Below are 111,880 nucleotides of genomic sequence, written 5' to 3'. Positions count from 1 at the left end.
TGGCGCCGTTATAGTAAGGGACGGCGAGATCGTCGGCAGAGGCTACAACCTGCGCGAAACAAAAAAAGATCCCACCCTGCATGCGGAGATGATTGCAATTCGTGAGGCAAGCGAGCGTTTGGGCGGCTGGCGGCTGATCGGCTGCACGCTCTATGTAACGTTGGAACCGTGCCCGATGTGTGCCGGAGCCATCGTTCAAAGCAGAGTGGAAGAGGTTGTATTTGGAGCGGCTGACCCGAAAGCCGGGTGTGCCGGGACGCTGATGAATTTGTTGAACGACCAGCGGTTCAATCATCAGGTACCGGTAGTCGCAGGGGTGCTCGCTGATGAGTGTGCGGGTTTATTAAAACGTTTTTTTCGCGAGCTGCGCAAAAAATAACCGCGACTCCGTGTGTACGCTGCCGGATCGCGGCTAAAATCGGTGAATCAATCGATGTAGTCGATGTACAAGTGGCTTACGAAGGTAGAATCACCCTTTTTGATCTCTTCTTCTGTTGCGGGTTCATCCAACTGATCGTCTTCCATACTGGGAGCATATTCGGGCTCATGCTGTTTGCCTTGCTGTCCGGCGTGAGGTTGTTTTGACCGATTCGGCTGTTCGCTCAATGATTTCCACCCCGCTTTTTGCTTAGCGTTTGTGGAAAACGGCAGGGTTATTCGCGCGAATCACCGCGAAGAGCAGCGAGTTCCTCTTCTGTCAGCTCGCGAAACTCTCCCGGGGCAAGGGAATCGTCCAGGTGCAGAGCACCCATTCGCAGACGCTTTAGATACACCACCTGGAGGTCAAAGGCAGCAAACATCCGTTTTACTTGGTGAAATTTCCCCTCTGTAATCGTTACCCGCACTTCCGAAGTCTCGCCCTGGGTGATGATCTCTAACGAGGCGGGCATCGTCTGGTAGCCGTCATCCAACGTCACTCCCCGACGGAAATGTTCAACGTGCTCAGATGTAACACGCCCTTCTATGCGGGCAAAATACTCCTTGTCCACTTTTTTCTTCGGAGACAGCAGGCTGTGGGAGAGCTGACCGTCATTGGTCAAAAGCAGCAGCCCCTCGGTATCGATATCCAGACGGCCGACAGGATGGACCTTCGTCGCCCATTCAAGCGGAAGCAGGTCAACGACAGTCCGATGCCGGGTGTCTTCCGTTGCGGAGATAACCCCTGGCGGTTTGTTCATCATGACGTAGATCCAACGTTTGTAAGAGAGCGGATGACCGTCAATTTCGATCGTCTGTATCTCCGGAACCACGTGCATGCCGGGGTCGGTTGCAACCTCCCCGTCAACGGTGATAATCCCTTGCTTCACCAGCTGCTTCACTTCTTTTCGCGTGCCGAGTGCCATATTGGCCAGCACTTTATCTAAACGTTCGCGTTTCATTGGAAACTCCTCACTTTTACGGGACTAAAGACAGGTAACAGCTTTAATCTTGCCCCATTTAGAGAGGAAAATCAAGGTTTGGCAGAATATTCTACTTGCCTGGCAGCAAAAAAAATGCTATATTATACTTTGTCTGATCGGTCTGGAGAGATACCCAAGTGGTCATAAGGGGACGCACTCGAAATGCGTTAGGCGTCGTGAGGCGTGCGTGGGTTCGAATCCCACTCTCTCCGCCATATACCGTATGTGATGTGACGAGTAAAGCATAATTTGGCTAAAATGGCTAAATTATGCTTTTTTCTTTTTCCATCGTGATCAACCCAAAAAGGCAATCTCGCTGGCGCCTTTTTTCGTCGGGGGAGCTTTTCGCTGCCGGTTATCCTTTTTTATAAGCCATGATCCGGCGGTACATGCTTTTGTCCTTGATCTTCAGGAAATGGGACATCAGCGGCTTTCGATTCGCCTCAATGATCCATACGTGTCCGCTTTGGTCCAAGCCTATGTCCAAACCGTAGATACGGTGATGCGGATATATCCTCCGCAAAGATTTGGCTGTCCGGATTGCATTTTTGTAAATGTTGTCCAGCAAGCTTTCCGTCGAAAGACTTTTCAGGCAAGAAGTCTTGAATGCGGTTTTTACCGGCAGCAGTGTCCCTTTGCTTCTTGTATTGTTGGTGACGATATAACCTTTGCCTGCCACTTTGGCTACGATGCCGGTGACTTTCCACGTGCTCGAGTGTTTTTTTCGCTGGACGATCACCCGGATGTCAAAAGGCCGGTTATCGACTGTTACGAGGGGAACTCGGCGTTGAACAATGTACTTGCGGGAACCGGTTTTTTCTCTTACATATCGGTAGGTACGTTCTTTTCCATGCAGGATTCTGCGAATATTTTCACGGTGAATTTCATAGCGGTCATCGCCCAATGAGGACACTTGGATCACTCCAGAGCCCCGGCTCCCGCCAAGGGGTTTGAGGATCACTTGACCGTATTTGGAGGCAAAGTCCCAAAGGTTGCTTCGCTTCATCCAGCGTGTTTTCGGCACGTGAGAGACCAGACGCTTCGACCTGATCATACATTTATATTTTTTCATTTTGCTCAAACTCATGGTTTGCTCACCTTTTTTTCGTAATTAGCCCTTTTTATAGGACTTGATACGGTAGTACATGGTTTGATCGCCCAGTTTGCGGAAATGGGACATCGCGGGGAACAGATTCGTCTCAATGATCCAAATATCGCCGCTTCGATCCACACCCATATCCAGTCCGTAAATTCGGTGATGGGGAAACAGGAGGCTGAGCCGCCTGGCGGCCCGAAGAGCGACTTTTTCAATCCGGGACAGCAGTTCATGCTGGGAGTAGCCGTAGAGTGAAGAACGGTGAAGCGCAGATTCAACGTGGAGCAGTTTTCCTTTGCTCCTTGTATTGTTGGTGACGATATAGCCTTTGCCGGCGACTTTTGCGGCTTTTGCGGTAATGACCCACGTATCGGAGTGCTTTTTGCGCTGAACAATAATCCGCATGTCAAATGGGCGGTTATCCACTTTGGCTAAGGGAATCCGGCGTTGTACCATATAAGGAGAGGATCCGATTTTGCTTTTAATGTACTTGTATGCCCATTTTTTTCCAATAAACCTTTTCTTTTTCTTCTCGCGGTGTATTTCATAACGATGGTTTTCCAACGGAGATACCTGAATGACACCTCGGCCGCCGCGTCCGTAAACAGGCTTGAGAATCACCTTGCCGTACTCTTCGATAAATTTCCGAAAGTTGTGCTCCGTGAGCATTCGGGTTTTTGGCAAATATGGCGCCAATCCTTCAAATTGTTTCAGGAACAAATATTTTTTCCATTTGTTTTTTTGGCTCATTGATCATTCACCTTTTCCAAGTAAAATGGACTGTTCCAAGATCATGTGCCTTAGTGTATGTGAAGAGTCAGAATATACCATTAGAATATGGGGAAAAGGTCATAACTGAACTGGCTAAAGACACCAAGGCAAACGTTCATTTTTTGGTCATTTGCGATGGCCTGACAAACTGTCAAACATCAGGCTAAGGAATCTAATGACAGTTGGTTGTTCGTCCAAACTACAAGGTATAGCCTTGCATATGTAATACACTAAAAAGGGAGAAAAGAACGTCTAGGAGGTTACTAAGCATGGATTCCATATTAGTACGGCTCCGTTTTTTTTCGCATCGAAATGTTACAGGAATCTTCCTTTCGCCCAGCATGTGCCAGAAACTGCAGCTTATGCCTCATCAGCCGATCATGATATCCCTCGGAAAGCGGGAAGTGCCGGCTGTTGTCTTGCAAGACAAGAAAAACTCAGACAGCAACACCGTCAGGTTGACCAACTCCTTGCGCAGAGAACTGTATATCCCCCACGGCGGACTGATTCATTTAAAGCGGGAAGGCAACGTATTGCGCATCGGCCCGGCGATTGGCATCGTGACGACCGGCGTGCGGCAGGATGCCAGAAAGCCGATTGGAATGCGAACCTCCGCTTTTTACAAACTGCTGCTTGCACAAAGAGGAAAGGGCGTCTTCTACTACATCTTCTCCCCAAGTGACATCGACTGGGACCGCAACACGGTTGACGCTTGGTTTTTACGCCCGACGGCAGATGGCCGCTATCAGTGGCAGTACATTACGACTGCAGTGCCTGATGTCGTGTATGATCGCATTCCCTCGCGCAACGCAGAGCGGCAGGAACAGGTAAAAGATTTCAAAATGAGGCTGTATACCAAAGTCAATTTGCCGATGTTTAATTGTGGCTTCTTCAATAAATGGGGAGTCCATAAACTGCTTTATCCGCTGGAAGATGTGAAAGAATTTATCCCCGAAACCTACAGCCACGCCTCACTGGAAAACCTCCGCCAAATGCTGAAAAAATACCGGATGGTATATTTAAAACCAAAAAATGGAAGTCTCGGTTACGGAATCGTAAAAGTGGTGCGCCAACCAGGAAGGAGATTTAAAGTCTCCTACCATACTGCTGGCGGCAATGTGGAACGCTTCTTCAGCAGTTATTCATCGCTATACCAGCATGTGTTCCGCAATCGCCGTCCCAGCGCATATCTGGTGCAGCAGGGAGTCGAGCTGCACACGTATCAACGCCGCCCCTTTGACTTCCGCGTTCACATGCACAAAAATCTTCAGAATGACTGGGTCATCTCTTGCATGGCAGCCAAAGTGGCAGGCCCCGGCAGTGTGACCACGCACGTGAGGACAGGCGGAACAGTGATTCCGGGAAGCGATCTTCTCAAGTCGATTTTTGGCATAGAGTGGCCTATCATCGAACAGAGGATCAACAGTGCTGCCGTCCGGATCGCTAAGGCCATAGAAGAAACGAAAGGCGATCCGCTGGGTGAACTGGGGTTGGATATGGGGATTGACGTAAACGGACATGTCTGGATGTTTGAGGCCAACTCAAAACCGGGTCGTTCGGTATTCAAGCATGCCGCTTTGAAACAAGCCGATGAATTCTCCCGCAGTCTGCTTATCGATTTCAGCTGCTTCCTGGCGAACTTTTAACGCCCTTGCAGCTAACTGTTCAGAAAGCGGCCAATCCCTAACAGAAAAAGAAAGTCGGCATTCCTGAGCCTTCAAGCCCAAGGAAAACCGACTTTTTTCATCGTCTAGTTATCTGCGCCGCCCCAGGGTGAAAAAGCACAGGATGGAGCAAATTTCCGCAGAAGCGATGACGATCCCCATCGGAACAGCAGTCTCGCTGCCGCCCAGACCAACGAGCGGGGCCACCAAGCCGCCAAAGATAAACGACAAGACCCCGAGCAGCGCCGAGGCACTCCCTGCCGAACGGCCTTGATTTTGCATGGCCAGGGAAAATCCTGTGGTCGTTACAATTCCGACACTAGACACGACAATGAACAGGGAGAATAAGATAGCGTAGAGCCCTGCGTGAATCAGGATCACCACAAGCAGGGCAATACCGCCAAACGCAGCCAAGGTGAGTCCGCTGATGAGCAGTTTGGTCTCGTTCATCCGTCCTGCCAATCTGCCAGTGATCTGGCTGGCAATGATAATCCCCAGACCGTTGATGGCAAAAAACAAGCTGAACATCTGCGGAGAGACACCGAAAATCTCCTGCAGGACAAATGGCGAGCCAGATATATAGGCAAACATGGCAGCTACTACAAATCCCTGGGCTAATGCATAACTCATAAAGATCCGGTCGCCGAGCAGACCGCGAAAAGTGGCGAGCGTATTTTTGATGCCGCCCTTGGACCGGCGTTCAGCCGGAAGAGTCTCAGGCAAGCGGAACAAGACCACGAGGAGCATGGCAATCCCCACCAAACTGAGGACAACGAATACCCCCTGCCAGGATGTGACCCGCATAAGCTGCCCGCCGATGATCGGAGCAAGGATGGGGGCAGCGCCATTAACCAGCATCAACAGCGAAAAAAACTTCGTCAGTTCTGTGCCGGAGTACAAATCCCTGACAATGGCGCGGGAGATGACGATACCGGCGGAACCGGCTGCTCCCTGCAAGAAGCGAAGCAGCAGCAGCGCCCAAATGGAGGGAGCAAATGCACACAGCAGCGAGGTGGCTGCGTAGACGACCAGTCCGATGACGAGCGGCAGGCGCCGCCCGCGAACATCGCTTAGCGGGCCGGCAAATAACTGTCCCAGTGAAAGGCCGAGCAGGCAGGCCGTCAAGCTGAACTGGGCCGAAGAGGTGCTGGTGTGCAGATCGGTGGCCAACGCGGGCAAGGAAGGCAAGTACATGTCAAGGGAGAGCGGCCCAAAGGCAGAGAGCGCGCCCAATACAACAGCCATCAATACCCGGCTTGTTCGCACAGGTCGCTGTTGGGATACTGCATCAATACTACTGTTCATGATTGAGCTTTCCACTCTTTCGTAATGAATTGACATCCTAACATGAATGTTGCAAGTATTGCGATCATGTGATTTTGCGCGTTTAAGCACGCTGTACTCGCTTATGCGGGCTCATTTACTCATTGTAACAGAAATGTTAAATAGAAGATAAGAGGCAGACGACGATGAAACTGCCGTTAACAGGATTTTTCTGAGATGAACCTATCCAAACAAGACGAAAGGTGAAACTTGATGAAGAGAGTCCAAAAATGGCTGCCGTTATGCTGGATGATACTTATACCGATCTTCAATCTGTTTTATCTCCTCTTGAATAACGACAATCGGGGAGTAAACAGTCTCGTTACCGATCTGGATCACATGATTCCTTTTGTAAAAGGATTTATCATTCCATACTTGGGATGGTACGCGTTTATTTTCCTCACGCTATGCTATTTTTTTGTGAAGGAGCCCAGGTTGTACTACAAGACACTCATTTCCCTGTTGATCGGCTTATGTGTCTGCTATGTCGTATACTTCTTTTTCCAAACGACGGTGCAGCGGCCGTCCTTATCTGAAGGGGATTGGCTGAGCCGCTTGGTCATGTTTGTCTACAGCATCGATCAACCATACAACTGTTTCCCCAGCATTCACTGTTTTACGAGTTTTTTGATGATGAGCGCCATTAACAGCAGTGCGATAAAAAACAAGTACAATCTGATCACGATTAATGGTTCAGGCAGCCTGATCATCTTATCGACGCTGCTCGTCAAGCAGCATGTGGTGCTCGACGCATTGTCTGCTGTTCTGCTGGCACATATCGTATTTGCGGTAAATTCGTATGTGGAAAGAAGGTTGGTTATCCAATGGAAAAAGAGACGTTCCTTATCGTGGACGATGAAATAGGGATGTGCGGACTGACGTTCAAAAAGGCAGGGGAGAGAAGGAAAGCTCACCCCCGCTGAATTTTATTTTACCGAATGGGAATTGCCGGCTGAAAACAGCTTTTTATTTTTAATTTGGGACGAGTCTGATGTAACGAAAGCAGGACTATTTTCGTTATAACTGGTAGTAGCGAATGCAAGGACCAAGGATTTGGTTTGATTTAGGTCCTTTGGGAGGGGGCAAAAACAGGACAAGCATTCGGATGCGTAACGATATGTGTAACCGGGAGGGTAACGTACTGTTTAACCAGTAGAAAAAGTATGAAAAGTTACTTACAAAGACCTATTTCAATTACTGTGACAGCAATACTAGCCATTGTACTCGTGTATTTTCTCACAGTAGGTTTCAGCGGAGAGAAAAAAACGAATGCTGACAGCCAGCTTATCGTGTTGATGTACCATCATATTGATCCGAAAACATCCGATGCCACCATTACACCAGAGCAATTTAAAAGCCACCTGCAGGCCTTGCACGACAATGGGTATAATGTCGTAAGCATGGACAAAGTCCTCAGCTTTAGCCGGATCAAAAAAAATCTGCCCAAAAAGTCCGTACTGATTACGTTTGACGACGGGTATGAGAGTTTTTACAAGTATGCTTACCCGTTGTTAAAAGAATACAATATGGTAGCTACGAACTTTATCGTCGTTGATTCGACCGACCACCCGTCACCGCAAGCGATCCCGCATCTGACATGGGATGAAATGCGAGAGATGAAGCAGAACGGAATGAGTTTTTATTCTCATACATACGATCAGCACAAACTGGCCGAAGTGGATCAAGGCGGTACGAAAAAGCCTATGCTGGCATACCATCTGTACGTAAAGGACCGGTCTTCGGCGGAAACAAACGAAGAGTATAAAAACAGGATAAAGACAGACTTGTCGCTTGCCGAAAAGCGCCTGCAGGAAGAGTTGGGCGAACAACCTCATTTGTTGGCTTTTCCATATGGAGCTTACAATCAGACGGTCATAGATATCAGCAAAGAGTTGGGAATCGAAAAAACGTTTGCAACAACAGAAGGCTTAAACAATCTCGATGATTACGTTTATCATCGCGTCAATGCAGGCTCACCGTACATTTCAGCCAATGCCTTGATGGCAAAGCTGAAAAAACTGCAGGAAACCCTGTAACGGGATTCCGCTGACAGCTGACAGCCGATACAATCCCCTCCAGTGAGACGGTCATAAGAGACCGGACAGTTCCCTGGAGGGGGTTTATCTTTTCAATGGGCGGGTAGTCACGACAAATTATAAGACTATTATCACTATTCTATCAATTATCTCCATACTATAATGATTCATATACATAGACCTCAGGCACAACTACTTCAATCATGGGAGGTAATTCGGGTGAAAAAAACACATGCACTGCTCTCCGCAACTCTTCTCGCATCTTTCCGCGTCAGTTGTCTTTGCAGAGCCGCAAACGACTCCGAATGGACCCTGGGTTCAAGATGAGCAGAATCTCTCCTTTTCAAGCTTTATGACAAATGAACAACTGTACAAAGAACTGCAGAAAATCGAACATGCCTCAAAGGGAAAAATGACACTTGAAGTTGCAGGTACGTCTAATGACGGATATCCCCTCTATGTGGAAAAATTTGGAGAAAATGACCCGAAGAAGAAGCGTGTGCTTATTACCAGCCAGATTCACGGCAACGAACCTCTCACAACGGAAGCGGTTGTGGAACTCATGCAGAAGCTGTCCACAGGCGGCAATGAGGTGAGCAAGATACTGGACGAGGTCACCATCTGGTTTATGCCGCGGATCAATCCGGATGGTACGATGAATCAATACGAAGGCAAGCAGTATCCGACCAGATATACACATCAAACCTGGGACCCTGTTTCATTCGGGCTGCCTGAGGGAACAAAAGCGCCTTGGTACTATAACAGCGATGGCAGCGAAAGAGCTCAGAACAACAATGGCTGGGTGGTATACGGCATTCCCGGTTTTGATCAAAACAGGGATTACAACCCCAATTTGGATTTCAAGGTAGAGGATTTTGATCCAGAGACGATTGCTTCATTCCTAAATTCCCGCGACAATAACAGCAACGTGGGAGGTTTGTTTGTAACTCCTGAAGCGAGAGCGGTTACCAAGGTATTTAAGGAGCTTCGTCCGGATGTCTATCTCGATCTCCATCACCGCGGGTTCAACCGATTGTCCGAAGAAGACAGCCGTTCCGTTTCCATCCAGGTGGCAGCGGTAGTGGCCGATCCGTACACGGATCCGTTTACCGGCAAACAGTATTAAGTGGATCCGGATGTACTGAAGTTGGCCAAGCAGGTCAATGCGGTTGGCTACCAAGCGATTCAAAAAGGTTCCTCTTCCTTTGGCGCGATTCAAAAATACCCGGATGTCAACCTGCCTGGAACCGCCCTGGGCGCATTCGCGTTAAATGATACAGCGATCATGCTGATCGAAGTAAAAGGGCAGACCCAAACCCTGGGGCAGAAGCAAAATGGCATGTTTAAGCAAACAGTAACAGTGCCGGTTTACGAGATCCTAAAATCGCTGGCCGACGGCTCCATTGAAAACGTGGACACCAAAGTTTACGACGATATTCCGAAATCGGCGAACAGCATCAGAAAGCCTGTTCACGGCTTCGAGGAGGACGATCTCTTTTAATTTGCCCCTTGTAAAACAGCCATCCTCTTCGTCGCATTTGCGGCGAAGAGGATATTTTTCGACACAAAAGGGTATTACCTGTTCAGCTCTTCCACACTGTAAAGGGGTCCCTGCCCTTTGCGTCCGTTTTGACATGTTTTAACTGGATGTCGCGCTGGTGCTTGGGAAGCGCCAATTGATCGTAAAAGTACCGGGTGCCAAGCCCGGTTGCCGCCTCTTCCTCTGCCGTGTAGGCGTAATATACTTCTTTCAGGTTGGACAAATAGATGGCGCTTAGGCACATCGGGCGACCGAGCCTTTTTGCTTCATTACCTCAAGTAAATTCCAATTGGCTTCCAATAAAATAAGCGATGAGCAAATGAAACACTGCCCGCTGATACTGCCCTGCACGGAAGGTCTGGGTGTATCTGGCTAAAAGATCACTATTTGTCAAAAGCTGCGCAAAACTTTATTGATGTTTTGCGGCAGCATGACAACGCCTGAAATTCCCTGGTAAAGAAAACAGGAACTTTAGAATCATTGGAGAATATTAGCAAATATTTTCAGAAGAGTTTTTCCAGAAAAGACAGACACGGACGGGAGGGAAAAGTATGGCAGAGGGATTGGATCTATGGATAGAGCGCGATGTCCGCGTTCCGATGCGGGACGGGATCACGCTGTCTGCCGATATTTATCGCCCGAGAACACCGGGGCGCTATCCGGCGATTGTCGTTCGGACACCTTACATCAAGACGACAAAAGAGATTCATCAGAACGGAACCCACTACGCTTCGCACGGCTACGCGGTCGTCTGCATGGACGTGCGGGGGCGGGGAGATTCAGACGGAGAATTCGTGCCGTATCGCAACGAAGCGGCAGACGGGTACGACAGTATTGAATGGGCAGCCGCACAGCCGTGGTGCACAGGTGATGTCGGAACGATGGGAGGATCGTATCTGGGGCGGATCCAGTGGCTTACGGCATTGACGCAGCCGCCTCATCTGAAGACGATGATCTGTTCGGTTTCCCCTTCAGACCCGTTCGTCGAGTGGCCAACCGGTGTACCTACTCCCCATCATTTGTGCTGGCTGTACATGACGAGCGGCAGGGTGATGCAAAATGTGGATGTTGTCGATTGGGAATCAATTTATTGGCATTTGCCTCTCGCCACTATGGATGAGCTGACCGGGCGCCGTTTAACGGCTTGGAAGGAAGAGATGGAGCATCCCTATTTGGACGACTGGTGGAAGGAGATTTGTTATCAAACCAGATTTGACCAAATCGATCTCCCGGTCCTGCACATCTCCGGATGGTATGACGATGAACAGGTCGGTACTCCGTTGAATTACATGGGCATGACCCAGCGGGCAGCCAGCGAGCAGGCCAGACGGAACCAAAAGCTGCTGATGGGTCCCTGGCCGCATCAGATCAATGCATCCTCCAAACTAGGCGAGCTGGATTTCGGCCCGGATTCCGTTATCGATTTAAAAGGGTATCAACTGCGCTGGTTTGATTACTGGCTGAAAGGGGTGGAAAACGGAATCATGCAGGAGCCGCCGGTTCGTTTGTTCGTCATGGGCGAAAATAAATGGCGTGACGAACAGGAATGGCCGCTCGCCAGGACGAACTGGACCAAATATTACTTGCACAGCCTGGGGCGGGCCAACAGCCGCTTTGGAGATGGCTGGCTGTCGCCGCAGCCTCCCCATGCCGCCGGAGTAGAGGAAGCGGGATGGGACCAGTTTTTATATGATCCCAGGGATCCGGTGCCGTTTATTACGGAGGCGACATCCTCACAGATCGGCGGCCCGGATGATTACTCGGTGATTGAGCAGCGTGACGACGTGCTGGTATACACCACAGAGCCGTTGACAGAAGATGTGGAAGTGACCGGACCGATCAAGATGGAGCTGTTCGCTTCCTCCAGTGCGACTGATACCGACTTTACGGTAAAGCTCTTGGACGTCTGGGAAAACGGCTTTGCCCAAAGACTGACCGATGGAATGGTCAGGGCGAGGTTTCGGGAGGGGCTGGAGAACCCGTCACTGATCGAACCGGGAAACATCTACCGGTATGAGGTTGACTGCTGGAACACTTCCCATGTGTTTTTAAAAGGGCACAGCATCCGTGTGGAAGTCTCCTCCAGCGCCTTCCCCAAGTATGACCGCAACTTGAATACGGGGGCTCCATTGGGGCAAACAGAAAAAATGCTGGTTGCAGAGCAGACTGTCTACCACGATCCCGAATACCCCTCGGCCATTCTTTTGCCGGTCATTGCGCGGTAGCAGGGAAGGGGAAAGGTCAAGTTTACCGGAACTGGTGGGGTTTGTCCCTTGCAGTTTTACGTTTTAATGTGTTATGCTTACTTAGCAACCCTTTAACTGTGGTTGTCTTACAACGGTTATAAATTTTGCCGTGCTAGATGGGGAGGTTGCGGTGCCCTGTAACCTGCAATCCGCAATAGCAGGATTGAATTCCTATTAGAGGTATGCTTATGTGAGGCTGCCTTATGACAGGCGGCGTTGAAGATTGGGTCCTGCGCAACGTGAACCCATGAACCTGGTCAGGTCCGGAAGGAAGCAGCCATAAGTGGAATTTCGCGTGTGCCGCAGGGGTGCCTGGTTTGAGCCGACTTCATAAGTAACGCTTGGATAAGTATTATCGAAGATAGGTGCACGGCATCCTACATAGACAGCATGAAGTGATGTTCTGTTCCACGACAGTTCATCACTTTTTTGTTATTTTTTGTCGATGAATAGCGAAAGGTTTTTTCATAAAAGCGAATACTTACAGCAGGTCATCTTTATCCTCTGACGAATAGGGAAAATGTGTCTCTCTATTTAGACGCAGAGGGTGAGGGGGGGCAGCTGGGTGAAGACGAAATTTTCATTTAATCTTTTTGGCTCATTTAGAAAAATGGAACAGTTCATGCAACAACTTCCTTATGCCGTTCTCTTATCTGACCAATCTGGTCGCATCATCGAATGCAATGAAGCGCTCTTGCGTGTAACGGGCTACACCCGCCAGGAGATCGTCGGTCACCACATAAATGTGATTATTCCCTGTCAAGGAACGATGGAACAACTGTACCGTGAGTGGACGAACAAGGAGGACCTGTGGGAATCGCCTGCGGAGGTAGAATGGCTTGACAAGTCGGGCAAGACAGGCAGGACCAATGTGATGGTGTTGGTGCAGGATGCGGAGGACCCGCTTTACCTCGTCCATTTGGTTAATTTGGCGAAAGATTCAAATGATTCCCTCCCACAGCGATTGGTTACACAATTGGCGTCCGACATTTACCTGGGTATCGTTGTGCTTGATCGAGCGGCGAAAATCATCGAAATCAGCCAGATGGCCTGCAGGCTGCTGGGAGTGGAGCGGTTCCATGTATTGAACCAGCACATCGACAAAGCGTTTGAAGGCATCCCTGAGGAACATCGACTGATTAAGCGGGAGCTGCTTAAAGGAATAAAGCTGCAGAATAAAGCGATGTCTTGGACAAACAACAGCCAGCGGTACGAACTGTTGGTCAATTCCAATACCCTGCACGATGAAGCGGGCCGCATTGTAGGCGCTTACGTCTTGTTTAAGGATGTTACCAATTTGCGTTCTTTTGAACAGAAAATCGAGCGGAGCGACCGCCTGGCCATGATCGGCCAGATCGCCGCCGGGACGGCTCATGAAATCCGCAATCCGCTTACCTCCATCAAAGGATTTTTACAGTTGTTTCTGCAGTCCTTTGGGGAAAGCGGCATGGAGCGGGAGCGAACCTATACGGAGATTATGCTGACGGAGATCAACCGCATCAATTCGCTTGTCAGCGAGTTTCTTCTGCTGAGCAAACAACGCGATGTCCAGTACCAGATCGTAGATTTGAACACCGTATTTGAAGAAATATTGCCGATCGTAAACAGTGAAGCGCTGTTGCATGGAATCGATGTCCAGTACTTGCCTGCGGGCCAGCTGCCGATGGTAGTTGGAGACACCGAACTTTTAAAGCAGGTGTTTTTAAATATCTGCAAGAACGGAATTGAGGCGATGGAAAAAGAAGGGGTTTTGAGCATTTCCCATCACCTTGACGTAGAAGGGGATAAGATCAGCATTGACATTCACGACACAGGTCCAGGGATTCCGGCGTACGTAATCGACAAGATTTTTGATCCATTTTTTACGACGAAAGAAGAGGGAACAGGGTTGGGCTTATCTGTCTGTCAAAAGATCATCCACGATTTGGGAGGTCAAATTCGAGTATCTTCAAAAGGGTATGGTACAAGCTTTCACATTTTGCTGCCGTATATCTGATGCTGCCCCTGCTGCCAAGCAAGGGGGGCTTTTTTTACGCCCGCGGATTGATTTTGGAAAAGCGCCCGGCAATGTAGTATAATAGACAGGATTAAATGAGTGCGGAACATGGGGAGTGGCATGGATGGCTTACACAGCGCTGTATCGCGTATGGAGACCACAAACCTTTGGCGATATCGTCGGACAGGCTCACGTCACCAGGGCGCTGCGCAACGCAGTACGCGAGGGACGCCTTTCCCATGCGTATTTGTTCAACGGCCCGCGGGGGACGGGGAAGACCAGTGCCGCGAAAATCATGGCCAAGGCTGTCAACTGCCAGCAGCCTGTAGAGGGTGAACCATGTAACCGGTGCAAGTCATGTGAGGCGATTTCTTCCGGATTGGTTACGGACGTACTGGAGATAGACGCCGCTTCCAACCGCGGGGTGGAAGAGATCCGCGATATCCGCGAAAGAGTGAAGTTTGCTCCAAGCGATGTCTCGTATAAGGTGTATATTATCGATGAAGTGCATATGCTGACCACGGAGGCATTTAACGCCCTGTTAAAAACGTTGGAGGAACCGCCCCCGCACGTCTTGTTTATCTTGGCGACGACAGAACCGCACAAGCTGCCGGCAACGATTATCTCCCGCTGCCAGCGCTTCGATTTTCACCGCATCCCGCTGGGCGAGATCGTCGGCCGTTTGCGCCAGATTTGCGAGGCCCAGCAAGTAGAGGCCGAGGATCAGGCGCTGCAGCTTGTAGCCAAAGTGGCCGAGGGCGGAATGCGCGATGCGCTCAGTCTGCTCGATCAGGCGATCAGCTTTGGCGGCGGGGCGGTTAAAGCGGCAGATATTTTGCAAATTACCGGTGCGGTCTCGCAAACGTATTTTTCAACGCTTGCCAAATTCATTATCGAGGGCAATGTCACCGCGGTGATGGAACAGTTTGACCAGATCATGGTACAGGGTAAAGACCCCGAACAGTTTTTGCACGATTTCTTATACTATTATCGCGATATGCTGCTGTTGAAGACAGCGCCAAGGCTTCAGGAGATCGTGGAGCGGACGTTGATTGACGAGGAATTTGCCCAGGTGGCGGAGCGATACGAACTGCCGGTTTTATATCCGGTCATCGAATCCTTGAACCAGTCCTTGTCGCAGTTGAAATGGTCTACGTACGCCCGGGTGCTGACGGAATTGACACTGGTGAAGCTGTGTCAGATCGCGGGCAGCGGCGCGTCTGGTACACAGGCTGAGGCTGCTCCGGCTCGGGCCACATCTGCAGAGGATCTCGTCAGGCTGGAGCAGCGGATCCGCAGCCTGGAGGAAAAGCTGGCCCGGGGAGTGCAGCAGAACGTCACCGGAGCCCGCCCCCAAGAGGAAGGGCGTCCGCCTGCCCGCCGGCAGGCCGCATCCGCGGCTGGACGGCCGATGGTGCAAATCGGCAAGCTGCGGGAAATCGCGCGTCAGGTCGACGTCGCGCTTACCCAGCGCGTTCGCGGTATGTGGGGGCAGATTTTGGCCGAGTTGAAAAAAGTCAAAATTCAGCACCACGCCTGGTTGGTCAGCGGCCAACCGGCAGCGGCCAGCAGCGAGGTAATGGTCGTTACCTTCAAGAGCTCCATTCACTGCGAAAAGACGATGGAGCCGGAGTTAAAGGGGATCGTGGAACGCATCATTCGCGAAGTGTGCGGCACTCCGCTGCAGCTGCTTTCTGTCATGGAAGAGCAGTGGCAGGAAGCGGAGGCGGCCAGCGCGGGGAAACAGGATACGGGCAAGCAAGAAGATCCGTTCATCGCCGAGGCGTTAAAGCTCGTCGGCGAAGAGCTGTTGGAAGTGAAAGATTGATCATATGAGGAGGGTATACAGATGAAAAATATGCAGCAAATGATGAAACAGGTACAAAAGATGCAGGCGGAAATGCAAAAGACACAGGAGGCGCTGAAGGAAAAGATCGTGGAAGGGTCGGCAGGCGGCGGGGTCGTAACGGTCAAGGCCAACGGCCATAAGCAAATCGTCGATATCGCCATTAAGCCGGAAGCAATCGACCCAGACGATGTGGAAATGCTGCAGGACCTGGTGTTGACGGCGGTAAATGACGCGCTGCGCAATGTAGATGAACTTGTCGGCAAAGAAATGGGCCGCTTTACCGGTGGGTTAAACATACCTGGTCTGTTCTAGGCAAGGGAGCACAGAGAGATGTTTTATCCTGAGCCGATATCCAAGTTAATTGAAGGATTTATGAAATTGCCAGGCATCGGTCCAAAAACGGCGGGCCGCCTGGCGTTTTTTGTACTGAGCATGAAAGAAGATGACGTGCTTGATTTGGCCAAGGCCCTGGTCAACGCGAAACGCCAGCTTCATTACTGTTCTGTTTGCAACAACATCACGGATGTCGATCCGTGTCACATATGCCGGGACAAGCGGCGTGACGGATCGGTGATTTGCGTGGTGCAGGATCCAAAAGACGTCGTCGCAATGGAAAAAACCCGCGAGTTTGAGGGCTATTACCATGTGCTTCACGGCGCGATATCGCCGATCGACGGCATCGGGCCGGAGGATATCCGGATTCCGGATTTGTTGAAGCGGCTGGGGGATGAGCAGGTGAAGGAGGTCATTCTCGCTACCAATCCCAATATCGAGGGAGAAGCGACCGCCATGTACATTTCCCGGTTAATCAAGCCATCCGGAATCCGGGTGACCAGGATCGCCCACGGTTTGCCGGTCGGCGGAGACCTTGAATACGCCGATGAAGTTACCCTGACTAAAGCGCTGGAAGGACGGCGAGAATTATAGAGAAGAAAAAGACAGGATTGTCCTGTCTTTTTTTCCGCATGGGAAAGGTTAACGTTCCTATCGGCATAACGAAGTCTCTGCCTCCGCATCTGGCATAGGCTTCGGTAAAGACAACCGCTAAAGAAGGAGCAGCTTCTTCGAGAGGGCTTCGATAGAAGTTTTTTTTAATATTTGGGACGAAGAAACATAGATTTAGAGTAGGAGTGTAGCACATGTTACTTGAATCAGGTTTTTTTCCCGAGCAAAAGGCCCGCTTGAAAAAATCGAAGACGTGGGCGGTGCTTCTCAGCATCTGCTACTTTCTGCAGATCTTCTGTCAATTCGCGACGATCCGCTTCTCTCTGGATGAAAACGGGAGGTGGGTGGCTGCGACGGAAGCGGAGCCGACGCCGTGGATCAGCCTTTTCTTGATGGGAACGATCCTCTTTAGTCTCCTGCTCGGCATCGGTTTTGTCGCCGCCTTCCTCTACGATCGATCCCGGCTCGGCTGGGGAATCGGGCTGCCTGTTGTTACCGGGATGGATGTGCTGCATGCGATCGCCTGGCTGCAGATTCTAAACAACTTGATGCTGCTCTTCTACGCCTTTTCTTACAGTTATCCGCTGTTTCAGCAAGGAACGGTCGGGAGCCTGATAGAATCAGCTTCGCTGCAGTGGTTTATTCTGTTGATCGCCGGATGCATGTTTTACCGGCGGAAAGCGGCACTGGGACTGACGCGGGTGCCCAAACCGGGACGCATGCTGCTTACCGTCATCGTCGTCTTTGTATGTATACTGCTTTTTCTCGACCTGGTTTTGACAAAGCCGATTGCCGACTTGTTTAACCTTGCGCTGACATCCGAGCGGGAGGAAGGGATCCAGGGCGAGATCGCCCAAGCCAAGGCGAACAACTGGATGACCGCGCTGCTGCCTTTTGTGATCATCGGCGTGGCCGTGCCTTTTGCCGAGGAGATTTTTTTTCGCGGCATCATTCAGACGTACTTGGTAAGGCGCTGGGGCGCTGTCTGGGGCATTTTGCTCTCCAGCTTCTGGTTTGCACTCGTGCATGTCGATGTAGCGCTGTTTCCGCCGCTGTTCGCAATTGGTCTGGCGCTGGGAATCATCAGGCATCGCTTTCAATCGATCTGGGGTTCAGTGATACTGCACAGTTTAAACAATACCGCAAGCGTCTTTTTCTACTTTTTGTAAGGGGTGAGGTGTCGTGGTCACTTGGTTTTCCAAAAAGAGGGTTTCCCAGCCGGAAAAAAGCGAATGGGGAAATCTGCAGGACGCGGTAGAACAGGCAAAAAAACAGTGGCAAATGGCAGAACACGCGATGAGAAACTCGGAGGAAGAGGAGGAAATCGACGATGCGATCTACTATCTGCTGTTAACGGAGAAGCGCTATATGTATTTATTAGACAGAGCCCGCACAGAGTATTCTTATAGTGGGCGGCAGGGGGGAGAAGCATGACGATTGGGTGGATCATTGCCATTGTCATTGTGGGTTTGCTGATAGTGGTTGCAGCCAGCCATTCGATGGCAGGGCCCCTCAGATGGATTGGACTGGCAGCGTTAAACGCAGTCATTGGCGCTGTCCTGTTGTTCTTCGGCAATCTCATTGGCGAGATCGTCGGCTTTCATGTGCCGATTAATCCCGTTACCGCCTTGCTGGCAGGCTTTCTGCGGGTGCCGGGACTGCTCGCGCTGGTCGCGATCAAGATGTACATCGTGTGAAACCAACAGGAGGGAGGCAGCGGAACCTGTGCATGGCGACGAGCTTACGCTGATCTATCACGGTGAACCAAACAGCAGCTTTGCTGAGCTAAAGAGGCGGGGCTTCCACCTGTTGTCCAGCGATGAGGCTGTCCGGGCAGGGGACTTACAGATAGATGGACACCTGCTTCTGCAAGAGGCAGATGCCTATAAGGTATGCCGTCTTCCCGTTCACAGCGATAACCGATCGCTCGTCCTCCTGTACGGCGACCGGGTCAGGCACGACCTGGCCGATCGGATGAACGATTTGGATGGCTTTCCGTATGAATCGGTACGCCTGTTGTTGTTTGAGCATGACAACCGGGCCGTCATCGGCGGGACGGCGGGGAGTGTCTGGGTCGATCGCCTGCGGCGGCTACTGGCCCGCCAAGGCCTGATTTCTCTGGTGTGCCGCGGGGTGGAGGTGGATGAAATCGCTCGTCATCTGCCGGTTTATCTCGAGTGGAAGCATCGTTTTTACCAGTTGATGGGTGCGGAATGCGACCGCTCGGGTGCCAGGCTGTCGGTAGTGGCCCAGGCACTTGGAATGGACAAGCGGGTGGGGCAAGGATGGCTTATGCCGTTAAACCGGCTGCCGATGGGCTGCGTTGTGCAGGAGACAGAAAACTGGCTGCACCAACAGTGGCAGCTCGTACAGCAAAAAACGAACATAGAGGTGCTCGCCTTTTGGGGGCAGCCCTCCCCTTCATTGGCCAAACTTCTGGATATCACACAAGGAAAGCAGGTGAGGCTGTACAGCCCTGCCGGAGTCGCGAAGACGAACGTTGCCGGCAGCGGCTGGGAGTTTTTCGACAGCCCGCTTGAAACGCTGCTGCAGGCTGATGTATTGCTGATTACCGATGCCGATCAGCGGATACGCGAAGCAGCGCTGGAGGAAATCACCAGGAGGATGCGTTCTCCAATCGTGCTTGACGCTTGTTCCTGCTACCCCCTTGCGGAGGCGGAGGCAGCGGGGCTGGCCTATCGAACATATGGCCAAAACACGAACATTTGGAATGGAGCTGCTTATAATAGGGTATAATGGTTGGTAGTTCAAGGAAAAAGGTGGGCATGACAATGGATAGACCCCTCCAGCGTTGCATTGTCTGCGGGGAGGAACGGACGGTAGGCATTGCCATCTGGGATCAGTTCATCTGCCACCCGTGTGAGCAAGAGATGGTCAAAACGGATGTACAGGACGAAAAATACCCTTTCTTCATTAAGCAAATGAGACGTATTTGGTTAAAGGAGAACGCGTAAATCCCTAAATCAAAGCGACGCTACCCAAAAGCGGCATCCGCGAAAAAGCTGGTGCCCTTTTTGCATTCACAAGCCAAACCGTGTCCCTGCATGGTACAATACATGTATCAGGATTACGTAAGGGATGTGGATCGGATGCTTCAGAATCATTACTCCTTCTGGGAACGGCAAAAACGCGTTCCGCTGTTCGAGGCGTTAATCCGGCATGCAATGCGGGAGCCGCATCCGTTTCACGTACCCGGCCACAAGATGGGCAGAAGCTTTGACTGCGGGGGCAGGGATTGGTATGGTTCCATTCTGCCGCTGGATTTGACCGAATTGAACGGCCTGGACGATCTGCATCAGCCCGATGGCGCCATTCGGGAGGCCCAGGCTTTGGCGGCCGAAGCGTACGGCGCCGAAGAGACCAGATTTCTCGTCGGGGGCAGCACAGCGGGCAATATCGCCTTGATCCTGGCTGTCTGCAGGCCGGGGGAAAAAATCATTGTCCAGCGAAATTGCCATAAATCCGTCTACAACGGAATTTTGCTGGCGAGGGCCCATCCGGTTTTTGTCGTTCCGGCCGTAGACCCGGTTACAGGGGCAGCGGTCGGTCTGCGGCGCGAGGACGTGGAGCGGACGCTGATGGAGCACCCCGATGCCAAAGCGGTGTTCATCACCAATCCAACTTATTACGGAATGGGCATCGACCTGAAGAAGCTGGCTTCGACTGTCCATCGCTTTGGGGTACCGCTCTTGGTGGATGAGGCCCACGGCAGTCATTACGGTTTTCACCCCGACTTGCCTGCATCTGCCATGCAGTCAGGGGCGGATGCTGCCGTACAGTCAACGCATAAAATGTCGACTGCGATGACGATGTCCTCCATGCTGCACGTGCAAGGCAATCGCTTGAATCGGGATCGCCTGTTTCGCATACTGGCGATGATACAGTCATCAAGCCCCTCATATCCGTTGATGGCTTCACTTGACCTGGCGCGCCGTCATATGGTGGTAGCAGGGAGAAAAGAAATGGATCAGGTGCTGCCCTGTTTGCAGCAATTTCGCGAACGGGTATCAACCCTCTCCTGGGTAACCCTGCCCGCCGTCACTGAAGAAAGCGTGTATGCCACGCTGGATCCGTTTAAACTGATGCTGTGTTTCAGGACAAGGGCCATCACAGGATTCCAATTGCAAGGAGAGTTGGAAGCGCAGGGGATTTTTCCTGAATTGGCTGAATTAGGTCATGTCCTGCTGGCTGCGTCAACAGGAACTTTAGCAGAGGATGTCGAATTGGTATGGAATACCCTGCATGCCCGATCTCCGCTATATGATGATGGGGCAAAAAACGCCTCTGCTGCCGGGATGCTGGCATCCCATTTCACCCGCGAGCAGGCGATGCCGATGTACGAGGCGGCCGATGCGGACGCACAGTCTGTGCCGTTGAGCGAGGCGATCGGCGCGGTTGCCGCAGAAATGGTGATCCCGTACCCGCCTGGCATTCCGCTGCTCGTACCGGGAGAGCGGATTGACCAGCAGGCGATCAGCTTATTGCAAAAGCTGAAGGAGAGCGGAACGCGGTTCCACGGGGTAAAAGATCCACAATTGAACGAGATCCAAATCGTACTGGGGAGGAACCGTTGGTGAGCGGTTTGTTCATAACCTTTGAAGGACCGGACGGAGCGGGAAAGACAACACAGGTGCACAACCTTGCAGAGGTTATGCAGAGCAAAGGCTACGACGTGCTTGTGACACGCGAACCGGGCGGTACCGACATTGGAGATAAAATCAGAGAACTTGTGCTAAACCCGAAGCACAAGGAGATGTTCGATCATACGGAAGTGCTGTTGTATGCGGCTTCCCGAGCCCAACACGTCAAAGAAAAAATCATGCCCGCCCTGCAAAGCGGGAAGATCGTCATTTGTGACCGCTTTGTTGACGCGAGCATTGCTTACCAGGGGTACGGACTGGGCTTTCCGATCGAGACCGTTGAATCCATCAACCGATTTGCCACTGCCGGACTTGTTCCGGATCGCACGTACATGCTTGACCTTTCTGTGCAAGAGGCGCAGGTTCGTCTGAGACAACGGGAGGGGCTGGATCGGATTGAACGAAGGGGAGCTGACTACCACGAGCGGGTGCGTGCGGGATTTGCCGAGATCGCCAAACGGCATCCGGAACGCGTTCGCGTGGTTGCGGCCAATCGGCCGATTGAGCAGGTTTCCCAGGAGATTGCCCGCGATATGTTAAATTGGCTTCACCGCCTAACATAAAACCAAGTAGAAAGGATGGGATACGATGAAAATGGTAATCGCCGTTGTGCAGGATAAGGATAGTGGGCGCCTGTCACAATTACTGGTTAAAAAAGGGTTCCGGGCGACGAAATTGGCGAGTACAGGCGGCTTTTTGCGGGCCGGCAATACGACTTTTCTCATCGGTACCGCGGATGAGAACGTACCGGAAGTGATTGAGTTGATTCGCCAAAGCTGTAAATCCCGTCAACAGATGGTGACCCCCGTATCCCCGCTGGGAAGCGCTGTGGATTCCTTTCTGCCGTATCCCTTGGAAGTGCAGGTGGGAGGAGCCGCCGTATTCGTGCTTGATGTAGAGCAATTCCATTCGTTTTAAAAACACGAAATGAGAACGGGGTGTGGAGATGAAAATCGGCGAGGGATTGCGTGCGCCGCTCGGCGTAACCAAAGGAGCAGATGCAAGAAAAAACCTGCAAACAGACCGTGCACGGTTTGGAGACATACTCAAAAACGAAGGGCAGCGGCTGTCGGATGAACGCTTGACGACGCTGTTAAACGAAATTGACAAGCAGGGCCAAATCCTCGCCCGCTCCCGTTCTGTACACGATTTTTACGCGTACAAAAACATGGTAAAACGCTTTATGGAAGAAGCGGTCCGGTTTGGGGTGGCGCTTTCGGACCGGCGCAGCACCAATCGGCGCGGCCGAAGCCGATTGTACAAGATTCTGAAGGAAGTTGATTCGCGGTTGACTCAGTTGGCCGACGACCTGCTTGCCGAGCAGGCGCCGATGATCGATCTGTTGGCGCGAATCGGTGAAATTCGCGGGATGTTGATTAATCTGTACTTTTAGGTGGATGTCATGAGTTGGGAGAAATTTACTGAGCAGCCGCGTGTCGCGGAGATATTGTCCCGGAGCTTGCGCCATGACCGCCTGGCCCATGCTTACCTGTTTACCGGACCAAGAGGCGTCGGGAAAAAGCAAATGGCGATTCATCTGACGAAATCCCTGTTGTGTACCCGATTCGAGGCGGATGCCTGTGATGAATGCCTCAACTGCCGCCGGATCAACTCCGGCAACCATCCGGATGTGTATACGATATCTCCCGAGGGAGAGTCGATTAAAATCGATCAGGTGCGGTCTCTGCAAAAAGAGATGACGATGCGTTCGTTGGAGTCCCCGCACAAGGTGTACATTTTGGAGCACATCGACAAGATGACGTTGCAGGCGGCCAACAGCCTGTTGAAGTTTCTCGAGGAGCCTCCCGCCGGCGTGATCGCGCTGCTGCTGACAGAAAACAGCCACGCGATTTTGCCGACGATCGTCTCCCGGTGCCAGGTGATCCCGTTTTCACCTCTCTCGGCCAGCGAGCTGGTTCGCCGGCTTGCCGCGGAAGGCATTCCGGCAGGGGTGGCCAGTGTCGCTTCCCAAATTACGTCGCATTTGGATGAAGCCAGGGAAATAAGCCAGTCAGATGGATTTGCACAGCTTCGAAGCATAGTGATACAATTGACTAAGGAAATAAAGCAGCGCAGTTCTTCTGCGTTGTTTACCATACACGAACAGTTTTTGAAAAACGATCGATTAAAAGAAGAACTATCACTCTTTTTAGACTTGCTCATCCTTTGGCTGCGGGATATCCTTTATGTGCAAGTAGGCCGGCATGCGCAATTGATTAACAGCGACCAAAGGGATGTGCTTGAGGGACAAGCCCTACAATGGACGCAAGGTGAATTGTTGCACGGGATCGGCCTGACAATGGATACAAGAAGTCGAATAGGACGGAACGCTAATCCGCAGTTGGCGTTGGAGCGGCTAGTTCTTCAACTCCAGGAGGGATTATGAGTGTACGAGGTAGTAGGTGTCCGCTTTAAAAAAGCGGGAAAGATATACTACTTTGACCCTGAGCAACTACCCGTCGACAAAGATAAACACGTGATCGTAGAGACCGCTCGCGGGATTGAATATGGGAAAGTAGTGATTGGCCGCAAAACCGTAAACGATTCGGACGTTGTCCTCCCGTTAAAGAAGGTCATTCGCGTCGCCGACGAAAGCGACGCCGCGCAGGTAGACGAGAACAAGCGGGCTGCCAAAAACGCCTTCAAAATCTGCCAGACAAAGATTCAAGAGCATCAACTGGACATGAAGCTGGTGGATGTCGAGTACACATTTGACCGCAACAAAATCATCTTTTACTTTACGGCGGACGGGCGTGTGGACTTCCGCGAATTGGTGAAGGATCTGGCATCCGTATTTCGCACGCGGATCGAATTGCGGCAAATCGGCGTCAGGGACGAAGCGAAAATGCTGGGAGGGATCGGTCCCTGCGGCCGATTGCTTTGCTGCTCAACCTTTCTCGGCGACTTTGAACCGGTCTCGATCAAAATGGCCAAGGATCAAAGTCTGTCGCTGAATCCAGCTAAAATATCAGGTCTGTGCGGACGACTGATGTGCTGTCTGAAGTACGAAAACGACCTGTACGAAAGCGCAAAAGAAGATTTGCCTGATATTGGGACACCTGTGGTCACACCGATGGGTGAAGGCAAGGTGGTCAGTGTCAACATCCTTGATCGGTACGTACAAGTGGATCTTACAGAGGCGGAACGCGTGATGGAATTTAGCCTCGATGAGATTGTGACAGCGCATATGGCGGCTGAATAAAGGGCTTATGCAGGGCATGGGCAGCGGGATGGGGTGGTTTTGTGGATAAACAACAAATCTTCATAAAGATAGGAAGTATAGAAGAGAGAATTGGTGAATTGTACCAGGAAATCGGGGAACTGAAAGATGTCATTGTCAGCCTGATGGAGGAAAATGGCCAATTGCTTGTTGAAAACCAGCATCTGCGCAACCGACTGACTGCCAAACCGCTAGAACCTGTACCTGCCGCAAAGCCTGCTGTGTTGAAGGAAAGGTTGCCGGAGAGAAAACAGCGAATCGTAGGAGAAGGCTACGATAATCTCGCCCGCTTGTATGCGGAAGGTTTTCACATATGCAATGTTCATTACGGAAGTTTGCGCAAGGAAGGCGACTGCCTGTTCTGCCTATCATTTTTGAACGGTGCTGCTCAAAAATAAAAAAGCGACCTAATCCAATCCGGAATGGGTCGCTTTTCCCCTTACAGAAGGAGTACAAAGCAAATGCCAGAAAGAAACGTTTCGCTTTATGAAACAGAGCGAATTGACGACTTGCTCACCCATAATCTGAGGATCATCCAAAGCCATGAAGTGTTCTGCTTTTCGATGGATGCCGTGTTGCTCAGCCGGTTTGCTTCTTTGCCCAAGCGGGGAAAAGTAATGGACCTGTGCACGGGGAACGGAGCGATTCCGCTCATCATGAGCACGCGCTCCCCGGAGGCTGTGTTCACAGGCCTGGAGATTCAGGAACGGCTGTTTGACATGGCTCGGCGCAGCGTAGCACTCAACGGTTTGGAAGAGCGGATCAAGATCTGCCATGGCGATGTTAAAGAAGCGCCCCAGCTGTTTGGTTACGGACAATTCGACCTGGTAACCTGCAACCCTCCTTACATGCCGGCGGCAAGCGGTGAAACGAACAGCCGCAGCCATTTTGCCATCGCCCGGCACGAAATCCTGCTTACGCTGGAGGATGTCATTCGCGTCAGCAGCCAGCTTGTCAAAAATGGCGGAAAGGTAGCCTTGGTGCACCGGGCCAGTCGGCTGATTGACATCTTGTCCCTGATGCGCCAGTATGGTATCGAGCCGAAGCGGATGCGGCTCGTACACCCCAGGCGCGACGCCGAACCGAACATGGTGCTGATCGAGGGCATGCGCGGCGGAAAACCGGAGCTGCGGATTCAACCGCCGTTGATTGTGTACGAGCAAGGGGAAGAATACTGTGAAGAACTGTACGAAATTTACTTCGGCAAGCGGGATTCCCTCGCATAAAGGCCACTTTGTCTACATCCTGCGCTGCGGGGACGGCTCTCTGTACACGGGCTATACGACCGAACTGCCGCGGCGGATAGCGGAGCATAACGCCGGGAAAGGGGCAAAGTACACGCGCGGCCGCGGTCCGGTGCAGCTCGTCTACATGGAAGAAGGCGCGAGCCGTTCGTGGGGCCAGCAGCGCGAGGAGGAGATCAAGCGGCTGACGCGTGCCAAAAAAGAACGCCTGATTGAAGCGGGAGCCAAGTGTTTGGCGGAAGGGGGCAGGGCGGGAGATGAATGTTCAACAGAGCTTTACCGGTGATGCAGGAGGCGTTTTGTACCTCGTCGCCACGCCTATCGGCAACCTGGATGATATCACGGTCAGATCGCTGTCGACCCTTCGCGAGGCCGACGTCATCGCCTGCGAGGATACGCGCCAGACGCGTAAGCTGCTCGCGCATTTTCAAATTGAGAAACGCACGGTTAGTTATCATGAACACAACAAAGAGGCGAGCGGAGCGGGACTTTTGCAGTGGTTGGCGGAGGGAAAGAAGATCGCTCTTGTAAGTGACGCAGGTCTGCCGGCAATCTCGGATCCGGGGGCGGATCTGGTAAAAGCGGCGGTGGCGGCCGGTTTTGCGGTCGTGCCGGTACCGGGCGCAAATGCGGCGCTGACCGCGTTGATCGCTTCCGGTCTGCCTACGGAACGATTCGTCTTTTGCGGCTTCCTGCCGCGTGACAAGAAGCCGCGTCTGGCAGAACTGCAGCGGGTGAAAAAGTACCAGGAAACCCTGCTCTTTTACGAAGCGCCCCACCGGATTCTGAAAACCCTGGAGGCCATGCGCGAGGTTCTAGGGGACCGGCAAGCTGTCTTGGCCCGGGAGTTGACCAAGCGTTACGAGGAGTTTGTCCGCGGTACGCTGACAGAATTGATCGACTGGCTGGAGGCCGGGGAGATTCGCGGCGAATTTTGCATTGTTGTGCATGGTTGTGATGAAGCTGACGAGACATGCGGGACTGAGCCGGATGCCGCTTGGTGGCAGGAGATGACACTTGCCGAGCATGTCGATCACTACCTGGGCCAAGGGATGACGATGAAAGAGGCGATGAAGCAGACGGCGCAAAAGCGCGGGTTATCAAAGCGCGATGTGTACAACGAGTACCATCGGCAGATTTAGCTGATTTATGGAGTGTGCCTGACAACATGGGATAAAGAGATCACAGACAGAAGAAATGGGGAGAAGAAACGAGATGAAAAAATGGATACCGACGATCCTGGCCTGCCTCATTTTCTTGCCAGGCTACGGTGCAGCGTTCGCAGAAGAGAAACCAAATCCGCCCATAAAGCTTGATGTGGATGAAGACGGAAAAACGGACTTTCTGATAACGGTAGAAGGGTGGTCCCGCTTCACCCCGCCCAAAGTCGAGCAGAAGGAATACCAGCACGCGACCTACACCACGTATACATACGAGGATGAAGGGGGACAAACCAAATTTACCTTGACGTTGGTCAAGACAGCGAAAAACGATGTGCTGTTTTTTGGGAATCAGCAGCAGTCGGAAAAGCCGGTGACGACTTATATGACGGTGCAGATCAACGATCCTTACATCTCCCACCAATACTTGATTCCCGAGGACGGAGAAAATTACAAGGGACAATGGCAGGGGTGGTATTCGGAAGCCAAGTCTGCGCCGATGCCGATCAGACCGGTATACGCGCAAGGCAGCAAGCTGAATGGCCGGATTGGCTCGATTGACCTGTATACGCCGCAGGGAGACACTGTGATTAAACTAGTGGGGAATATTCCGGTTAACCGGATTAAAAATGAGAAGGATACCCGTTATCAGTTCCAACTGCCCGGAAAACAACAGGAGGCGTCGCAAACCTGGGGCATCTTGTCGACCCGCCCGCTGATCCAAAATGCCATACCAGAGGCGGCCAAGCTGGCGCAGCAGATGGATAAAGACACGTTCCGCAAGCTTGGCGTAGACGGTTTGTACGAGACCACGCCGCTTACCTATTTTCCGTCGTCGCCGGATTCCTATTACCGCAATCCGGCCAATATCACCGGACTGCGCCATGTATTTGACTCCAATCAGGCCCAGTACGGCGGCTTGACCTATGCGATGGTAACTCACCTGGCCTATGTGGCGGTGCAGAACCAGAACGAACAGGGCTACTGGGAGACAGCTCCCCGTTCCAACTGGCTCTTTCAAGACTATCAGATCGACAGCCATTACTTCGACAATCGCCGCAATGCCGACAATGCTACCTTTTTACTGCGGTACAATCGGATGTATCCCGATCCGGTTATCCAACAGGCGCTGGAAAAATGGGAATCCTTCCTGTACAAGTACATTGACAAGACCAGTCTGCAGACCGAAAACGGCGGATACCTTTTGTCTGATTATGTCGATGCATCCATGGAGCATGTCTCCCATACGGCGCTAAATCATCACATTGCGATCCTCAACTACCTGTTGGAGAGCAACCTGTATGCGCCAAACGATGAGAAGCGCGAATATATCGACCTGCTGCAGCGAGGCATCGAGGATACGCAGGATTTGTGGATCAAGCCGAACTCGGATTTGTACTACGCCCTGTACCGGGATCTGACACCGCACGCCTACCCCGATTACTACAGCCTGACGCTGGAAGATATGATTCTTACCCAGGCGCTGCTCAGGCAAAATAACTTGCCGGAAAACGAAGCAATAAAAAAATTGATGGACGCCAAACGGAGCTGGATGGATGCACAGCAGGCACAGCAGCGGACCGTAACCAACCAACAGTAATCGAACAAACGAAGAGGCAGCCTGAATGAATCAGGCTGCCTCTTTACTGTTGTCCGAAGCTTAGCGGTTTTGCGAAACAGGCATTTCGGAGATGCAGTCACGGCAAATGATTTTGCCTTTAAAGTAAGTCACTTGGTCAGCGTTGCCGCAGAAAATGCAGGCAGGCTCGTACTTTTTCAGGATAATCCGTTCACCGTCCACGTAGATTTCCAAAGCGTCCTTTTCAGCGATTCCCAGGGTTCGGCGCAATTCAATCGGAATCACTACTCTTCCAAGTTCATCTACTTTTCTTACAATACCTGTTGATTTCATGATAGGTACGTCTCCTCTCTCATAGCAAAAATTGTCCGTTTATTTCTGTCATTTTGATTTTAATCGCCATGATTCGACAAAATCATTGTGTCTTTTATCATACCAATGATACCAAAAGGTGTCAATCTCTTTTTGACATTTCCTTGCATTGATGGATGCTATTTTCACTAAAATACTTCAAGTTTCCAGGTAAATAACCTATTTATATGATATTAATGTAAATAATAGTCAATCCTCCGCCCGTTAATTTTCATTTTTTACATTTTTGTGGTATGTTGACAATTGGAAATGGTTCTCTTGGTAAATTGATCGATAAGACGTTTTTTGTCGAATAAGATTTGTCGAAATTACGGAAACGCTTGCCTGTCTTGACAGTAGGTTTAGGAGAGGTTAACCTTGTATACAATAGGATTATTGATGAATGATAGACGATGACGGGAAGAGTAGGCTTTTAGAGACTTATCGCCAGAGAACCGGGGTTGGTGGAAACCGGTATAAGGACGAAAGCTGAAGATGGCCCCCGAGTTTCGCTGGTGAGCCCGGTTTTCAAGCGTGTGATTGCCGCTGCTAGCCAACGACGCATGCTGCGTTACAGCGAAGTCTGATGTCGACTTGCCAAGTCCACTGCTTGCGAGAGAGTGGAGAAGTTGGGTGGTACCACGAGTAAAGCGCTCGTCCCATATCGGGGCGGGCCTTTTTTATTAAAAAGGAGGAGGTCATTGATGACCAGACCAACTTATTACATCACGACACCGATCTACTATCCGAGCAACAAGCTTCACATCGGCAACGCCTACACGACGATTGCCGCGGATGCCATGGCCCGTTACAAACGGCTGCAGGGTTACGATGTCTACTACCTGACGGGAACCGATGAGCACGGACAAAAGCTGCAGGAGCGGGCTGCCAGTGAAGGCAAGCAGCCGCTTGAATTCATCGACCCGATCGTCGACTGGATCCGCGATCTATGGGATCGCCTGGACATTTCGTACGACGATTTTATCCGCACCACCCAGCCGCGCCACAAAGACGTCGTCCAAAAAATATTTCAGCGTCTGGTGGATCAGGGCGACATTTACCTGGGCGAATACGAAGGGTATTACTGCGTTCCGTGCGAATCGTATTGGACCGAGACGCAGGCAAAAACGGACAAGAGATACATCTGTCCGGACTGCGGTCGCGAACTGAAAAAAGTCAAAGAGAAAAACTACTTTTTCCGCATGTCCAAATACCAGGACAGACTACTGGAGTACATCGAGCAGCATCCCGAGTTCATTCAACCGGAATCGCGCCGCAATGAGATGGTCAACAACTTTCTGAAGCCGGGCCTGCAGGATCTGAGCGTTTCCCGCAGTACGTTTGATTGGGGAATCAAGGTGCCCCAGGATCCGGAGCACGTCATCTACGTCTGGATCGACGCGCTGACAAACTACATTTCGGCACTGGGATACCTCAGCGAAGATGACAGCAAGTATCGGCGGTACTGGCCGGCGGACGTTCACCTCGTCGGGAAGGACATCCTTCGCTTCCACACCATCTATTGGCCGATCCTGTTGATGGCATTGGATCTCCCGCTGCCGAAAAAAGTATTTGGCCACGGCTGGCTGTTGATGCCTGACGGCAAGATGTCGAAATCAAAAGGCAACGTCATCGATCCGAAGCTGTTGATCGACCGCTACAGTTCCGACGGCGTCCGCTATTTCCTGCTTCGCGAGATCGCCTTCGGGCAAGACGGCGTATTTACTCCGGAAAGCTTTATCCAGCGCCTCAACTTTGACCTGGCCAACGATCTGGGCAACCTCGTCAGCCGGACGGTCGCGATGATTGAGAAGTATTTTGACGGCACCATTCCCGCTCCGGAGCAGCCGGGTGAATTCGACGACCAGTTGATCGCATTGGCGAAACGGACGCGCGGCCTGGTTGAACAGCACCTCGATCAGATGCACTTTGGCAATGCCCTCTCACATCTGTGGGAACTGGTCGGCCGGACGAATAAGTACATCGATGAAACACAGCCGTGGAATCTGGCCAAGTCTGATGAGAACCGGGCGAGATTGGGAACGGTGATGTACAATCTGGCTGAAAGCATTCGGATCATCTCCATTTTGCTGCAGCCGTTTATGACCAAGACTCCGGAAAAAATCTGGCGCCAGTTGGGCATTGCGGATACTCCCGCGGCCAGGAGCTGGGAGTCGGCGGGGGCTTGGGGGATTCTTCCCGCAGGGGTGCAGGTCAGCCGGGAGGAACTGCTGTTCCCGCGTCTGGATATCGAACAGGAACTGGCTTTCATCGATGCTTCGACTGCAGAGGCTCGCAAACAAGCAGAAGAAAACAAAAAGAAACAGGAGGCGCTAAAAACAGTGACTGCTCCAGAAGAACAAGGAAAACCGGCCGACGCCAAAGAAGAGATCGGCATTGACGACTTTGCCAAAGTGGAGCTGCGGGTGGCTCAGGTGACGGCCTGCGCCAAACATCCGAATGCCGACAAGCTGCTCGTGCTCCAGCTCGATCTGGGCTATGAGCAAAGACAGGTGGTCTCGGGCATCGCCAAGCATTATCAACCGGAGGAATTGGTCGGCAAAAAAGTCATCGTCGTGGCCAACCTAAAGCCGGTGAAGCTGCGCGGCGAGCTTTCGCAAGGCATGATCCTGGCGGCATCGGCCGGCGATCAGCTGACAGTGGCTACCGTGGATCCGTCGATGCCAAATGGCGCCATTGTCAAATAACGAAAGGAATGAACAACCGTTGTTAATTGATACACATGCTCATTTGAATGCGCCGGAATTTGCCGAGGACCGGGATGAAGTGATTAGCCGTGCGCGTGAAAACGGCGTTTCGACCGTGATTAACATCGGGTTTAACAGAGAGACGATTCCTACCTGCCTGGAGCTGGCGGAGCGTTACGAATTCATTTACGCCGTGATAGGCTGGCACCCGCAAGATGCCAAAGACATGACCGATGCCGATCTGGAGTGGATCGCTGAGCTGACCCGCCATCCCAAAGTGGTTGGCCTTGGGGAAATGGGGTTGGATTACTATTGGGACACATCTCCGAAAGATGTGCAGGCAGAGGTGTTCCGCAAGCAGATCAGGTTGGCCCGCGAGTTGAAACTGCCGATCGTGATTCACAACCGCGATGCCCATGAGGATGTCATCAAGATCCTTCGGGAGGAAAAAGCGGAGGAGGTAGGCGGCGTCATGCACTGCTTCTCCGGAAGCTGGGAAACGGCAAAGCTTGCTCTGGAGATGAACTTCTACATCTCCTTTGGCGGGCCGTTGACGTTCAAGAACGCCAAGAAGCCCAAGGAAGTAGCTGTTCAGGTGCCGCTTGACAGGCTGTTGGTGGAGACGGATTGTCCCTACCTGACACCCCATCCTTACCGCGGGAAGCGGAACGAATCCGGATACGTGCGCTTGGTGGCGGAAGAAATGGCGAACCTTCGCGGTCTGCCCTACGAGGAAATGATCCAGATCACAGGGGATAACGCACAAAGGCTGTTCCGGCTGCCAGCCCGTTCATAAAGGATAAAGACCCCGCTTATGCCTTATTGTCTGGGCGATAAGCTTGTCTACAAAAAAGGTCCCGACTTTTGTGCGGGACCTTTTTGCATACTTTCGTTCTCCGGAAAGACCATGATGCATAAACTGGTAAAGTATAGTTGCCTTTTGTTTAGCGTTGTCGAAAGAAAAATGATAGTCGACAAGCTGCTTTCGACAGAAAGTGCCTATTATTCGTGAACAGGATTTGCTAAGCTTTGTCCCATGAAGCTAGTAGGACCCGCGAATAACAAGCCCTTTCCGGGGCTTGGATCCATGTGAGGAGGAGATAGAATTTGACAAATGGAGCAAAGTAGCATAAAATCAAACAGACTTTAGCTCTTGCATGAAGAGGAATTTTTTGGAAAAGTCCTCTAACGGCAAAGAAAGGCAGTCTTTGCGGTTCAGAATTCTGACATGTATCGCTGCGGAGAGGAAGCTGGACACCTCCCGGCGATTCAAGGACAGCTTTTCTTAAAAGGAGTGTGGGAAATGGAAATAGAGAAGAACAGGATAATGCCCCAAAAGCTTCTTCCGTATGTACTGGGAGGGGCTGCCGTCATAGCGTTATCCGTCCTGAGCTACTTCTTCATCCTGTCAACCCAGCCGAAAGAAGTGACCCTCACCTTAGATGGAGTTACTCAGTCGTATCAAACGATGGCAAGCAATGTGAAGCAGTTCCTAAAGGAACAAAACATAAAAATCAGTGATGCCGATATACTTACCCCGGCAGCGGAAACACCCATTTCAAAAGATTTGAACATTCAGGTAAAATTGAGCTGGGCAATACCTGTGACGGCAGATGGGCAGACGAAGAAGGTCCGGACGGTCGAACGGAGTGTCGACAAGATCCTGCAGGCTGCGGGGATTGAGCTTCGCAAACAGGATCGGGTCGAACCTGCATTGACGGCAACCGTTACCCCATCCACTAACATCGTCGTCACGAGAGTGGATGAAAAAGTAGTCCAGGTCGAACAAAGAGTTCCCTATCAGGAAATTCGCCAGGCGGATTCTTCCTTGGCCAAAGGACAAAGCCGTGTGCTGCAGGAAGGCAAAGAGGGTATAGCCCGATTGCACTACAAGCTTACGCTGGTCGATGGAAAAGAAGTCTCCCGTGAATTAATCAAGACCGACGTCGTAAATGCCAAGCGTGACCGCGTTCTCGCTTATGGAACGGGTACGCCGCTTCTGGCTTCACGCGGCGGGGCGGTTGACAGGGCGAGACAGGTGCTGAGCAACGTTACATTGACCGCCTATTCGGCAGATGCCGGCGGCGGACACGGACGGACGGCAACGGGCGTAAGAGCTACCGAAGGCAGGACAATCGCCGTAGATCCCAATGTCATACCTCTGGGATGGTGGGTGTACATCGAAGGCGTCGGCTATCGCCGTGCCGAAGATACCGGCGGCGCAATAAAAGGCTCCATCATTGACGTCTACATCGAAAGCAGCTCAGAGGCTAGAAGGTTTGGAAGAAAACGCGGGAAAACCGTGTATATCATCGGTCCGAAAAAGCCGGAAGAATAGTTATGTATGGAAAGGCAAGGAGACTCTCCTTGTCTTTTGCTTTTTTCATTCGAGGTGATATGGTAAGCTTTTTAGATAAATCTAATGGGGGAAGGATTTGTTCTCCTATACATTATTACGCAGGATCAGCCTGTTTCGTTTCATATCCGGGACAACTTTGCGTATAATTTTTTAGAGAAAATGTTGGACAGGTCGAAAAGAGGTAGCTTATGAAAATAAAGGAATTAATTGTCGTGGAGGGCCGTGACGATACGGTCGCCATTCTGCGTGCTGTGAACGCTGACACCATTGAGACGGGAGGATCGGCGATAAACGATGCCGTCATTCAAAAAATTCGCCTGGCACAGGAGAAACGCGGCGTCATTATTTTTACCGACCCCGATTATCCGGGGGAGCGGATTCGCAAAATCATCAGCCAGGCTGTTCCGGGATGCAAACACGCCTTTATCAAGCGTGAAGACGGCTGCAAGAAGGGGAAAGTGGGAGTGGAGCACGCATCTCCAGAGGTAATCCGCCAGGCGCTGGCCGGCATACACACAGAGATGGCAGAGCAGGCCGGCGAGATCACGCTGGAGGACCTGGTTACAGCCGGGCTGGCGGCAGGGGCGTCTGCGAGCAAAAGACGGCTCCGTTTGGGCGACCTGCTGGGGATCGGTTACGCAAATGTAAAGCAGCTGCAAAAGCGCTTGAACGCCTTCCAGATCAGCCGTGAGGAGTTTTGGGCGGCGGTTGCCAGATTGGATGAAGAGGAGAATACCAAGTGACGACACCCATTCAAAAAGATATCGGCACACCGACTCGAACGCGGGCAATATTGGAGGAGTACGGTTTTTCCTTTAAAAAGAGCCTTGGCCAGAACTTCCTGGTCGATCCTAATATTTTGCACAACATCGTAGAGGCGGCCGAGCTGTCAAAGGAGAAGGCGGTCATCGAAGTGGGACCGGGCATTGGGGCACTGACGGAGCAGCTGTGCCGGGCTGCCGGACGCGTGTTGGCGATAGAGCTTGACCAGAGACTGCTGCCGATACTGGCACAGACGCTGTCTCCTTACGAAAATGTCGAGGTGATTCACGGAGACGTTTTACAGCTTGATTTGAAACGCCTAATCGCGGAGCGCCTCGGCGGGAGCGGGGCGATTAGCGTCGTCGCCAACCTGCCTTACTATGTGACCAGCCCGATCCTGATGAAGCTGTTGGAGGAGAAACTGCCTCTGGAGTCCATCGTGGTCATGATACAGAAGGAAGTGGCAGATCGAATCGCTGCCAAGCCGGGCACGAAGGATTACGGGTCGCTCAGTGTAGCCGCCCAATTCTACGCTGTCCCGGAAGTAGAAATGATCGTCCCGGCCAGCGTATTCATCCCCAAGCCGAACGTCGACTCAGCCGTACTTTCCCTGCGGATTCGCAAACAGCCCCCGGTGGAAGTGAACGATGAGCGCCTGTTTTTTAAAGTTGTTCGCGCCAGCTTCGGTCAGCGCCGGAAAACCTTGCTGAACAACATGATCACAAGCTTGTTTGGCAAGGAGCGAAAACTGCTGGCGGCTGAGGTGCTGAATGCTGTGGGGATCGATCCGGGCAGGCGGGGAGAGACGCTTGCAATAGAGGAGTTTGCTGCGATCGCAAACGAGATATCGCGGCGAAATTTGATTCGCCTAGATTAGCCATGCTTCTACAAAAAATCATCGTTGACAAAAGCTGAATTTGGTTGCTATAATTTTAAATTTGTTTGACACACTAATCGTAGGCTGTTATAATAGAAGCAAGCGAGGTGGGTGAAACAAATGGCTAGAAATGCGTTACTTGATATTAAACGCAGTTTAGACCTCCACATTGGCGAGAGGATCATGTTAAAAGCCAATGGCGGTCGCCGAAAGACCGTCGAAAGGACGGGCATCCTCGAAGAAACATACCCCTCTGTCTTTGTCGTCAAGCTCGATGACGACCAGTTGTTTGAAAGGGTTTCGTATAGTTATGCTGACATCCTGACGGAAACCGTGGAACTGACGGTTTGCCGTGACGATGAGCACATTCGCATTACTTTTGTTCAACAGTAGAGCCTCTCGGTTCTACTGTTTTGTTTTGCCCCCTGAAGCGTATACTATGCCTGTCAGCGAGAAAAGGGGGCTGCTGCGCATGGGTCGCAGAGGCGGCATCATGTCTGAGCAATTTAAATTGGAAGTAGCGAAAGAACTGGGGTTTTACGACACCGTTAAGAACGAAGGATGGGGAGCCATCACGACTCGTGATGCGGGGAACCTCGTGAAGCGTGCTATCCAGATTGCCGAAGAAGCGTTAGCCAAGCAAAAGACCGAATAAACTCGCTGACAACAAGCCGGGTAGATTCCCGGCTTTGTGCCTTTCCAACCGCTGGCACTTCACTTTTCGCCTGTGTTACAATAAAATACGAAAGGATACTAGAACACGGGCAGAGGTGAACAAGGTGAGGATCTCAGTGAAGGCGCCGGCAAAAATTAATTTGACCTTGGACGTACTCGCCAAACGACAAGACGGATATCACGAAGTAGAAATGGTTATGACAACGGTCGATCTGGCTGACCGGGTCGATTTGACTCTGCTTGCAGGCGATGAGATCACGCTTGAGTGCTCTGCCAGCTTCGTGCCTGATGACGAACGAAACCATGCCGTTAAAGCGGCTCGAATACTGAAAGAACGCTTTGGGGTAAAAAGCGGCGTTCACATATACATCGACAAGCAAATCCCTGTGGCCGCCGGTCTGGCTGGCGGCAGCAGCGATGCGGCCGCGACATTGCGCGGGCTCAATCGTCTGTGGGGACTTCAGTTGTCTCTGGAAGAGTTGGCCGTTATCGGCGAGGAGATCGGTTCGGACGTGCCGTTTTGCGTTTACGGAGGGACTGCGCTGGCAACAGGCCGGGGAGAACAGGTGAAGCTGCTGTCTGCTCCAGCTCCTTGTTGGGTCGTTTTGGCCAAGCCGCCGATCGGCGTCTCCACGGCCGAGGTATACGGGAACCTGAACGTTGACAACATCCGCGAGCACCCGTCTGCCCAGGAGATGATCCAGGCGATCAGCGATCAGGACTTTTTGGGCATGTGCCGCGCGTTGGGAAATGTCCTGGAGGAGGTTACCCTTCCCCGCTATCCGCAGGTGCGTCAGATCAAGAATCTGATGATCGAGTCGGGGGCGGACGGGGTGCTGATGTCCGGCAGCGGACCTACCGTGTACGCACTCGTGCAGAAGGAAGCCAAGGTGTGCCGCATCTACAATGCGCTGCGCGGGTTTGTGAAAGACGTCTACGCGGTGCGTTTACTAGGCGGAACGGAAGCGGAAGTGCTTGCGCAAATCCGTACATAAATGGTACATTAACACTTAATATTCGGTTTTTGTTTGGGGGAAGAAAAATGAAAAAAATGCGCAGAAGCGCGCGTTTGGTAGATATGACGCAATACCTGCTCACGCATCCCCACACGCTTATTCCGCTTACGCTATTTTCGGAACAATACGGGTCGGCCAAGTCCTCCATCAGTGAGGATTTATCAATCATCAAGGATGCTTTCGAAAGCGAAGGAGTCGGATTGTTGAAGACGGTGGCGGGGGCTGCCGGCGGGGTCAAGTACATCCCGATGACAAAACAGGAGCAGGCCGAGCAGTTTATGGGCGAACTGATTCAGTACTTGGAAAAGCCGGAGCGTCTGCTGCCCGGCGGTTACTTGTACATGTCTGACGTATTGGGCAACCCGCAGACCCTCGAAAAAATCGGCAGGTTATTTGCGACGGCGTTTGTCGACCAAGAGATAGATGTGGTCATGACAGTAGAGACGAAGGGGATTCCGCTGGCATATGCCACAGCCCGCTTCCTGAATGTTCCGGTCGTAATCGTACGCCGCGACAACAAGGTGACGGAGGGATCTGTCGTCAGCATCAATTACGTATCGGGATCGAGCAAGCGCATTCAAACCATGTCACTGGCCCGCCGTGCACTGGCTGAACAATCCCGGGTGCTGGTTGTCGACGACTTCATGAAAGCCGGCGGGACGGTCCGCGGAATGATCGATCTCCTGCAGGAATTTCAAGCGACGGTCGTCGGCTGCGGGGTACTCGTCGAGGCCGCTGATGTAACGGAAAGGCTTGTCGACGACTACGTCTCGCTAGCGAAGCTGCAAGATGTCGATGTGAAGGAAAAACAAGTAAAAATAACGCTTGGCAGTTACTTCGAGCAGTCCAGTTAGGACCTTGGTCCTTTTGGTTTCTTCTTCTTGAAGTCACGGCTGGCCGCAAATAAAAAGCGCTGGAAAAAGCAGGACTCTGCTGCTTCTTACAGAATGCTTCATATACAGGTTTATTAGAGAGGAAGGATATCCATGAGCAAAGTATCTTTTGTGTCGACAGAAAAAGCGCCGGCTGCGATCGGCCCGTACAGTCAGGCAGCCAAAATAGGGAATTTTCTCTTTACGTCTGGACAAATCCCGTTAAAGCCGGACGGCAGTTTGGTTGAGGGGGGGATCGTGGAGCAGACGCATCAGGTCTTTTCCAATCTCCGTGCGGTTTTGGAGGCGGAAGGCGCTGATTTTACCAACGTGGTCAAAGCGACGGTCTTCATCAAGGACATGAATGATTTTGCCAGCCTGAACGAGGTGTACGCCAGTTATTTCGGCGACCATCGGCCTGCCCGGACGACTGTCGAAGTGTCTCGTTTGCCGAAGGATGTAGGTGTGGAAATAGAACTTGTCGCTTATATAGGCTAATGGGTTTAGATTTTTTCTGTTTTTTTTACAATATTTCGGAAAGTGGAAGGAATATTTACCCATCATGTTGAAGTAGTAGGCAGGATCAGACAAAAGGGAGTGAACATGATGGAAGTCACTGATGTAAGACTCCGCCGTGTCAACACGGACGGAAGGATGAAGGCCATTGCATCTATTACCATCGACCACGAGTTCGTGGTTCACGATATCCGCGTAATTGACGGCAATAATGGCATGTTTGTGGCCATGCCGAGCAAGCGGACGCCAGATGGTGAATTCCGTGACATCGCTCATCCGATCTCGTCTACTACACGCGAGAAAATCCAGGCGGCTGTTCTGGCCGAGTACGAACGGGCCGGTTTGGAGGAAGAAGAACAGATCGAAGCTGGAGCGTAAAGAAAGAGCACCCTATACGGGTGCTTTTTCTTGTGGGTAGCACGCTTCCAGATCAGCGACAATCGACTGCTGATCGAGTCCCTCGCCGATAAAGACGGCAACCATTTTGGGACCAAAGTTTTCAAAGGGAAAGAGAAGGACCTGGTTTTCCGTCTGTTGGAAGGAAATCAGGTTGTTTTGGCCGACGAATTCGACGTAACCCTTGGCGCGATATACGTTTTTCGGCAATCCCCGCAAAAAGGTTTCAAACTTCTTGGCGTCAACGGGACCCTTAAAGCGATAGGAAAAGGTTTCAATACTGTGGTACAAGGAAGTCTGCCGCGGTGTGCTCATCCCGAGCGATTGTTTGAGCTTGTCGAGCGGTGAAAATCGGCCGATGCTTTTCTGGACGGAAGGACGGCGATTCGTTTCCTGTTGACGTTCCGCTGGTTGGCCGACAGAGCGGAAGGCCAGCCGTTTGAGCGTGAGAACAGCCTGGATGTCTGCTTCTCCGTGCACAGTCTCGCAGACAGGTGCGTCGGAATTGTATTCACTCAGCTTTTGCCTGACCTTGGCAAGTGTGTGGCTTTCGACGAGGTCGCATTTGTTTAACACGATCAGGTCGGCGGCCATGACCTGATTGCGAACCGTTTTTACCAGGGCGCTGTTCGAATGCAGGCGGGAGGTCAGGTCCAGAAAACGCGATGCGTCCACCACGCTGACGATGCCTTTCAATTCAGTATGTTCGTACAATTCCGGATGGGTCAAGGCGTCTATCAGGTCGAGGGGATCGGCGACACCCGTCGTTTCGATGATGATCTGATCGGGAGCAAAGGCGGTCATGATCTCTTTCAGGCTCTCTGCCAGCTCGCCGCGAATGGAACAGCAGATGCAGCCATCCAGCATTTTTTTCACCGGAAAACCCAAGCCTTGAATTTGTTCACCGTCGATATCCTCTTCGCCCATTTCGTTCATCAGGACGACCACGTTGCCTCCCTGCCCTCGCAAGTGCGCGAGCAGTTTTTGCAGGAAAGTGGTTTTCCCGCTGCCGAGATACCCGCTTAAGAGATAGATTTGTGCCGGCATTTTCCATACCTCCGATCCTAGAAAATACGTTATTTTTATGATAGCGGTCTCTTGTGAGAGCGTCAATTTTTGGACAGAAATCCTCCATTGGCTATCTTGAAATCACCATGTGATTAAGATATAGTCAGGATGGAACTTATAAGCTGGAGGTCTATCATGTCAAACATACATGCCGTGGTTCTAGCAGCAGGACAGGGCACGCGAATGAAATCTAAGCTTTATAAGGTGTTGCACCCGGTGTGCGGGAAACCAATGGTACAGCATGTCGTAGACACGCTTGCCGCCATGCGGGTGGAGGAGATTGTCGTCGTAGTGGGACATGGTGCTGATGCCGTCAAAGGCCTGTTGGGCGAGCGGGTGGCATACGCCCTGCAGGAAGAACAGTTGGGTACAGGGCATGCGGTCAAACAGGCGGTGCCTTTTTTGGCTGACAAAGAGGGAACAACACTGATCCTGTACGGCGATGTTCCATTACTCTCAAAAGAAACGTTATCAGCTTTGCTTGACTATCATTTGCAGCAGCAGGCGTCTGCTACTGTTTTGACGGCGGTTGTGGAAGATCCTGCCGGCTATGGCCGGATGATTCGAGACAATGCCGGAGAGGTACTGCGCATCGTCGAACATAAGGACGCCTCCGAGGAAGAACGGACGGTTCGGGAGATTAATACCGGAATCTACTGCTTTGACAACAAAAGACTGTTGGAAGCTTTGTCACAGCTAAATAATAATAATGCTCAAGGCGAGTACTATATCACTGATTGCATTGAAATTTTGCGCAAGGCTGGACAAAAGGTGTGTGCATTTGAAGCTGCTGATCCCGACGAGGCCAATGGCGTGAACGACCGGGTGCAGCTCGCCCAGGCGGAAGCGTATTTGCGCCGGCGGATCAATGAAATGCACATGCGCAACGGCGTTACGATCATCGACCCTAGCACGACCTACATCGATACGGATGTAACGATCGGCCGGGATTCGATTATTCTGCCGTCCACGATTCTCCGCGGCAAGACCAGCATCGGGGAAGACGCCAAAATCGGCCCTCATGTCGAACTGACAAATGTCATTGTGGAAGACGGTGTGACGATCTCTCACTCTGTTCTCGTCGATGCCCGGGCGGATGCGGGGGCCACTGTCGGTCCGTTCGCTTACGTTCGCCCCGGTTCGCATATTGGCGCCCGCGCCAAGGTGGGGGACTTTGTCGAATTGAAAAATACAAAGGTAGGCCCGGGCAGCAAAATCCCGCATTTGAGCTATGTAGGCGACGCTGAGATCGGCGAAGGCGTCAACATGGGCTGCGGTACGATTACGGTAAATTACGACGGCGCCCAAAAACATCAGACTATCGTCGAGGATGGCGCTTTTGTCGGCTGCAATACCAATCTGGTGGCTCCTGTCCGGGTTGGCAAAAATGCGTATGTCGCTGCCGGTTCGACGATAACCGAGGATGTTCCCGCAGACGCTTTGGCGATCGCTCGCGAGCGCCAGGTAAACAAGCCGGGCTACGTGGCGAAGCTTCCTCGCAAAACAAAGTAAGTCAAGCTTTATTTCCTATAAAAGAATAAAAAGGACTAAACGGAGGTTCCTAGAAGAAAAATGGCTAATTACCGCGACCCCAAACTGAAGGTTTTTACATGTAACGCCAACCCTGAGCTTGCCCGTGAGATCGTCGAGCATATCGGCACTCCGCTGGGCAATTCCGAGGCGGTTCATTTCAGCGATGGAGAGTGTCAAATAAAGTTAAATGAAAGTGTTCGTGGTGCTGATGTTTTCGTCATTCAGCCAACCTGCGCCCCTGTAAACGAAACCTTGATGGAGTTGTTGGTAATGGTAGACGCGTTAAAGCGCGCCTCGGCCAAAAGCATCAACGTCGTAATCCCGTACTACGGGTACGCTCGTCAAGACCGCAAAGCGCGTGCACGCGATCCGATCACGGCCAAGCTGGTCGCCAATCTGATCGAGACTGCAGGCGCCCACCGGATTATCGCCATGGACCTGCACGCGACGCAAATTCAGGGCTTTTTCGATATTCCGGTAGATCATCTGTTGGGAGTGCCGATTCTCGGCAAGTACTTCCAGGATAAGGGCCTGCCTGATATCGTCGTGGTTTCTCCCGACCACGGAGGGGTAACGCGCGCCCGCAAATTGGCGGAACGGCTGGAAGCGCCAATCGCGATCATCGACAAACGCCGTCCAGAACCAAACGTCGCGGAAGTGATGAACATCGTCGGGAATATCGAGGGTAAAACAGCTATTATCATCGACGACATCATTGATACAGCAGGGACGATTACCCTTGCGGCGAATGCGTTAGTCGAAGCAGGCGCCCGCGAAGTCTACGCCTGCTGCACCCACCCGGTTCTGTCCGGTCCTGCCATTGAGCGGATTGATTCGTCAAAGATTCGCGAATTGGTCGTAACGAACACGATTCCGCTTCCGCCGGAAAAACAGATCGAGAAAATCAAAGTTCTCTCCGTCGCGCCGATTATTGGGGAAGCCATCATTCGCGTCCATGAGGAATTATCCGTTAGCAAACTGTTTGATTAAACGACAGCCATGAGTCAAAACCTCCCTACCGGGACAAGCTAGAAACAGGGAAGAAATTTCTAGCTGCTCTGTAAGGAGGTTTATCTATGGAAACACTTCACGCCGCCATGAGAGTCACCGGAAGGGGAGGGCAAACGACGAACGCGTTGCGCCGCACCGGATGGATCCCCGCTGTAGTATACGGTTCGGAAATCGGGAATCTGCCGATCAAGGTAAAGGCCCTGGAGTTGGATCAGCTTCTCCGCAAGCAGCCTACCAATGTGCCGCTAACGCTGAGCGTAGACGGACAGGAATACGCGGTCATGATGTATGAGCTGCAGCGCCATCCCGTTCAGGGAAATGTGCTGCACGCCGATTTTAAACAGATCAATCTGAACGAAAAGGTACACACTACCGTCCCGGTTGTTTTGACTGGCCATCCAGAGTATGGGATTGCTTCACTCGTACGGCATAGTGTCGAAATTTCCTGCTTGCCCAAGGACATCCCGGAGACCTTTACGGCAAACGTAGAGGGAATGCAGGTTGGCGATGTCATTCTCGTCAAGGATCTGAACATTGCCCAAGGGATTGATCTGGAACTGGATGAAATGGAAGTAATCGTAAGCATTTTGCCTACGAAAGCTGCCTCCGACGAATCGATAGAAGCGGAAGGAGAAGCCGAGGCCCAGGCGGAAAAGGCCGATTCCCCTGTCAACGAAGCAGCCAAGGTGTAGAGGATCCAGGAACGGACAGCTGCGAAGTTCCGACTTTCGCCCCGGATTTTCAGTGACACTGTTTTTCCCCGCCTATATCCTGTACAATAAAGGGAGTGAATCAGCGAGTGTTTGCTTTACCTTGATCGTGGAGGAATCATCGATGAAAGTAATGATCGGATTGGGAAATCCGGGCAGGCAGTATGAAGATACGAGGCATAATGTCGGTTTTATGGCCATAGATAAAGTTAGTAACGAGTGGCAGATCCCCGTTTCCCAGAACAAATTTCGCGCACTTATCGGCGAAGGGCGGATCAACGGGGAGCGGGTGCTGCTGGTAAAACCGCAAACGTATATGAACTTGTCCGGCGAGTCTGTCAGGGAGATTGTCTCATTTTACAAATTAACGCCGGCAGACATTCTTGTGGTATTCGACGACCTGGATTTGCCCGTCGGCCGTTTAAAACTAAAGGAAAAGGGCAGCGCTGGCGGGCATAACGGGATCAAATCGCTGATCTCGCATCTGGGCACGCAGGAATTCAAGCGGATCAAGGTCGGGATCGGCCGTCCGGAACCGGGGCGGAATGTAAGCGATTACGTCCTCGGCTCCTTTTCGACTGGCGAGCACCCGCTGATCGAGCGGGCGGTCGCTCTGGCCGCTGAGGCGTGTGCCATGGCCGCGACAGAACGATTTGACCTCGTCATGAACCGATATAACACAACTGCCGGCTGACGTGCGAGACTCGTATTTTTTCACCCCCCAAGGGAGATACTATTGATGTAACATCTGGAAAAAATCCAGTTGCAGGAAGAGAGAAGAGAAGATCGCAGCAGTGATTCGGTCTTCCTTGCCGCCTTTCTGATGCCTTGGGAGGTTGAAACAATTGAGTTTTCTTTACGTCTGCCGCTGCTGTGGAATGAAACTGGGGGAGCTGGATCAAGCAGCCGTTTCTGAAGTAGAATTAGGACTGCATTCCTTGACCCCGGAAGAACGCCAACATATAATATCCAAAGAACGAGACGGGGATACCGTCGTTCGTGTCGTTTGCGATTATTGCCGAGACGCATTTAACCAGCATCCCGAGCTGTCCCTGGTAGGGAATCCGCTGCAGTAAGGGGATCCGGAGGTGTTTTGTTAAAATGCCGGCGGCACTTTACTTGAACGAAAGGTATACAGTCTTCAGGCCTTGGCTTATGGTGAAGCTAAGGCTATTTTCGCATGAGAGAGAACCGGAGAGGAGACTGCCTCAATGCAAGTCATTATAAACTCCATAAAAGACGATGCCCATTTCGGAACAATTATAGCGGGCCTGGCGCAAGGTCTGTCGGAACAATTGGTTTCCGGTCTTGCCGGATCTGCCCGTCAAGTGATGATGGCCGCTTTGTACCAACAGGCAAACCGGCCGATCTGTGTAGTCACTCACAATATGTATCAGGCGCAAAAGGTATACGAGGATCTGTCTGAGCTCCTCCCTGACGAGCAGCTTCTGCTCTATCCGGGCAACGAACTGATCGGATCCGAACTGGCGATTGCCAGCCCCGAGATGCTGGCCCAGCGGATACACGTCTTCAACCGACTGGCACAAGGCTTTTCGGGTATTTTGGTTGCCCCGTTCGCCGGTGTTCGCCGGTTTGTTGTGCCTTCCTCCGTATGGAAGGAAGCGCAGATAAAGCTTTCCGTCGGCGACGAGATGAACGTCGATGACTTCTTGGAAAAGCTGATTGAGCTTGGATATGAACGGGTCGAAATGGTCGAGCGAAAAGGCGAGCTGAGCGTGCGCGGCGGCATCATTGACCTGTTTCCGATCGATTCGGAATGGCCGATTCGGATTGAACTGTTTGACGTCGTGATCGATTCGATCCGCACCTTTGATATGGCGACCCAGCGCTCTCAGGAAAACGTTCAGACCTACACGATCGGCCCTGCGAAGGAAATGATCGTCTCTACAGACCTGCTGCAGGAGTCGGCGGTTCGGCTGGAAAAAAAGCTGGGTGAGACGCTTGCCAAACTGAAGGACGGAGCGGCGAAAGAGCGCGTGATGCAAAAAATTGGCGGCGACATCGAATTGATGCAACAAGGCCATCGCTTTCCCCAGCTTTTTTCCTATATTTCAGTCATTTATCCAAACCATGATACACTGCTCGATTACCTGCCTGCGGACACGATCTTATTTATCGATGAGCCATCGCGCGTGATCGATACCGCGGCGCAAATGCAAAAAGAAGAACACGAGTGGATCATGAACAGGGTTTCGCATGGGGAATTTATGTCAAGCCTGTCCCTTTCTGCCACCTACGATGATCTTTTGCACAAACGCCGCTGGCAGATCATCTATCAATCCCCGTTCTTGCGGCAGACGCCAAAAACGCAGCCGCAAAACATCGTCAATATTAATTGTCGGACGATGCAAAACTTTCACGGTCAGATGAACGTATTAAAGACTGAGTTGGCCCGTTGGCGAAAGGGACACAACCAGATCGTGTTCGTCGCCGCCGACGTGGAGCGTGCGAAGCGGCTGGAGCGGGTGCTGAGCGATTACGAGATGGAGGCTGACCTGCTGCTGGAGGAGGCTCAGACGGTACCGCAGGGACGGCCGACGATTATCCTTGGAAACCTGCAGAGTGGGTTTGAGCTTCCTTTGAACAAATTGGTCGTCGTGACCGAAGGGGAAGTTTTCACCGCCAAGCAGCGAAAAGCCCGCAAAGTTCAGCAGACGATGAGCAATGCGGAGAGGATCAAGAACTACATGGAATTAAAGCCGGGAGATTACGTCGTTCACATCAACCACGGGATCGGCAAGTATCTCGGCATCGAAACCAAAGAAATCCTCGGCATTCACAAGGATTACCTGCACGTTCGCTACGCCGGCGGAGACAGTCTGTTTGTACCGATCGAACAGATCGACCACGTCCAGAAGTACGTGGGCAGTGAAGAGACTGAGCCAAAAATTTACAGCTTGGGTGGGAACGACTGGAAACGGGTCAAAAACAAGGTGAAGTCATCTGTCAAAGACATCGCCGAGGACCTGATCAAGCTGTACGCCGCCAGAGAGGCGTCGGTCGGGTTTGCGTTTCACCCGGACACGGCGGAACAGCGGGAGTTTGAGGCGATGTTCCCCTACCAGGAGACGGCTGACCAGCTCCGGACGATTCAAGAAGTGAAAGCGGACATGGAAAGGCGGCGGCCCATGGATCGGCTCGTCTGCGGCGACGTCGGTTACGGCAAGACAGAAGTAGCCATCCGGGCTGCCTTTAAAGCGGTGATGGATGGGAAGCAAGTGGCGGTCCTCGTTCCTACGACCATTCTGGCCCAGCAGCATTACGAGACGTTTTCCGAGAGATTTGCCGACTATCCGATCCGGGTGGAGGTGCTCAGCCGATTCCGCTCCCGCAAGGATCAAAATGCGACGATCAAGGGATTAAAGGATGGCACAGTCGATGTCGTTATCGGTACCCACCGCATGTTGTCCAAAGATATCGTCTTCCGCGATCTGGGGCTGTTGATTGTCGATGAGGAGCAGCGCTTTGGGGTGAGCCACAAGGAAAAGCTGAAGCAGCTCAAGACCAATGTCGACGTCCTGACCTTGACTGCGACGCCGATCCCGCGGACGCTGCACATGTCGATGCTTGGTGTCCGCGACCTGTCCGTCATCGAGACACCGCCGGAAAATCGCTTTCCGGTACAAACGTATGTGATGGAATACAGTCCTTCCCTCGTACGAGAAGCGATTGAACGGGAATTGGCGCGCGAGGGGCAGGTATTCTTCCTGTATAATCAAGTCCAGGGGATCGAGCAGATGGCCGAACAGATCTCGCAGTTGGTCCCTGATGCCCGCATCGCGGTCGCCCACGGCCAAATGAACGACTCCGAACTCGAGGCAGTGATGCTGGATTTTCTCGATGGGCAGTACGACGTGCTGGTAAGCACGACGATCATCGAGACAGGAGTAGACATCCCCAATGTGAATACGCTGATCATCTACAACGCGGACAAGATGGGCTTGTCTCAGCTGTACCAGCTCCGCGGTCGCGTGGGACGGTCCAATCGCATAGCCTATGCCTACTTCACGTACCAACGCGACAAAGTGCTGACAGAGGTTGCCGAGAAACGGCTGCAGGCGATCAAGGAGTTTACCGAACTGGGTTCCGGGTTCAAGATCGCGATGCGCGACCTGGCGATTCGCGGCGCCGGCAACCTGTTGGGAGCGGAGCAGCACGGGTTTATCAATTCCGTAGGATTTGATTTGTACAGCCAAATGCTCAAAGAGGCGATCGACGAGCTAAAAGGAGAGCAGAAGGTCGAGGCAAGCTCGCCTGTTGAAATCAACCTGCAGATCGACGCCTATATTCCTTCTTTGTACATTACGGACAGCCGCCAGAAGATCGAAATGTACAAAAAATTTGTCGCGGTTTCATCGCTCGAAGAAGTGGATGACTTGGCGGCGGAGCTGCTCGACCGGTTTGGCGATATCCCCAATCCGGTGGAAAACCTGCTGACCATCTCACGTTTGCGTGTCTACGCCATCCGTCACCGAATTGTTGAAATTAGTCAAAAAGATCCTGATGTGATTAAGTTATACTTGCATCCGGACCAAAACAACAACATTGACGGCGGTGCGCTGTTCGCCTTGACCGGCAGCTGGGATCGGCGAGTCGGACTCTCGGGTGGACAGCAAATCATTATAACTGTTAAAGTAAAAGGGTTACGAATCGAAGAAGGCGTACAGATGGTTGAGAAATTGCTGAGCCAATTCCATTTGGTTCGCAAAGACACCAGTAAGGGCGAGGTGATAGCCGATGAGCTGGAGGTTCGTCCATAACGAAGAAGGGAGAGTCGTCTTTACATGAAAAAAGCGACTAAGTTTTTTAACAAACGATTCGCCTTGTTGATTTCAGTGGCGGCGCTCGCTGTGTCCCTTGTCTCCGGATGCGGGAAAGGCGAGCAGGACCAGGCTGCCAAGCAGCCGTCCGCCGATGACCCTCTAGCCCAATTTCCGGCCTTGACCTTTCCGTACAAGGAGGATCCGAACGCCACATTGGCGGAGTATAAGGGCGGCAAGTTGACTGGAAAAGAATTTGCTGCTTTTCTGCGGACACTCAATTTCATGAATCCGCAGGAAGGCATGATGATCGAGGCAGCAGATAAAGCATCCTTGGAGAATTATTTGCATCAGTACATGGCAACCAAAATTCTTGCCGAACGGGCTGATGACAAGACCAAAGCTGCATCCAAGGAGCTTGGAGAGAAGACCTTCGAGCAGATTAAAACCCAGTATCTGTCACTGCTCGGCGGTGACGAGGCTAAATTTACCAAGCTGATGGAGCAGCAGGGGATTACGAAGGATGAAGTAGTTGGCATGATGGCCGCGATTAACGATTCTGTCGAGGTTTTGGACAAGAATTTGACCGATGAAGCACTGAAGGCGGAATACGATAAAGAGCTGAAGGCCGACAAAAACGCATTTACAATCGCAAGCGTTCGGCACATTCTGATTTTGACGGAAAACCGGAAACCGGAAGAAGCCCTGAAAATCGCCAACGACCTGGAAGAGAAGCTGAAAAAGGGCGAGGATTTTGCCACACTGGCCAAGGAGCATTCGGAGGACCCCGGGAGCAAGGACAACGGGGGCTTGTATAAGGATGCTTATGTAAACCAGTGGGTTCCGGAATTCAAGGAAGCTGCCCTTACCCAGAAGATCGGCGAAATTGGTCCTCCGGTAAAAACGAGTTACGGTTACCATATCATCCGCGTAGAAAGCCGGGCGGAAAAGACCTTTGACCAGGCTAAAGAAGAACTGCGCAAAAAGGCGCTGCCCGAGCAGTACGAGAAATTTGTCAAGGAAGATTTGGACAAGCTGGTAACGGCATGGCATGTGCCGGAAATTACCCAACAGGCAAAATCATAGGCGGGGAGTCAATATGACTCCCTGTTTTTTTGGTCGCATATTCTTCTTTAGGCAGTGAATACTAAAAGCACTCACCACCCGGGGATAGTGTAGAGGTGTAAATAATTTACAAATACCGCACATAGTAAAAAACAGGGTTTACGGACAAAATACAGGTAATGCAGAAGCCACCACCCAATTTCTCAAGAAAGCGAGGCAACAAGGAATGAAGGCAACTGGAATTGTTCGTCGAATTGACGACCTCGGACGGGTCGTGATCCCGAAGGAAATCCGTCGAACGCTGCGTATTCGTGAAGGGGACCCTCTTGAGATTTTTGTTGATCGTGACGGGGAAGTGATTTTGAAGAAGTATTCGCCCATTGGTGAACTTGGTGACTTTGCAAAAGAGTATGCTGATTCGCTATACGAAAGTCTGAACCACATCGTGCTTATCTCTGATCGGGACACCGTGATTGCCGTCTCCGGGGCCTCAAAAAAAGAATACATGGACAAGCCGATCGGCAATATTGTAGAAAAATCCCTGGAAGACAGGAAGAGCCGGGTCGAAAAAAACAGCGGGCAATACGAAATATGCCGGGATTTACCAGAAAACTACTCCTCCTTTGTTGTTGCGCCGATAGTTGCCGGTGGCGATCCGATCGGAGCAGTCATTCTGCTCAGCAAGAGCGACACAGCCAAGATGAGTGATCTGGAATTAAAAATGGCCGAGACCGCTGCGGGCTTTTTGGCCAAACAAATGGAGCAGTAATCTCTGAGCAGTCCGTGATGATCGGGCTGCTTTTTCTACGTTGTACGGGTTGTGTGGTATAATGGACGAAGTTTGTGGGCTGAGAGGAGATCGTAAATACATATGTCGAGTGACAGAAGCGCCAACCACTTCGTCAAAGGTGCCGCCATTTTAGGGATTGCCGGTCTGCTTTCAAAGGTACTGGGTGCCGTCTACCGCATACCGTATCAGAATATAGCCGGTGACATAGGTTTATACGTATACATGCAGGTGTATCCGCTTTATACCACACTGTTGATTTTGGCGACAGCCGGCTTCCCGATCGCCATTTCCAAAATCGTCTCCGAACGCTTGGCAGTCGGCGATCCCTTGGGTGCAAGAAAGACATTTCGGGTTGCGAGTACAGTCTTGGGCGTGCTCGGGATCCTGTTCTTTCTCTTGCTGTATTTTGGAGCGCCGCTGATCGCCAGCATCATGGGGGACGAGCACTTGATCTTGCCGCTTAGGGCGGTTTCCTGGTCGCTGCCGCTCGTGCCGGTGGCGGCGATTATGCGGGGCTATTTTCAAGGCCACCAGAATATGATTCCGACAGGAGTATCCCAGGTTGTCGAACAGCTGGTGCGGGTAATTGTCATCATTTTCGCCGCCTACTGGGCGATGTCCGCCTATGACGATGCCTACCTGGCGGGGACGGGCGCTGTTTTTGCAGCGCTTCCCGGAGCTTTTGCCGCTGTTGTCGTCTTGTTTTACTATTGGCGGCGCACCTCCCGCAGCCAGGCGGCAAGGATCCCGCACGGCTACCGCCAGAGGGTGGAGAGCGTCAGCAACAGGGAAGTGCTCCGCAGTATTTGGAACTACGCGCTGCCTATTTGCGTCGGGGCTTTGGTGCTTCCGTTGATCCCGCTGGTGGACGGCATCACCGTAAGCAATCTGCTGCAGTGGAGCGGCCTTGATAAAGATCAGGCTGTACTGCTGAAAGGGGCGTTTGACCGCGGACAGCCTCTGATCCAGTTTGGGACGTTTTTTGCCACGTCGCTGTCGCTGGCGCTGGTTCCGGCGATCAGTGAAGCTGTCGCCCAACAAAAGCATCAGGTGATCTCATACCGCACAGAGGTTGCCCTGCGTCTCACCGTTTTGCTTGGCTTGCCGGCCTCGTTCGGGCTTTCGCTGTTGGCCGAGCCGATCAACATCATGCTGTACGGCGATTCCAACGGCACAGAGGCGCTTGCCATTCAAGCCTTCACCATTTTGTTTGCGACGCTGAGCATTGCCACATCCGGCATTCTGCAAGGGTTGGGGAAAGTGGTCCTGCCGGCGCGGCATCTGTTTTTTGGCGTACTGGCCAAATTGCTGCTCAACCTGGCGTTCGTGCCGCTTTGGGGCATCTCGGGCGCGGCGTTGGCTACAGTCATCGCTTATCTGCTGGCGATGTCGCTCAACTTTAAGGCGATTTTACGTTATACAGGGGCAAAGCTGCGCATGCGGCAAATTTTTGGGAAGCCATTTCTCTCGACCGTGCTGATGAGCGTGATTGTCCTCTTTGTCGAGAAAGGTTTGTACGCCGTCCTTGCCGGCGGTGCAAACACTGACGGACGGCTGATTCAGACAGTGGTGGCCTTAGGTGCCGTTTCGGCCGGCCTTGCTGCCTATGCTGTCGCGCTGCTGGTGACCGGCGGTTTGACCCGTTCAGACATGCGCTTTTTGCCCAAAGGAGAACGTTTGGCCAGTCTGCTCACTCGGTTAAAATTACTTCGTAAAGAGTAGTACAGGAGGTTTGGCGCGAATGACCGGAAAAATTATCGTAGTCGGTCTGGGGGCGGGGACATTGGACCAGCTTCCGCTTGGCTGTTATAGATTGTTAAAAAACGGGAATCGGGTATATGTTCGTACACGGGAACATCCGGTGGTGGAACAGTTGGAGCAGGAAGGCGTAGCCGTGACATCATTTGACGATGTGTACGAACGGCACGGGACGTTTGATGCCGTCTACTCCTCGATCGCGGCCTCGCTGCTCGATCAGGCGAAGCAGCAGGGGGAACTGGTCTATGCCGTGCCGGGGCATCCGCTCGTAGCCGAAAAGACGGTACAGCTGCTGCTCAAGGAAGCTCCCCAGCAGGACGTTTCCGTCGAGGTCAAAGGAGGACAAAGCTTTTTGGACCCCCTGTTCGCCAGACTTCAGATTGATCCGATTGACGGGTTTGCTCTCCTGGACGCGACCAGCATCCGCTCGGAGCAGGTCAATCCGCTGCTGCATACCGTCATCGCTCAGGTGTACGACAAGCTGACCGCTTCCGACGTGAAGCTGACGCTTATGGAAGTGTTTCCCGACGAATACCAGGTAACGGTGGCCACGGCTATCGGAGTAAGCGGATTGGAGCGGATCGAGTCGATTCCGCTGTTTGAACTGGACCGGGTAGAGCACCTGGGGAATCTCAGTCTGGTATACGTTCCGCCGACGCAGGAGCAGGCGGTCTTAAACAGGCAGTTCTACACGTTGAAGCGGATTGTCGAGACGCTGCGCAGTCCGGAAGGCTGCCCTTGGGATCGCGAACAGACCCACAGCAGCATCCGCAAAAACCTGATTGAAGAGACGTATGAGGTACTGGAAACGATCGACGATGACGATCCCGATGCCATGTGCGAGGAGCTGGGCGATCTGCTGCTGCAGATTATGCTGCATGCGCAAATGGCGGCGGAAGACGGATTTTTCACGGTGGAAGACATCGTCGCCGGGCTGAACGAAAAATTGATTCGCCGGCATCCGCACGTCTTTGGGGAGGGGGGTGCCAGCAACGCCGATGAAGCTTTGGCCAACTGGCAGGAGATAAAGGCGCAGGAGAAAGCGGCGAGAGGGCAGGATATCAACGCCCAATCGAAGCTGGCCGGGATTCCGCGCGACCTGCCTGCCCTTATGTATGCGTATAAACTGCAAAAGAAAGCGGCTGCGGTAGGGTTCGACTGGGATCAGATCGCCGACGTATACAAGAAAATCGAAGAAGAATACCGGGAATTGCGGGAAGCTGATCCGGCCGAGCAAGCGGGGGAATTGGGCGATCTGCTGTTTGCTGTCGTAAATCTTGCCCGTTTCCTTAAAATCGACCCGGAAGAGGCTTTGGCACTGACAAACCGTAAATTTACGAACCGCTTTTCCTACATCGAGCAGAAGCTTCGGGAATCGAACCGGACGTTTGAACAGACCGATCTTGCCGAGATGGACAAGTGGTGGGAAGAGGCCAAAACGCGGTGACGAACGTCGTAAAGGAGTGTGTGAAGATGAGGCTTGACAAGTTCTTGAAAGTGTCGCGGCTGATCAAGCGGCGCACCTTGGCCAAGGATGTGTGTGATCAGGGACGCATCGAAATCAACGATCGGCCGGCCAAGGCATCCAGCAACGTAAAAATCGGCGATAAACTGGCGATACGCTTTGGACAAAAAGTAGTGCACGTCCAAGTGGAAGACCTGAAGGAGAACCCGCGGAAAGAAGAGGCGGCGTCCCTGTACAGGGTACTGGGCGAAGTGCCCGTGCCCCGCGATGAAAAGGAAGAGGAAGCCTACCTGAAATGGTGACTTCTTTCGCTTCGGTTTTGTTCTAAAAGGACATCCCTCCCCATAACATGGTACAAGAACCCGCTGAAATCGCTCCGCCTGGCACAGGGGCGATTGCGCTGATGTCACGAGGGAGGGTATGCCATGTATGACCAATCGAAGCGACCCCGTCACGAGGTAGTGATGATTAACCGCCGCAGCTTAGCCATTTCTGGTGTAAAAAACGTCGAAAGCTTTGACAGCGAAGAGTTTTTGCTGGAGACGGAAGCGGGGTTTATGACCATTCGCGGACAGAACCTGCATATGAAAAACCTGAGTCTGGAAACCGGTGAGGTTGCGATTGAAGGCCTTGTACACGAAATGGGGTACCTTGAACAGGGGCAGACCGGAGACCGTACTAAAGGATTCTTCGGCAAGTTATTCAAGTGAGCCTGAACGTTCAATTCCAGACCATCGCCTTTATGTCGTTGTGCGGGGTTCTGATGGGCATTGGTTTCGACACGTATCAAGTGTTTAAGGGAAAAGGGCGAATTCCGCGATGGCTGGTTTTTTTATTGGATTTGTCATTTTGGCTGTGCAGTATCTGGCTGGTCTTTTTTGTGCTTGTCCGCGTGAACGATGGGGTGGTGCGTCTACCGATCTTTCTCGGCATATTGGCGGGAGCATATGTGTACTTCGTCCTAGTAAGTAAGAAGTATATTCAACTGCTCTTGATCGTGATAAAATTCTGTAAGTGGTGCTATCGAACAACGCTTTTATTGATTCAGGCGCTGATTATTAGCCCAGTTCGCTTTATAGTCCGACTGGTATGGACGCTGTTGACGTTTCTCTTTTCCATATTATTGGCAATTGGCAATTTTTTATGGAGAATCATACGGTTTCTTGCCTCTCCCTTCGTCAATTGGAGTCGGAAGATCGGGAAAGGTTTCGGTCGGGCTAAGACAGGATTTTGGTATCGGATGAAGAATTGGTTTAAGCCAAAGCCGAAAAAGTAGCTGTAAAAGGTGGAGAACGATAGATGAGGCAAGCCCCGTCCCCTGTAACCAAGAGAGGGCAAAAGCGGAGAATACGGATGTTTCTGATCGTCATGTTCGCAGTCATCGGCTGGACGGGCTATACGGCTTACATGCAGAGCGGGATATTGGACGAAAAAGCAACCCAGTTAAAGCAGCTCCGTGAAGAAGAGGCTGCTGCCAAACAGCTGCACGCGGAACTGGCGTACAAGGCAAACCGCTTGAATGACAAGGAGTATGTGGCCGAGTTGGCCCGCAAGCAGTACTTTATGACGAAGCCTGGCGAGATTCTTTACGTCATACCTGAAAATTAGTTGATGCGCGGATGTCGTTGACATCCTTTTTTTCCTTTTCTATAATTTAAATGTTCTTAAAATTCTAGAAGAGGAGGCAATCCGCGTTCATGGGTGTTGAAGTGGGCAGCAAACTTGAAGGGAAAGTAACAGGCATCACCAGTTTTGGAGCATTTGTAGAGCTGCCTGGGGGAATTACCGGACTTGTTCATATTAGCGAAATTGCCGATACATACGTAAAAAATATCAATGAACATCTAAAGGTTGGCGATATGGTAACCGTTAAAGTGATAAACATTCGCGATGGGAAAATCGGCCTGTCGATTAAGAAAGCAATCGACCGTCCGGATGTGACCCCTCGTCACCAGCGGGAACGTGGAGATGCATTTGAAGATAAGTTAAATCGTTTTTTGAAAGACAGCGAGGATCGTCTATCTTCTTTACGAAAACACATTGACAAAAAGGGACGCAGCCGCTAGAGAAAAATATCTTTGCAAACGCGGAAAATGACGATAAAAAGAGGAAGGTCATTTCAAAGATATGACGAATTAGATTACTATAGCCCGTTTCGCTAGCGCGAATCACCTACCGGCCGACGTTGAGCGCCAAAAACGTCGGCTATTTTTTTTGCAAAAAACGGCTGTTTTTTTAAAAGGATAATTTGTCGTACGATTCTTGGAATACAGATCGAAGGTTTGACAAATTTTATCGTGCCCGCTCCGTATAATGAAGGTCACAAGATCACAGAACGGGTGGTGCAAAGATATGATGAACAAAGGTCAAGTTATCTCACAGTTGAATTATTCCTGGTCGCAAAGAGTCATGAATCAGTGGACAGAGGCAATGTCATCGGCGGGGGAACGAGTAGCCGAGTTTGTCCGCAGGTGGAATCTGCTGCCGATCGCCATGGCGTTTCTGTTGGGACGAGCCTCTATCCTCGATGAACTCTCCCCGTTTATCGTGCCTTATTTTATGGTGATGTACTACATTAGAAGAGATTGCCTGACGGTAAGCGGACTGGCGCTGCTTGCCGGGGCGTTTACCTTATCTGTCCCGATCGGGATGGAAGCAGCCATAAGCCTGGTAGTGGCATTTACCGCCTGCAAGCTGTCGGAGCGGTTTCGCCGGAAGGACTTTTCCTTTACTCCGCTGATCGTCCTGGTCACGGTCTTTGTCAGTCACCTGCTGTTTGAAGTGCTGACCAATCAGATTACGACGTACGGCGTCGTCATGGTAGGCGTGGAATCGGTTCTCAGCTTCGTCCTCACCTTGATCTTTATTCAATCGCTCTCCATTGTCCATCTGGCCAAGCCCTATGAACCGTTGAAAAACGAGGAGATCGTCTGTCTGGTCATCCTGCTCGCTTCGCTGATGACCGGGACCGTCGGCTGGATGATTCAGGGGATCTCGATGGAGCATGTCCTCTCACGTTATTTGCTGGTGCTGTTCGCCTTTGTCGGGGGCGGCACGGTAGGGGCAGCGGTAGGAGTCGTCACCGGACTCATCCTGAGCCTGGCCGACGTCAGCACGCTGCAGCAAATCAATTTGCTGGCCTTTTCCGGGCTGCTCGCCGGTTTGCTGAAAGAAGGCGGCAAATTGGGGGTTTCTGCCGGTCTTTTGATCGGCACTTCCATCATTGCGATTTACGCCGGTGCAGAAAACACGCTTTATCCCTCGTTGATTGAAACATCATTGGCAGTGGCGCTCTTTATCGCTACGCCCGCCTCTTTATGGAAAAAAGTTTCCCGTTTTATTCCGGGAACTCCCGAAAATCTGCAATCTCATCAGGAATATATGCGGCGGGTGCGCGATGTAACAGCAGGAAAGATACAAAAATTTTCCGAGCTGTTCACGCAGCTCTCCCGCAGTTTTGCCCAGACGGCTGAAACGCCGGGCGGGGACGAACAAGTGGAGGCGTTCCTTGGCGGGGTGACGGAATCAACCTGCCAGCGCTGCTGGAAAAAAGCGCAATGCTGGGAACGGGACGCTTCACTTACCTATGAGGCGATGAGGTCAATGATAGAGACTGTGCATGAGCAGGGCAGTTTGAAGGGCACACCGCTGCCCAAGGAATGGGAGAGAAAATGTGTAAAGACAGGCAAAGTAGTGGCCGCCGTGGAGCGGGAATACGAGCGCCTTGTGACGTTCAACCAGTTGAAAAAACAGATTCGCGAAAGCCGCAAGTTGGTGGCTGACCAGCTTTCCGGCGTTTCCCGGGTAATGAGTGATTTTGCCAGAGAAATTAAAAGGGAGGGAATTGAGCTTAGTTTTCAGGAAAAACAGGTATCCCGGGCATTGGAAGGACTGGGGCTGTCGATCCGCAGAGTAGATATCCACAGTTTGGAGGAGGGGAAGGTTGATATTGAGATCATTCAGCCTACCTGCTATGGGCGGGATGAGTGCGCGAAGGTAGTGGCGCCGATGCTGACGGAGATATTAGGCGAGAATATCGTTGTGAAGGAACGCCACTGTGAAGCATTTCGAGACGGCACCTGCAAAATGTGCCTCAGCTCCGCCAGGACATTTGAAATAGACATAGGGGTTGCCGGGGCGGCGAAAGGGGGGAAATTGCTGTCCGGCGACAGCTTTAAGACCATGGACCTCGGCAACGGGCAAATGGCATTGGCGATCAGCGACGGGATGGGCAACGGAGAACGCGCATTTATGGAGAGCCAGTCTGCTTTGGACATGCTGCAGCAGCTGCTGCAGTCCGGAATTGATGAAAAGCTGGCGATCAAAACGGTGAACTCCGTATTGTCCCTGCGTTCAACGGATGAGATTTTTGCGACCGTCGACCTGGCGTTGGTGGATCTGCAAACCGCCCAGACCCGTTTTGTTAAAATAGGTTCTACACCCAGTTTTATCAAGCGGGGAAATGAGGTGATTACCGTCATGGCAAGCAATTTGCCGGCGGGCATCCTCGACGAAATCGATGTGGATGTCGTGACCCGCACCTTGAAGCCCGGCGATCTGTTGATCATGATGACAGACGGCATCTATGAGGCTCCGCGTCACATCGAAAACCGGCAGATGTGGATGAAGCGGTTAATCTCCGAGTTGGAGACGGACAACCCCCAGGATGTGGCCGATCTGCTGTTGGAAAAAGTGATCCGGCATCACTACGGAGAGATCGTTGACGACATGACTGTTTTGGTGGCGAAGGTGGAGAGGTTTGTCCCGGAGTGGTCCGCGATCCAGGTTATGGGGGTGGAAAAAGTAGAGCGTCCGCGAATCGTAAGCTGACCATGTAGGTTGGAAGCGCTTCAAGAAGAGGAGGGGTTTATCAGGTATGTTTCTCTATCTCCCGGTCGATAATGATAGATAACTTAGTAGATTGGGGAGATGGACAGTGAAAAAACTGGCAACGATGCGTCAAATCCTCGTCGTGACAGACGGCTGCTCGAATACTGGTATCAGCCCCATTGCAGCAGCGGCTCTGGCCAGGGAGCAGGGAATTACGGTAAACGTCATTGGTGTGATAGATCGGGACCAGATGGAAGCGCAAGGCGAGCGGGAAATCCGCGAATTAGCCCAAGCAGGGGGCGGTTTGAGCGATATTGTCTACGCTTCACAGCTGGCTCAAACGGTTCAGATGCTGACGCGCAAGGCGATGACCAAAACGATTCAACATGTTGTAAACCAGGAGTTAAAAGAGATTTTGGGTAATTCCGACATTGAAGGGCTGCCCCCGGAAAAACGGATGCAAGTGGCAGGGATGATGGATGATCTGGGCGAGCGGTCCAACCTGGACGTCGTCATGCTTGTCGACACGTCGGGCAGCATGAAACCAAAGCTGTTTGCAGTCCAGCAGGCGATACACGACTGCAGTGTCAGCCTGCGTTCGCGGAGCGGGAAAAGCCGGATGGCCGTCTGTTCATTTCCTGGGAAATATAGTCACATGGAAGTCCGCATACCGTGGACGGATCAGGTGGAGAAGGTCTATCAATTGACGGATGGACTGACGATGAGCGGCATCACGCCAACTGGTCCGGCGATTGTTGAAGCGATGGCTTTGTTTGAACAGAATGAGCTTCCCTCTGGCTTGCCTGACGAATACGGTTCCCGGGGGCCAAATGACGATGAGGGCTTGCTGCGTGACCATGTCTTCTAACCTGGGACATCCGTTTGTGCCAAGGGAATTTCGCGGCAAATGGAACCGGAGTGCCTATTGCATTCAAGGTGAATTGGGCCGAGGGGCCAATGGTCGTGTCTTCTTGGCTCACAGCGCCGGAAAAAAAGTGGCGGTGAAGGTAGGTTCAGAAGCATTTGATATACTAATGGAAGTAAATATGTTAAAAAATGTAAAACCGTTGTCGGGCATGCCCATCGGTCCCAGGCTCTATGAAGTAGACGATATCGTGGTGCAAGGGAAGCCGCTTACCTTCTACGCCATGGAGTACGTGGAGGGGGAAATGCTCGATGTCTTTGTCGAGCGGGCGGGACGCGACTGGATCCCTATCTTGATGATTCAATTGCTCTCCCGTTTACATATCCTGCACATTCAGGGCTGGGTATTTGGCGATGTAAAACCGGAAAATGTGATGATCTCCGGGAAAGACAGACAGATGCGGCTGATCGATTTTGGCGGGGTCAGCAAAATCGGCCATGCTGTACGCCAGTTTACGGAAGAATACGATCGCGGGGCCTGGAAGGCGGGGGACCGCCGAGCGGAACCCGGGTACGATCTGTTTGCTGTTGCCGTCTTGATGGTGAGGCTGGCGATCGGCAAAGAAGCCTGGCGAAGAATCAGTCAACAGGAGCGCAATACCCAGACGCTTTGTGATATAATACGAAGCGATAGCAACCTTTACCCTTTTCGCCAGCCGTTAATACATGCGCTATGCGGAAAGCAGGCATCTGCGCAGGCGATGAAAAATGAAATGGTAGCTGCCCTGCAAGGGCGGACGGAAAATAGACCAAAGGGGAAGAGGCAAGATACGCTTGGCACGTGGATTGGCGGGATGTTTGTCGCGTCCTTGCTGCTCTCGGCCGGGTTATTGTATCTCGCTTGGATGTGAGGGATGGGGAGAATGCTGCCTGATGATCTCGTGATGGAGACTTGTTTGCTGGCAGGTGAAATTATGCTCAGAAGCGGCGGGGAAACCTACCGTGTAGAGACGACGATGGCGATGATCGCCCAGTCTGCCGGTATGGAAAGCGTCCACAGCTTTGTCACGCCGACCAGCATCATCTTTTCCTATCGGAGCGGCGAAAGAAGCCTGACCCGAATGATACGGATACCCGAGCGAACCATCGACCTGAACAAGGTAACAATGGTAAATCAGGTTTCCCGTTCTGTTGTATCGGGCGGCATGGCGATACAGGAAGCGTACCGTCGGCTGCAGGAAATTGATCAGGAAAAGCGGCAGTACCCGAACTGGCTGCAAAATCTGGCGGCTGGCGTAGCCAGCGGCTCTTTTGCTGTTTTGCAGGGAGGATCCGGCTATGACCTGCTGCCTACCGCCATTGCGGGACTATGCGTCAACATCAGCTCCGGTTATTTTCAGCAAATCCTGCGGATCAAGTTTTTTGCCGAATTCATGTCGGCTTTTCTCGGCGGCTTGATTGTTTACTGCTTTTGTCTGCTGTTTCCCGTCCTGCATTTGAACCTGATGATCATCGGGGCGATGATCCCGCTGTTTCCGGGACTGGCTGTAACCAATTCACTGCGGGACTTGATGGCAGGAGATCTGATCGCGGGCATATCACGCGGAGTCGAAGCGCTTTTGACGGCCCTGGCTGTCGCCGTAGCGACCGCACTTATTCTTTCTTTTGGCAGGTGATAAGATGTTCTGGCTGACCGGTCTGAGTTTAAGTCTCGTCTCCAGCCTGGCGTACGGCATGTTGTTCAACATACCGGTAAGGACATTGCTTGCCGGAGGATTTATCGGCATGTCCGGTTGGGCAACGCTGCGTCTGGTGTCCGTTATTGGGGAATTTCAAAGCCAGTATACGATATTTATCGCTGCTTCGGTGGTGTCGCTGCTCAGCCAGCTGCTATCGATTTGGCTGCGGGTTCCGTCGACTGTCTTTAGCGTTGCCGGGATCCTGCCGCTGGTCCCCGGTTCGACCGCATACAAAGCGATGCTGACGTTTGTGAATGGCGATCTCCTCGGGGGGCTGGCTTTAGGGGTGAAGACATCCATGGAGGCCGGAGCGATCGCAGCCGGACTCATTCTCGGTCTATCCGTGTTTACCCTGTGGAAAGGATTTGTGGTCCGTTATGCTCGCTCGCATCAAAGAGATCATTGAGAGACAGCAGCTTTTGCTCCCCAATGAGACGATTGTGGTCGGTGTTTCAGGCGGGGTGGACTCCACTGCTTTGTTGCATATCCTCTGTAGATTAAATCAACAATATCAATACAACTGGGTGCTTCACGCCGTTCATCTGAATCACGGGTTTCGCGGCGAAGAGTCGGATGGCGATGAACGGTACGTTGAATCACTCTGCCAGGTCCTGGGTGTCCGCTGCCACCTGTTTGCCCGCGATGTTTCCTTATATATGGAGGAAACCCGGCAGGGCGCCCAGGAAGCAAGCCGTGAGGTCAGGTATCAGTTGTACGAGCGGGTGGCGAAGCAGGTGGGAGCGGCAAAAGTGGCGCTTGCCCACCATGCAGACGATCAAGTCGAGACAATCCTCTTTCGCATATTGCGGGGGACCGGCATCCACGGATTGGCCGGGATGCCGGTTCGCCGCTGGCTGGTAGATGGGCAGATCGAGGTCGTACGGCCGTTTTTGTCCATTTACAGGTCGGAGCTGGAGGAGTATTGCCAAACGCACGGCCTGGAGCCGCGTGAGGACAGCAGCAACCGCTCGCGCAAGTACAAGCGAAACAAATTGCGGTTGGATGTATTGCCGCAGTTTGAAGCGATCAATCATCGCTATCGGGAACACCTGCTTCAGCTTGCCGAGGCCGCGCGAATCGACGATCAATGCCTGAATCGCCTCAGCAGGGATTATCTGGAAGAGGTTATAGAGACCCGCTTGGAGAATAAGATAGTAATTGCCAGAAAGAAGTTGCAAACTTGTGACCTTGCTTTACAAAGGAGAATGATTACACTAATATTAAGTTATCTGTCAAGAAAAATCGAATGGTCTGCGCAGCATGTGGAGGCCGTTTTGCACGTCGCAGATGGCGAAAATCCATCTGCTGTCCTTCACCTGCCAAAACAGGTAGTCGTCAGACGAGTGTACGACGCGATTCGATTTGAAAAAGAAACTGGGCCAAAGCAGCACACTGCTTATTGTTACGATATAGAGGTTCCGGGAATTACGTGGCTTTCTGAACAGGGGATCAACATTCGCACTGCTGTTGCTGACGCTCCTTTTGATTGGAAGTCCATGTCGCTCTATACGGCAGTGTTTGATGTGGAACGGCTGCCTTCAGGAACGTTAGCGGTTCGAAATCGGCGGCCGGGAGACCGGATGAGCCTGCTGGGTTTGACTGGCACCAAAAAGCTGAAGGACCTCATGATCGATGCCAAGGTGCCGAAAGCATTGCGGGAAAGGTGGCCTATACTTGTTTCGGACAGCCAAATCCTTTGGGTGCCGGGGGTAAAAAGGTCTGACGTAGCTGCTGTAACGCAGCGGACCCGAAAGTATTTATTCGTTCAAGTGGAGTATGGAGAAGACTGGTGGGAGGTTCCTGGCAATGGACAATGACATCAAAGAGATATTGCTGACAGAAAGACAAATCGCGGATAAGGTACAAGAATTAGGAAAGCAGCTCAGTGATGAGTATCGTGGCAAAAACCCATTAGTCATCTGCGTACTGAAAGGTGCAGTTGTATTTATGGCTGATTTGATCCGTCAGATTGACATTCCTTGTGAAATGGATTTTATGGCTGTCTCCAGTTACGGCAATAGTACCGAATCGACTGGAGTTGTTCGCATTCTCAAGGATCTGGATACGCCTGTACAGAACCGTCACGTCCTGATTGTAGAGGACATCATGGACAGCGGTCTGACGCTGAGCAGATTGGTAGAGCAGCTGAAACATCGGGAAGCGGCCTCTGTCAAGGTAGTCACCCTGTTAAACAAACCGGAAAGGCGCAAAGTAGACATTTCCCCTGATTACAGCGGATTTACGATTCCTGACGAGTTTGTTGTCGGTTTTGGACTGGATTATGGTGAAAAGTATCGTAATCTGCCGTACATTGGAATCCTCAAGCCGGAAGTATATTCCAAGTAACCTTGTTGAGATTCCTGGATACCATGTGATAAAATGAGGGAAGTGTCTTTTTTCGCGAGAGGAGGTAAGCAATGAATCGTTTTTTTCGTAATACTGGGTTCTATTTACTGATTTTCCTTGTCACGGTTGGGATCGTGAACTTTGTCCTCTCCGGGACCGAAAAAACAACGCAGATGTCTTACCAAGAATTTCGTACGGAATTGCTAAACGATAATGTATTGCAACTAACGCTTCGCCCTGACGGGGGTACATATCGGGTTGACGGGAAATTAAAGAAGGCCCAAACCGGCCATGAGTCATTTACAACCAATGTTCCGCTGTCTGACTCAGTAGTACAACTGATTAATGATAAGATTGATTCGGGACAAATAAACGGGGCGGATTTTAAACCCGCGGAAGGCAATAACATTTGGCTGACGTTCCTCACTTCCATCATTCCGTTTGTCATCATCTTCATTCTGTTCTTCTTCCTGTTGAATCAGGCCCAAGGCGGCGGCAGCCGGGTCATGAACTTCGGGAAGAGCCGCGCCAAGCTTTACAATGACGAGAAGAAGCGCGTTACGTTTGACGACGTAGCTGGAGCTGATGAGGAAAAGGCAGAGCTAGTCGAAGTAGTCGAGTTCCTGAAGGATCCGCGTAAGTTTGCTGCGGTTGGGGCCCGCATCCCAAAAGGGGTTTTGCTGGTAGGACCGCCGGGTACAGGGAAAACCTTGCTTGCCCGGGCAGTCGCCGGGGAAGCGGGTGTTCCGTTCTTCAGCATCTCCGGTTCCGATTTCGTGGAGATGTTCGTCGGGGTCGGTGCCTCCCGTGTCCGCGACCTGTTTGAAAACGCCAAGAAAAACGCGCCCTGCATTATCTTTATTGACGAGATTGACGCTGTGGGACGCCAGCGCGGCGCCGGTCTGGGCGGGGGTCACGACGAACGCGAGCAGACGTTGAACCAATTGCTTGTTGAGATGGACGGCTTTGGAGCGAACGAAGGGATCATTATCGTCGCTGCGACGAACCGCCCGGATATCCTCGACCCTGCGCTTCTGCGTCCGGGACGTTTTGACCGTCAAATCACGGTTGACCGGCCGGATGTGAAGGGACGGGAAGCAGTATTGAGAGTCCACGCCCGCAACAAACCGCTGGGCGACGATATCGATCTGGACATTATCGCCCGCCGTACCCCAGGCTTTACCGGGGCCGATCTGGAAAACCTCTTGAATGAGGCCGCGCTGCTTACAGCCCGGAAGAACAAAAAACAGATCAATATGGATGAGGTTGACGATGCGATCGACCGCGTCATCGCCGGTCCAGCTAAAAAATCCCGCGTGATCAGCGATGATGAAAAGCGCCTGGTCGCGTATCACGAAGCCGGCCACACGATCGTCGGCTACCACTTGAAGAACGCCGACATGGTGCACAAGGTGACCATTATCCCGCGTGGTCAGGCAGGCGGTTATACGGTAATGCTGCCGAAAGAAGACCGCTATTTTGCGACCAAAGGCGATTTGCTCGACAAGATTGTCGGGCTGCTCGGCGGACGGGTCGCAGAGGAACTGGTGCTTGGCGACATCAGTACCGGGGCTCATAACGACTTCCAGCGCGCAACCGCGATTGCCCGCAGCATGATTACGGAATATGGAATGAGCCGTCTTGGACCGATGCAGTTTGGCCGCTCGCAGGGCCAGGTTTTCCTGGGCCGCGATATTGGCCATGAACGGAATTACTCGGAACAGATTGCCTACGAGATCGATCAGGAGATGCAGCGTATCATCAACGAACAGTACCAGCGCTGTAAGGATCTCTTGACAAAATATCGCGACCAGTTGGAGCTGATCGCGCAAACCCTGCTGAAAGTGGAAACATTGGACGCAGACCAAATCAAGCAATTGATTGAGACAGGCAAATTGGATGAGTCACCGAGTGAAAACTCCGGCGTACAGCTAAACATCATGACGAAGATTGATCCGATTATTACGGACCTCGATCAGGCGAGTAATAAGGAGAATCAGGACGACAAAGATAACAAAGACCAACAATAGGAGCGCCCTCAGGTGCTCCTTTTTTCACAAGGAGGGAGGAGGTTGAATGTGCCTTGCATAAAGCTGGCTGCATTTGATATGGACGGTACCCTGCTCACACGCGATTCCCGGATGACTGAGGTGACGAAGGAGGCATGCCGCAGGCTGCAGCAGGAGGGCTGCAAGCTGCTGCTCTCCACCGGGCGGACATTTGTCTCGGCGCGCATGCCGATCGACAACTTTCCTTTTGACGGGTATGTTTGCAGCAATGGCGCGGCCATTTTTGAACGGGATGGAAAGCTTGTTCAGTCCAGTCTTCTGCCGGGCAGGATAGTCGTGGAACTGGTTGAGCAAATCCGACAGCGTCCCGTTTACTACGAACTGCATGACACCGAGAGCAACCGCTGGATTATTCGGGAGGATCGGGAGCAAATCGACGAATTGCAAAAGACCGGGACAGGAGAGACGGGAGTTCTGCTGTCGCAGACAACGTTTTACCATCTGTCAAAAGGGATCGAGAAAGCCGAACTTTTTGACAGCATTCTTTCAGGGCAAATCAGCGTGGTAAAAATCTTTTTCTGGAGCGGCAGTCCGGCCGTGCTGGAATGGGTACGCGAGGTTGCGGCACCCTGGACCGAGGAAGCAGACATTACGTCATCGGGAATCAAGAATGTGGAGATCATGAAAAAAGGCGTCAACAAATGGGAAGGGCTGCAGTACTTTTTGAGAAAATGGGGGATCGATGCCGCCGACGTGGCTGCATTTGGCGACGCCGATAACGATCGGGACATCCTGTCCCGCGTCGGCCACTCGATCGCCATGGGGAACGCTTCGCAGTCGATCAAGGAACTGGCCCGCTACATTGCCAAGTCTAATGAGGAAGACGGCGTTGCGCAATTTATCCAGGAACACCTGCTGCAATCCAGCTAAAGCAAACAGGCTGCTTTTTCCTCTGGGAAAAAGCAGCCTGTGCACATCAAAGAGCTCGCTCAAAGAGTTAAGCTGGAGGCATTGGTGTCGGGGTAGGTTTGGCGTAGCCCTCTTTGTAGTGATCGTCGATAATCTGCCGAATTTCCGTCAGGGATTTTCCCTGGTCCTTTAATCCGCTTGCCACGTATGCGATTTCGAGACACGTGCCGCAGCGGGTACCGTGGTCATCCCAGACAACGGAGCCGTCCTCTTTCACCTCGTTAATGAAGCAGTGCTGGTTATTCAAGTGACCGGCACTCTCACCGCAACCGCAATAGCAAGGCATATATTCCAACACGTCAATGTGTTTGGCGGCGATTTGGTATACCTCTTTTATCTGTGGATCGACTGATTCCAGGAATGTTGGCGTTTCATCCAGGGAAGCGGTCGTTTCTTGCAGATCACCGCCCACAGCGTGGTGCTGCTTTCCGCTTGTCTCCGGCGCGGATTGCGAAGAAGCGCATCCCGTGAGGAGTGAAAAGGCAAGTACGCTTACCAAGGCTAAGCGGGGGGGTCTCATCGACTGTAACCTCCTTTTACCGATTGGGCTTCATTTACAAAAAACCGGCTGTACAGTCGAAGCCGGATTCCCATCAGAATTGTCCACGCTCATTATATCACATGAAAAAAAGTTTCTGAAACCAGAAATGAATGAATACTCCCGCCACTTACCATCGCTCGGGCTCCGGTTGAAGTGGGGGTTTCTGGTGTATCAATCGCAAGCTAACGAATGCGGAGCACCAGTGGTGCCCGCACGTTGACGGACTGAGTACCGTCCAACCCCTCTATCCCATGAGCCGAAGCGGTTGGGACTACTTTTCGCAGGATATTGGCCGAACGTTCACATCGGCATTGACCAAGCCTTTCCCACTCTTATATAAGCCGCGTTTGATCCGTTTTCCAGAGAACCGATGTGTGGCTCCTTGTTCATAGGGAGGCAGGGGATCACCATCCAGAAAACTGGCCTTGGAAGTATAGGCTTCTTCTGTGAATTGCACGTTAATCCCCCGCCGGGCTGCTTTGTATTGGATCATAGTAGTCAACAGATGATGGGGGATATGACAAAAGGACTGGTTGTTTCTTTTGCCGATGTTGGCTTTTTGTTTCCAGCCCGGATTATGTCCGATGACGATCGCCCCGATGTTTTGCTGGACAGCAAGCTGGACAATCTGGTAGCTTGCCTTGTGAAACAGGTCTTTCATTTTGCGATGCCGAATGTGATGCAAACGCTCTAATCGCTTGGAGGTATGCTGTCCTTCTTTCGGTTCCTTTCCTTGACGAAGGATGCCCAGAAAATGAGCTTTCCTCTTGTTGTAATACTGATTGATCGCTTGATATGCTTGCCCTTCACCAATACCGGACGCGAACCCGTTGTAGTGACAATGGTTGCAAGATTATCAATGCCGAGATCAATCGCCATGTACTTGCCTTTTTCCGTCATCTTGGTTTCGAGCGGACAGGCAAAGATCAATTCAACGACGTATTGCCCATATCTCGGAACAACTCGTAACTGTCTCAACTTTCCCACGGTATTCCCAGGCTTGCCGATATTTAGTCGCTGGTTAGTTTTTGGGAATTTGAGAAACTTCCCTTCTTTTATAGTGCAATCCTGATTCGTGAACAGGATTTCCTTTTCTTTCGCACGACTGTATGCCGGAATCCTGGGTTTCCGGTATATTTGTCTGGATGTTGACGATAGTCCTTGATGCTCGCGAAGAAGGATTGCCAATTTTGAAATACACCCTTCATCACCCATTGACTGCATTGGGTCGGAAGGGAGCGATACTCTTTTTGTTCCATGATTTTGAATAAACTGTCCAAAAAATGATAGTCGATGTAAGGGCTTTCTTTAGTTGGCAGAACGAATTCATTGCATCGAATCCTTTTGACGCTGTTCCACGGGTTTTTGTTGTTCCTTTGCCACTTTTGACCGATAGGCTTGGCGTTGTCGTTCGTTCATCGCTTCCGATAATGAATCGTGTTTAGTGCTTCTTTTTGCAGGGGTTGCAGAGGTTTTTGTTGCCGGAGTGCAGTGTATGCTTGTCGGATATAAAAATTGGTGATGTTATATAAATGCTTGGCGTTTTGACACATCTGTTTACAATAAGGGAATAAGCGATGCCCTTTCTTGATGCAGATATGAAACGTTTTGTAATGATGATCAGACATGATTTCACCCCCTTTGAGCAAACGTGCGTTCCCTTCCATTCTACCAGTTTTTGTTTGAAAGTGGTAGATTTTTTTCCACCTGCACGAAGCGCTTGGCAAAGCCAGGAATTCATAAGTATGTCCAAGATGTTACCGATTCACCTCCCCCTTAGTATCTTGCGGCGCTTGAAGAGGGAGTCCTCTCGGTGGGCATGATAGATTGTAACAGATTCAAATCGGAATAGGTCTTATTTACATCACCCTGGCATATGGGTATAATAAAACAGGAACAACATAAATCGGAATGATTATGAAATGGTGATGTATATGGAACAGAATGAAGAGGCGGTTGTCAGATTATCTTCCGTTTCGTTTCAATATGAGGGAAAGACGGTATTGGAAAGAATAGACTTCTCGCTGCGTCGAGGCGACTTTGTAGGAATCGTCGGGCCGAATGGTTCGGGGAAATCTACCATGATGAAGCTGATACTAGGGCTGCTGACGCCGACGGAGGGGACTGTCGAATTGTTAGGCAAGCCTTTGTCTTCTTTTCGCGACTGGACCAAGGTTGGCTACGTGGCGCAGCAGGCGGCCCACGGAACGGGCGGCTTTCCCGCCACGGTAAGAGAAGTCGTCAGTTCCGGACTGGTCGGCAAACTGGGATTGTTTCGTCGCTTTCGGGCCGAACATCATGCGAAGGTAGCTGAGGTCATCCGGCGTGTCGGTCTGGAGGAAAAGGCTGAAGAGCGGATCGGCAGCTTGTCCGGCGGGCAGCTGCAGCGGGTCTTTATCGCCAGGGCACTTGTGTCGGAGCCGGAATTGTTGGTGTTAGACGAGCCAACGGTGGGAGTGGATCAGGATTCCATCGAGCAATTTTACGAGCTGCTTCGTTCCTTAAAGGAAGAAAAAGGCATGACGATGATGATCGTCAGCCACGATGTCGGCGTGATGACGCAATGGGTCAACAAAGTGGCCTGTCTGCAGCGGCGCCTGCATTTTCACGGCTCAACAGACGACTTTGCCCACAACCAGGACCGCATTCTGCAGTCGATGTACGGCGAAGGCATTCGCCTTTTGGCCCACAGTCATTGACAGCCAGATGAGATGGCATAGGATCCAAGGAGAAGGAGACGGTTATGTTAGCGGACTTTTGGCATTATGATTTTTTGCGTTATACGTTGTTTTCCGGCATTTTAATCGGCTTGATCTGCCCGGTGCTGGGGACGTTTCTCGTCGTCCGGCGGTTGTCGATGATGGCTGACGGCCTGTCGCATGTCACGCTGTCCGGGGTGGCGGCGGGAATGCTGCTGTCAAAAAAAGTGGCGATGCTGGGTGGTGTCAACCCGCTGTTCTTCGGGATGGCGTTTTCGGTAGTCGGCTCGCTGTTTATCGAGCGGCTGCGGAAATTGTACAGAGCGTATCAGGATTTGGCGATTCCGATCATCATCTCGGCCGGATTGGGCCTGTTTACGGTTTTGGTCAGTATCGCAAAAGGGTTTAACGCGGATCTGTACTCGTATCTTTTCGGCAAGATCGTCACAGTTACGGCCAGTGATTTGTGGGCCTTGGTCGGTGTAAGCGTCGTCGTGGCCGGGACGGTTCTTTTGATTTACAAAGAACTCTTCGTCGTTTCGTTTGACGAGGAGTTCGCCCGTGTCTCCGGTGTCGCCCGAAATGTGATCAATCTGTGGTTTATGGTTCTCGTTGCGCTGACGATTGCAGCTTCCATGCGGATTGTCGGGGTGCTTCTGATCTCCGCTTTAATTACGATTCCCGTGGCCGCCAGCCTGCAGATTGCCCGCAGTTTTCGGCAGGCGATCTGGATTGCGATCTTGATTGCGGAGACCTCGGTGCTCTCAGGCTTGTACTTTTCCTATTTACTTGACTGGGCATCAGGCGGTACGATTGTATTGATAGCCGTCTTGTTATTGATCGGAGTGCTTGGCGTTAAACGGATAAAGACGAGAAGGGGGGAATAAAGACATCATGACTGTGGAGGAAGCATTGCAAATGCTTAAGGATAATGGTTTTAAGTACACGGGAAAGCGGGAGGAAATCATTCGCATCTGTGCTGAGCAAAAACGTTACCTCTCCGCAAAAGATATCTTGGAACTGATGAAAGAAGAGTATCCAACCCTGAGTTTTGATACGGTTTACCGCAATCTGTCCACATTTGTTCAATTGGGCATTCTGGAAGAGACGGAGCTGGATGGAGAGGGCAAATACCGTCTGGCGTGCTCTCGGCACGGACACCATCACCACCATGTCATCTGCACGGTGTGCGGCAGAACTTCTTCGCTGCCCGACTGTCCGATGAACATCATGTCTCATCTGCCTGATGACTTTCAGGTAACTGGACATAAGTTTGAAGTGTACGGAACGTGTAAAGAGTGTTCAACGGTTTAAACCTTTTGAGCGATTCTGTGACGGGTTGATCAAATGGTCAGGCAAGAGCCGACAGAGCTTTCCTTTTACAGGGGCATTCCGGCTCTTTTTTTGCTGGGAGCAGTGACTGGGTGGGCGACCAAATCAGCGATATATTCCAGCCTTTTTGTTATAATAAGTGGAGCAATGATGACGTAGAGGGGTTTTGGGCGATGTTATTGGTGATCGACGTAGGGAATACCAACATCGTACTTGGCATGTATCAGGGCGAGGAGCTCATCCACCACTGGCGCATCGCCAGCGACCGCAACAAGACAGAGGACGAATACGGCATGTTGGTGGGCAGTTTGTTTCAGAATGCGGGTTTGACGTTCAAACAGATTGACGGCGTGATCGTATCTTCTGTTGTTCCTCCGCTGAACTTCTCCATCGAGAGCATGTGCATGAAGTACTTTCGGAAAAAACCGCTGGTCGTCGGGCCAGGCGTGAAGACCGGGTTAAACATCAAATCTGAGTACCCGCGCGAAGTGGGAGCGGACCGAATCGTCAACGCGGTGGCGGCTATCCATTATTACGGCACTCCACTGGTGATCGTCGACTTCGGGACGGCTTCGACGTTTTGCTATGTCGATGAACAGGCGCGTTACTGGGGCGGAGCGATCGCTCCGGGGATCGGCATTTCTACCGAGGCGTTGTTCAGCCGGGCGGCCAAACTGCCCAGGATTGAGATTGCGAAACCGCCGAGTGTTGTCGGACGAAATACGATTGCATCCATGCAGTCAGGGGTATTCTACGGCTTTATCGGCCAAGTCGAGGGCATCGTCTGGAGAATGAAGGCGGAGACCAGGTCCAATCCAAAAGTGATCGCGACAGGGGGATTGGCGGCGCTGATTGCCGATGAGACCGACAGTATCGATATCGTCGATCCGAATTTGACGCTGAAGGGGCTGCGGTTGATATACGAACGAAATACATAAAAATGAAGCCACAATGCTTAGGCGCTGTGGCTTCATTTTTTTGGTGCATGCTAAAGCAGGCACTCACACGATCTGTTTATCTTCCAGAATCTTGGATTTGGTGATGCGCAGCAGCCGTTCGTTGGTCTTTTGCTGTTCTGCTTCAACCTGTTCTATCTCCCGGATAATTTCATCGTAACGCTCCTGGGAGATGACTCCCTTTTCCAGGGCCAACCTGGCCGCGATTCGCATGAATGGAGCTTGTTCGCAGCTGATCATGTGAATCACTCCCTCATCGAGTGTTGTCAAGCTTGCTTTTTCTCTGGTTTGGACGCTGCTATTTCCGTGACGGAAAGCAATCTCATATACTCTTCCATTGCACCCTCTATCATGCAGCCGTAAAGCTCGCAAATCATTTTTACATGTTCTTTCATCGGGTGAAGCGCGTCAACCGTGAGGACACCCCATCTCCCAATCGGAATGCAAATGAGCGCCAGGTACGGACTGCTGGATTCGGGATTGGGTTCCCAGTCGTCATTTTCCCTGACGTTGTCGAGCACGATGGTTTGTCCTCTGCGGAACGATTTTCCGGCAATGGACCTCTCGATGTCGAGCCTTCTGTTTCTCAGATAGTGGTCGGGAAAACCGGCACTGGCGTGCAGCAGGATCAGCTCGCCGCCCGATTCGATCCAAAGGCCGCATCTGTGCCGTTCGCCGGGACGGTATTTTACATCGGAAGCCAATGCCTCCACCAAGCGTTGAAATAGATTGTGAACCTCTGCGAGCAGCTCGTGTTCCTGAACTTTTTTCAGGCGTTCAACTGATTCAAATACACTTGGGCATTCTCCAACGCCCGGCTTATTTGCGAGGCTATTTCGGAGCTCTCCCGGCTTTTATCCCGTTCTTTGCTGATCTCGTCCTGCAGAATGGCCAGTCTGTTTTCGCGCCCCATCGCATCGGAAAACCGTTTGGCGCCGAGAATAAACCAGATCAAAACAACTGCCAAGGTCAGCAAGATGAGTCCTGCGGTAACGGAAAAAAACCAATCTGGAAGGCGATTAAACAACTCTTTCCAAAAATCGCTCATAACCGTTGTTACCTTTCTGCAGTATGGGACACAACACAGGCGCAAGGTCGAAACTATCAATTGTCAGATCTATTATACCGCAAGTTAATAGTTTTTTGAATTTTCCATTTTGGTTATTTTTTTTGTCCTACTAGGGTGCATTACCATAGTGGCAGAGGGAAAGCGGAGAGGAGGAAGGCGGATGGCGGGCAAGTGGCAGGCGATACACCCTTTCCGGTTAGCGGCGGTACTTCTGCTTGCCGGGACGTTGGCGTACGGTACGTATCACCTGATGAAACCGGAGATGTTTTCTTACATAAAAGTTCGCGAAGGCGTGGTCGCCGAGGGAGGAACGCCGCTTAAGGCAGAGCAGATCGAAAAAGCTGTTCTGCCGGTCAACCGGTTCTTCTCTGCCGATCGTTCACCGGTACCCGGTCTGCTGCCTTGGGCGGATGCGGAGTATTACCTGGGTACGCCGCTGGCACACCGGGTCACAGGTGGCGAACCGCTGATGTTGGGGGATTTGGACCGGCAAGGGGAAGGCGGAAGCAGCGGCAGTCTGCAGGCGGGCATGACCGGAATGAGCATCCCGGTCGACAATATCGTCGGTATTACTCCCCATTTGCCAGTGGGCAGCAAAGTTCACATATACGCTTCTTTCGAGGATCAGGACGGGGCGCATTCCGGGCTGCTGCTGCGGGAAATGCCGATTCTTTCGATTCAGCGGGAAATGGATGGGGAAATTCCCCGGTTGGCAGCCGTGACGATCGGACTTACGCTGGATCAGGCCGTGCTTTTGACGCATGCCCTGCACTACGGGAAAATTCACCTGGCAGAAGCATCGCGTTTGGAGGCGAAGGGACCGGGTATCGGCGATCATGCATTTGCGTCCGCTCTGCTCAAGACGAAGAAGCGATGGAGTGATTCGGGGGAGGAGAGATGATGAGTGTGATAAAAAAGCGTCTGATCATTGTGGAGGAGGACCCGGCAGCCGTTCAAGAGGTAAAGCGAAAGCTGGCGGGCAGCCCGTACATCCAGATATGCGGCGAGACAAGCCGGGCAGCGGAGGTTCTGCAACTGGTCCAGGCCTGCCAACCGGATGCAGTTGTCGTCGGATACACGAGGGATTCGGAGCCTGGCCTGGTCTGTCAGCAGATCCGCTTTTACTTTCCACAGATTGTCTGTATCGCTGTCTGCCCGGAAAGGGAATGGCAGTGGGAGCCGTTTTTACGCAGTTTGGGTGTATTGGTTTTGGCAAAACCCCTGCAGGTTTCCCAGCTAGAGGTGCTGGTTACGCAGTTTCCCGCTACCTATTCGGCTCCGGCTGACTTGCCCCGTCCGCTACAAAGCGGGCAGGGCTCGGTGCAATCTGCCAAAGCAAATCGGCCAAAGCATTTTATCACCGTGTACGGACCGAAAGGCGGAGTGGGAAAAACGTTCGTATCCAGAGAATTGGCCGTCTATTGGAGGAGCCAAACAGTGGAGGGGCAGCCATTAAAGGTACTTGCCGTCGACTTCAATCTGGACTTGGGCACAATTGCCACTTCCCTGAACCTGCCCCGTACGCCGAACCTGTTTACGTGGGTCGAGGCGATTGACGAGCAATTGTCCGGGCTAGCCAAGAGAGAGGGATATGACCCGGCAGCGGTCAGCCACGCCCAGTGGCAGGAGTACTGCATGTCTTTGGCTCTCCCTGCCGATGAGATACAAAAATACGTTGTCGTCCATCAGGAGACTGGTCTGCATGTGCTGACTTCGCCGCGGGAGATCCGGCAGAGTTTTGACATCAAGGATTATCACCTGTATCTGATTTTACAGGCCTTGAAGCAGAGCGAGTACGATGTGATCTTGCTGGATACAGCCCCTGATACGACCGATGCCACGATCCAGGCGCTGTTCTTTGCCGAACAGGTGGTCATGGTGGGGAATCCTGTCATCGATGCGATTGAAAACATTCAGCGCATGCTCAAGCTGCTCCGGGAGGCGGAATACCCGGAAGAGCGGATACAGATTTGCATCAACCGCCTTTCCCGCCGCGAAATGTTTACATTGGAAGAGATGCGGGCTTACTTTCAGCTTCATTCAAGCAAGACAATCTTCTCTGTCCCTGATGATGACTTGGTGAAGCGATCGATTAATTCCGGCGTGCCGCTGATGCTCAGCAGCGGCCGATCCGCGGCCAAGGAAGCCTTGATCAGCCTCGCCCAATCACTGGTACCGATCACGCAATCAGGAGAGGAGCATCGATCGGGTGAACAGAACAAAAAAGCCGGTTCGCTTTTGTCCAGACTATTCCGGAAAAGGAGCGGGGTTACATGACTTTTGACCGCAAAAGGCTGCTCGGCTTAAATCTGCCGGCCAATCATATGCACATCAGTGATATTCGCCAATCCAATTACACGCGAGCCCAGCAAAAATCCGCCGATTGGCTTCAAGAGGCCCCACAAAAGCAGGAAGCCCCCCAGTTGGCGCCAGGTTTGCTTGCCGAAGTAAAGATGAACATTGTGGAAAAGCATGGCCAGAGGCTGTGGGAAGATAAGGACAACAAGGAGTATATGGACGAATTGATCAGGGATATCCGCCTGCTTCTGGAGATGAAGGCGCCTTTGACAAGCAGTCAAATGGACATGGAGGTGCAAAAATTAGTACAGGATTTGACTGGCTGGGGGCCGCTCGATCCCTTGCTCAACGATCCTGATATCACGGAAATCCTGGTGCATCGGCATGATTGGGTAGTAGTGGAAAGAAAGAGTACGGGGAAGCTGGATCCGCTTCAGACGAGGATCTTTCGGGATGAGGAACATTTGTTGCGGTTGATTGAGCAAATTGCTGCTACCATGGGTCGCGAGTTTAACGAAACCAGAGCGGAGCTGAACACCCAATTGCCGGAAGGGTCGCGGATCGCTGCAACCCATCGTGCAATCTCACCGGACGGTCACATGCTGACGATCCGCAAACATCGCGACCTGCTGTCCGAAGAGGAGTATTTGCGCTTCGGCTCTATTTGTGAGCCGATGCTGCAGTTTTTAAAATGGTCGATTGGACTTGCCCGGACCTCCGGTATCGTGAGCGGCGGAACCGGTTCAGGCAAAACGCATCTGCTCAATCTGCTCTCCAATTACATTCCCGACCATTTGAGCATTATTACGATTGAAGATGTATTGGAAATGAACTTTCGTCATCCCTACGTCCGCCGCTTTCTTGCCAAACCTCCCAATCACGAGGGGAAGGGGGGGTTTTCCATCCAGGACTGCGTTCGCCTGTCGCTGAGAAAACGGCCCGATGTGATCGTCGTCGGGGAGACGAGGGGCGGGGAGATCGTGGACATATTGTGGGCGATGAATACCGATCACCCGGGGAGCTGGAGTACGGCCCACGCCAATTCCCCCCGCGGCTTAATCGATTCAACCCTGCCGATTTTGTTCGGGAAAGCGAACGAATCTTACAGTTCTGCAGAACGCAAATTGATGATTGGATCGGCACTTGATTTGATCGTTCAGGTAAAGCGGTTTGAAGAGGACGGGAGCCGTAAAGTCGTCGCCATTACAGAGGTAGTCGGAACCGGGGAATCGCATGAGGAATGGATTCGCCGGGCCTGCAATGTAAAACACGTCATTCCGGGCCGGGTCTATCTGCAGGATATTTACGTCTATGAGCCAACCGGAGTGGTCAACGGAAAGGTGGTCGGCCAGTTTAAATGGACAGGCTACAAGCCGGAGCGGATTATTCGCAAGTGGTTGGCGAAAGGGTTGACGAAGGAAGAGATCGATCAAGTCTTTTTTTCCACTCCTGTAAATAGGTAAGGGAGGAAGCTATGGCATTGGCCTTATACATGTCAGTCGCAGCCGGTGTTTTTGTCGTTGTGTTGTTTTATCCGATTGTGAAAGCGGGCATACCGTTCAACGGGGAAAGCCATGTCGTTGGCAGTCAACTTATAAAAGGGAAAAAGAACCTGCTGGACAAATTGCAGGAAAGATTGGAGCGGGCGCAAATTCGCTTTAGCGCTGTACAGTATATGGCGCTTTCAGGGATCACTGGAGGAATAAGCTATCTCCTTTGCAGCTTTGTCCTGCACTCGTGGTGGCTGGGGCTGCCGGCATTGCTCGTGGGTATTTTGTTTAGCGAGCGTTTTTTGCGGGTGAAGATGGCGAATCGGAGCAGTCGGTTTGAGGAGGGGAATGTTCGGGCGCTGCGGATCATGGCTGGAGCGCTGCGGGCAAACCCATCCTACCTGCATGCGTTTGAGCAGGCAGCTGACAGTCCGTTTGTGGGAGAGATGGTCCGTACCGAATACAGACGGGTTGTCGAACTGCTGAGGGGAGGAATTCCCCTTGAGACCGCCTTGCAGATGCTGTATCGACAGACTGGTTCGGCCGACGTCTTGCATTTGGCCTCGATCGTGCTCATCCAGCGGGACTTGGGGGGGAATCTGGCGAAAACTGTGGATTCGGCTGCCTCTTCTATCTTACGGAGACGGCAAATACTGAGAAGGCAGCGGGCAGCAATGTCCCAAATTCTCGCCCAGGTAAATCTGCTAAGCGTCATGCCGTTCGTCTTTGTGATCAGCTTGTTGGTGAACAATCCTCATCACTTTGATCCGCTTACGGCTGATTTTGAAGGGCGGGTCTTGATGCTGGGGGCATTTCTGGCGATTCTTGCGGGCGGCGAAATCATCCGTCATGTTGCCCTTCGCCCTCTACACAGAGGAGGCAAGGAAATATGATCTTCGGATTGGGAATCGGCTTGGCTGTTTTCCTGCTGCTTCTCCCCTATTGTTTTCTTCCCCTTGGTGAAAAGCCGACAGATATCTACGCAAGAATTGATTCCGGGCAAAATCATCGCTTCCAAACGGCATTTCGACCGGGAAAAAGGAGTTTTTTCTTACCTGGACTGAGGCGCCTTATGGCGAATCCGCAGCTGACCGGGCAGTTAGCCGGTATCGTCGGGCTGGACCGGGAAAAACTGGCGAGGAGTCTGGCCCGCCTGCGCTGGCAAGTATCGATTGAAGAAATTCTATACGTTCGGTTGATTGGGGCGGTCTGCCTGCTGGTCAGTTTCCTGATGATAGCCGGCCCAGGTATTGGCGGCAGCGTATCCGGGAAAATTCAGCTTGTCTCACTCATCCCTGCACTTTTGTTGTTTTTTCTTCCAACCTGGCTTATCGATCATTATGACAAGCGTGCACAGCAAGAGATACGCGAGCAGATTCCCGTCTTTTTTGGGATTGTCCAAGCCTTGGTTGAGGCAGGCATGCCGATTCACTCTGCCGTTCGGGCAACGGCAAGACGGTCGACCGGGAGACTGGGCAGGGAGTTTGCTCTGCTGGAAGTTCAGGAAAAACGATATGGCAATTGGCGAAAAGCGCTGGAGGAAATGGCATATCTCTGGGATGTAGACAGCTTGATGGCAGTTGTTTCAGACATCAATGACGCTTTGACCAAAGGTTCCGGCATATCCGGCCTGCTTACCCACCACATTGAGGAGCAATTGCGCTTTCAGGAGGATGAAGCGACCACTTTTGCCAACCGTCTGAATATCCGGCTGCTGCCTTTTTTGGTCGTGTTTATGGGCATCCCGCTGCTGTTTCTGGTAATGGGGCCGTCGTTTATCGGAATCAGGCAGCACTTGTAGCAGCGAATAGCGATGCAGACGGCAAATCATTTTGCGCAGGGCACTGTCTTTTGTCAGAGTAGAGTTAAGCAAAGAAAAGGAGATGGTGCTGATGAAAGCGGTACAAGCTTACGCCGGGAGGTTTGTGAAGGAAGAGGATGGTGTGACGATTGTTGAGATGGTGATTATCATCGCCGTCATCTTGATTCTGATTATTCCTACCTTAGGGGAGCTGGGTTCTGCGGAAGACGATAAGCTGAATGAGCTAAAAGACAAGATCAGTAAATGACGATGCCGGCTGTTGCCGTATTTGCGCTGCTTGGGTTGGCTGCCATTTGGGACAGTCATTATCGGAAGATTCCAAATCGCATGCTGGTGATTTTTTTCATCATCGGATTGGCCTACCAGCTGCTTTGCGGGGAAATATGGATGGCTGTCGGCGGTTTAAGCTGCGGGTTTGCCCTTACCCTACTGCCGGTTCTCAGCCGCGGGATGGGGATGGGTGACCAAAAGCTGTTCATGATCGTAGGTGTTTGGATCGGGGCTGTCGGGACATACAAGCTGTTCACTTACTCCATCTTTGTTTGTTTAGCGGCATTGGTGGTCAACCCGCGGAAGTGTGCTGCGGCCTTCCGGAATCTGCGAGTGATGGCGGCCGGGTGGACAGGACATCGGGAAATCTGGCTGCCGACCCACAAGACCACTGCTCTGGCTTTGCCCTTTGCTGTCTATCTGTTTGCGGCTTACCTTGTTTATTTGTTGGAGGGGCAGGCGAATGCGATTTGACAGGGTCAGGCGTTTCTGGAAGGAAGAGAGAGGAAGCCAGCTTTTGGAGTTTATCTTTGTCTTCCCGTTACTTTGGGTCCTGCTCATGTTTTCTTTTGATCAATTTGCCATCATGTTCAACAAGCAAAAAGCGTTGGCGGCGGCCTACGAAGCTGGACGAATTGCCTGTGTTCAGCCGAATGCCGGACTGGCCAGCTACCACGGCCAGCAGCGCGGTATGGAGGAGCTGGATCAAGCGATTGGGGCTGAACTGAGAGAGATCCGTATCTTGCCCCAGGGCAGATGGCGCAAGGGCAACCATTTTGAGGCCAGAGCGACTCTCCATTTTACTCTCCCGGCCTCTGGCGGAAAATACGAAGTCACAGAATCTTATCACATGATGATAGAAAATGCGGAGGGGGACTGAATTGAGCAGGACGTTTCGTGACGTAATGAAAGAAGAGCGCGGTTCAGCCCTGCTTTCCTCGCTCTTCTTCTTTTTATGTATCGCCGGGTTTCTATCACTGCTGTTGTTTGTTGAGCAGGCAGATCTGGCGGAAATGAAGACGCAGCAAACAGCAGACTTGATCAGCAAAGGGGCAAGATCAGCCGGAGAGTGGACCACCATCGATGAAAAGGGAAGAGAGAAAAAGGTGTTGATTGCAACAACAGAAGAGGCCAAGTCCCTGCAGGCCGATATTGTACGGGGGGCGCGTGAAGAGGCGGAATTGTTGTACCGTCTGAATCAGGCCGGTTTGCAGTCGGGGTCCGGTAAGGTTGCAGTGGTCCATCAGAAGGGAGAGGTCCAGTCTCTGTATCGTCAAGGCATCTATCATGTCACAATCGAGACAACAAAACAAGTCCAGTTGCTTTGGGATTCCATTAGGCTGTCATTTCGCCGTGTATCCCAATCGGGACTTTATGATTAGTCGCCAGCCGGATCGGAGCCATGGAAGATCTTTTTTTCTGCGACAAAAGATGTGCCCGCTTGCGGGACGAATGCGGAAAAACCTGCTTTCACTGAGGAAAACATCGAAGCAAGTCTTTTTCACTATTATTTTTGTCCTAATTCGGCGTGGTACTTTAAGGTAAACCAGCCGAATGACAGGAGTGAAAGCTATGCCTACTTCGATCATCGAGCGATATAAACGCATCTTGAGCGGGGATCAAAAGCGTTTTTCACCATATGAATTTGAGAACATTCAGTTTAGAAAGAAAAAAATTCAGTTAGTCCTGCGGTATGCGATCGAAACGGTCAAGCAGTGGACGCCAGAACAGGCGAGAGAACAGCTCACCATGAAAGACGTGAAGGAATTGAAGCTGCACCTTGTCAGCGAATTCATAGAGCCTCCAATTGAAGCAAAGGCAGATGACGTCTACTACTTGGTGGAGTATGCCTACCCGTATTTGCCTCGGCCGACAGAAGCGCAAAAGGTTCTATGGGTGTACCAGGAGGTGCTAGCCGGGAAGCGAAAGCATTTTCCCCTCCACTATTTTCAAAGTGTAAAGGGAGAGGAAAGGGCAAAAATTTGTTTTGAGTACATGTGGAAAGAACTTTTGCAAGTGAAAGATTACAAGGACTTGCCAAGGCTGTTTTACAAAACGGAAGATGCATACAGCATTCTGCGTAAGTTCAAACTAAAGATCCTGGTGGACTCGCTCTATTTTTCCCCTTTTGATCTGGTGACGGAAATGTATCCCGATCTGGCAGATCCTCTTCTCTGGGAGGAAGGAGCCGTGAAGGAGATCCTCCTACAAAAAAAGTAGAGAAAAAAATTTGCGGAGGGCGTTATCATTTTTTACGGTATAAGTAGTTTCATCTGCTTATAAGCGAATGAAACGGCCGTAAATTTTTGGTGAGAGAAGGAGGAGTTGCGTATGGCAACAATGGAAGCTCACCAGGTTCATTCCACTTCGGTGGAAGTGCTTCTGGGGCGGCAGGTGCGTTACCAGAAGCACAAGCCGGGTAAAAGTCTCTTGTTGAAGGGAATACCCGAAGGATTTTTCCAAATCGATTCTGTCAGTCGATTTGGGGACAGGATCGTAATGAATGACGGTGCAATCGTGATGGAGAGTGCTCCCACCGTCATCCAGCGCAAGGGAAGAATTGCTCTTTTCTTGCCGACGGGAGAAGAATTGTACTTCTTTACCGAGTAGTTTTCTCCCAAAAGCCGCCTTGTACCGATGGGTTGCAAGGCGGGCTTCTCCTGTATTGCAGGGAGGTTTATGTCAAAGACCCGTAAAGAAAGTCGGAATAAAAAATAGTTTGATAATATATGTAATATTGTGTAAAAATAGAAAAAACAAAAAATTATTATAAATAAATTGAAGGTTAGGAGGTATTTTGAAATGTTGGCTAAAAATGCTTGTGAATTGGTAGGGCGCTTTTTTGAACAGTGCAATGGTGTGCTTGAAAAAGAGCAGTTAAAACAGGGGTTTATCCACTATGTATTTTCCACATATCAAGAGCACATTGTCAGGGAATACGACCTGGATTTTTTCCATGACCATTTGGTTGAACTGCGCTTATCCAACTGCCGGAAGGATTTCGATCTGGCCGTAGAGGAATGGTATGCAACCCATTGCGAATGTGAAGCAGAGGGAGAAGATTATCACGATCTTTTGTTTCAACTGGTAAAGGAAATTGTCGTACATTACAAACCCCAATCACGCGACGAATTGGTGAAGAACATGTCCTTGTACCTTACTTCACCCGGTCAATATATGGAGCGGTGGAGAGGGAAGGAACGCACCGCATCCATGTATTTTCAATACCTCTACAAATTGGGGATTCGTACGTATCTGGACATAGAAGCCGTGGTAGATGCTTGGCTGATCGAGCATCCTGATGCATTCGACGAGCATCATCAAAACCTGCTTGCCCAACCGCCAAGACGGGGACGGCCCAACAATTTGGAGTTGGCTGTCTTAATGGAAAAAGCGCTGGAGATGAAGCCTGGGCTGACTGAACGGGAAAAAGAGAGAATGCGGAAAATCTACTACTACCATCGCAATACGCTGACCACGCTGGGAATGATTGAGAAATTCAAGAATTACATCGATAAATCTGACGATGATATCGCAAACACTGGCTCGATTCAGGTAATGTAATTCATGTTTCGGGAAGTGCAGCATTTTCTCAATCATTTTCGCGAACTGGAAAAGAAACAGTTCACACAGACCAAAGAAGAAGAGCGGCAGTGGATAGACTTAAAGAATAAATTAACCGTTACCGGCAGTCATACGGCTGCGTCGGCCGAGCAGACGTTTCGGCGGGTCATCGCGGTTTGCAGTCTGTTTCCACAAGCAGGTGCCAGTTTTTTGGCTGCTAACTATGCTTTTTGTCAAGCAAGTCGAGGGGTTTACACCACTCTTTGCGAGCATCCCGAACGCATCTCTTACTATTATTTCGCCCTTGATGGTGAAAGAAGAGGCAAGGCGAGCCCAAGTGCAGCTTCAAATCAAATAGAGAAATCGGTTGAGCTTAAAGACGGGCTCTTGCGGGTAAAGATGAAACCCCCTTATGCGCAAAACGAGTCCATGGGACAGGCGGAAATAGCCAGCTGGTATCTGGCCAACAGCAAGGAATCTGCTCTTCTGATCATTGATCTGTCATCAAACTGGCATACAGAGGTTGCTGCGCTGATTGCGGAATGGGCGGATGAATTGTGGTTCGTCTTGGATACTGATTTACCCCGGATTACATGTCTGATCGCAACTGAGGAAATTCCGCCCTTATGGAAAAAATACAGCGATAAAATTCATTTGATCGCCAATAAATGGAATGCCGGGTTGGATAGATCGAGTGTCGTAAAAAGATTGGAAGGAACGCTCTCCCTTTGGACAGGGTCAAAACAATCCAGAATATCGGCTTTTATTCCACTCATTGATCCGGTCAAGGTCAGTACCGTGCAGTCGTCAGGGAAGCTGCTGCTGGAGCAGTTCCCCGGATGCAGCGAGTCGTTTCAACCGTTACTTGTGCTTGAGTAAGGATGGGGTGTATGAAAAAGCAAACTTTACTTGTTATTGGTATCGTCTCGTTTATTCTGGCAGGCATTTGTTTTTTTGCGGCGACCAAATACGTTCATGTACTGGCAGAGGAACAGCTGTTCACACCTATTGTAAAAGTGGCTCAGGGTAAGAAAATAGAGCCGTTTGAACCGATTACCAGGTCCGATCTCGTACTGGAAAAGGTGGCGGCCAGTGAGGTGATGCCAGGGTCCTTGCAATCGATTGACAGTGTGGTTGGAAAACGCAGCATCCAGCCGATATACCCGGGGGAGCAAATCATCGAGCAGAAATTGCTGGATGGGCATTTACTTCCGGACCAAGGAAAAGCGCGCTATGAATTTCCCCTGACATGGATGATCCCGATAACCGAACTTCGCAAAGGAGATTTTGTCAAAGTCTGGGTGAGATACAAGCCAAGCCAGGAGTTGGAAACGCTGCCTCCGCCGACCTATTTTCAAAAGAGCAATCCCGCCGCGGAACTGTTGTTTGAAAGTCAGCTCGTTACCGTAAAAGACAGCAATGGGATTGAGATTTATACACTAAAGCCGCAAATTTTGCCTAACGCAACAGAGATGGACGATGCTTTCTTCAATCGGACAAAAACGGGACAGTTTGTTGACGGAGAACGCCGCTACCATGATTACCGAGCGCAGCCTTCATCCGTGCCTGCCTATATCGGGTTAAACTTGACCGATCAGCAATATTTATGTTTGACAGAAGCGATGCATTACGGCGCTCTGCAGATTGGCCATATTCTTCTGAAGGAGGGAGAGTAGAGTTGAAGGCCGTTGTCTGTTACCCAATGAGATCTCTCGTCAAAGCGTTTATGCCCGGCGAGTGCAGTGTCGTAGTCGCAGAGGACTTGACCGAGTGTCTGTTATACACTGCTGCCTACAAACCTGAGGTGTGCGTTATTTTTACCGAGTCGGTAAATCAGCCCGTTTGGGAATGGCTGCCAACACTCTCAGAAGTCTTTCCGACGGAAATGATAAAAGTCATTATACCTGTTTATAAAGACGAACAACTGGTAAACAGAATTGTTGATGATAAGGGGCTGCCCCATACGTATGTCCTTCCGGCAAGCTTGTCGTATGAAGAGATTGGCAGCAGACTCTGCAGCATTCTTGGCTTAGCCGATGAGAAAGCGAACGTCCTGGCAAATGACGCTTGGAGGGAAAACAGAGGGGTTGTATTCACCTTGACCAGCTATGGTTCGGCGGGAGTGACTACATTTTGCATTAACCTGCCGGTACTCTTGGCCAAGCAGCATCCTGAAGCAAGGGTTGCAGTTGTCGATATGAATATAGAAAAACCAGATTTGTCCCGCTTTTTCGGCCTTTCAGGACACCAGCTTTCCCTGTATCGGCCGGACCTGGTTACACTCCAGGCAGCTGATCAGCGCAATTGGTTTGCCGCGTTTAAACGGAGCCCGACACTGAATAACTTGTATTATGCCAGTGGGGCCAGTCGATGGGAAAGCTATGAGATTTCGACGCTTCTAGCTATTTTTCGAAAGCGTTTTGACTACGTGTTTATCGATTGGGGATACTGCTTTCCCGAGACGGAGGCCATGCAGCGGTTGCAAAGCGAAGGCGATTTCCATCTCATGTTTGTTCGCTCAGACCCATTCAGCCTGAACAGTGCCGCGAAGTGGTTTGGAAAACGTCAAAAGACTGGTGTGTCCCATCAGTTGGTCATTAGTCACTTTGCGAAAGAAGGCATCAGCCTGCAGCGCATTAAAGAGGTTACGGGTGCGCCGGTATTTGGCAAGGTCAGTCGCCTGCAGGAGAGCAGGGCTGCTTATTCGCTGCAATCGAACAGTATCCTGGTAGAAGAAATCTTTCCGCCAAAAGATTACATCAGCAGCTTGCAGACATTTGTTGATGAAATAGCGGGTTGGAAGGGAGCAGCGATATGTAAATGAGAATAGAGGCTCGAACATGGAACGCCAATCAGTTAAAAACGATTGAAGATATAAAGCAAGCCGCCCGCGATTACCTGAATTACTACGGCAACTCCAAACAGGAACGCTTAGAGATGCAGCGCTATTTGACTTTAGCGGAAAGCGGTGACAGGGACAGTCAGCGGCACATTATCTTGCGCCTGAAGCACTACTTTGAGGAAATATTGCAGCACCCGGTCACTGCCGAAATTTATCCGCGGGCCAACAGTTATGAAAGCATTGCATACGCTACCTATGGCTGGGGAATTCTCGACGTCGTTCTGCAATTGTCACCGTGGGTTGAGGAGGTTCGCCTCGCAGCGGGGAAACAAGTGGCGTACCTGGAGAGAGGGGTAAAGAAGTTTTTCCCCTATAAACCGGGTTGGCAGGAGGTTGAAATTCTCCAACAAAAATTGGCAAATGCTTCAGGTTTGACGTTTAACGAAAAAAAGCCGAGACTGAGCGGATACCTGGATAAGATCAAAGCCAGACTTACCATGTTCACTTATCCGTATTCACGCGTGCCTACGGTGATCGTCAGAAGGTTTACCACCGTTTCTTTCTCGCTTGAACAGCTGCGGATGCAAGAGCTGCCGGCTTTTGACGAGAAGGTTCAATTATTGATCGAACAACAGGTGTACGGCCGGGGGAACGTGCTGGTGATCGGCCCGATGGCATCCGGCAAGACAACGTTGATGATCTGCATGTTGAAATTAAAAGACCCGCAGAAGGATTTCATAACCATCTTTGAAAGTGAACACGAAATACGATTAGGTGATGTGTGGCCAGGAGAAGTTCTCGAGTTGCAAAACGTCGAAGAGATCGGAATTGACCTGGAAAACTCTTTTAAAGACGTCTACCGTTCTACGGCAAACACGGTGTTGATCGGCGAAATACGCGAGCCGATTGAGGCACACCATTTCATTAACGCCGGGATTCGCGGAACGGATGCCACAATTGCCGCTTTGCATGAACGGTTTCCGCATCAGGCCTTGAACGATCTGACTGATCTGGTTTACCAATACGGCGGGCGAAGCATCGAATTGACCCAAGAACGCATCAGCCGAGCCGTCAATTTTATCAATTCCTTGAAGTATCGAAATAACGGACATCGTTATATCGATGCCATACATACTACCAAGTGGAATCAGCTCATGCAGCGGGTAGAATCAATACCCCTGGTTTATCGAAATGCAGTCACCGGCCGGTACGAATGGACCGGAGAGCAACTGGCGGGGGAAACGGTAGAATACATGTGCTACATGGGGCAGGCAAACCTGGATATCCTCCGCAGTCTTGGCCTTACTGAAAACAGGAGGCACGTATGAATAACCTGCTGTTATTGCCTATGACCCTCTGTCTGCTGGTCGGTTTTATGGTTGCAGCGACATTCTTTGTTCGCTTTTGGACGTCTCCCAAGGTGTTTTATCCAACGACTGTGTCTATACTCCGCGACAAGATGGTAGCGGATAAAAACGGCAGGTATTTGTACCGGCAGTATTCTATCTGGTGCAGTGTCTCCGATAGCCGGTATACGCCAGATGATTATTTTCTGCGATCATTGGTCGGAGCTGGCCTGGGATTCATCGTTGGTTTGGTTGCGGGCAATGTCATCGTTTCACTCTCACTGTTTTTCCTTTTGCTCCTGTTGCCGACACTCATTCTGTATGCCCGCTATACGATGAAAGTCAATCGGATGATTGCTTCGTTTAGCAGGTTTGTCGATCTGTTTGCCCGACATTACAGCAGCCACAAAAGTATTGTTATTGCCTTCCGTGAAATGATGGAGGAGTGTCCGAAAGAACTCCAATCCGAACTCATCCTGCTCAACAACAAATTGACAGATGGCGGAAGTTCGATAAAAGCGATGGAAGAGTTTGCGGAAAGGTTGAATCATGACTGGGCACACGATTTTGCCACTTATATTATCAGCGGCTTCGAGGGGGAGACAGAAGATATCCAAAGCGCGCTCAACCGGCTGACAAATGAGATGTTTATCCAGCAGGATGAAAGGGAGGAGCGGAATAGCGAGATCCACAGTATCTGGATAAGCCTGCTAATCGTTATCTTCATTTGTGTACTGTTGATTCCTTACAATCATCTGCTGTTAAAAGATGCGTACCGCCTCTATTTTTTCACTGCAGACGGACAAGCATTGCTCGCACTCGCTGTTACCGTTTGGTGTCTGTCCATTTTACTGGCATTTATATGGGGAAGGAGGAATCGCTGAGTGGGGCCGGATTTTTTGCTCCTGTTGCTCATCTGCGGGGCGATCGGCGTTTTCGCCGCAGTATTTCTGCTAGGAATGTTTCTATCATTAGCCAGAGACGCAAGAAACCGACGGCGTTTTCCGACAACCCTCTGGAATGCCTGGCAACAAGCTGTTAACAAGCGAGAAGACAGCAGATGGGATCAGTTGCTGAAAACGGCAGGACAACCTTTTGGTTGGGGGAAGGCCGAATGGTTGGCGATCCAGTGGATGTTGGGGGCTGGACTCTTGGTTCTGACACTCTGCTGGGCGCTGTTTCACCCGAAAAGCGCTGCTCCCCTCCTGGCCATCGGTTTGATTCCCACAGCAGGATTTTTCCTACCCCTGCTCGTGCTGAAGTGGTGGGCTAGTTACCGCGAGGAAATCCTCAGTGTCGATATCGCCCGTTTTATCAACCGGTATGTCAACCTGATCGAAAATAGTGTACCGCCCTATCCGGCTATGGTCAAAGCGGCTCGAGCCACCCGCAAGCTAAAAGATCACCTGCCGTCTTTGTCTCAGTGGAATGAAGACCGGTTTGCGGCTCTGGAGCGATTTAAGGCGGATCTGGGAACAGACGACGCTGCTTTGCTTGTATCCAATATGCGCACAGTTGAAAAACTTTCTAGGGAAGTGGTCGCTGTGACGATGCAGCGGCTGGAGTGGGCAGTAGACCATCGAAGGCATTTTCGCCACCGAAAAAAGATCAAATCGCTTGGAATCGGCTACAGTATCATCGTCTACCCGGCCTTTTACATCGGCTTAATCGTCGCCATGTTCCCGTGGTATAAGCTGCTGATTGAAATATTGGAAAAGTATCTTGTCTAGAAGAGGGGGATGTGGCATGACCAAATTTTTTGCCATCTTGATGGCCCTCGTTTTTACCCTTGGTATTATCGTTTCTGCAATGGGCACGGTGAATGAAGCCATTGTCAAGGAGGACGGGCTTCGCGACAGGGCAGTTTCATGGATAAATCAGGCAGTTCCATCAACCAATGATCATTAAGGAGTGAAGTTATTATGTCTAAAATGTTCTTTATCTTTCTCGCTTGTGTCATGGTATTGGGAATCGGAGTCAGCGTTTACGGCAACCAGTTGAGTCCGTCTGCGAATGAATCCGCAGAAAGCATTAAACGATCGGTCTTGTCTCTCGATTACGACGCCAATAACGCGAGAATTACCTTTACAACCCAAAGAGGTTCTTCCTATAGCAGCCGATGACGCATCTGATTTGTCTATTGATCGTTGTTGCGATGGCTGGCCTGCTGTGTGCCTCTATATGGACGCTAGACCCTGTGGAAATAGTCAAGGATGCGCAGCAACTGCGCGTCGAAAAAGCGTTAACACTTACATTTAGATGAAGAGCGGTGCCTCATGCTTAAATTACCTGTTTTTTTGACCTGTTTAAGTGTCATCATCTTCCTCTTTGCTGCTGTTGCGTGTGTCGAGATGTATACGCTTGAAAGAGCCATCGCCAGGGGATTTTACACCGATCTTCTGGATGATATGCAGGACATCGGGTATCTCGATGCCGAGCTGGAGAGCTACTACAGGGAGAAAATGAACGAATTGGAGTGGGAGGCGGCCAAAGGGGATTACTTTGCCGGTACATGGCCGCGCGAAGAGTCCTTGCGGGCCGGAAAACAGGTAAATGATCTGGTACATCTCTCCCTTTCTATTCGTCCGACCCGGTTGTCACAGTGGATGCATTACTTGTTTGAAGGGGAGCGGGTCTTTACATTTACGGGCAGCCGTCCTTCAGAATATTTCGATCCGGAGTGGTAAGGTATGAGTAACTTGATTTCCGTACTTGCTTTGCTGGTGATCGTCGTACCATTGGCAGTAACGGTCCTGATCAGCGGGCCTGACAATCTGCTGACCGCCTGCAGTCACTTTTTTCATCAGCTGCTGGATCAGGCGACCCGCTTTGGTGCGAGCTGATGGGGCAGCTGATCACGACCATTATCAGTATTCTGGTGCTTCTGTGCGTCCCTGCCGGCATCTTGCAGGTGCATACTGTCATGCAGATGAAAAGCGAGCTGTTTGATCTCAGCTATGCGGCCGCCAAATTTGTCAGCAATCACGGCGGGATGAGCGATACAGATGTCCTCCGGAACGTCCGCAGTTTTGTACAGACGGAATTGGACGGGAAAGCGTACAAACTGGCAGACAGCGATATCACGGTAGAGATCGTCCGGACAAAGGGTGCCGATCCGACTTTGTGGAGTCATGCCGACGAATTTCGGCTCTCCCTGGAAATGCCGTATCCCAAGGTAATCAACTTATTTGCCGGTTTTGAAAAACCGCTCCGCATTGAGCGTCTAGGGACGATTAACACGATGGATTATGACCTTGTAGGGGGACAAGCTTACGGGTATTAAAATACTTGTGATCAGTTCAACACTGTTGTTTTTGCTTTTCGGAATAACAGTGATCGATGCTGATCTGGCCATGCAGAAAAAGCTTGAGGTGAAAGCGCTGCTCGAGCTGGCAAATCATAACGCTACTTTTGCCGTCGATCCTGTGCTCAAGACCGAGGGCATTATTGAGTTAATCGAAGAGGAAGCTTTGGACCGGTTTGCACTCAGGATGAAGGAAAACGGCGGCTATCGGCAGGAGGGGGGATTCTTCGTGCCATCGCCCGACAGTGTCACTACAGATCCTGTCGCGTTTACTGCCAAGTACGTCGATTTTGGGCACTGGCAGCGGGATTTGCGTTTGTCACTCAAGTATACGGGGGATTCCCTGCGAATCGAGCAGGCTGCCTGGGGCGAGGAAATCCATCCGAGCGGAGGTCATATCACCTTTCATCTTACCGATGAAAAAGGGAAGGAGCTGACGATTGCTCCCAAAAAAATGATCGGCCCTTCGCTGATCGCCGTTGCCTATGTGCACGACGGTCCGTTCAGTCCCCTTTTGCCGGATCACGCTTTTCCGGTCGTCAGCATAGAAGAGGTAAAACATTAACTTTCGACAAATTTCTGGCTATTCACCAATATTGTGAATAGCTTTTATGTTTAGCCAACGATTCAACCGGGAATTGGAAATCTAGCCAGTAAAAAGTGTTGCCCTCAATTGTTAATTTTAGTAGACAGGGAGGAATTGCGTTCGTAAATGTCGAATTACGTTACATAAATAAAAAACTGAATATTTCTATTTTCTGATGAAATGAGGGTTGCACATGACTGTCAGCTACTCCTCTATCCAAGGTAGCTCCCGTCGTTGGCGGGAAGTCGAAAAACAATTAGGGATTGTCGTACCTAAATCGCTCTGGACAGACACCTCCGCCTTGTTGTTTTTGGAAAACGTCGCTGCAACGCCCATGTTAGACAAAGAAGAAGAACTCGAATGCATTGTCCGATACCAACAGCACAAGGACTTGCAGGCTCGGGATCGCTTGGTTCAAGCGTACTTGCGGTATGTAGTAAATACGGCTTTACGCCACTTGAAGAAAGGGATGCCGTTTCTCGATTTGATTCAGGAGGGAACGATCGGGCTGTTCACCGCCATTGATAAATTCGATGTGAGTCGCGGAGTCCGGCTGTACCACTACTCCCATTGGTGGATTTCTCAGTCCATCACCAGGGCCATTAGTGATAAAGGCAGGCTTATCCGCATTCCGGTCCATATGCACGAGCAGATCCGCCAGTATCAAAAACAGGTCCACTATCTGGCCCATCAGCTGGGCCGTTCCCCGGATCGGCATGAGGTGGCGAAAGCACTTGATCTTCCATTGGAAAAAGTAGATGCCATTGAGTATACCTTAACGATAAAGATGGAGTCCTTTGACGAACAGCCCTATGAAAATGCTTGGGAAACAGAAAATGAAGAGCAGCTCAGCTATGCTGAGATTGTCGACGATGGAGAGTCCTCTTTGGAAGATTTGATCGAAAAGATCGATCTTCGCATGCTGGTTCAGGAGGCGTTAGCCAGATTGAACCCCCGTGCACAGGAAATCATTGCGATGAGGTACGGGTTATACGATGATCAGGTTCACACATTGGAGGAAGTCGGCAAGATGTTTGGCCTTACCCGGGAGCGGATTCGCCAGATTGAAGCGACCACGATCGAACGTCTGCGCAAACAAAAGGGCTCCCGCGCTTTATTGGAATACCTGATGTAAATGATATGCATACCACACGGGGACAGCGCTCGTGTGGTTTTTTATTTTTAACCTGCTCCGCCAGAAGTCTCCCACCTCTTAGGTGGGGGATGAATGGTGGAATATTTTATGGTAAAATATTCAATAGTAGACATAGGAAAGAAAGTGATGGTAATGATACTGGATATTAACAACCATTGAGTATTCTTCCTCTATTATCACTTCGTTCTGGTCTCAAATATCGCCGAAAAGTCATCCATGATCACATATCAGAATAGACTCAAAGAGATTTTCGAATATATTCAGCCTGGCTACAATATTTCCTTGCAAGAATGGAATCATGATCGTGATCATATCCACATTCTGCTCAAAGCACACCCAAATTCTGAAATTCCGAAATTCATCAACGCATACAAACGTGCATCATCCCGTTTGATTAAAAAGGAATTTCCTGTCATCCGAAAGCATCTGTGGAAGGAATATTTTTGGTCACGAAGCGATTGCTTGCTTACGACGGGTGGAGCACCGGTAGACGTCATCAAACCGTATATCGAAACGCAAGGAGAGAAAAGGTAGCTTATGCAATTCACTTATCAATTCGCCTCTATCCCACTCCGAAGCAAGAAGAAAAAATGAACCGAACCCTGGATCTATGCCGAATGTTGTACAATACCGCTAAGCAACAGCGCGAACTGGCTTACAAGCAATTTGGCACATCGATTTTCTACTCGATGCAGCAAAAGGAGCTTCCTGTACTCAAACGGGAGTTCCCCGAATACAAGGAAGTCCATTCACAGGTGTTGCAAGATTGCCTGCAACGCCTCGATGATGCTTATCAGCGCTTCTTTCGCAAGGAAGCCGGTTATCCCCGTTACAAATCCAAAGACCGATATGCTTCCTTTACCTACCCGCAACCGGGTGCGGTGAAGAAGGGATACGTGTATCTGCCGAAGATTGGTTTTGTCAGGATGAAGATCCATCGGGAATTTGACGGATGCCATGTGACTCAACTCAACGTCAAGCGATATGCAGACCAGTGGGTGGTCAATATCACCGTAAAAGGGGAAGAAATAGAAATGACTTCCTCCATCGAAAGGATGGTTGGCATTGACGTCGGATTAAACACCTTCGCGGCCCTTTCTGATGAAACAACCATTGAGAATCCGAGGTATTTACGAAAAGCGGAAAAACGGCTGAAACGGTATCAACGGCGACTTTCGCGCAAACAAAAAGGATCAAGGAACCGGGAGAGGGCCAAACGGAAAGTGGCAAAAGCCTATAGAAAAGTGACTCGGCAACGAAAGGACTTTCTCCATAAACAATCGTTTCGGATGGTTCGCGATTATGATTTGATTGCCGTGGAACAATTGAAAATCCGAAACATGATCCAGAGCCGCCGTCTAGCCAAAAGTATTGCCGATGCCGGATGGAGAAAGTTCATCACTTATCTATCTTATAAAGCAGGAAGACAAGGAAAGCGACTCGTGGAAGTGCCTGCAAACGGTACATCGCAGACCTGTTTATGCGGTACGGAAGTAATTAAGACGCTTGCGATTCGCATCCACACCTGTTCCGTTTGCGGACTGATGCAGAATCGAGACATTGTATCCGCAAAAATCATTTTGCAACGCGCCCTGGGCATGATTGCTTGATGGAGAGATCAGCTTACCGTAGGGAGAGTTTGCCCCGAACGGGATGCCGGAAGGCATCGAACGCTTGTAGAGATCATGTAAGACCTTGTACACAGTTACAGGCAGCGGTCAATGAAACAAGAAGCCCCCGCCTCTTGGGCGGTGGGAGCATTCACTCAGAAACAGGATGCTTCCAATACAAGAGGGCAGCAGCGGCGCCGATCGCGCAGCCGAGCAGTGTGTCAAGCAGCCTTGATCCAATGAGCGTAGAGATGGTCATATCGGCACGGCCGGTCTCCGCGATGATTAAGGCCAGCGGAGTGATGAATATAACCGCAAAGGCATAATTGCGCACAATGATCAGTTCGGTTACAAATTGCAAGATCATTACATACAACCCCAGCATCCATATCGAAGGTTGCATGATAAAAATGCCACCGGCAATGATCACTCCCACAGCCGTTCCAATCGAACGCTGGATGGTTCTGTTTACAACGTCAAGCATCGTCGCTCCCCGCAGAACACTGGCGCAGGAGAGGGGGACCCAGTACGGCCGCTCAATCCCGAAAGCAAATGCAAGGAGGGTGGCGAACAGAACTGCAATCCCATTCCGAAGCGACGTGGCCCATATCGGGGAATGCAGATCAAAGGCGCTGCGAAATTCATGGCGGGCGCCTCGGTTCGTCACTTGGGTTTCATTCGTCCCGCGGTAACCGGAACCCAGCAGCCAGCCTGACATGGCTATGACCCATGCCAAACATCCCCCTAGAAATGCAATGCCCATTCGCAGCGGCGTTGCTGACAGATCAACCGGCAGGCCGGTACCGACAGCACAGACAAGGACAAAGAAAAAACCGGCAGGAGGCGGAACTCGAAACACGCCGCAGAGAAAAGTCGAAGCGGCGCTAACTCCGCCGATTGCCAGAGCCATAGCCCACGGGGAGGCTGCAGTGATCAATCCCAGACCAAAGGAAACGGTCAACCCAAGATTCACCCAAAGCAGCTTGACAGCCCGCTGCTTGTAAGATTCATTGTGCACATATAGGGAGGTATATCCTCCAATGCCGGCAAGAAGCGCCCACTGTAATTGCCCCAAAAAACCGCCAATCACAAACGGAATTCCGATGGACAACGCTGCGATGGTAGCTTTGCTCCACGGAGACTGGGGTTTGCGGTTGATATGAAAAACCCCGCGCCACCTGTTTTGATGCGGTGGGGCAAACATCCTGCCGGCGAAATTCATTTCTTTGGCATTTTCTCGATTAGGTTCTTCTCTTTTTTGCAAGTGAATCTCTCCTGCCGGCGAGAACCAGGATGTTTCCTTGCTATCCATGCGCTCTCCGAGATGTCTTATCACATATGTTGCCTTATCCTCCGCATTTCATGTAGCAACATCTGACAAAAGAACTGTCCCGCGGATCGTATACGAACCGTGGGACAGCCCAAAACTTATTCCTCATATGCGGCGAGCGCGGCGACGATTTGATCCTGAATGGCAGTCAGGTTGTCGGCGCTGCCGATGTTTCCGTTCATGACGATGGAGAAGCAGAGTTTTTCCCCGTCTTTCGTCGTCACGTAGCCGGATAAGCTGTTCACACCGGTAAGGCTTCCCGTCTTGGCGCGGGCATTGCCTGCTGCCGGGGTATCCTTCATCCTGTTTTTCAGTGAACCATCTACGCCCGCTATCGGCAGGGCATCATAGAAGCCCTCGAACTCCGCTGCCTTCGTAAAGGCTTCCAGCAAAGCGACAATCTGGTTGGGTGAAATCTGGTTGTAACGGGTGAGACCGGAGCCATCCACCATATCAAATGTGGTGTTCACCCCAAGTTGGGCCATATCGTCCAGGATGACCTCAATCCCCGCTTCCGTACTGCCTTCTGCGTTCAGTTCGGCTCCCAGGGTTTTCGTCAACATTTCCGCATAGAAGTTGTCGCTTATCTTCAGCAGGTATTGGACGATCTTGGCTAACGGCTCTGATTCCAACTCGCCTATTTTTACGCTGTTCTCCGGTACTGTACCCGCTCTCACTTCGCTGTTTTTCTGCAGCCTGATGCCGGCTTCCGTCAATTTTTCCTTCAGGACGGTTCCGGCATAGAGTGCCGGTTCTTCCACTGTGATGCGTTCATAGTCAGGGGATGCATCGATTGGCAGTTTCCCCTTGACGTGGATGATGTTCTTGGCCCGTTCGCGTTCAATCGCAAAGGTGTTTTCCACTCCTTTGTCAACAGTTACCGCCTCATTGATCACCTGGACGTAATCCGTTTTGGGCAGCAGTTCGACTGTGACGGGTCTGCCCGGTACTGATGCCGGTTTGTAATCGAGCCGCACCGTTCCGCGATTGATGGCGAGCGCGCTGATTTGAGCGTTGTAGTAATAGCTCTCGTCGTCCCAGGCCCAGCCAAGTCCGAGTCGATTGCTGTCAAAATAACTGTCGTCGACAACAATATCTCCGTGAATTTGCTTGATTCCCTCGGCCTGTAGAAGTTTGACGATTTGTTCGACAGATACGCCGTCTTGCACCTGCAAGCTGTCCTCCGTGTGCAGTGTCGGATCGCCGAAACCTTTGACGATTACATCGCCTTTCAGTATGCCGCCGTTGTTTACCGGCGCAGAGAGGAATACCTCTGTTTTATAGCGGTACTCTTCTCCCAACCGCTGCAGTGCTGTCGCGCTGGCCAACAGCTTCAGATTTGAGGCTGGGGTGAGCAGCTTGTCGGCGTCCATCTGATAGAGAACGGCTTCGTTTGCGCCGCGCTCCAATGATTTTACGACAATCCCGGTGGTGACCCCGTCCAGCCTGGCGTCTTGCAGGATCGGATCAATAAGACGGGAGAGCTTGTAGTCCCTGTCTTCGGCTTCCTGACCCCCCGGGTCAGGCAGGTTCGGATACTGGGCCAGGAGCACTCCCAGATTGTCCTCAAACTCATTGGCGTACCTTGACTTATACACGCCGTTCAGCAAAATCGAAAAGAGCAATTGGTCTCCATTACCCGCTGTTACCGTTCCGCTCAAGGACGAGACGCCGGACATAGAACCGGTCTTTGCCATCAGGTTATTTTCGGCGGGGGTCCCTTTCATCCGGGATTGCAAGGTACCGGCCACTCCGGCAATCGGCAAGGAGGCAATGAAAATCTCTCTGTACTCCTGCTGCTCGACATAGCGGAGGAGCTTGATCATGTCATCCGGAGTGATCAAGTCGAAGCGGGACAGTCCCGACCCATCTACCTGTTTGAACCCGCTGGCTCCAGTTTCGAGCAGAAACTCGCTGACCACCCGTGCCCCCGCTTGGGAACTGCCCGCGTCTGCCCATAACGCCCCCATGGTTTTCAACAGCATTTCAGCGTAAAAATTGTCGCTTTCCTTATTCAAGTGAACAATCAATTCCCGCAGCGGCTTTGAATAATGGGTCAACAGCGGGCTTCCCGTCTGCAGCGCCATTTTGCCAATCCGCGAGTTCTTGCCGAGCGTAATGCTGTTTTCCTCCAAAAGATGCTTGAATACATCACCAACAAATAGAGCGGGGTCTTCCAAGCCCAAATCCTCTTTGACGGAAACTGCTTGTTTGCCGATCGTTCCGCTGATGATAATCGTATTTTGGCCGCGCGGACGGTCAAAGACGATGTCGCTGGCATTGCCGTCGACAGTGATCGCCTCGTTTTGGATCTGCACGTAGCTGTTGGCGGGGACGACGGTGACGGCAGGCGCTCTCCCTACCGCGCTGCCCGGGGCGACTTCAACGGTTACCGCATTTTCATTAACAGCCAAGGCACTAAGCTGGGCGCTGTAGCTGTACAGCTCATCGTCCCACATCCAACCGTAGCCCAGTCGGACATCGTCGAAGTAGCTTTCGTCGAGCAGCAGGTTGCCATTTATATGTGTGATCCCCTGTTCCTTGATCTTTTGTACCATAGCGGTCAAATCTTCGACCGAGAGGGAAGGATCACCGTACCCCTTTACGATCAGGTTGCCGTCCAGGATGCCGCTTTTGTTCACTTTGCCGTCGGTATATACCTCTGTTTTGTACTGGAAGTCGGGTCCCAATTTTTCCAAAGCGGCTGCTGCGGTAAAAAGCTTGAGATTGGATGCCGGCACAAATGCCCTTTTATGGTTGTGCGTGTAGAGATACTCGTCCTTCGTCAGGTTGTAAACGGCAATCCCGGCGTTGATGCCGCGGCTGTTTTCCTCCTTTTCCAAGTTTGTCAAAAGCTGATCGATGCTGGCCTCGAGAGGTTCAGTCCGGGTGGCTTCTCCCTCGGCGTAAACAGGCAAGGAAGCGATCTGCATGATCAAGACAAACGCCAGTAGGCAACGCATTGCTATAGTGTTCATTTTCTTCCCCTTACTCATGCGCCTCCTCCTCAAGTGTAAATTTTTAAAAATTCAAACTATTTATATTTAACCATAATCGCCCTTTTTCGAGCAACGTCGAAGAAACTCGAAGAAAGGGATCCCATCAAAAAAACCCCTCTTCTAGCAAAGGGGTTCCTCCTGTTCAGGGGGCGTACTTGCGTCTGTATGTGATGATGTTGCGGTACATTTGCTTGTTTTTCAGCTTAAGAAAGAGCGAGGCGGCAGGGCGGAAGTTGGCTTCGATAATCCAGATATGCCCGTTCGTGTCAACTCCCATATCGATGCCGATCGTTCGTTCGGCTGGGTAAACCTCGCTTAAACGCTTTGCCACTCGAATGGCCAGCCAGCTCAATTTGATCAGAGGAAATCGGTTCCCCAGTTGTTTCAGGGTGGACTGGTTAATCGCAGCTTGCAAGGGCAGCACCCGACCGCCGCTATGCTTGACATTGGTGACGACATAGCCGGGACCAGCCACTTTGGCGAGTCCACCCGTCACCTTCCACGGAGAGTTGGGTTTGCGCTGAACCATGATGCGAATGTCAAAGGGGCGATTATTCACTCTGGCCAGGGGAATGTACTGCTGTATCAGATACACCTTTTGCTTCTTTTTCAGCCTTTGAATATAGGAATGCAGGGCCTGGAGGCTGTTGGCAGTAAAGGCGATGTTGTCAACGTGGATGATGTAGCGGCCGCTTACACCAGTACTGACTTTGATCAGATTGGTCCCACCCCCACCGCCGGACGGCTTGATTATGACCGTGTTGTATTTTTCCAAAAAATCAGCGAGGGACTCTTTATGAAACAGATCTGTATCGGGCAAATACGGGGCAAGCAATTCGTCCCGCAAGAGGATATTGTACTTTGCCCACTTTCCGGTATTTAATTTTCCGATAGCACATCCATCCCTTCGTAAGACGTGCTATGCTTCTCCACTCTGATAAGGTTGTTTTGTCTGTCGACAAATAACACCCGAGGCTTCAGTGAGGCAAGCTCTTCTTCTGCAAACAAGCCCATGCTGAGGATAATGACGGTGTCTCCAGGTTGAAACAGGTGTGCCGGCGGCCCGTTTAGACAAATTTCGCCAGATCCAGCGGGGGCCGGTATGGCATATGTTTTCCATCTTGTGGCATTGCGCAGGCTGGTGATCTGAACCATTTCATACGGGAGGATGTTGGCTTCTCTCATCAGCCGCTCGTCAATGGTTATGCTCCCGACGTAGTCCAGTTCTGCTTTTGTGACTGTAGCCCTGTGTATCTTGCCTTTGCACATCAGACGCTGCATGGAGGTGTTTCTCTCCCTTCTCTGGTGTATGGAAGCACGTTATTTCGACACTTACTACAATATGTGCGTTGGGTGTACGGGGTCACATTGGGCAAAGGGCTAAATTTGGTTTTGGCGCCGGCGACCGGGTAAATACCGTGCCGCCAATAGCTGACGTTCATATCGTAAAAGGGATAAGGCGCTGGACGGTTTGCCGAAAAGGAGAGAAGAACGAGGAGGGGAATAATGGAACGACCTTTGCTTCGATGCATGACCTGTGACAAAAAACGTTTGTTGGATGATCTGGCTGGTCGGTGTGAATGCGGCGGACTTCTCTTGGTTGAGTACGATTGGGAGAGGATTGGCAGTTCTTTATCGCCAAATGATCTAAAATCCCGTTCTTTTACGATGTGGCGTTATCAGGAACTGCTGCCTGTCAGGGACCGGAATGCCATAGTCTCTCTGGGGGAAGGAGGTACCCCGCTCGTACGCCTTCAGTCGCTGGAAAGATCACTTCCCCTGGCCGAATTGTGGGTAAAACGGGAGGAACAAAATCCGACAGGAAGTTTTAAAGCGCGCGGTTTTTCTGCGGCCCTGTCGCTGCTGCAGGAGAGAGGAATTCGCCGGGTGGCCGTCCCCTCCAACGGCAATGCCGCATCTGCGCTTGCGGCTTACGCAGCCCGGGCGAAGATGGCGGCTTATGTGTTTGTCCCGAAAGACTGTCCGGGATTGATCGTCGAGGAGTGCCGGTATTACGGTGCCCGCACCTACCAGGTAGACGGGTTGATTCACGATGCAGGGGCGATAGCGGAGGCCGGTAAAAACGAACAGAGATGGTTTAATGTCGGGACCTTGCAAGAGCCAGGCAGGGTCGAAGGGAAGAAAACAATGGGATTTGAGCTGGCCGAACAACTTGGCTGGCAGTTTCCCGATGTAATCGTCTACCCGACGGGGGGCGGCTCCGGGGTGATCGGAATGTGGAAGGCATTTCATGAACTGCGCCAGCTGGGCTGGGTGCAAAATGAATTTCCGCGATTTGTCAGTGTCCAGGAAACAGGCTGCCAACCGCTTGTCGATGCGATAGCAGCAGGTACCAAAGAGCCGCCGGGAGTTAAAGAAGTTACGTCCAGTCCGACCGGAATGCGAGTGCCGCATCCGCCTGCGGGCGGTCTGTTGCTGTCTATTTTGCGAGAGACAAATGGGACGGCCGTAGGCGTAAGTGCCGATGCGATCAGCGATGCGCGGCGGATGTTCGGAGTCTGCGGCATATCGGCGTCTCCGGAAGGGGCGGCTGCACTGGCAGGACTGGTCCGGCTGTGTGACCAGGGATTTGTTCGTCCCGCGGACAAAGTCGTATTGTTCAATACGGCGCACGCGCTGAAATACCTTCCCTGGACGGTTGAGCCTCCGCTGCAGACGATTAAAACCTATGAGGACTGGTGTAAAATTGTAGAAATGGGACTGTAGAGCCATGAAATGACGCGGGCTGCTAACGTGATCTGAATAAGTATGGTAATATGAATTTTATAAACAATGGTTGCTGGGAGGATACGAACTTGAAAATACTGCTTATTTGCGGCAGCGCTACCCGAACGTCGCGAACCAGGGGCTTGATTCAGGCAGTGGAGCGGGAACTGCGAAAAAGAAGTGATGTTGAGCTGATGAGCTTTGATGTCGGCAAGGATGTGCTTCCACTATATGATGGAAGTGAAGCTCAAGCGGAAGATGAAGCCGTAAAGCGGCTGCGAAGCTGCGCCGAGCAGGCAGACGGCTTTTACATATGCTCCCCGGAATACCATGCCGGCATGAGCGGAGCACTGAAGAAGACGTTCGACTTTTTGAGCGGCAGCCACTTTCGGGGGAAGCCGGTTGCCATATCCGCGGCTTCAGGAGGGAGCAAGGGCGGTGTTAATGCCCTGAACAACATGCGGACGGTCCTGCGCGGGGTGTACGCACTCGTCCTGCCGGATCAGATCATCGTCGATCCGGATCACTTTAATGAGCAAAGAGAACTGGTAAATGAAGAAATGCAAAAACGCATTCAAGGAATTGTCGACGAGCTCTGCCAGTATGCCCGATCGCTTGCGGCAGGCAGACAGCAGCAGCTTCAAGCGTAAGGACTGTTTGTGTGCGATAAGGCTCCCGGCGGAATCACTGCCGGGGGTTTTTTGTGGTACACTAACGGCAAGCCACGAAGGAGGACATGATATGAGCGATTATTTGGTCCGGGCAACCGGATTTGGCGGACATGTTCGTGCCTTTGCCGCACGGACGACGGAGGTAGTCGAGGATATCCGACGCCGCCATGACATGTGGAATACAGCGAGTGCTGCAATGGGGCGAACCCTGACTGTCACGGCGATGATGGGAGCGATGTTGAAAGGGGAAGAACACCTTTCCGTCAAGATAAAAGGAGGCGGTCCGATCGGCCAAATTGTAGCCGAAGCGAATGCCAAAGGAGAGGTTCGGGCATACGTCAGCAATCCTCACGTTCACTTTGAGCTAAATGATAAAGGGAAACTGGATGTGTCACGGGCGGTTGGCACAGAGGGGTTTCTTTACGTGGTAAAGGATTTGGGGCTGCGTGAGCCCTATCAGGGGAGCTCTCCGATTGTTTCTGGTGAAATCGGTGAAGATTTTACCTATTACTTCGCGGTATCGGAACAGACGCCTTCCGCTGTTGGAGTTGGGGTGCTGGTCAATCCGGAGGATCGCGCTGTCATCGCTGCCGGCGGGTTTATCATCCAGCTGTTGCCGGGAACACCTGATGAGGTGATTGAAAAAATTGAACAGCACATGGCAAAACTCCCTCAGGTTTCCAGGATGATTGGCGAGGGGCTGTCACCTGAACAGATCTTGCAGCGGGTGTTGGAAGACGTGAAGGTATTGAGCAGGCAGGAGATTATCTTCACATGCACCTGTTCCGAACAAAAAATTAAAGATATCCTGTACGGTTTGGGAAAAGAGGAGCTTACCAGCATGATCGAAGAGCAGGGAGAAGCGGAGGTTCACTGTCATTTTTGCAACCAGCGATATTATTTCGACAAACCGGCACTGCAAAATATCGTCAGCGAGATAAAGTAATGAAAAAACGAGAATTGACGCTGTACCGAAATGTTTGATATAATGCCGATAAAACCCAGTATTTTACTCGGTATTAGGAGGGGAAAATATGCGCGTGGCCCAGACGATTACCGACCTGATTGGTCAAACACCTCTGGTAAAGCTGAACCGTGTCGTCAGTGGAGATATGGCAGATATTTATTTGAAGTTGGAGTTTTTTAATCCGGGAAGCAGTGTTAAGGACCGGATTGCCCTAGCAATGGTGGAAGCGGCAGAACAGGATGGAACGTTAAAACCCGGTGATACGATTATCGAACCTACCAGCGGCAACACGGGAATCGGTCTGGCAATGGTGGCAGCCGCCAAAGGCTATCGGGCGATTTTTGTCATGCCGGAGACGATGAGCATGGAGCGCCGCAACCTGCTTAGGGCTTATGGAGCAGAGCTGGTTCTGACCCCTGGCTCGGAAGGAATGGGCGGGGCGATTCGCAAGGCGGAGGAAATCGTCAAGGAAAATCCTTCATACTTTATGCCGCAGCAGTTTAACAATCCGGCCAATCCAAAAGTGCATCGCGAGACGACAGGCCGCGAATTGCTGGAGCAAGCAAAGGAATTAGGCGGAATCGACGCGTTTGTCGCCGGCATCGGAACGGGCGGAACGATTACGGGAGCGGGAGAGGTGTTGAAGGAAGCCTATCCGCAGATTCATATCGTAGCGGTAGAACCGGCTGCCTCGGCTGTCCTCTCCGGAGAAAAGCCTGGTCCGCATAAGCTGCAGGGATTGGGTGCAGGATTTGTTCCGAAGATCTTAAATACCGAGATTTACGATGAGATAATCAAAGTGGAGAATGAACAGGCTTTCGAAACAGCACGCCAGATTGCAAGAGAGGAAGGGATTCTTGGAGGAATCTCATCAGGTGCCGCTGTTTTTGCGGCCTTGCAGGTTGCCCGCCGACTCGGGCCGGGTAAAAAAGTGGTTGCCGTGGTTCCAAGCAACGGAGAACGCTACCTGTCCACGCCACTCTACCAATTTGATGAGTAAAAACAACAGCCGCCTCTCGCAGGCGGTTTTATCATGCTATGATAGGGGTATATGGTACACTTCCTGCAGACCGGAGCGTGAAGACTAATGGTATTTCCTGATTATGAAGTGACACAAGAGCTAGCCAAAACATACAACAGTATCCCTCTGGCGTTACGGGCGACATTCCCGGAAGGGTTTGATCTGCTGCACCTGTTAAAGCAAGAAAATCCATCACTGACGGACGCTGTCCTATTAGAAAGCGGTCGGTCTGGCCGGTATAGCTATCTGGCTTATAAACCTGTTGCGGCTATTTCCAGCAAAAAGCAAGTAACGACGATTCGGCGGTCGAACGGCGATGTTACTATTGAAACGGATGTCAATCCGCTTGAGGTACTTCGCCGGTTTATGCAGGACTACCATGTTCCGCGGATCGAAGGTTTGCCCGATTTTTCCGGCGGGGCGGCAGGTTATCTAAGCTATGACATGAATGCCTATTTTGAATCCACTCTGCCGCATATCGCGAATGACGACTTACAGCTGCCGGAGTTCTATGTTATGGTATATGAAGACTTGCTAATTATTGATCACAAAACAAGAGAACTGATCAGTTTAACCCATTTACCTGCTGAATCATTAAGCAAAGAGGCATACGATTTGGCTGCTAAAAGGCTAGTTGAACGAATTCAGAGGGCAGCAAGCAGGGGAGTTGCTGCAGAAGACTGCACGGATTGGGATGAACTTCGTAAAAGCTCCTTGACCATGGATAAAGCGAGAGAAGTATCCTTTACGCAGACAGAGTTTGAGCAGGCTGTTAGGAAAGTACAGCATTACATCGCACAAGGTGACGTCTTTCAGGTCAATTTGTCCGTTCGTCAGAGTCACCCGATTCACGTTGATGCAGTTGACGTATACGAGGTGCTTCGCCGCTTGAATCCTTCACCGTACATGGGGTATCTTCACTTTTCGGAATTTCAATTGGTAAGCGGTTCACCTGAACTGTTGATTAAGGTAAAAGCGGGCGAAGTGAGCACACGACCGATTGCCGGTACACGCCCGCGTGGGATGAATCGGGAAGAGGACTTGGCCTTGGCGAAGGATCTGATTGAAAACGACAAAGAGCGGGCAGAGCACGTAATGTTGGTCGACTTGGAGCGGAATGATCTGGGGCGGGTTTGCCGATACGGCAGCGTAGAGGTAAGCGAATTTATGACAATCGAGGAGTATTCCCATGTCATGCATATTGTCTCACACGTACGTGGTATCCTTGCTGATGGAAAAGATGCCTATGATGCTGTTGCAGCTGCTTTTCCCGGCGGAACGATCACAGGTGCACCCAAAGTGCGAACGATGGAGATCATTGAGGAGTTGGAGCCGGTCAAGCGTGGTGTCTATACAGGGTCAATCGGATGGTTTGGGTTTAACGGTGACGTGGAGTTAAATATCGCGATCAGGACGATGGTTGTTAAAGACGGCATAGCCCACGTCCAGGCAGGTGCAGGCATTGTGATTGATTCGCACCCGCAAGCGGAGTACTTCGAGTCTTTGAAAAAGGCAGAGGCACTATGGAAGGCACTTGAGTTGGGCGAGAAAAGAAGGTTGAGCAAAGTATGATGGTTGTGATTGACAACTATGATTCATTTACTTACAATCTGGTGCAGTTTATTGGTGAATTAGGCGAAGAACTGATGGTGTTTCGCAATGACAAAATTACGCTGGAAGAAATTGAGCGGATGGCACCGGATTACCTCATGATTTCACCAGGGCCGTGTACTCCCAACGAGGCGGGGATCAGCATGGATGTTATTCGCCGGTTTGCCGGAAAGATCCCGATTTTGGGGGTTTGCCTCGGACACCAATCAATTGGTCAAGTTTTTGGCGGAAAAGTGGTACGAGCCGAGAGGTTGATGCACGGGAAGACATCAGCGGTCTTTCACGATGGCAAAACGATCTTTGGTGATATCCCTTCACCTTTTCAAGCTGCACGTTATCATTCCTTACTTATTGATGCGGAAACGCTGCCAGAGGTGCTGGAAGTGACAGCACGCACCTTGGAGGGGGAAATTATGGGGATCCGCCACCGCAAGTACCCGATTGAAGGTGTGCAGTTCCATCCGGAGTCGATCATTACAGAGCATGGCAAAGCCATTTTGAAAAATTTTATTACCAGCTATGCTGTTCGATAAACGAGGTAATCTCGCAGAGAAATGCTACTCGAATGCAGACAAACGCCCGGGAATCCTCTCGCTTCACATGGGAGATAAAAGGGCGCTTTTCTATTTTGGCTTTCAACAGATTCCCCTAGTACCTTTACAGGCAGGAGTGACATCATGATCATCTTCGCAAATGGTGAGCTTGTCCCAGCGGAAAAAGCCAAAGTTTCCGCGATCGATCACGGATTTTTGTACGGAATTGGTTTGTTTGAAACCATGCGTGTATACAACAACCGCATTTTTCTCTGGTCAGAACACTATAAACGGTTGATGGCTGGACTTGATGCGCTGCGTATCTCTGCTACCTGGACAGAGCAGGAGCTGCTGGACTCAATAAATCGAACATTGGTTGCCAACCGGCTCACAGATGCATACGTCCGGCTGAGTATCACTGGCGGTCAGGAAGGAGTAGGGCTGGTAGGTGTGGAATATGCGAACCCATCGTTATTTGTCTACGTCAAGCCAGTTGCGCCTGTAGCAGAACCGCCGAAAGGCAAGCAATTAGTGTCGGTTTCCATACCGCGGCAGACTGCAGAAGGGGCGTTTCGCTTCAAGTCCCACAATTATTTAAACAACGCGTTGGCAAAGCTGGAAGTGGGCCCTGACCCAAAGGTGGAAGGCTTGTTTTTGACACAGGACGGATATGTATGTGAAGGGATCGTCAGCAACGTCTTTTGGGTTCGAAACGGCAAACTGTATACGCCTTCAGTGGCAACGGGGCTGTTGAACGGGATCACACGTCAACATGTTCTGACATTAGCCGAAGAACTGAATCTACCTTGGGAAGAGGGGCTTTTTCTGCTCTCGTCGCTTACGGCTGCCGAGGAAGCTTTTTTGACCAACTCCGTTCAAGAAATAATTCCTGTAAATCAAGTGGACGGGGTGCCCCTTGCCCAGGATTATGGTCCGATTACCAAAGCACTGCGTTTAGCCTACCGTCGATCGGTAGCATTGTATAAATGATTATGGTATGCTATCACATTATGCGTGAGGAGTTCGTTGCGATAATGAAGCATAATCCGTACGTTGTTCACACTTACGATCCATCCTCTGTCGTCTCTGAGATGAAGCGAATTGGTGCAACTCCAGATGAAATCGCGTTAGTCGCACCTAAGGGAGAGGCGCTGCTGATCCACCTGGAGCACGTTCCATTTGAGACCGCAAACCTGCTCAGAAATAAGATCAGAGCTTGCGGAGGGGACGCTATTGTCCAGTTGAAGGAGCCAACCCCGGAGCGTAAAGAATCGCGTGTTTTACTTGTAGCGACTCGGCAGCAGGTTCAGGATCTGATATCTGCCATGGGCGAGGCACCGCTTCATCTTAAACAATTGGGTGCCGAGATTGAGAAAGTGCTTGAGGAAGAAAGCCAATTGGAGAGACAGACCCAACTGGTTTGCGGTTCACATATACTGCCGCTGGGACAGCGAACACTGGTGATGGGCATTCTCAATGTCACCCCCGATTCATTCTCGGACGGCGGCAGATACAACGATGTGGAACGGGCTGTCAGCCACGCCCGCCAACTGGTGGCAGAGGGTGCGGATATCATTGATATTGGCGGAGAATCAACGCGGCCGGGCCACGAACCGGTCGGATTGGCGGACGAATTGGACCGCATTTTGCCGGTTGTTCGTGCACTGGCGGCAGAATTGGACGTTCCGCTTTCGATTGACACGTATAAGGCGGAAGTGGCAGAGCAGGCGATTAAAGCGGGAGCCCATATCATTAACGATATTTGGGGAGCAAAACGCGATCCGCGGATGGCGTCCGTGGCTGCCGACCTGCAGGTGCCGATCATTTTGATGCACAACCGGGAAAATGTCGCCTACAGGGACTTTTTTTCCGATCTAATCCGCGATTTGCGGGAATCAGTGCAGATTGTCGAAAAAGCCGGCGTGAAAAGAGAAAATATCATTCTCGATCCCGGCATCGGTTTTGCGAAAAACTTGAATCAAAATCTGGAGACCATGAGGCGCCTTGATGATATCGTCGCCTTGGGCTTTCCCGTACTGCTCGGAACTTCGCGAAAGTCGATGATCGGACGCGTTCTTGATCTGCCTGTTGAAGAGCGGATGGAGGGCACGGCGGCGACTGTGGCACTAGGCGTGGCTAAGGGCTGTCACATCGTTCGTGTCCACGATGTCCTGGAGATGAAAAGAGTTGCCGACATGATGGACGCGATGTTGAAAGGGGGCGTCCAAAATGGATAAAATATATTTTAACGGCATGTCTTTTTACGGTTACCATGGCGTTTTTTCGGCTGAAGCGGAGTTGGGACAGCGTTTTTTTGTAGACTTGGAATTGTCGCTTGATCTGTCGAGGGCTGGCGAAAGTGACCAGCTTGAGGATACCGTCAATTATGCCGATATCTTCTCGCAGGTACAGAAAATCGTCGAAGGTGAAAGATACCACCTGGTGGAAGCGCTGACCAATCAAATCGCCGTCCGCTTGCTTCGCTTGTTTCCTTTTGCAGAAGTAAAGGTGAAAGTGACCAAGCCGAATCCGCCGATCAATGGGCATTACGACTCGGTTGCGATTGAGATGGTGCGGACGAGAAAGGATGTTTCTGGTACATGAGCGTTCTCGCATATCTGGCATTGGGTTCCAATCTGGGCCAAAGAGCCGGCTACCTCGCAGAGGCTGTCAGGGCGCTGCAGAAAATGCCAGAGATCACGGTAACAGCGGTATCTGCCATATATGAGACCGATCCAGTCGGATATCTGGATCAGCCCGCCTTTTTAAACATGGCCCTCGCTGTTCAGACCGTTTTCTCTCCGCTTGATCTGCTCGCTGCGGCCATGCAGATAGAAGGGAACCTGGGCAGGGAACGCCATATCCATTGGGGGCCGCGAACGATCGACATTGACATTTTGCTGTACGGCAGGGAAAGTGTGCAGCTGCCCAGCCTGAGGATTCCCCATCCTGCCATGTTGAACCGGGCTTTTGTGCTCATTCCCCTGCGGGATGTCTTACAAGAAAACACACCACCGTTTGAACATAAATCAATTGACAAGTGGATTGCCGAAGCGGATGATGTTAAGGGGGTGCGAAAATGGGGGATGCTCGACTGGGCAACCGGATACGGGCCTTCCGGAAGTTAAAGGGGTATACACAGCAATCGCTGGCCCAAGAGATGGGTGTATCGCTTGCCCTGGTAGGGTCGTTAGAGCGGGGCACGCGGAAGCCTACAGAATCGGTTTTACGGAAGATCGCCAATACTTTACAAGTAGATTACGACGAGTTGTGTGCTATAACTAAGAGATAACCAATCGCTTATGACGGTTTTTCCCTCTCATCGGGGGACAAAAATGTCGACCGCAAGCCGGTCACATCGATGTTTTATGAAAAACGTCATGGCGTTTTTCATTAAAAAGGACTTCTGTGTCCTTTTCCTTACCCGAGGAGGACGAATTATGAAGATTGCTGATATTGAGTTGAAGAATAATGTCGTTTTGGCTCCGATGGCGGGTGTATGTAATCCGGCCTTTCGTTTGATTGCCAAAGAGTTTGGCACCGGCCTTGTATGCGCTGAGATGGTCAGTGACAAGGGGATCGTCAACGGCAACAAGAAGACCATGGATATGCTGTTTGTCGATGAGCGCGAGAAACCGCTCAGTCTGCAAATTTTTGGCGGCGATAAAGATACGTTGGTCGAAGCGGCAAAATATGTAGACAAGCACACCAATGCCGATATCATCGACATCAATATGGGTTGTCCTGTCCCGAAAATTACCAGCTGCGATGCGGGAGCACGTCTGCTGCTTGATCCGAATAAAATCTATGAAGTGGTGTCCGCCGTCGTCGATTCGGTGGAAAAGCCGGTAACGGTGAAGATGAGGATTGGCTGGGATGATGAGCATCTGTATGCGATCGATAACGCCCAGGCGGTTGAACGCGCTGGCGGCCAGGCAATCGCTGTTCACGGACGCACCCGGGTACAGATGTACAAGGGCAAAGCCGACTGGGATTGGATTCGCCGCGTAAAAGAGGCAGTCAGTATTCCAGTCATCGGAAACGGTGACATCGCTACGCCTGAAGACGCCCGGATGATGCTGGATACGACCGGTTGCGACGGAGTGATGATCGGCAGGGCGGCGCTCGGCAATCCGTGGATGCTGTACCGGACCATTCAGTATCTGACAAAAGGCGAGTTGCTTCCCGAACCGACGGCGCGAGAAAAAGTGGAAATTTGTCTGCTTCACGCCGAGCGCCTGGTTGCGCTAAAAGGTCCTCGCGTTGGCATCCTGGAGATGCGTAAGCATGCCGCCTGGTATTTAAAGGGACTAAAAGGAGCTACCCAGACGAAGAACCGCATTAATGAAGTGGAGACAGAAGAGGAACTGCGCCGAATTCTGTTCGAGTATGTCGAATGGCTAGAAAACGCTGATGTCGAGGAAGCGGAAAAAGTGGCAGCACCCAAACATTGACAACCACAAATTCATATCCTATAATCGTCATATTATCGAATAAAGCTGCCAGTTTACCTCTGGCAGCTTTCCCTTTGACCCATCGATGACATCCAACCGTATAATATGCAGCGAATTTACATATAATCCTGTGTACTTTTGTACCGGGAGAAATTATTAAATAACGGGGGAATTAAAGATGTCTGAAAAAGAAGTGATTCTCACACCAGAAGGTCTAGCACGCTTGGAACAAGAGTTGGAAGAATTGAAAACGGTTAAGCGCAAAGAAGTAGCTGCCCGCATCAAAGAAGCGATCAGCTATGGAGATATTAGCGAGAACTCAGAATACGAAGAGGCCAAAAACGAGCAGGCTTTTATTGAAGGAAGAATCCTCACTCTGGAAAAAATGCTGCGCAATGCCCGGATCATCACAAATGAGGACGTCGATACCGGAGTTGTCAGCGTCGGTTCTACCGTTCGACTGAAGGATCTTGAATTTGGCGATATTGTAGAGTACACTATTGTCGGTTCGGCAGAGTCTGATCCGATGAATAATAAAATTTCCAACGAATCGCCAGTCGGCCAAGCGCTTTTAGGCAAGGCAAAAGGGGCGGTTGTTGACGTACAAGTGCCTGCAGGCGTGATTCAATACGAAATTTTGGATATCAATTTGTAAGGTCAACAGGCGTACCGCTTTAACCAAAGGGTACGCCCTGTCATTTATCGCAACCTGGTTTGCCCACACGTTTTTCGAGGAGTGAAGAGATACATGGCACGGGAAGATGATATGCAAATGGATGGTCAACAACAGGAAGGGTTACATGAACTGCTGCAGGTCCGGCATGATAAGATGGATCAGCTTCGCGAGTGGGGATTTGATCCATTCGGGAAAAAATTTGAACAGACGGACCACGCTGCAGACGTCATTGCCAAATTCGGCGAAAAATCAAAAGATGAGCTTGATGCCGAGCAGCACGTCGTCACGTTGGCTGGGCGGCTGATGGCAAAACGTGCAATGGGTAAGGCCAGTTTTGCACAGCTGCTCGATCGTTCCGGGCAAATCCAGATCTACATCCGACTGGATGCAATCGGGGAAAAATTGTACAAGGTGTTTGAATTAAGTGATATCGGCGATCTCGTCGGGGTTACTGGTGTCGTCTTCAAAACCAAGACCGGCGAATTAAGCGTGAAAGTCCAGGAATTTACCTTTCTCACCAAGTCGCTGCGTCCGCTGCCGGAGAAGTTCCACGGATTAAAGGACGTGGAGACGCGATACCGGAAGCGTTATGTCGATTTGATTGTAAATCCGGAAGTCCGGGAGACGTTTATTACTCGCAGCCGCATTCTCACCTCCATTCGCCGCTATTTGGATCAGCTTGGCTTTTTAGAGGTGGAGACGCCAACCCTGCATGCGATTGCCGGAGGGGCTGCTGCCCGTCCGTTTATCACGCACCACAATGCGTTGGACATGCAGTTGTATATGCGAATTGCCATCGAGCTTCACCTGAAGCGATTGATTGTTGGCGGATTGGAAAAGGTCTATGAGATTGGGCGTGTCTATCGCAACGAAGGTATTTCCACGCGTCACAACCCGGAGTTTACCATGATCGAGTTGTATCAAGCGTACGCCAATTTCGAAGATATCATGGAGCTGACTGAGTCGTTGATTGCCCATGTGGCACAAGAAGTGCTCGGAACCACGAAGATCCAGTACCAAGGGCATACTGTCGACCTTACGCCGAAATGGCGCCGTGTTCACATGGTTGATTTGATCAAGGAGCATGTTGGTGTCGACTTCTGGAAAGAGATGAGCGATGATGAGGCGCGTGCATTGGCAAAAGAACACGGCGTCACTGTTGAGCCTCACCATACGTTTGGGCACGTTGTAAACGAATTCTTTGAACAAAAAATAGAAGAGACACTGATTCAGCCTACATTTGTATACGGACATCCGGTAGCGATTTCTCCATTGGCGAAGAAAAATGAGCAAGATCCTCGTTTTACCGACCGTTTTGAGTTGTTTATCGTCGCTCGCGAACATGCGAATGCCTTCACCGAGTTAAACGATCCGATTGACCAGCGTCAAAGGTTTGAGGCCCAACTGCTGGAAAGGGCCGCAGGAAATGATGAAGCCCATGAAATGGATGAAGATTTTATCGAAGCGCTCGAATACGGAATGCCCCCGACTGGCGGCCTGGGAATCGGGATTGACCGGTTGGTTATGCTGCTTACGGATTCCCCTTCGATTCGCGATGTGCTGCTCTTCCCATTGATGCGGGAGAGAGCGGGAGAATAACCGTATAATACGATCCAAAGCTCGAGGAAACCAGTCTTGGATAAAAGACTGGTTTCCAGTTTTTGTGCCTTGCGCTTTTGGGGCGAGTGGTGATATAGTAGAGCATGTTGTCGCTGCTTATTTGATTGCAGAAAGGAATTGCAAAAAAGTTGTTGACAACGAATCGTAAAATTGTTATAATATAAAAGTTGCTGTTAATGCTCTTTG

122 protein-coding genes, 1 tRNA gene, 1 other RNA gene, 2 pseudogenes and 1 other annotated feature (1 of these 127 cut by a window edge) are annotated in these 111,880 nt (G+C 51.3%); of the genes and pseudogenes, 109 read left to right on the top strand and 17 right to left on the bottom strand.

Going from position 1 to position 111,880, the window contains the following annotated elements; genetic code table 11:
* A protein-coding gene (gene tadA, locus HGBM_RS21770; RefSeq protein WP_019123210.1) for a tRNA adenosine(34) deaminase TadA crosses the window boundary here: on the top strand, positions 1-379 show its 3' portion. The gene continues 89 nt to the left of window position 1, outside the view; 379 of the gene's 468 nt are visible here — the last part of the coding sequence; its start codon lies beyond the left edge, outside the window; its stop codon occupies positions 377-379.
* A 47-nt stretch (positions 380-426) separates the two neighbouring features.
* Here tadA and HGBM_RS30995 read toward each other — a convergent pair whose 3' ends face one another.
* Positions 427-606: a hypothetical protein gene (locus HGBM_RS30995; RefSeq protein WP_019123209.1), complete on the bottom strand. Its 180-nt coding sequence runs from the start codon at positions 604-606 to the stop codon at positions 427-429.
* Positions 607-653: 47 nt separating this feature from the next.
* A complete protein-coding gene (locus HGBM_RS21760) occupies positions 654-1,379 on the bottom strand; it encodes a pseudouridine synthase (RefSeq protein WP_019123208.1) in 726 nt (241 codons plus the stop codon).
* Between the two features lie 144 nt (positions 1,380-1,523).
* Here HGBM_RS21760 and HGBM_RS21755 point away from each other — a divergent pair.
* A tRNA-Ser gene (locus tag HGBM_RS21755) sits at positions 1,524-1,615 on the top strand.
* Between the two features lie 140 nt (positions 1,616-1,755).
* Here HGBM_RS21755 and HGBM_RS21750 read toward each other — a convergent pair.
* Positions 1,756-2,487, bottom strand: a complete 732-nt coding sequence (locus HGBM_RS21750; RefSeq protein WP_019123207.1) for a YheC/YheD family protein — start codon at positions 2,485-2,487, stop codon at positions 1,756-1,758.
* Positions 2,488-2,511: 24 nt separating this feature from the next.
* Positions 2,512-3,246: a YheC/YheD family protein gene (locus HGBM_RS21745; protein ID WP_019123206.1), complete on the bottom strand. Its 735-nt coding sequence runs from the start codon at positions 3,244-3,246 to the stop codon at positions 2,512-2,514.
* A gap of 290 nt (positions 3,247-3,536) precedes the next feature.
* Between HGBM_RS21745 and HGBM_RS21740 the strand changes: the two genes are divergently transcribed.
* Positions 3,537-4,913: a YheC/YheD family endospore coat-associated protein gene (locus HGBM_RS21740; protein WP_019123205.1), complete on the top strand. Its 1,377-nt coding sequence runs from the start codon at positions 3,537-3,539 to the stop codon at positions 4,911-4,913.
* A gap of 108 nt (positions 4,914-5,021) precedes the next feature.
* Here HGBM_RS21740 and HGBM_RS21735 read toward each other — a convergent pair whose 3' ends face one another.
* On the bottom strand, positions 5,022-6,236 hold the full coding sequence (locus tag HGBM_RS21735; protein WP_026074592.1) for a multidrug effflux MFS transporter: 1,215 nt from the start codon (positions 6,234-6,236) through the stop codon (positions 5,022-5,024).
* A 231-nt stretch (positions 6,237-6,467) separates the two neighbouring features.
* On the opposite strand from HGBM_RS21735, the gene HGBM_RS21730 reads away from it, so the two are divergent.
* The 4 genes from HGBM_RS21730 (at position 6,468) to HGBM_RS21715 (ending at position 9,791) form a co-directional block, all read left to right on the top strand.
* Positions 6,468-7,118: a phosphatase PAP2 family protein gene (locus HGBM_RS21730; RefSeq protein WP_019123203.1), complete on the top strand. Its 651-nt coding sequence runs from the start codon at positions 6,468-6,470 to the stop codon at positions 7,116-7,118.
* Positions 7,119-7,417: 299 nt separating this feature from the next.
* Positions 7,418-8,290, top strand: coding sequence for a polysaccharide deacetylase family protein (locus HGBM_RS21725; protein ID WP_019123202.1), 873 nt, complete (start codon positions 7,418-7,420; stop codon positions 8,288-8,290).
* Between the two features lie 232 nt (positions 8,291-8,522).
* On the top strand, positions 8,523-9,416 hold the full coding sequence (locus HGBM_RS21720) for a M14 family zinc carboxypeptidase (protein ID WP_019123201.1): 894 nt from the start codon (positions 8,523-8,525) through the stop codon (positions 9,414-9,416).
* A 21-nt stretch (positions 9,417-9,437) separates the two neighbouring features.
* Positions 9,438-9,791: a hypothetical protein gene (locus tag HGBM_RS21715; RefSeq protein WP_019123200.1), complete on the top strand. Its 354-nt coding sequence runs from the start codon at positions 9,438-9,440 to the stop codon at positions 9,789-9,791.
* A gap of 82 nt (positions 9,792-9,873) precedes the next feature.
* On the opposite strand, the gene HGBM_RS28235 is transcribed toward HGBM_RS21715, so the two are convergent.
* Positions 9,874-10,074, bottom strand: a complete 201-nt coding sequence (locus HGBM_RS28235; RefSeq protein ID WP_019123199.1) for a tRNA-specific adenosine deaminase — start codon at positions 10,072-10,074, stop codon at positions 9,874-9,876.
* A gap of 307 nt (positions 10,075-10,381) precedes the next feature.
* Between HGBM_RS28235 and HGBM_RS21705 the strand changes: the two genes are divergently transcribed.
* From HGBM_RS21705 to HGBM_RS21605, 22 genes are all read left to right on the top strand, one after another.
* Positions 10,382-12,055, top strand: coding sequence for a CocE/NonD family hydrolase (locus tag HGBM_RS21705; protein ID WP_019123198.1), 1,674 nt, complete (start codon positions 10,382-10,384; stop codon positions 12,053-12,055).
* A 128-nt stretch (positions 12,056-12,183) separates the two neighbouring features.
* An RNA gene (gene ffs, locus HGBM_RS29870) (signal recognition particle sRNA large type) lies at positions 12,184-12,449 on the top strand.
* Positions 12,450-12,641: 192 nt separating this feature from the next.
* Entirely contained in the window at positions 12,642-14,072 is a 1,431-nt protein-coding gene (locus HGBM_RS21700) for a PAS domain-containing sensor histidine kinase (RefSeq protein WP_019123197.1), read from the top strand.
* A gap of 124 nt (positions 14,073-14,196) precedes the next feature.
* Positions 14,197-15,900, top strand: a complete 1,704-nt coding sequence (gene dnaX / locus HGBM_RS21695; protein ID WP_019123196.1) for a DNA polymerase III subunit gamma/tau — start codon at positions 14,197-14,199, stop codon at positions 15,898-15,900.
* 21 nt (positions 15,901-15,921) lie between these two features.
* Positions 15,922-16,233, top strand: a complete 312-nt coding sequence (locus tag HGBM_RS21690; RefSeq protein ID WP_019123195.1) for a YbaB/EbfC family nucleoid-associated protein — start codon at positions 15,922-15,924, stop codon at positions 16,231-16,233.
* Between the two features lie 18 nt (positions 16,234-16,251).
* A complete protein-coding gene (recR, locus tag HGBM_RS21685) occupies positions 16,252-16,848 on the top strand; it encodes a recombination mediator RecR (RefSeq protein ID WP_019123194.1) in 597 nt (198 codons plus the stop codon).
* Between the two features lie 212 nt (positions 16,849-17,060).
* Positions 17,061-18,035, top strand: a complete 975-nt coding sequence (locus HGBM_RS21680) for a type II CAAX endopeptidase family protein (RefSeq protein WP_019123193.1) — start codon at positions 17,061-17,063, stop codon at positions 18,033-18,035.
* A 13-nt stretch (positions 18,036-18,048) separates the two neighbouring features.
* Positions 18,049-18,300, top strand: a complete 252-nt coding sequence (locus tag HGBM_RS28230) for a DUF2508 family protein (protein WP_019123192.1) — start codon at positions 18,049-18,051, stop codon at positions 18,298-18,300.
* A complete protein-coding gene (locus HGBM_RS21670; protein ID WP_019123191.1) occupies positions 18,297-18,563 on the top strand; it encodes a pro-sigmaK processing inhibitor BofA family protein in 267 nt (88 codons plus the stop codon). Before HGBM_RS28230 ends, HGBM_RS21670 begins: the two co-directional genes overlap by 4 nt.
* Positions 18,564-18,591: 28 nt before the next feature.
* Complete coding sequence (locus HGBM_RS21665) at positions 18,592-19,623, top strand: Rossmann-fold NAD(P)-binding domain-containing protein (protein WP_019123190.1); 1,032 nt, start codon at positions 18,592-18,594, stop codon at positions 19,621-19,623.
* 35 nt (positions 19,624-19,658) lie between these two features.
* A complete protein-coding gene (locus HGBM_RS21660) occupies positions 19,659-19,841 on the top strand; it encodes a sigma factor G inhibitor Gin (RefSeq protein ID WP_019123189.1) in 183 nt (60 codons plus the stop codon).
* Between the two features lie 135 nt (positions 19,842-19,976).
* Positions 19,977-21,464, top strand: a complete 1,488-nt coding sequence (locus tag HGBM_RS21655; protein ID WP_019123188.1) for an aminotransferase class I/II-fold pyridoxal phosphate-dependent enzyme — start codon at positions 19,977-19,979, stop codon at positions 21,462-21,464.
* Entirely contained in the window at positions 21,461-22,090 is a 630-nt protein-coding gene (gene tmk / locus HGBM_RS21650) for a dTMP kinase (RefSeq protein ID WP_019123187.1), read from the top strand. The genes HGBM_RS21655 and tmk overlap by 4 nt, the downstream gene beginning before the upstream one ends.
* 25 nt (positions 22,091-22,115) lie before the next feature.
* Positions 22,116-22,445, top strand: coding sequence for a cyclic-di-AMP receptor (locus HGBM_RS21645; RefSeq protein ID WP_019123186.1), 330 nt, complete (start codon positions 22,116-22,118; stop codon positions 22,443-22,445).
* A 28-nt stretch (positions 22,446-22,473) separates the two neighbouring features.
* A complete protein-coding gene (locus HGBM_RS21640; RefSeq protein WP_019123185.1) occupies positions 22,474-22,920 on the top strand; it encodes a YaaR family protein in 447 nt (148 codons plus the stop codon).
* 9 nt (positions 22,921-22,929) lie between these two features.
* Positions 22,930-23,913, top strand: a complete 984-nt coding sequence (gene holB, locus HGBM_RS21635) for a DNA polymerase III subunit delta' (RefSeq protein ID WP_019123184.1) — start codon at positions 22,930-22,932, stop codon at positions 23,911-23,913.
* Complete coding sequence (locus HGBM_RS21630) at positions 23,914-24,729, top strand: PSP1 domain-containing protein (protein ID WP_019123183.1); 816 nt, start codon at positions 23,914-23,916, stop codon at positions 24,727-24,729.
* 41 nt (positions 24,730-24,770) lie between these two features.
* A complete protein-coding gene (yabA, locus tag HGBM_RS21625; RefSeq protein ID WP_026074591.1) occupies positions 24,771-25,145 on the top strand; it encodes a DNA replication initiation control protein YabA in 375 nt (124 codons plus the stop codon).
* Between the two features lie 63 nt (positions 25,146-25,208).
* Positions 25,209-25,973 carry a tRNA1(Val) (adenine(37)-N6)-methyltransferase gene (locus HGBM_RS21620; RefSeq protein WP_019123181.1) on the top strand — a complete coding sequence of 255 codons (765 nt, stop codon included), beginning with the start codon at positions 25,209-25,211 and terminating at the stop codon, positions 25,971-25,973.
* On the top strand, positions 25,924-26,277 hold the full coding sequence (locus tag HGBM_RS28225) for a GIY-YIG nuclease family protein (protein WP_019123180.1): 354 nt from the start codon (positions 25,924-25,926) through the stop codon (positions 26,275-26,277). The genes HGBM_RS21620 and HGBM_RS28225 overlap by 50 nt, the downstream gene beginning before the upstream one ends.
* Positions 26,249-27,133 (top strand): 16S rRNA (cytidine(1402)-2'-O)-methyltransferase, encoded by an 885-nt coding sequence (rsmI, locus tag HGBM_RS21610; protein ID WP_019123179.1) that lies wholly within the window; start codon positions 26,249-26,251, stop codon positions 27,131-27,133. Before HGBM_RS28225 ends, rsmI begins: the two co-directional genes overlap by 29 nt.
* A 73-nt stretch (positions 27,134-27,206) precedes the next feature.
* Positions 27,207-28,751 carry a hypothetical protein gene (locus HGBM_RS21605; protein ID WP_019123178.1) on the top strand — a complete coding sequence of 515 codons (1,545 nt, stop codon included), beginning with the start codon at positions 27,207-27,209 and terminating at the stop codon, positions 28,749-28,751.
* A 60-nt stretch (positions 28,752-28,811) separates the two neighbouring features.
* Here the strand turns inward: HGBM_RS21605 and HGBM_RS21600 are convergent, their stop codons facing one another.
* A complete protein-coding gene (locus HGBM_RS21600; protein WP_019123177.1) occupies positions 28,812-29,063 on the bottom strand; it encodes an AbrB/MazE/SpoVT family DNA-binding domain-containing protein in 252 nt (83 codons plus the stop codon).
* A 422-nt stretch (positions 29,064-29,485) separates the two neighbouring features.
* Positions 29,486-29,746: a binding site (T-box leader), on the top strand.
* 39 nt (positions 29,747-29,785) lie between these two features.
* Here HGBM_RS21600 and metG point away from each other — a divergent pair.
* The 11 genes from metG to spoVG all read left to right on the top strand — a co-directional run bounded on the left by metG (position 29,786) and on the right by spoVG (position 39,244).
* Entirely contained in the window at positions 29,786-31,789 is a 2,004-nt protein-coding gene (gene metG, locus HGBM_RS21595; RefSeq protein ID WP_019123176.1) for a methionine--tRNA ligase, read from the top strand.
* A gap of 19 nt (positions 31,790-31,808) precedes the next feature.
* The gene (locus HGBM_RS21590; protein WP_019123175.1) at positions 31,809-32,585 is read left to right on the top strand and encodes a TatD family hydrolase; all 777 of its coding nucleotides are present in this window, start codon (positions 31,809-31,811) and stop codon (positions 32,583-32,585) included.
* 507 nt (positions 32,586-33,092) lie between these two features.
* Positions 33,093-34,127: a resuscitation-promoting factor gene (locus tag HGBM_RS21585; protein WP_019123174.1), complete on the top strand. Its 1,035-nt coding sequence runs from the start codon at positions 33,093-33,095 to the stop codon at positions 34,125-34,127.
* 209 nt (positions 34,128-34,336) lie between these two features.
* Entirely contained in the window at positions 34,337-34,891 is a 555-nt protein-coding gene (gene rnmV, locus HGBM_RS21580) for a ribonuclease M5 (RefSeq protein WP_019123173.1), read from the top strand.
* Positions 34,888-35,787: a 16S rRNA (adenine(1518)-N(6)/adenine(1519)-N(6))-dimethyltransferase RsmA gene (gene rsmA, locus HGBM_RS21575; RefSeq protein ID WP_019123172.1), complete on the top strand. Its 900-nt coding sequence runs from the start codon at positions 34,888-34,890 to the stop codon at positions 35,785-35,787. The genes rnmV and rsmA overlap by 4 nt, the downstream gene beginning before the upstream one ends.
* A gap of 120 nt (positions 35,788-35,907) precedes the next feature.
* Positions 35,908-36,180 carry a biofilm formation stimulator Veg gene (gene veg / locus HGBM_RS21570; RefSeq protein ID WP_019123171.1) on the top strand — a complete coding sequence of 91 codons (273 nt, stop codon included), beginning with the start codon at positions 35,908-35,910 and terminating at the stop codon, positions 36,178-36,180.
* 79 nt (positions 36,181-36,259) lie between these two features.
* A complete protein-coding gene (locus HGBM_RS21565; RefSeq protein WP_019123170.1) occupies positions 36,260-36,442 on the top strand; it encodes a small, acid-soluble spore protein, alpha/beta type in 183 nt (60 codons plus the stop codon).
* Between the two features lie 124 nt (positions 36,443-36,566).
* A complete protein-coding gene (gene ispE, locus HGBM_RS21560) occupies positions 36,567-37,457 on the top strand; it encodes a 4-(cytidine 5'-diphospho)-2-C-methyl-D-erythritol kinase (protein ID WP_026074589.1) in 891 nt (296 codons plus the stop codon).
* Between the two features lie 47 nt (positions 37,458-37,504).
* A complete protein-coding gene (gene purR / locus HGBM_RS21555; RefSeq protein ID WP_019123168.1) occupies positions 37,505-38,332 on the top strand; it encodes a pur operon repressor in 828 nt (275 codons plus the stop codon).
* 132 nt (positions 38,333-38,464) lie between these two features.
* The gene (locus HGBM_RS21550) at positions 38,465-38,848 is read left to right on the top strand and encodes a RidA family protein (RefSeq protein ID WP_019123167.1); all 384 of its coding nucleotides are present in this window, start codon (positions 38,465-38,467) and stop codon (positions 38,846-38,848) included.
* A 108-nt stretch (positions 38,849-38,956) separates the two neighbouring features.
* On the top strand, positions 38,957-39,244 hold the full coding sequence (gene spoVG, locus HGBM_RS21545) for a septation regulator SpoVG (protein ID WP_019123166.1): 288 nt from the start codon (positions 38,957-38,959) through the stop codon (positions 39,242-39,244).
* Positions 39,245-39,256: 12 nt separating this feature from the next.
* Here spoVG and HGBM_RS21540 read toward each other — a convergent pair whose 3' ends face one another.
* Positions 39,257-40,309, bottom strand: coding sequence for a CobW family GTP-binding protein (locus HGBM_RS21540; protein WP_019123165.1), 1,053 nt, complete (start codon positions 40,307-40,309; stop codon positions 39,257-39,259).
* Positions 40,310-40,465: 156 nt separating this feature from the next.
* Between HGBM_RS21540 and glmU the strand changes: the two genes are divergently transcribed.
* The 24 genes from glmU (at position 40,466) to HGBM_RS21420 (ending at position 66,161) form a co-directional block, all read left to right on the top strand.
* Entirely contained in the window at positions 40,466-41,842 is a 1,377-nt protein-coding gene (gene glmU / locus HGBM_RS21535; RefSeq protein WP_026074588.1) for a bifunctional UDP-N-acetylglucosamine diphosphorylase/glucosamine-1-phosphate N-acetyltransferase GlmU, read from the top strand.
* Between the two features lie 60 nt (positions 41,843-41,902).
* Positions 41,903-42,853 (top strand): ribose-phosphate diphosphokinase, encoded by a 951-nt coding sequence (locus HGBM_RS21530; protein WP_019123163.1) that lies wholly within the window; start codon positions 41,903-41,905, stop codon positions 42,851-42,853.
* Positions 42,854-42,939: 86 nt separating this feature from the next.
* Positions 42,940-43,566 (top strand): 50S ribosomal protein L25, encoded by a 627-nt coding sequence (locus HGBM_RS21525; protein ID WP_019123162.1) that lies wholly within the window; start codon positions 42,940-42,942, stop codon positions 43,564-43,566.
* Positions 43,567-43,708: 142 nt separating this feature from the next.
* Positions 43,709-44,278, top strand: a complete 570-nt coding sequence (gene pth, locus HGBM_RS21520) for an aminoacyl-tRNA hydrolase (protein WP_019123161.1) — start codon at positions 43,709-43,711, stop codon at positions 44,276-44,278.
* 151 nt (positions 44,279-44,429) lie between these two features.
* A complete protein-coding gene (locus tag HGBM_RS21515) occupies positions 44,430-44,660 on the top strand; it encodes an anti-sigma-F factor Fin (protein ID WP_019123160.1) in 231 nt (76 codons plus the stop codon).
* Positions 44,661-44,795: 135 nt separating this feature from the next.
* On the top strand, positions 44,796-48,365 hold the full coding sequence (gene mfd / locus HGBM_RS21510; RefSeq protein ID WP_019123159.1) for a transcription-repair coupling factor: 3,570 nt from the start codon (positions 44,796-44,798) through the stop codon (positions 48,363-48,365).
* 24 nt (positions 48,366-48,389) lie between these two features.
* Positions 48,390-49,451, top strand: a complete 1,062-nt coding sequence (locus tag HGBM_RS21505; protein ID WP_019123158.1) for a peptidylprolyl isomerase — start codon at positions 48,390-48,392, stop codon at positions 49,449-49,451.
* Positions 49,452-49,656: 205 nt separating this feature from the next.
* Positions 49,657-50,199 (top strand): stage V sporulation protein T, encoded by a 543-nt coding sequence (gene spoVT, locus HGBM_RS21500; protein ID WP_019123157.1) that lies wholly within the window; start codon positions 49,657-49,659, stop codon positions 50,197-50,199.
* Between the two features lie 102 nt (positions 50,200-50,301).
* Positions 50,302-51,942: a putative polysaccharide biosynthesis protein gene (locus HGBM_RS21495; protein WP_019123156.1), complete on the top strand. Its 1,641-nt coding sequence runs from the start codon at positions 50,302-50,304 to the stop codon at positions 51,940-51,942.
* Between the two features lie 19 nt (positions 51,943-51,961).
* A complete protein-coding gene (yabN, locus tag HGBM_RS21490; RefSeq protein WP_019123155.1) occupies positions 51,962-53,425 on the top strand; it encodes a bifunctional methyltransferase/pyrophosphohydrolase YabN in 1,464 nt (487 codons plus the stop codon).
* 26 nt (positions 53,426-53,451) lie between these two features.
* Positions 53,452-53,745: an RNA-binding S4 domain-containing protein gene (locus HGBM_RS21485; RefSeq protein ID WP_019123154.1), complete on the top strand. Its 294-nt coding sequence runs from the start codon at positions 53,452-53,454 to the stop codon at positions 53,743-53,745.
* Positions 53,746-53,868: 123 nt separating this feature from the next.
* Positions 53,869-54,153 (top strand): sporulation protein YabP, encoded by a 285-nt coding sequence (gene yabP, locus HGBM_RS21480; protein WP_019123153.1) that lies wholly within the window; start codon positions 53,869-53,871, stop codon positions 54,151-54,153.
* Complete coding sequence (yabQ, locus tag HGBM_RS21475) at positions 54,150-54,719, top strand: spore cortex biosynthesis protein YabQ (RefSeq protein WP_019123152.1); 570 nt, start codon at positions 54,150-54,152, stop codon at positions 54,717-54,719. Before yabP ends, yabQ begins: the two co-directional genes overlap by 4 nt.
* Positions 54,720-54,742: 23 nt before the next feature.
* Positions 54,743-55,051: an FtsB family cell division protein gene (locus tag HGBM_RS21470; protein ID WP_026074587.1), complete on the top strand. Its 309-nt coding sequence runs from the start codon at positions 54,743-54,745 to the stop codon at positions 55,049-55,051.
* A gap of 89 nt (positions 55,052-55,140) precedes the next feature.
* Complete coding sequence (locus tag HGBM_RS21465; RefSeq protein ID WP_019123150.1) at positions 55,141-55,509, top strand: S1 RNA-binding domain-containing protein; 369 nt, start codon at positions 55,141-55,143, stop codon at positions 55,507-55,509.
* A gap of 286 nt (positions 55,510-55,795) precedes the next feature.
* Positions 55,796-58,273 (top strand): stage II sporulation protein E, encoded by a 2,478-nt coding sequence (gene spoIIE / locus HGBM_RS21460; protein WP_019123149.1) that lies wholly within the window; start codon positions 55,796-55,798, stop codon positions 58,271-58,273.
* Between the two features lie 124 nt (positions 58,274-58,397).
* Positions 58,398-59,141, top strand: coding sequence for a VWA domain-containing protein (locus HGBM_RS21455; RefSeq protein WP_035287667.1), 744 nt, complete (start codon positions 58,398-58,400; stop codon positions 59,139-59,141).
* Positions 59,131-60,048 carry a protein kinase domain-containing protein gene (locus HGBM_RS21450; protein WP_026074585.1) on the top strand — a complete coding sequence of 306 codons (918 nt, stop codon included), beginning with the start codon at positions 59,131-59,133 and terminating at the stop codon, positions 60,046-60,048. The genes HGBM_RS21455 and HGBM_RS21450 overlap by 11 nt, the downstream gene beginning before the upstream one ends.
* Before the next feature lie 12 nt (positions 60,049-60,060).
* Positions 60,061-60,813, top strand: coding sequence for a threonine/serine exporter family protein (locus HGBM_RS21445; RefSeq protein ID WP_019123146.1), 753 nt, complete (start codon positions 60,061-60,063; stop codon positions 60,811-60,813).
* Positions 60,814-60,817: 4 nt separating this feature from the next.
* Positions 60,818-61,282 (top strand): threonine/serine exporter family protein, encoded by a 465-nt coding sequence (locus HGBM_RS21440; protein WP_019123145.1) that lies wholly within the window; start codon positions 60,818-60,820, stop codon positions 61,280-61,282.
* Positions 61,254-62,693 carry a tRNA lysidine(34) synthetase TilS gene (tilS, locus tag HGBM_RS21435; RefSeq protein ID WP_019123144.1) on the top strand — a complete coding sequence of 480 codons (1,440 nt, stop codon included), beginning with the start codon at positions 61,254-61,256 and terminating at the stop codon, positions 62,691-62,693. Before HGBM_RS21440 ends, tilS begins: the two co-directional genes overlap by 29 nt.
* Positions 62,683-63,222: a hypoxanthine phosphoribosyltransferase gene (gene hpt / locus HGBM_RS21430; RefSeq protein ID WP_019123143.1), complete on the top strand. Its 540-nt coding sequence runs from the start codon at positions 62,683-62,685 to the stop codon at positions 63,220-63,222. The genes tilS and hpt overlap by 11 nt, the downstream gene beginning before the upstream one ends.
* Positions 63,223-63,293: 71 nt before the next feature.
* A complete protein-coding gene (ftsH, locus tag HGBM_RS21425; protein ID WP_019123142.1) occupies positions 63,294-65,252 on the top strand; it encodes an ATP-dependent zinc metalloprotease FtsH in 1,959 nt (652 codons plus the stop codon).
* Between the two features lie 48 nt (positions 65,253-65,300).
* Complete coding sequence (locus HGBM_RS21420; protein ID WP_315969979.1) at positions 65,301-66,161, top strand: Cof-type HAD-IIB family hydrolase; 861 nt, start codon at positions 65,301-65,303, stop codon at positions 66,159-66,161.
* Between the two features lie 67 nt (positions 66,162-66,228).
* Here the strand turns inward: HGBM_RS21420 and HGBM_RS21415 are convergent, their stop codons facing one another.
* Together HGBM_RS21415 and HGBM_RS28220 are read right to left on the bottom strand one after the other, a co-directional pair.
* The gene (locus tag HGBM_RS21415) at positions 66,229-66,720 is read right to left on the bottom strand and encodes a PCYCGC motif-containing (lipo)protein (protein WP_019123140.1); all 492 of its coding nucleotides are present in this window, start codon (positions 66,718-66,720) and stop codon (positions 66,229-66,231) included.
* A 203-nt stretch (positions 66,721-66,923) separates the two neighbouring features.
* Positions 66,924-68,369: pseudogene (locus HGBM_RS28220) on the bottom strand (RNA-guided endonuclease InsQ/TnpB family protein).
* A 306-nt stretch (positions 68,370-68,675) separates the two neighbouring features.
* Between HGBM_RS28220 and HGBM_RS21395 the strand changes: the two are divergent.
* The 4 genes from HGBM_RS21395 (at position 68,676) to HGBM_RS21380 (ending at position 71,710) form a co-directional block, all read left to right on the top strand.
* Complete coding sequence (locus tag HGBM_RS21395; RefSeq protein WP_390621006.1) at positions 68,676-69,440, top strand: metal ABC transporter ATP-binding protein; 765 nt, start codon at positions 68,676-68,678, stop codon at positions 69,438-69,440.
* Between the two features lie 44 nt (positions 69,441-69,484).
* Positions 69,485-70,327 carry a metal ABC transporter permease gene (locus tag HGBM_RS21390; protein ID WP_019123137.1) on the top strand — a complete coding sequence of 281 codons (843 nt, stop codon included), beginning with the start codon at positions 69,485-69,487 and terminating at the stop codon, positions 70,325-70,327.
* A 7-nt stretch (positions 70,328-70,334) separates the two neighbouring features.
* The gene (locus tag HGBM_RS21385) at positions 70,335-70,754 is read left to right on the top strand and encodes a Fur family transcriptional regulator (protein ID WP_019123136.1); all 420 of its coding nucleotides are present in this window, start codon (positions 70,335-70,337) and stop codon (positions 70,752-70,754) included.
* A 191-nt stretch (positions 70,755-70,945) separates the two neighbouring features.
* Positions 70,946-71,710, top strand: a complete 765-nt coding sequence (locus HGBM_RS21380) for a type III pantothenate kinase (protein WP_019123135.1) — start codon at positions 70,946-70,948, stop codon at positions 71,708-71,710.
* Positions 71,711-71,773: 63 nt separating this feature from the next.
* On the opposite strand, the gene HGBM_RS21375 is transcribed toward HGBM_RS21380, so the two are convergent.
* From HGBM_RS21375 to HGBM_RS21365, 3 genes are read right to left on the bottom strand one after another with little or no spacing between them, the layout of a single operon-like run.
* Positions 71,774-71,968 carry a hypothetical protein gene (locus HGBM_RS21375; RefSeq protein WP_019123134.1) on the bottom strand — a complete coding sequence of 65 codons (195 nt, stop codon included), beginning with the start codon at positions 71,966-71,968 and terminating at the stop codon, positions 71,774-71,776.
* A gap of 26 nt (positions 71,969-71,994) precedes the next feature.
* Positions 71,995-72,477, bottom strand: coding sequence for a GAF domain-containing protein (locus HGBM_RS21370; RefSeq protein WP_342626548.1), 483 nt, complete (start codon positions 72,475-72,477; stop codon positions 71,995-71,997).
* A gap of 20 nt (positions 72,478-72,497) precedes the next feature.
* Positions 72,498-72,776 carry a hypothetical protein gene (locus tag HGBM_RS21365; RefSeq protein ID WP_019123132.1) on the bottom strand — a complete coding sequence of 93 codons (279 nt, stop codon included), beginning with the start codon at positions 72,774-72,776 and terminating at the stop codon, positions 72,498-72,500.
* A 181-nt stretch (positions 72,777-72,957) separates the two neighbouring features.
* Here HGBM_RS21365 and HGBM_RS21360 point away from each other — a divergent pair, with 181 nt between their 5' ends.
* From HGBM_RS21360 to HGBM_RS21225, 27 genes and pseudogenes are all read left to right on the top strand, one after another.
* On the top strand, positions 72,958-73,698 hold the full coding sequence (locus tag HGBM_RS21360) for a CpaB family protein (RefSeq protein WP_019123131.1): 741 nt from the start codon (positions 72,958-72,960) through the stop codon (positions 73,696-73,698).
* Positions 73,698-75,074, top strand: coding sequence for an AAA family ATPase (locus tag HGBM_RS21355; RefSeq protein WP_019123130.1), 1,377 nt, complete (start codon positions 73,698-73,700; stop codon positions 75,072-75,074). Before HGBM_RS21360 ends, HGBM_RS21355 begins: the two co-directional genes overlap by 1 nt.
* Positions 75,071-76,558 (top strand): TadA family conjugal transfer-associated ATPase, encoded by a 1,488-nt coding sequence (locus HGBM_RS21350; protein WP_019123129.1) that lies wholly within the window; start codon positions 75,071-75,073, stop codon positions 76,556-76,558. Before HGBM_RS21355 ends, HGBM_RS21350 begins: the two co-directional genes overlap by 4 nt.
* Positions 76,559-76,569: 11 nt before the next feature.
* A complete protein-coding gene (locus tag HGBM_RS21345; RefSeq protein WP_019123128.1) occupies positions 76,570-77,478 on the top strand; it encodes a type II secretion system F family protein in 909 nt (302 codons plus the stop codon).
* Positions 77,475-78,386 carry a type II secretion system F family protein gene (locus tag HGBM_RS21340; protein ID WP_019123127.1) on the top strand — a complete coding sequence of 304 codons (912 nt, stop codon included), beginning with the start codon at positions 77,475-77,477 and terminating at the stop codon, positions 78,384-78,386. Before HGBM_RS21345 ends, HGBM_RS21340 begins: the two co-directional genes overlap by 4 nt.
* A gap of 91 nt (positions 78,387-78,477) precedes the next feature.
* On the top strand, positions 78,478-78,654 hold the full coding sequence (locus tag HGBM_RS21335) for a hypothetical protein (RefSeq protein WP_019123126.1): 177 nt from the start codon (positions 78,478-78,480) through the stop codon (positions 78,652-78,654).
* Positions 78,651-79,151 carry a prepilin peptidase gene (locus tag HGBM_RS21330; protein WP_019123125.1) on the top strand — a complete coding sequence of 167 codons (501 nt, stop codon included), beginning with the start codon at positions 78,651-78,653 and terminating at the stop codon, positions 79,149-79,151. Before HGBM_RS21335 ends, HGBM_RS21330 begins: the two co-directional genes overlap by 4 nt.
* On the top strand, positions 79,141-79,557 hold the full coding sequence (locus HGBM_RS21325; RefSeq protein WP_019123124.1) for a TadE/TadG family type IV pilus assembly protein: 417 nt from the start codon (positions 79,141-79,143) through the stop codon (positions 79,555-79,557). Before HGBM_RS21330 ends, HGBM_RS21325 begins: the two co-directional genes overlap by 11 nt.
* Positions 79,558-79,582: 25 nt before the next feature.
* Positions 79,583-80,059 carry a hypothetical protein gene (locus tag HGBM_RS21320; protein WP_035287663.1) on the top strand — a complete coding sequence of 159 codons (477 nt, stop codon included), beginning with the start codon at positions 79,583-79,585 and terminating at the stop codon, positions 80,057-80,059.
* Between the two features lie 190 nt (positions 80,060-80,249).
* On the top strand, positions 80,250-80,897 hold the full coding sequence (locus tag HGBM_RS21310; protein WP_019123121.1) for a DUF4046 domain-containing protein: 648 nt from the start codon (positions 80,250-80,252) through the stop codon (positions 80,895-80,897).
* A gap of 111 nt (positions 80,898-81,008) precedes the next feature.
* A complete protein-coding gene (locus tag HGBM_RS21305) occupies positions 81,009-81,287 on the top strand; it encodes a hypothetical protein (protein WP_019123120.1) in 279 nt (92 codons plus the stop codon).
* A 192-nt stretch (positions 81,288-81,479) separates the two neighbouring features.
* Positions 81,480-82,241 carry a hypothetical protein gene (locus HGBM_RS21300; protein WP_019123119.1) on the top strand — a complete coding sequence of 254 codons (762 nt, stop codon included), beginning with the start codon at positions 81,480-81,482 and terminating at the stop codon, positions 82,239-82,241.
* 3 nt (positions 82,242-82,244) lie between these two features.
* Positions 82,245-83,120 (top strand): P-loop NTPase family protein, encoded by an 876-nt coding sequence (locus tag HGBM_RS21295; RefSeq protein ID WP_019123118.1) that lies wholly within the window; start codon positions 82,245-82,247, stop codon positions 83,118-83,120.
* 11 nt (positions 83,121-83,131) lie between these two features.
* Positions 83,132-83,917 (top strand): SAF domain-containing protein, encoded by a 786-nt coding sequence (locus HGBM_RS21290; protein WP_019123117.1) that lies wholly within the window; start codon positions 83,132-83,134, stop codon positions 83,915-83,917.
* 2 nt (positions 83,918-83,919) lie between these two features.
* Positions 83,920-85,065, top strand: a complete 1,146-nt coding sequence (locus tag HGBM_RS21285) for a CpaE/TadZ family protein (RefSeq protein WP_026074579.1) — start codon at positions 83,920-83,922, stop codon at positions 85,063-85,065.
* Positions 85,062-86,411 carry an ATPase, T2SS/T4P/T4SS family gene (locus tag HGBM_RS21280; protein WP_019123115.1) on the top strand — a complete coding sequence of 450 codons (1,350 nt, stop codon included), beginning with the start codon at positions 85,062-85,064 and terminating at the stop codon, positions 86,409-86,411. The genes HGBM_RS21285 and HGBM_RS21280 overlap by 4 nt, the downstream gene beginning before the upstream one ends.
* The gene (locus HGBM_RS21275) at positions 86,408-87,313 is read left to right on the top strand and encodes a type II secretion system F family protein (RefSeq protein WP_019123114.1); all 906 of its coding nucleotides are present in this window, start codon (positions 86,408-86,410) and stop codon (positions 87,311-87,313) included. The genes HGBM_RS21280 and HGBM_RS21275 overlap by 4 nt, the downstream gene beginning before the upstream one ends.
* Before the next feature lie 234 nt (positions 87,314-87,547).
* A complete protein-coding gene (locus HGBM_RS21270) occupies positions 87,548-88,159 on the top strand; it encodes a hypothetical protein (RefSeq protein WP_245553034.1) in 612 nt (203 codons plus the stop codon).
* Positions 88,160-88,175: 16 nt separating this feature from the next.
* The gene (locus HGBM_RS31145) at positions 88,176-88,337 is read left to right on the top strand and encodes a hypothetical protein (RefSeq protein ID WP_019123112.1); all 162 of its coding nucleotides are present in this window, start codon (positions 88,176-88,178) and stop codon (positions 88,335-88,337) included.
* 14 nt (positions 88,338-88,351) lie between these two features.
* Complete coding sequence (locus HGBM_RS21260) at positions 88,352-88,552, top strand: hypothetical protein (RefSeq protein ID WP_019123111.1); 201 nt, start codon at positions 88,352-88,354, stop codon at positions 88,550-88,552.
* Positions 88,553-88,705: 153 nt separating this feature from the next.
* Entirely contained in the window at positions 88,706-89,116 is a 411-nt protein-coding gene (locus tag HGBM_RS21255) for a hypothetical protein (RefSeq protein ID WP_019123110.1), read from the top strand.
* 3 nt (positions 89,117-89,119) lie between these two features.
* Positions 89,120-89,272, top strand: a complete 153-nt coding sequence (locus HGBM_RS31140) for a hypothetical protein (protein ID WP_019123109.1) — start codon at positions 89,120-89,122, stop codon at positions 89,270-89,272.
* Positions 89,272-89,712, top strand: coding sequence for a hypothetical protein (locus HGBM_RS21245; protein WP_019123108.1), 441 nt, complete (start codon positions 89,272-89,274; stop codon positions 89,710-89,712). Before HGBM_RS31140 ends, HGBM_RS21245 begins: the two co-directional genes overlap by 1 nt.
* Before the next feature lie 7 nt (positions 89,713-89,719).
* Positions 89,720-90,298 (top strand): hypothetical protein, encoded by a 579-nt coding sequence (locus HGBM_RS21240; protein ID WP_019123107.1) that lies wholly within the window; start codon positions 89,720-89,722, stop codon positions 90,296-90,298.
* A 214-nt stretch (positions 90,299-90,512) separates the two neighbouring features.
* On the top strand, positions 90,513-91,454 hold the full coding sequence (locus HGBM_RS21235) for a sigma-70 family RNA polymerase sigma factor (RefSeq protein ID WP_019123106.1): 942 nt from the start codon (positions 90,513-90,515) through the stop codon (positions 91,452-91,454).
* Positions 91,455-91,649: 195 nt separating this feature from the next.
* Positions 91,650-92,009, top strand: a pseudogene (gene tnpA, locus HGBM_RS28215) (IS200/IS605 family transposase); the annotation flags it as partial.
* 8 nt (positions 92,010-92,017) lie between these two features.
* The gene (locus HGBM_RS21225; RefSeq protein ID WP_026074577.1) at positions 92,018-93,085 is read left to right on the top strand and encodes an RNA-guided endonuclease InsQ/TnpB family protein; all 1,068 of its coding nucleotides are present in this window, start codon (positions 92,018-92,020) and stop codon (positions 93,083-93,085) included.
* Between the two features lie 151 nt (positions 93,086-93,236).
* On the opposite strand, the gene HGBM_RS21220 is transcribed toward HGBM_RS21225, so the two are convergent.
* From HGBM_RS21220 to panD, 4 genes are all read right to left on the bottom strand, one after another.
* Positions 93,237-94,349 (bottom strand): FUSC family protein, encoded by a 1,113-nt coding sequence (locus HGBM_RS21220; protein WP_019123103.1) that lies wholly within the window; start codon positions 94,347-94,349, stop codon positions 93,237-93,239.
* Positions 94,350-94,513: 164 nt separating this feature from the next.
* On the bottom strand, positions 94,514-97,411 hold the full coding sequence (gene dacB / locus HGBM_RS21215) for a D-alanyl-D-alanine carboxypeptidase/D-alanyl-D-alanine endopeptidase (RefSeq protein ID WP_019123102.1): 2,898 nt from the start codon (positions 97,409-97,411) through the stop codon (positions 94,514-94,516).
* A 145-nt stretch (positions 97,412-97,556) separates the two neighbouring features.
* Positions 97,557-98,306, bottom strand: coding sequence for a YheC/YheD family protein (locus HGBM_RS21210; protein WP_026074575.1), 750 nt, complete (start codon positions 98,304-98,306; stop codon positions 97,557-97,559).
* A complete protein-coding gene (gene panD, locus HGBM_RS21205) occupies positions 98,294-98,695 on the bottom strand; it encodes an aspartate 1-decarboxylase (RefSeq protein WP_019123100.1) in 402 nt (133 codons plus the stop codon). The genes HGBM_RS21210 and panD overlap by 13 nt, the downstream gene beginning before the upstream one ends.
* Positions 98,696-98,920: 225 nt before the next feature.
* Here panD and HGBM_RS21200 point away from each other — a divergent pair, with 225 nt between their 5' ends.
* The 14 genes from HGBM_RS21200 (at position 98,921) to lysS (ending at position 111,673) form a co-directional block, all read left to right on the top strand.
* Complete coding sequence (locus HGBM_RS21200; protein ID WP_019123099.1) at positions 98,921-100,141, top strand: threonine synthase; 1,221 nt, start codon at positions 98,921-98,923, stop codon at positions 100,139-100,141.
* An 89-nt stretch (positions 100,142-100,230) separates the two neighbouring features.
* A complete protein-coding gene (locus tag HGBM_RS21195; protein ID WP_019123098.1) occupies positions 100,231-100,791 on the top strand; it encodes an NADPH-dependent FMN reductase in 561 nt (186 codons plus the stop codon).
* 91 nt (positions 100,792-100,882) lie between these two features.
* The gene (gene hslO / locus HGBM_RS21190) at positions 100,883-101,758 is read left to right on the top strand and encodes an Hsp33 family molecular chaperone HslO (RefSeq protein WP_019123097.1); all 876 of its coding nucleotides are present in this window, start codon (positions 100,883-100,885) and stop codon (positions 101,756-101,758) included.
* Between the two features lie 88 nt (positions 101,759-101,846).
* Entirely contained in the window at positions 101,847-102,779 is a 933-nt protein-coding gene (gene cysK / locus HGBM_RS21185) for a cysteine synthase A (protein WP_019123096.1), read from the top strand.
* An 87-nt stretch (positions 102,780-102,866) separates the two neighbouring features.
* Complete coding sequence (locus HGBM_RS21180) at positions 102,867-104,372, top strand: anthranilate synthase component I family protein (protein WP_019123095.1); 1,506 nt, start codon at positions 102,867-102,869, stop codon at positions 104,370-104,372.
* Complete coding sequence (gene pabA, locus HGBM_RS21175; RefSeq protein WP_019123094.1) at positions 104,369-104,944, top strand: aminodeoxychorismate/anthranilate synthase component II; 576 nt, start codon at positions 104,369-104,371, stop codon at positions 104,942-104,944. Before HGBM_RS21180 ends, pabA begins: the two co-directional genes overlap by 4 nt.
* A gap of 144 nt (positions 104,945-105,088) precedes the next feature.
* Positions 105,089-105,934: an aminodeoxychorismate lyase gene (gene pabC, locus HGBM_RS21170; protein WP_019123093.1), complete on the top strand. Its 846-nt coding sequence runs from the start codon at positions 105,089-105,091 to the stop codon at positions 105,932-105,934.
* Positions 105,935-105,978: 44 nt separating this feature from the next.
* Complete coding sequence (gene folP, locus HGBM_RS21165; RefSeq protein ID WP_019123092.1) at positions 105,979-107,181, top strand: dihydropteroate synthase; 1,203 nt, start codon at positions 105,979-105,981, stop codon at positions 107,179-107,181.
* A complete protein-coding gene (folB, locus tag HGBM_RS21160; RefSeq protein ID WP_019123091.1) occupies positions 107,174-107,548 on the top strand; it encodes a dihydroneopterin aldolase in 375 nt (124 codons plus the stop codon). Before folP ends, folB begins: the two co-directional genes overlap by 8 nt.
* Positions 107,545-108,072: a 2-amino-4-hydroxy-6-hydroxymethyldihydropteridine diphosphokinase gene (gene folK / locus HGBM_RS21155; RefSeq protein WP_019123090.1), complete on the top strand. Its 528-nt coding sequence runs from the start codon at positions 107,545-107,547 to the stop codon at positions 108,070-108,072. The genes folB and folK overlap by 4 nt, the downstream gene beginning before the upstream one ends.
* Positions 108,024-108,236, top strand: a complete 213-nt coding sequence (locus HGBM_RS29865) for a helix-turn-helix domain-containing protein (protein WP_081590272.1) — start codon at positions 108,024-108,026, stop codon at positions 108,234-108,236. Before folK ends, HGBM_RS29865 begins: the two co-directional genes overlap by 49 nt.
* Positions 108,237-108,384: 148 nt before the next feature.
* Positions 108,385-109,398, top strand: a complete 1,014-nt coding sequence (dusB, locus tag HGBM_RS21150) for a tRNA dihydrouridine synthase DusB (RefSeq protein WP_019123089.1) — start codon at positions 108,385-108,387, stop codon at positions 109,396-109,398.
* Positions 109,399-109,576: 178 nt separating this feature from the next.
* Positions 109,577-110,053 carry a transcription elongation factor GreA gene (gene greA, locus HGBM_RS21145; RefSeq protein ID WP_019123088.1) on the top strand — a complete coding sequence of 159 codons (477 nt, stop codon included), beginning with the start codon at positions 109,577-109,579 and terminating at the stop codon, positions 110,051-110,053.
* A 93-nt stretch (positions 110,054-110,146) separates the two neighbouring features.
* Positions 110,147-111,673: a lysine--tRNA ligase gene (gene lysS / locus HGBM_RS21140; RefSeq protein WP_019123087.1), complete on the top strand. Its 1,527-nt coding sequence runs from the start codon at positions 110,147-110,149 to the stop codon at positions 111,671-111,673.
* The last annotated feature ends 207 nt before the right edge of the window (positions 111,674-111,880 follow it).

Origin of the sequence: Brevibacillus massiliensis, from assembly GCF_000311785.1 — a bacterium.
Classification (GTDB): Bacteria; Bacillota; Bacilli; order Brevibacillales; family Brevibacillaceae; genus Brevibacillus_C; species Brevibacillus_C massiliensis.
This window is presented reverse-complemented; position numbering and strand designations above follow the sequence as displayed.

What these genes read in the sequence shown, in the direction of transcription:
- ftsH (WP_019123142.1), top strand. Translation starts at nt 63,294, where the DNA reads ATGAATCGTTTTTTTCGTAATACTGGGTTCTATTTACTGATTTTCCTT.
- HGBM_RS21680 (WP_019123193.1), top strand. Translation starts at nt 17,061, where the DNA reads ATGTTACTTGAATCAGGTTTTTTTCCCGAGCAAAAGGCCCGCTTGAAA.
- HGBM_RS21720 (WP_019123201.1), top strand. Translation starts at nt 8,523, where the DNA reads ATGCACTGCTCTCCGCAACTCTTCTCGCATCTTTCCGCGTCAGTTGTC.
- purR (WP_019123168.1), top strand. Translation starts at nt 37,505, where the DNA reads ATGAAAAAAATGCGCAGAAGCGCGCGTTTGGTAGATATGACGCAATAC.
- HGBM_RS21335 (WP_019123126.1), top strand. Translation starts at nt 78,478, where the DNA reads ATGAAAGCGGTACAAGCTTACGCCGGGAGGTTTGTGAAGGAAGAGGAT.
- HGBM_RS21245 (WP_019123108.1), top strand. Translation starts at nt 89,272, where the DNA reads ATGGGGCAGCTGATCACGACCATTATCAGTATTCTGGTGCTTCTGTGC.
- recR (WP_019123194.1), top strand. Translation starts at nt 16,252, where the DNA reads ATGTTTTATCCTGAGCCGATATCCAAGTTAATTGAAGGATTTATGAAA.
- HGBM_RS21355 (WP_019123130.1), top strand. Translation starts at nt 73,698, where the DNA reads ATGAGTGTGATAAAAAAGCGTCTGATCATTGTGGAGGAGGACCCGGCA.
- HGBM_RS21445 (WP_019123146.1), top strand. Translation starts at nt 60,061, where the DNA reads ATGCTGCCTGATGATCTCGTGATGGAGACTTGTTTGCTGGCAGGTGAA.
- metG (WP_019123176.1), top strand. Translation starts at nt 29,786, where the DNA reads ATGACCAGACCAACTTATTACATCACGACACCGATCTACTATCCGAGC.
- HGBM_RS21455 (WP_035287667.1), top strand. Translation starts at nt 58,398, where the DNA reads ATGCGTCAAATCCTCGTCGTGACAGACGGCTGCTCGAATACTGGTATC.
- HGBM_RS21300 (WP_019123119.1), top strand. Translation starts at nt 81,480, where the DNA reads ATGTTGGCTAAAAATGCTTGTGAATTGGTAGGGCGCTTTTTTGAACAG.
- spoVT (WP_019123157.1), top strand. Translation starts at nt 49,657, where the DNA reads ATGAAGGCAACTGGAATTGTTCGTCGAATTGACGACCTCGGACGGGTC.
- HGBM_RS21290 (WP_019123117.1), top strand. Translation starts at nt 83,132, where the DNA reads ATGAAAAAGCAAACTTTACTTGTTATTGGTATCGTCTCGTTTATTCTG.
- folK (WP_019123090.1), top strand. Translation starts at nt 107,545, where the DNA reads ATGAGCGTTCTCGCATATCTGGCATTGGGTTCCAATCTGGGCCAAAGA.
- HGBM_RS21730 (WP_019123203.1), top strand. Translation starts at nt 6,468, where the DNA reads ATGAAGAGAGTCCAAAAATGGCTGCCGTTATGCTGGATGATACTTATA.
- HGBM_RS21345 (WP_019123128.1), top strand. Translation starts at nt 76,570, where the DNA reads ATGGCATTGGCCTTATACATGTCAGTCGCAGCCGGTGTTTTTGTCGTT.
- HGBM_RS21365 (WP_019123132.1), bottom strand. Translation starts at nt 72,776, where the DNA reads ATGAGCGATTTTTGGAAAGAGTTGTTTAATCGCCTTCCAGATTGGTTT.
- HGBM_RS21585 (WP_019123174.1), top strand. Translation starts at nt 33,093, where the DNA reads ATGGAAATAGAGAAGAACAGGATAATGCCCCAAAAGCTTCTTCCGTAT.
- HGBM_RS21705 (WP_019123198.1), top strand. Translation starts at nt 10,382, where the DNA reads ATGGCAGAGGGATTGGATCTATGGATAGAGCGCGATGTCCGCGTTCCG.
- hpt (WP_019123143.1), top strand. Translation starts at nt 62,683, where the DNA reads ATGGACAATGACATCAAAGAGATATTGCTGACAGAAAGACAAATCGCG.
- HGBM_RS21470 (WP_026074587.1), top strand. Translation starts at nt 54,743, where the DNA reads ATGAGGCAAGCCCCGTCCCCTGTAACCAAGAGAGGGCAAAAGCGGAGA.
- HGBM_RS21260 (WP_019123111.1), top strand. Translation starts at nt 88,352, where the DNA reads ATGTCTAAAATGTTCTTTATCTTTCTCGCTTGTGTCATGGTATTGGGA.
- mfd (WP_019123159.1), top strand. Translation starts at nt 44,796, where the DNA reads ATGCAAGTCATTATAAACTCCATAAAAGACGATGCCCATTTCGGAACA.
- HGBM_RS21640 (WP_019123185.1), top strand. Translation starts at nt 22,474, where the DNA reads ATGAAAATCGGCGAGGGATTGCGTGCGCCGCTCGGCGTAACCAAAGGA.
- HGBM_RS21395 (WP_390621006.1), top strand. Translation starts at nt 68,676, where the DNA reads ATGGAACAGAATGAAGAGGCGGTTGTCAGATTATCTTCCGTTTCGTTT.
- HGBM_RS21485 (WP_019123154.1), top strand. Translation starts at nt 53,452, where the DNA reads ATGAGGCTTGACAAGTTCTTGAAAGTGTCGCGGCTGATCAAGCGGCGC.
- lysS (WP_019123087.1), top strand. Translation starts at nt 110,147, where the DNA reads ATGGCACGGGAAGATGATATGCAAATGGATGGTCAACAACAGGAAGGG.
- HGBM_RS21745 (WP_019123206.1), bottom strand. Translation starts at nt 3,246, where the DNA reads ATGAGCCAAAAAAACAAATGGAAAAAATATTTGTTCCTGAAACAATTT.
- HGBM_RS21305 (WP_019123120.1), top strand. Translation starts at nt 81,009, where the DNA reads ATGGCAACAATGGAAGCTCACCAGGTTCATTCCACTTCGGTGGAAGTG.
- HGBM_RS21505 (WP_019123158.1), top strand. Translation starts at nt 48,390, where the DNA reads ATGAAAAAAGCGACTAAGTTTTTTAACAAACGATTCGCCTTGTTGATT.
- HGBM_RS21540 (WP_019123165.1), bottom strand. Translation starts at nt 40,309, where the DNA reads ATGCCGGCACAAATCTATCTCTTAAGCGGGTATCTCGGCAGCGGGAAA.
- HGBM_RS21235 (WP_019123106.1), top strand. Translation starts at nt 90,513, where the DNA reads ATGACTGTCAGCTACTCCTCTATCCAAGGTAGCTCCCGTCGTTGGCGG.
- dusB (WP_019123089.1), top strand. Translation starts at nt 108,385, where the DNA reads ATGAAGATTGCTGATATTGAGTTGAAGAATAATGTCGTTTTGGCTCCG.
- HGBM_RS21295 (WP_019123118.1), top strand. Translation starts at nt 82,245, where the DNA reads ATGTTTCGGGAAGTGCAGCATTTTCTCAATCATTTTCGCGAACTGGAA.
- rsmI (WP_019123179.1), top strand. Translation starts at nt 26,249, where the DNA reads ATGAATGTTCAACAGAGCTTTACCGGTGATGCAGGAGGCGTTTTGTAC.
- HGBM_RS21740 (WP_019123205.1), top strand. Translation starts at nt 3,537, where the DNA reads ATGGATTCCATATTAGTACGGCTCCGTTTTTTTTCGCATCGAAATGTT.
- HGBM_RS21670 (WP_019123191.1), top strand. Translation starts at nt 18,297, where the DNA reads ATGACGATTGGGTGGATCATTGCCATTGTCATTGTGGGTTTGCTGATA.
- HGBM_RS21605 (WP_019123178.1), top strand. Translation starts at nt 27,207, where the DNA reads ATGAAAAAATGGATACCGACGATCCTGGCCTGCCTCATTTTCTTGCCA.
- HGBM_RS31140 (WP_019123109.1), top strand. Translation starts at nt 89,120, where the DNA reads ATGAGTAACTTGATTTCCGTACTTGCTTTGCTGGTGATCGTCGTACCA.
- HGBM_RS21390 (WP_019123137.1), top strand. Translation starts at nt 69,485, where the DNA reads ATGTTAGCGGACTTTTGGCATTATGATTTTTTGCGTTATACGTTGTTT.
- HGBM_RS21375 (WP_019123134.1), bottom strand. Translation starts at nt 71,968, where the DNA reads ATGATCAGCTGCGAACAAGCTCCATTCATGCGAATCGCGGCCAGGTTG.
- HGBM_RS21495 (WP_019123156.1), top strand. Translation starts at nt 50,302, where the DNA reads ATGTCGAGTGACAGAAGCGCCAACCACTTCGTCAAAGGTGCCGCCATT.
- HGBM_RS21385 (WP_019123136.1), top strand. Translation starts at nt 70,335, where the DNA reads ATGACTGTGGAGGAAGCATTGCAAATGCTTAAGGATAATGGTTTTAAG.
- yabN (WP_019123155.1), top strand. Translation starts at nt 51,962, where the DNA reads ATGACCGGAAAAATTATCGTAGTCGGTCTGGGGGCGGGGACATTGGAC.
- HGBM_RS21725 (WP_019123202.1), top strand. Translation starts at nt 7,418, where the DNA reads ATGAAAAGTTACTTACAAAGACCTATTTCAATTACTGTGACAGCAATA.
- HGBM_RS21440 (WP_019123145.1), top strand. Translation starts at nt 60,818, where the DNA reads ATGTTCTGGCTGACCGGTCTGAGTTTAAGTCTCGTCTCCAGCCTGGCG.
- HGBM_RS21450 (WP_026074585.1), top strand. Translation starts at nt 59,131, where the DNA reads ATGTCTTCTAACCTGGGACATCCGTTTGTGCCAAGGGAATTTCGCGGC.
- HGBM_RS21525 (WP_019123162.1), top strand. Translation starts at nt 42,940, where the DNA reads ATGGAAACACTTCACGCCGCCATGAGAGTCACCGGAAGGGGAGGGCAA.
- dnaX (WP_019123196.1), top strand. Translation starts at nt 14,197, where the DNA reads ATGGCTTACACAGCGCTGTATCGCGTATGGAGACCACAAACCTTTGGC.
- veg (WP_019123171.1), top strand. Translation starts at nt 35,908, where the DNA reads ATGGCTAGAAATGCGTTACTTGATATTAAACGCAGTTTAGACCTCCAC.
- HGBM_RS21255 (WP_019123110.1), top strand. Translation starts at nt 88,706, where the DNA reads ATGCTTAAATTACCTGTTTTTTTGACCTGTTTAAGTGTCATCATCTTC.
- dacB (WP_019123102.1), bottom strand. Translation starts at nt 97,411, where the DNA reads ATGAGTAAGGGGAAGAAAATGAACACTATAGCAATGCGTTGCCTACTG.
- pth (WP_019123161.1), top strand. Translation starts at nt 43,709, where the DNA reads ATGAAAGTAATGATCGGATTGGGAAATCCGGGCAGGCAGTATGAAGAT.
- HGBM_RS21690 (WP_019123195.1), top strand. Translation starts at nt 15,922, where the DNA reads ATGAAAAATATGCAGCAAATGATGAAACAGGTACAAAAGATGCAGGCG.
- HGBM_RS21280 (WP_019123115.1), top strand. Translation starts at nt 85,062, where the DNA reads ATGAGAATAGAGGCTCGAACATGGAACGCCAATCAGTTAAAAACGATT.
- yabP (WP_019123153.1), top strand. Translation starts at nt 53,869, where the DNA reads ATGTATGACCAATCGAAGCGACCCCGTCACGAGGTAGTGATGATTAAC.
- tilS (WP_019123144.1), top strand. Translation starts at nt 61,254, where the DNA reads ATGCTCGCTCGCATCAAAGAGATCATTGAGAGACAGCAGCTTTTGCTC.
- cysK (WP_019123096.1), top strand. Translation starts at nt 101,847, where the DNA reads ATGCGCGTGGCCCAGACGATTACCGACCTGATTGGTCAAACACCTCTG.
- pabA (WP_019123094.1), top strand. Translation starts at nt 104,369, where the DNA reads ATGATGGTTGTGATTGACAACTATGATTCATTTACTTACAATCTGGTG.
- HGBM_RS21350 (WP_019123129.1), top strand. Translation starts at nt 75,071, where the DNA reads ATGACTTTTGACCGCAAAAGGCTGCTCGGCTTAAATCTGCCGGCCAAT.
- glmU (WP_026074588.1), top strand. Translation starts at nt 40,466, where the DNA reads ATGTCAAACATACATGCCGTGGTTCTAGCAGCAGGACAGGGCACGCGA.
- spoVG (WP_019123166.1), top strand. Translation starts at nt 38,957, where the DNA reads ATGGAAGTCACTGATGTAAGACTCCGCCGTGTCAACACGGACGGAAGG.
- spoIIE (WP_019123149.1), top strand. Translation starts at nt 55,796, where the DNA reads ATGATGAACAAAGGTCAAGTTATCTCACAGTTGAATTATTCCTGGTCG.
- HGBM_RS21760 (WP_019123208.1), bottom strand. Translation starts at nt 1,379, where the DNA reads ATGAAACGCGAACGTTTAGATAAAGTGCTGGCCAATATGGCACTCGGC.
- HGBM_RS21645 (WP_019123186.1), top strand. Translation starts at nt 22,116, where the DNA reads ATGAAAATGGTAATCGCCGTTGTGCAGGATAAGGATAGTGGGCGCCTG.
- HGBM_RS21565 (WP_019123170.1), top strand. Translation starts at nt 36,260, where the DNA reads ATGGGTCGCAGAGGCGGCATCATGTCTGAGCAATTTAAATTGGAAGTA.
- hslO (WP_019123097.1), top strand. Translation starts at nt 100,883, where the DNA reads ATGAGCGATTATTTGGTCCGGGCAACCGGATTTGGCGGACATGTTCGT.
- HGBM_RS21180 (WP_019123095.1), top strand. Translation starts at nt 102,867, where the DNA reads ATGGTATTTCCTGATTATGAAGTGACACAAGAGCTAGCCAAAACATAC.
- rnmV (WP_019123173.1), top strand. Translation starts at nt 34,337, where the DNA reads ATGAAAATAAAGGAATTAATTGTCGTGGAGGGCCGTGACGATACGGTC.
- HGBM_RS21275 (WP_019123114.1), top strand. Translation starts at nt 86,408, where the DNA reads ATGAATAACCTGCTGTTATTGCCTATGACCCTCTGTCTGCTGGTCGGT.
- HGBM_RS21465 (WP_019123150.1), top strand. Translation starts at nt 55,141, where the DNA reads ATGGGTGTTGAAGTGGGCAGCAAACTTGAAGGGAAAGTAACAGGCATC.
- HGBM_RS21330 (WP_019123125.1), top strand. Translation starts at nt 78,651, where the DNA reads ATGACGATGCCGGCTGTTGCCGTATTTGCGCTGCTTGGGTTGGCTGCC.
- HGBM_RS21735 (WP_026074592.1), bottom strand. Translation starts at nt 6,236, where the DNA reads ATGAACAGTAGTATTGATGCAGTATCCCAACAGCGACCTGTGCGAACA.
- HGBM_RS31145 (WP_019123112.1), top strand. Translation starts at nt 88,176, where the DNA reads ATGACCAAATTTTTTGCCATCTTGATGGCCCTCGTTTTTACCCTTGGT.
- HGBM_RS29865 (WP_081590272.1), top strand. Translation starts at nt 108,024, where the DNA reads ATGGGGGATGCTCGACTGGGCAACCGGATACGGGCCTTCCGGAAGTTA.
- HGBM_RS28235 (WP_019123199.1), bottom strand. Translation starts at nt 10,074, where the DNA reads ATGTGCCTAAGCGCCATCTATTTGTCCAACCTGAAAGAAGTATATTAC.
- HGBM_RS21600 (WP_019123177.1), bottom strand. Translation starts at nt 29,063, where the DNA reads ATGAAATCAACAGGTATTGTAAGAAAAGTAGATGAACTTGGAAGAGTA.
- HGBM_RS21325 (WP_019123124.1), top strand. Translation starts at nt 79,141, where the DNA reads ATGCGATTTGACAGGGTCAGGCGTTTCTGGAAGGAAGAGAGAGGAAGC.
- HGBM_RS21310 (WP_019123121.1), top strand. Translation starts at nt 80,250, where the DNA reads ATGCCTACTTCGATCATCGAGCGATATAAACGCATCTTGAGCGGGGAT.
- HGBM_RS21360 (WP_019123131.1), top strand. Translation starts at nt 72,958, where the DNA reads ATGGCGGGCAAGTGGCAGGCGATACACCCTTTCCGGTTAGCGGCGGTA.
- folP (WP_019123092.1), top strand. Translation starts at nt 105,979, where the DNA reads ATGAAGCATAATCCGTACGTTGTTCACACTTACGATCCATCCTCTGTC.
- pabC (WP_019123093.1), top strand. Translation starts at nt 105,089, where the DNA reads ATGATCATCTTCGCAAATGGTGAGCTTGTCCCAGCGGAAAAAGCCAAA.
- folB (WP_019123091.1), top strand. Translation starts at nt 107,174, where the DNA reads ATGGATAAAATATATTTTAACGGCATGTCTTTTTACGGTTACCATGGC.
- HGBM_RS21415 (WP_019123140.1), bottom strand. Translation starts at nt 66,720, where the DNA reads ATGAGACCCCCCCGCTTAGCCTTGGTAAGCGTACTTGCCTTTTCACTC.
- HGBM_RS21340 (WP_019123127.1), top strand. Translation starts at nt 77,475, where the DNA reads ATGATCTTCGGATTGGGAATCGGCTTGGCTGTTTTCCTGCTGCTTCTC.
- HGBM_RS21550 (WP_019123167.1), top strand. Translation starts at nt 38,465, where the DNA reads ATGAGCAAAGTATCTTTTGTGTCGACAGAAAAAGCGCCGGCTGCGATC.
- HGBM_RS21200 (WP_019123099.1), top strand. Translation starts at nt 98,921, where the DNA reads ATGGAACGACCTTTGCTTCGATGCATGACCTGTGACAAAAAACGTTTG.
- HGBM_RS21320 (WP_035287663.1), top strand. Translation starts at nt 79,583, where the DNA reads ATGAAAGAAGAGCGCGGTTCAGCCCTGCTTTCCTCGCTCTTCTTCTTT.
- HGBM_RS21620 (WP_019123181.1), top strand. Translation starts at nt 25,209, where the DNA reads ATGCCAGAAAGAAACGTTTCGCTTTATGAAACAGAGCGAATTGACGAC.
- HGBM_RS21380 (WP_019123135.1), top strand. Translation starts at nt 70,946, where the DNA reads ATGTTATTGGTGATCGACGTAGGGAATACCAACATCGTACTTGGCATG.
- holB (WP_019123184.1), top strand. Translation starts at nt 22,930, where the DNA reads ATGAGTTGGGAGAAATTTACTGAGCAGCCGCGTGTCGCGGAGATATTG.
- panD (WP_019123100.1), bottom strand. Translation starts at nt 98,695, where the DNA reads ATGCAGCGTCTGATGTGCAAAGGCAAGATACACAGGGCTACAGTCACA.
- HGBM_RS21660 (WP_019123189.1), top strand. Translation starts at nt 19,659, where the DNA reads ATGGATAGACCCCTCCAGCGTTGCATTGTCTGCGGGGAGGAACGGACG.
- HGBM_RS21750 (WP_019123207.1), bottom strand. Translation starts at nt 2,487, where the DNA reads ATGAGTTTGAGCAAAATGAAAAAATATAAATGTATGATCAGGTCGAAG.
- HGBM_RS21655 (WP_019123188.1), top strand. Translation starts at nt 19,977, where the DNA reads ATGCTTCAGAATCATTACTCCTTCTGGGAACGGCAAAAACGCGTTCCG.
- greA (WP_019123088.1), top strand. Translation starts at nt 109,577, where the DNA reads ATGTCTGAAAAAGAAGTGATTCTCACACCAGAAGGTCTAGCACGCTTG.
- HGBM_RS21530 (WP_019123163.1), top strand. Translation starts at nt 41,903, where the DNA reads ATGGCTAATTACCGCGACCCCAAACTGAAGGTTTTTACATGTAACGCC.